Consider the following 115,343-nt stretch of genomic DNA (forward strand, 5'->3'; position numbering starts at 1 on the left):
GGTCGACTCCTGCTCCAGCGGCTGCTGGGGCGCCTGCTCGGCCGCCTCGGCGGCGGGGCGGACCCAGCGGTGGCGGGGCTTGCGCAGGGTGCGGTCGAAACGATCAGTGGTCAAGTCTGCCCTCTCCGGGACGTGGCACGTCACGGGGAGGCCCCGCGGGGGTGAGCCCACGGTGCTGATCACAAGGACGAGCCCGGCGCGCAGCCCTGTCGGGCACGGGCGCCGCAATGGATCTTCGGTGGCACCGGCCGTCGCCGGGTCGGCGAGATCGCGGACAGTCCGCATGGCGGTGCATCCCGAGCCTACCTGATGGGCAGAGCGTGGCGGCGGCACGGTCGGGGTGTCGGCCGCCACCCCCACCGTGCCGCCGCTTTCGTCGGAGCGACTCCGGCGACGGGGCGAGAGCCACCGCTCCACGCCGAACGGCGGTAGGAACACGACGAGGACCTCCCTATTCTTTCGCCGCCGTCGCACCATGGGAGAGGGAGGCAGAGTGAGGATCAGACGTCTCGCCGTCACGCTCGCGGTCGCCGTGGCGACCGCGCTGCTGCCGTTCGTGAGTGCCGACGCCGCGCCGGGGAACCCGGTGAGCATGACCGACGGGTTCTACGCCGACCCCGACCTCCAGGCCGCGGTGTGGGTCCGGTCCCACTCCGGCGACGCGCGCGCCGCACGGATCAGGACCGCCGTCGCCGCCGTCCCCCAGGGGAAGTGGTTCGGCGAGTGGAGCGGTGACGTCCGGTCGGCGGTGTCCGCCTACGTGACCGCCGCCGACCGCGCCAACAAGCTGCCGATCCTCGTGCCCTACTTCATGTACGGAAGGGACTGCGGAAGCCACTCCGCCGGCGGGGCGAGCAGCCCGGACGCCTACAAGCGGTGGATCACCGACTTCGCCGCCGGCATCCAGGACAAGCCGGCGGTCGTCGTGCTGGAGCCGGACGCCCTGGCCCAGCGCCTCGACTGCGTGCCCTCCGGGCAACGGGCGGTCCGACTCGAACTCCTCCGCTTCGCGGTGGACGCGTTGCGCTCCGCCCCCAACGCCTGGACCTATCTGGACGCCGGCAACGCGAGCTGGGTCTCTCCTGACACCATGGCTGGGGAGCTGCACGCGGCCGGGGCGCAGAAGATCCGTGGCTTCGCGCTCAACGTCTCGAACTACCACACCACCGCCGAGTCGAAGTCCTATGCGGACAAGGTGAACGCGAAGCTGAAGGCCCGCTTCGGCTACACCAAGCCGTTTGTGGTCGACAGCAGCCGCAACGGCAACGGCCCGGCGCCGGGCAACGAGTGGTGCAACCCGGCCGGGCGCAAGATCGGCGCCGCCACCCGGGTCGGTGGAGTCAATGGCGTGGAAATGCAGCTCTGGGTCAAGAACCCGGGCGAGTCCGACGGAGCGTGCGGGATCGCACCGACCACGCCGGCTGGCCAGTTCAGCCCCGACCTCACGATGCGGCTGATCGAAGGTCGCTGACCAGGCCTCTCGGAAGGCGGCGGCGACGCGTCCGTGCCCGACGAACCCCTGAACCGGCGCGTGGTCAACCACCGTGCTGATGTTCGTCCCCTCCTGGTGGGCGCCCGTCCGTCGATCTCCGGTCACCTCTCCGCGTGATCTCCTGGCAGTCCGGTCGAACCCGCGTTCGACTGCTGCCACCATGAACGCGGGGCACGCGTCACCCACGCCCCGACGTCAGGTGATCACCTGGCGGACGACCACCGGTCAGCGGCCGAGACCGAGGGTCGTCCACCGGCGAGACCAGCCCGGCCAGCGGAACCGGACGGGCTCGCCAACCCACCGGAGATCTCCGGTCACGCACAGGGGAAAGCGGCTGGTGGACCACCAGCCCCAGGGGAACCCGCCCGTTCGCGGGGAAAGGGAGGTGATGCGCACGGGGCACGGGCACATTTCCGACCAACGTTGGCGGCGGCTGGTCGCGCCGGCCATGGACAGCGCGACCAGCCCACCCACCACGATCCCCACGGGCGGACCCACCGGGGCCTAACCCTCCAGCCCCGCCTCCGCCCGCAACACCCGCACCCACGTCTCGGGGTCCCGCTCCTCAACCCCGAGCCCCCGTGCGGCGAACCACCCCGCCACGTTCCGGAAGTCCCGCTCCAGGAAATCCAACCCCTGGGGATTGGCGACGACGTCCACCACCTGCGGCAGGTCGATGAGCACCAACCGGTCCTCGTGGACGAGCAGGTTGTAGGCGCTCAGGTCGCCGTGGGCGTAGCCGTGGCGGGCCAGCAGGAGCATGGCTTCGAGGAGCTGCCGCCACAGGTCCTGGAGTCGCTCAGGGTCGGGGCGGAGTTGGGCGAGGCGAGGGGCGGCTGTCCCGTCGGCGGAGCCGACGAACTCCAGCAGGAGTTCGGTGCCCACCCGTTGGGCGGGGTAGGGGACCGGGGCGCCGAGTTCCCAGAGGCGGGCGAGGGCGGCGAACTCGGCGGCGGCCCACTGCTCGGCGATGAGGTTGCGGCCGAAGTCGCTGCGGAGGGCGACCGCGCGGCCCTCGCGGGAGCGGCGCATGCGGCGGCCTTCGAGGTAGCCGGCGTCGCGGTGGAAGAGTCGGTGGTCGTTGCTGCGGTAGCGCTTCGCGGCGAGGAGGCAGGAGCGTTCGGTGCCGGGCAGGAACCGTTCCACGAGGTGGACGTCGGCTTCCTTGCCGGTTTTGAGGACGCCCAGTTCGCGGTCGACCGCCGCGAGTTCGGTGATCAACCACTGCGGGTGGGGCTCGGGACCCTGCTCGCCGTCGTCCCATGTGGACCACCGGTCGCCGTCGGGTGGGAGTGCGCCGTCCTCGGTGAGGGCGTCCTCGCGGCGGAGCGCGAGGAGATCGCGCTCCGTGGCGGTGAGCCGTCCCCGGCGCTGTGGCCCGATCTCGTCGTCGGCGCGGCGGCGACGCATGCGCTGGGCGCGCGGAGCGTCGTCATCCGTGTCGTCGTACTGGGCGTAGCGGTCGAAGATGTCGTCGCTGAAGTCGTTGGCGTGCTCGCGCACGGTGGGTGTCCTCCTGGACGGGAGCCCCACCGGGTGCGGAGTCAGCCGGTCGTCGCGCTCGGCCGATGGGGCTGGTGAACGGGATGCGAAGTGGAAGTCGTGACAAAGACCGCCATGAGGTCACCCCTTTCCTGCCCGTGGCCGACTGGGCCGTTTCCGACTACGTGCGGTCCAGCATGGCGCTGGTGTCGTTGGTCGCGCAACGGGTTTTTCTTCAGGAGACGACGAGGTCGAGGCCGAGGTCTCCGGTCTGCTCCAGCGACAGCCCGCCTCGCCGCGCCACCCGGCAGGCGTCCCGCGCGGTGTGCACCTCGGCGCGGGTCGTCGCCAGGACCCGCGCGAGCCGGCCCTTGTACGCCTTGTTGTGGTGGCTCACGGTCTTCCGCCGGCCGGTGGCGTCCTCGGTCACGACCCGGACGGTGACGGCGCCGCGCGCGGGGGCCAGCCCCGCGTACGCACCGGACCGCAGGTCGAGGATCAGGTCGTCCACAGTGGACAGGATGGGTTCGAGTGCCGGGCGCCACAGGTCGCGGAGCGGGCCGACTTCGGGCAGCGCGCTGCCTGCCGACAGGCGGTAGGCGGGGATGGGGTCGGCTCCCCGGACGAGTCCGAACAGGGCGGAGGCCACGGCGAGCCGTTGCTCGGCGCGGGCCAACTCCGCCCGGCTCATGCTGGCCACGTCCAATGCGTCGTAGAGCACACCGGTATAGCGGCGCAGGGCGGGAAGAGTGGGCGAGGACCACAACACCGCGTTGCGTTCCACCTCGGCCTCCTGCCGCTCGGAGAGCCCGAGCGCGGCCAGGCTCGCCGACACGTCGGACGCCAGCGTGACGAGCGCGTTCGCCGCCTGGCGGCGGGCGGGGGTCAGCTCCGGCCACGACAACGCGTCCAGGTCCAGCGGCGCGCCCGCGCCTCCGGCCGCCTTGGTCTCCGAGGGGGGCAGCAACACCAGCACGGCACCACCCTAGGCCGCGAAAACGTGTGGCCCCGCTCATGGCCGCACTCATACGGTCGACGCCCATGGAAATCACTTGGCGGGCCATGAGCAGCGAAGACATGTCAGCGTGGGTGGAGCTGCTCGACGAGGTCGAGACCGTCGACCAGACCGGGGAGCGCACCACCGCGGAGGACCTGGAGGAGTGGATCTCCGATCCCACGATCGAGTTGGGCAGGGACTCGCTGGTCGCGTTCGACGGGGAAACCCTCGTCGCCCAGGGCATCGTGACCGGGCGGGTCACCGACGAGGGGATCCACCGCGTTCGCGTGGAGGGCGCGGTCCGCCCGTCGCACCGCGGGCGTGGTCTGGGAGCGGAGTTGCTGCGTCGCCTCTTCGCCAGGGGGGAGGAGCTGCACCGCGAGCGCCACCCCGACATCCCGGCGGAGATGGAGGTCGGCTGCCACGAGCCGAACCGGCAGTTCGCGGCCCTGCTGGAGCAGCTCGGCCTCCGCCCGATCCGCCGCTTCTACGACATGCGACGCGACCTGGGCCGACCGATCGACCCCGTCGTCGTGCCCGAGGGCCTGCGCCTGGTCGAGTACACGGCCGAACTCGACGACAAGGTGCGTGTCGCGCACAACGCCGCGTTCGTCGACCACTGGGGAAACTCCGCCATGGACGAGGAACGTTGGAAGCGTGCCTGCACCGGCTCGTACAGCTTCCGCCCGTCCCTTTCCTATCTGTTGTTGACGCCGGACGGCGAAGTGGCGGCGTACCTCCTGACCCGGGAGCACCCGGCCGACACCGAGGCGACCGGGGTCCGCTCCGCCGTCATCGACCTCCTCGGCACGCGCCGTGAGTGGCGGGGGCGCGGCGCGGGGACGGCCCTGCTCATGCACGCCCTCGCCGCCTACGTCCGGAACGGCTTCGAGCGGGCGGAGCTCGGGGTCGACGTGAGCAACCCGACCGGCGCCCTCGGCATCTACGAGCGGTGCGGGTTCGAAGTGGCCACCGGCTGGGTGGCGTACTCGCGGGCGCTGCCGGCGGTCGAGCGGGGCCTGGCCGTACAATGATCACGGCGTGACCGTCTGGTCACGCGCTCGTGAGCCCGTGGCGGGTTCCCACCGCTCGGCGCCGCTCTCGGGAGACGGATCATGCGTGACCAAACGTGCCGCCGCCCCTGGTGGGGGCGGTCCCGGTGGGGGCGGGCGCGGGGCCGATGACGCTCGCCGACACCGGACGCGTGGTGCGGCCCTCCTGGGCCGAGGTCCCCGGCGCGGTCCGCGCCATCGTCGAGGAACGGCTCGGGGTGTCCGTCCGGAAGGCCTGGGGACAGGTCGGCGGTTTCACCCCGGGCCTGGCGTCCCGGTTGGCGCTGGCCGACGGCCGGCGGGTCTTCGTGAAGGGCCTGCCGGCGACGCACGCGCAGGCCGCCAGCTACCGCCTGGAGGGCAGGGTCGCGGAGCGCCTGCCGGAGCGCGCGCCCACGCCTCGTCTGCTGTTCCGCGTCGACGACGAGTGGATCGTGCTCGCCTTCGAGGACGTGGACGGCCGGGAGCCCAACGTCCGTCCGGGCTCCCCGGACCTGGCCGCCGTGTTGAGCGCGTTGAACGGGTTGGCGAAGGCCTTCACCCCGTGCCCGTTGCCCGACGCGCCGAGCGTGCTGGTCGATCTGGCGCCCCTGCTGCGCGGGTGGGCGGCGCTGGCGGTCGCCCCGCCCGCCGACCTGGACCCGTGGGCGTCGCGGAACCTGGACTCGCTGGTCGCCGTGGAGACGGCGTGGCACCCGTGGGCCGAGGGCGACACCCTGCTGCACAACGACCTCCGGCCCGACAACATGATCCGGAGGGTGGCCGACGGACGGGTCATGGTCGTGGACTGGTCCTACCCGTGTCACGGCGCCGCCTGGTTGGACATCGCCGCGCTGGTGCCGCACCTGCTGTTGGCCGGACACTCGCCGGCCGACGCCGAGCGGCTGGTGTTGTCCCGGCCGGCGGTGGCCCGCGTTCCGGCCTGGGCGGTCACCGGGTTCGCGGCCGCATGGGCTGGCTACTGGGAGCTGAACAGCCGCCTGCCGGAGCCGGCCGGCTCGCTCGGGCTGCGCGCCTACCAGCGGCGTGCGGCCGCCGTCGCCCGGTGGTGGGTCGCCCACCGCACCCGCTGGCCCTGACCTGGGGAAAAGGGGGCGGACGCGGTGGGCGTCGTTCACGGCAGGGCGCGTCGCTTCACACCGGCCCCGGCGGTCGCGCGATGACGACGAGACGCCCCTGATCCCCGGGGTGGGTCACGCGTGGTCGACCGGGTCGGAGACGCAGAACTCGTTGCCCTCCGGGTCGGCGAGCACCGTCCAGGCCAGTCCGGGCGCGCTGTGCTCGGTGACCCGGGTGGCGCCGAGTTCCTCCAGGCGGCGCACCTCCGCCTCGCGGTCGTCCGCGGCGAAGTCGAGATGCACCCGGTTCTTGCCGGCACGCGGCTCGGGCACGCGCTGGAGCCCCAGCGCGGGCGCGCCCTCGACGCCGAGGACCAGGAACCCGCCCCAGTCGCCCACGACGCTGGCGCCCAGCGCCCGTGTCCAGAACTCGGCGAGCCGGTGCGGGTCCAGGCAGTCGATCGTGACCATCTTCAGTGCGAGGGACATGGCCGCACCGTAGGGTCAGGCACCGACAAATCCGGATGGGCAGCGCGGGTACCCTGCACGAACACGTTCCGTTCCGCTACCGGGGAGCACTCCGCCGTGATCACGAGGATGTCGTCGCTGTTCCTGCGCACCCTGCGCGAGGACCCGGCCGACGCCGAGGTGCCCAGTCACAAGCTGTTGGTCCGCGCCGGCTACGTGCGGCGGATCGCGCCGGGAATCTACTCGTGGCTGCCGTTGGGCTACCGGGTGCTGCGCAACGTCGAGCGCGTCGTCCGCGAGGAGATGGACGCCATCGGCGCGCAGGAGGTCCACTTCCCCGCGCTGCTGCCGAAGGAGCCCTACGAGTCGACCGGCCGCTGGACCGAGTACGGCGACAGCCTGTTCCGGCTCAAGGACCGCAAGAAGGCCGACTACCTGCTCGGCCCGACGCACGAGGAGCTGTTCACCCTGATGGTCAAGGGTGAGTACAGCTCCTACAAGGACTACCCGGTCATCCTGTACCAGATCCAGAACAAGTACCGGGACGAGGAGCGCCCGCGCGCGGGCATCCTGCGCGGTCGCGAGTTCGTGATGAAGGACGCCTACTCGTTCGACCTGGACGACGAGGGGCTGAAGCGGTCCTACGAGCTGCACCGCGAGGCCTACGTCCGGATCTTCGACCGGCTTGGCCTGGAGTACCACGTGGTGTCGGCGGTCTCGGGCGCGATGGGCGGCTCGGCCAGCGAGGAGTTCCTCGCCCCGGCGGAGGTCGGCGAGGACACCTACGTGCGGTGTCTGGAGACCGGCTACGCCGCCAACGTCGAGGCCGTCACCACGCCCGCGCCGCCCGCCCGTCCGATCGAGGGCCTGCCCCCGGCCGAGGTGCACCACACCCCGGACACGCCGACCATCCAGAGCCTGGTGGACTTCCTCAACGCGGCCGAGCTGGGCCGGACGTTCACCGCGGCCGACACGTTGAAGAACGTCATGGTGAAGACCCGGCAGCCCGGCTCCGACGAGTGGGAGCTGCTGGGCGTGGGCGTGCCGGGGGACCGGGAGGTCGACTTCAAGCGGCTGGAGGCCTCGCTCGCCCCGCTGGAGGTCGCGCTGCTGGAGGAGGCGGACTTCGCCGCCAACCCGTGGCTGGTCAAGGGTTACATCGGCCCGAAGGCGCTGATCGACCACGGGGTGCGGTACCTGGTCGACCCGAGGATCGTGACCGGCACCGCGTGGGTGACCGGCGCGGACAAGCTCGACCACCACGTGATCGACCTGGTGTGCGGGCGGGACTTCACCCCGGACGGCACGATCGAGGCGGCCGAGGTCCGCGAGGGCGACCCGTCGCCGGACGGCGGCGGCACGCTGGTGATGGCCAGGGGCATCGAGATCGGGCACATCTTCCAGCTCGGCCGCAAGTACGCCGACGCCGCGCAGCTCGACGCGCTCGGCCCCGACTCGAAGCCGATCCGGATCACGATGGGCTCCTACGGCATCGGCGTGTCGCGGGCCGTGGCGGCCATCGCCGAGCAGCGGCACGACGAGCTGGGTCTGGTGTGGCCGAGGGAGATCGCCCCGGCCGACGTGCACGTGGTGGTCGCCGGCAAGGACGACGCGGTGCGGTCGGGCGCGGAGCGGATCGCCGCCGAGCTGGACGCGGCCGGCGTGCGGGTCCTCCTCGACGACCGCACGGCGTCGCCGGGCGTGAAGTTCGCGGACGCGGAGCTGATCGGCGTGCCGACCATCCTGGTGGTGGGCCGAGGTCTGGCCAAGGGCGTGGTCGAGGTCAAGGACCGCGCGACGGGCGAGCGGACCGAGGTGGCGGCCGACGAGGTGGTTTCTCACCTGGTGGCGCTCTGCCGTTCCTGAGCGCCATTCCTGGCCGCCGTTCCTGACCCCATTCCCCTTCCTCACCCACCACTTCTGGCCGCCATCGCTGTTTGCGGCCGGTGCTCCCGGTGGAGTTGCCCGCCTTTCGCGGGAAACTCCACCGGGCGGATTTTCCGGTGGCGGAAGGGGAGCCGGGGTGTTCGCGGGGTCCGCCAGGCCACCACATCGGGCTTTCCCGTCCTTTGTGGACAGTCCATCGCGTGGGCCTGTTCGAGGGGAATCGCCTGATGGGCCGGGGTGTGGTGTTCGAAGGGGTCCGTTGAGACAGACTGTCCTATGTGGACGGCTGTCCAGTTGTCCACAGGCGGGTCAGTTATCCACAGGTAGCGTCCTGTGGCTGGGTCGAGGCGGGGTTCCGCGTTACGCTGGACCGGGGTTCGCCCCCCGGAGAGGGTGGGGGCTGCGCGGGGTCAGGTGGAGCGGCCGAGGACGGCGTCCAGCACCGCGTCGGTGTCCCTGAGGTCGGGCAGCACGGCGTGCGCGCCGGCCGCGCGGAGATCCTCCGCGGCGCACAGTCCCGTGGCCACGCCCACCGCGACCGCGCCGTTGCGCAGCGCCCCCTCGACGTCCGCCGGCGTGTCTCCCAGCACCACCACGGCCTCGCCCCCGTAGGGCACGGCGCGTCCGGCGCTCGCCCTGGCCGTCGCCGCCGCGACCAGGTCGGCCCGGTCGAGTGAGGCGTCCCCGTAGCCGCCGATCGCGAAGTCGATGTGCCGGTCGAGCCCGAACACGCTCAGCTTCTGGCGCGCGATCGCGCGCAGGTTCCCCGTGACCACGCTCTGCGTGACCCCGGGGAGCGCCGCGAGCGCCGTCAGGGCGGCCGCCGCGCCGGGCAGCGCGCGACCCCGCGCGGCGAGCAGCTCGGCTCCCTCGGCCGCGACCGCGACCAGTTCGGCGAAGAACGCCTCCACCAGCCCGTTCCCGGTGTCCAGTCCGTGCGCGGCGAACACCTCCAGGGTGACCGCGCGCTCGGTGCGCCCCGCGAAGGTCGGGGGATGGCGCAGCTCCAAACCCGTCAGCCGGCGCAGCGCCGTCGCGTACCAGGCTCGGCCGAGCCGGGCGCCGTCGACCAGCGTCAGGTCGACGTCCCAGAGCACCAGCCGGTGCGGCGTCTCCCGGATCACCCGGCCATCCTGGCATCTCGTCGCCCGGTCGGGCGAACAGCGGGCGCCGGGTCATGCCGGGGCCGCCTCGTCCGGGTAGGACGAGCAACGTGACGCCCGACCGGATCCCGGCCGCCGCCGAGGGCAGCGAGGAGCTCACCGAGCACCTGCGCGCGCACGGCGTCGCACTCGTTGCCCTGTCCTTTGTGGACAACGCAGGGGTGGCGAGGGTCAAGGCCGTCCCGGTGGGCGGGCTGGCGGCGGCCGCCCGGTACGGGGTCGGCGCGTCGCCGTGCTTCGACACCTTCGGGTTCGACGACGTCGCCTCCGCCGCGCGGTTCCTCGGCGGCCCCGACGGCGACCTGCGGCTGGTGCCGGACCCGGAGCGGCTGGCGCCGCTGGCCTGCCAGCCGGGGTGGGCGTGGGCCCCGGTCGACCGGTACGTCCAGGAGGGGCCGCGGTTCGTCGGGTGCCAGCGTGCCTTCGCGGCCGCCCAGACCGACGCGGCCCGGCGGCGGGGCCTGCGGCTGCGCATGGCCTTCGAACACGAGTGGTCGGTGGGCAGGGCGGAGGCGGCCCCGGACTTCGCGCCGGCGTTGGACGGTCCGGCCTACGGGCTGGTCCGGCTCGGCCAGGCCGCCGAGCACGCCCGGGACCTGGTGGAGGCGCTGGACGCGCAGGGCGTCACGGTCGAGCAGTTCCACCCGGAGGCGGGCGTGGCGCAGTTGGAGCTGTCGGTGGCTCCCCGCGACCCGGTCGGCGCGGCCGACGACGTGGTCTTGGTCCGGCACACGATCCGACGGCTCAGCGCGGCGCGGGGCTGGCAGGCCTCCTTCGCGCCGTGCGTCGTTCCCGGGAGGGTGGGCGCGGGCGCGCACCTGCACCTGTCCGTGCACGACGAGGAGGGCAACGCGTTCACCGGGGGCCAGGGCCGCTACGGGCTCCGGCCGTGGGGGGAGGCGTTCCTCGCGGGCGTGCTGCGCGAGCTGCCGGCGCTGGTCGCCGTCGGGGCCGGCAACCCGGCGAGCTTCCTGCGCCTCCAGCCGTCGCGGTGGGCCGGTGTGTGGCAGTGCTGGGGGCGGGAGACGAGGGAGACGGCGATGCGCCTGGTCACCGGTACCGTCGGCACCGGGGCGTGGGCGGCCAACGCGGAGGTGAAGTGCCTCGACGCGACGGGCAACCCGTACCTGGTGGTCGGCGCCGTGGTCGCCGCGGGGCTGGCCGGTGTGGACGACGGCCTGCGGCTGCCGGCCGAGATCCACGGCGACCCGGCGACGTGGAGCGAGGCGGCGCGGGAACGCGCCGGCGTGCGGCGGCTGCCCACCACGCCGGGGGAGGCGGTCGACGCGCTCGCCGCGTCCTCGGTGCTCCGGCGGGCGATGGGCGAGCCGCTGCACGACGCCGTGCTCGCCGTGCGCCGGGGTGAGGCCGAGCGGCACGCCGACGCCAGCCCCGCCGACCTGGCCGCCCTCACCCGCTGGCGGTTCTGACATGGCCGGGCTGACCGACGACGCGGCGTTGATCGACCAGCACTGCCACGGGGTGGTGACCACCGACCTGGACCGGTTGGCGTTCGAGGCGTTGCTCACCGAGGCGACGCGGGCCACGCCGGACCGCAGCCGGTTCGACTCGATGCTGGGTCTGGCGGTGCGCCGCTGGTGCGCCCCGGTCCTCGGGTTGCCCGCGCACGCCGAGGCCGACGAGTACCTGGAGCGCAGGGCCGAGCTGGGGTGGTGGGAGGCCAGCACCCGGCTGCTGCGGGCCGCCGGCGTGACGGACTGGCTGGTCGACACCGGGTTCACCCCGGTCACCCTGACCGGTGTCCCCGAGGTGGCGGAGCTGGCCGCCGGGACCGCCCACGAGATCGTCCGGCTGGAGACCCTCGCCGAGCGGGTCGCCGAGGCGGGCGGCTCCGCCGAGGAGTTCGCCGCCGACCTGGAGACCGAACTGCACCGTGCCGCGGCCGGCGCGGTCGGGCTGAAGAGCGTCGCCGCCTACCGCGCCGGTCTGGACCTGCCGGCCCGGCCGCCCTCGCCCGCGGCGTTGGCGGCGGCCGTGGGGCGCTGGTTCGCGGTCGGGGGTCGCCTCGTCGACCCGCTGGTGATCGGCTGGCTGGTCCACCTCGGGGTGCGGGTCGGCGCCGAGTTCGGCCTGCCCCTGCAACTCCACACCGGCTTCGGCGACGACGACCTGCGGCTCCACCAGGCGGACCCGTCGCTGCTCACCGACTTCCTGACCGCGACAAGGGACAGCGGGACCACCGTCGTGCTGTTGCACTGCTGGCCGTACCACCGGCAGGCCGCCTACCTCGCCCACGTGTTCGGGCACGTCGTCGTCGACGTCGGGCTCGCGGTCCCGCACGTCGGCGCACGGTCCGGCGCGGTCTTGGCGGAGCTGTTGGAGTTGGCCCCGTTCGGCGCGGTGTGCTTCTCCTCCGACGGCTACGGGCTGCCCGAACTGCACTTCCTCGGAGCGTTGCTCTGGCGCCGGGAGCTGGGGCGGCTGCTTGACGCGTGGATCGCGGACGACGTGTTGACCTGCGCCGACGCCGAACGGCTCGTCGCCTCGGTGGCGCGGGACAACGCGCTGCGCGTCTACACCAGGATGCCGGAGTGACGGCGGAGGCCATCATGGCGGCGTGACGACCACGAACACCGCGCCCGCCCTGCTCGCGGGAATGGCCGCCCTCGCCCGCTCGGTGGACGGCGGCGACCCCGACGCGGAGCCGGTGGTGCTGGCCGAGCGGGCGGACGTGCTCGTCGTGCGGGTGGGCGACGTCGTGGTGAAGGCGCACCGCCCGGACATGGACGAGGCGGTGTTGCGGGACCGGCTCGTCCTCGCCAGCCATCCGGGGTTGCGGGGCGTCGTTCTCCCGCCGGTTCGGTGGGGTGACGCGGACGGGTGGGTGGCCAGGGTCGAGGACCGGTTGGTCACGGCGTGGCCGTGGGGTGAGCCGGTGCATCCGGAAGGGCCGGTTCCGTGGGAGGAGGCCGGCCGACTGCTCGCCGCGTTGCACTCCGTGCTGTTGTCGGGGTTGTCCGAGCCCGTCACGGCCGTCCCGAGGTGCGGCGCCCCCGCCCGTCTCGCGCGGACCGTCCGGGAACTCGACCGCGTTGACTCCTCAAGCGCCGTCACCGAGATCCGACGGGCGCACGCGACGCTCCCGTCCTGGGTGCGGGCGCCGGACGCGGCCGACTGGCGCGACCACGAGGGAGGACCGGCGGGACTGGTGCTCGCGCACGGCGACTGGCACCTGGGTCAGCTCGTCCGTCGACGCGACCCGCACGCCGCGCGCGAGGGGAGCGGCGACGGCTGGCTGCTGATCGACACCGACGACCTGGGGCTGGGCGCCCCGTCCTGGGATCTCGGCCGGGTCGCCGCCTGGCACGCCGCCGGTCTGCTGCCGTCCGAGGTGTGGGAGCGGTTCCTCGGCGCCTACCGCCGGGCCGGCGGGCCCGCGGTGCCGGCGGTCGGCGACCCCTGGCCGGCCGTGGACGTCGCGGCGCGGGTGTACGTGGTGCAGTCGGCCGCGGTCGGCGTCCTGAGGGCGGGGCGGGAGGGGCGCGGGCTCGACGAGGTGGACCAGGCGCTGGTCGACACCTGCCGTCGGATCGCCGATCTTCACGCTTCCCGATGACGTATCGTGGCGATCACGTGCCGACTTGTCCGGTTCGGACCGATCCGAGAAGGGGCGAACCAATGCAGTGTCCCAAGTGCCACGGGGCCATGCGGACGTACAACCGCAACGGCGTTCAGATCGAGCAGTGCGACATGTGCCGGGGCATCTTCCTCGACTTCGGCGAGCTGGAGGCGCTGACCCGGCTGGAGGGCCAGTGGGCGCAGCAGGTCCCGCCGGCTCCGGCCCCCGCTCCCGCCGCGCCGCCCACCTACCCGGCGCAGCCCGCGTGGGGCGCGCACGCCCCGCACGGCCACTACCACCACGGGCACCACAAGCACGGCGTGAGCCGCCTGTTCTTCTCGTCCTGACGCCGGTCGGCCGCCCCGGGGAGCCGGGGCGGCGAGCGGACCGGTCGCCGGCCGGCTAGGCCAGGTCCCGCCGGCTGGTCTCGGGCGCGAGGAGCATGCCGAGCACGGTCAGCGCCAGGCAGCCCGCCAGCAGCAGCGCGATGGGCACCGGCGAGTGCGTCGTGCGGAGCAGCTCGGTTCCCACCAGCGGGGCGGCGGCGCCGGCGAGCAGGGTCGCCGCCTGGTACCCGAGGGAGACGCCGGAGTAGCGCACCGTGGTGTCGAACAGCTCGGCGTAGAAGGCGGACTGCGCTCCGGTGAGCAGGCCGTGCAGCAGCAGGCCGACTCCCACCGCGAGCAGCACCAGCCCGTACTGGCCGCTTCCCACCAGCGGGAAGAAGGCCGCCGTCCAGGCGGCGGCCCCCGTCGCGGCCGCCACGGACACCGGTCGCCGGCCCCAGCGGTCGGACAGGGCACCGCCCAGCAGCATCGCCCCGATCTGCACCACGGACCCGATCGTCACCGCGCCCGTGGCGACGTGCTTGGGCAGGCCGACGCTGCCCGCGTAGACGAGCAGGAAGATCGTGAAGACGTAGAACGTGGCGTTCTCGCCGACGCGCGCGGCGAACACGCTGAACAGCGCGCGCGGGTGGGTGCGCAGCGCCTGCACGAGCGGCGCGCGGGGCGGGCGCTCCTTGGTGAGCGTGGCGGCGAACAGGGGCGACTCGGTGACCTGGAGCCGCACCCACAACCCGACGAGCACCAGCAGCACCGAGGCCAGGAACGGCACGCGCCACCCCCACTGGGCGTACTCGGCCTCGCTCATCACCGAGCCGGTCGCCGCGAGGGCCGCGGTGGCCAGCAGGTTCCCCAGCGGTCCCCCGGCCTGGGGCCATGCGGTCCAGAACCCGCGGCGGCCGGCGGGGCCGTGCTCGGCGACCAGCAGGACCGCGCCGCCGAACTCCCCGCCGAGGGCGAAGCCCTGGATCAGGCGCAGCACCGTGAGCAGCACGGGCGCGGCGACGCCGATCTGGTGGTAGCCGGGGAGCAACCCGATGAGCACCGAGGCGCCGCCCATCATCAGCAGGCTCACCACGAGCAGCCGTTTGCGGCCGATCCGGTCGCCGAAGTGGCCGAACACCAGGCCGCCCAGGGGGCGGGCCGCGAAACCCACGGCGTAGGTGACCAGCGCCAGGAGCACGCCCAGCAGGCCGTCGGAGTGGGGGAAGAACACCGGGCCGAACACGGTCGCGGCGGCGGCGCCGTAGAGGAAGAAGTCGTAGAACTCGACGGTCGTGCCCACGACGCCGGCGCCCACCACGCGCGCCAACGTGCCCGTGGTCCCGGTCACCCCAGTTGCGGTCATGCGGCGGAGCGTGCCTGGCGGGCACCCCCGTGGTCAAGATCTCTTTGTTCGGAGGTCGGAACACGGGTGTTCGGAGAGCGCGACTTGGAGGGGCCGTCGGGTGACCGTGCGAGCCGGGGGACAGGAGCCGTGGAAAACAAGCGGGTTCGGCGAGGGGAAATCGTTGTGACCCGCGTTCGAGACGAACGAGAAACACCCTCGAATCATCGTTCGACCAGGTGAAACAACCCGATCTCACCCATTGGGTTGGGTGGGCGGCCCAAAAATGTCAGACCCCTCCGGAAGAATCAGAACCGGGGGTCCCCCTTTTACCAAGCCCTGGGGTCGCGCGCACGCGCGTGCGTGACGCTGCCCGGGGCTGGGAGGGCGGCGGCGGCGAAACGCGCGCGGGGGTGAAGCACGGCGACGCTCCCGCGGACCCTGCGGGCACACCCCCAGTAGGCGTGCCCGTGGGACCGCGGGAGCGTCCGCCGGGTCCGCGGCGTGGCGCGGGCCGTCAGAAGCGTCAGAACAGGCCGGTGGGCCTGGTGTCGTAGCTGACGACGACGCTCTTCGTCTGCTGGTAGTGCCCCAGCGTGGACACGTGGCCCTCGCGGCCGAAGCCCGACCGCTTGTACCCGCCGAAGGCCGCGTGGGCGGGGTAGGCGTGGTAGCAGTTCACCCAGACCCGACCGGCCTCGACGGACCGGGCGAGGCGGTGCGCGGTGTTGCCGTCCCGGGACCACACGCCCGCGCCGAGCCCGTACTGGGTGTCGTTGGCGATCCGCACGGCCTCGTCCACGTCGGAGAACCGGGTCGCCGAGACGACGGGGCCGAAGATCTCCTCCTGGAAGATCCGCATCCGGTTGTCGCCGCTGAAGATCGTCGGCTCCACGTAGTAGCCGTCCTCCAGCCCCGGCACCGTCCGCCGGCCCCCGCCGACCAGCACCTCGGCCCCCTCCTCGCGCCCCAGCTCCAGGTAGGAGAGGATCTTCGCGAGCTGCTCGGCGCTGGCCTGGGCCCCGACCTGCGTCGCCGGGTCGAGCGGGTCGCCCAGCACCAGCTCCCCGGTGCGCCGGACCGCGCGGTCCATGAACTCGTCCCAGATCGACTCGTGCACCAGCGCGCGGGAGGGGCAGGTGCACACCTCGCCCTGGTTCAGGGCGAACATCACGAACCCCTCGACCGCCTTGGCGGCGAACTCGTCGTCGGCGGCGAACACGTCGGGCAGGAAGATGTTGGGGCTCTTGCCGCCCAGCTCCAGCGTCACCGGCAGGATGTTCTCCGCCGCGTACCGCATGATGAGCTGCCCGGTGCTGGTCTCCCCGGTGAAGGCGATCTTCGCGATCCCCGGGTGCACCGCGAGCGCCCTGCCCGCCTCGGGCCCGTAGCCGTTGACCACGTTGACCACGCCGTCCGGCAGCAGGTCCGCGACCAGCTCGACGAACAGCAGCACCGAGGCCGGGGTCTGCTCCGCGGGCTTGAGCACGACGCAGTTGCCGGCGGCCAGCGCGGGGGCCAGCTTCCACGCGGTGAGCAGCAGCGGGAAGTTCCACGGGATGATCTGGGCGACCACGCCCAGCGGCTCCCGGAAGTGGTAGGCGACCAGGTCCCGCTCGACCTGGCTGATCGAGCCCTCCTGGGCGCGGATCGCGCTGGCGAAGTACCGGAAGTGGTCGATCGCCAGCGGGAGGTCGGCGCCCAGTGCCTCGCGGATCGGCTTGCCGTTCTCCCAGCTCTCGGCGACGGCCAGTCGTTCGAGGGCCGACTCCACACGGTCGGCGACGCGGAGCAGGACGTTGGCGCGCTCACCGGGGCTGGTCGCCGACCAGGCGGGGAACGCGTCGCGGGCGGCGGTCACCGCGAGGTCGACGTCCGCCTCGGACGAGCGGGCGACCCGGGTGAAGACGCGCCCGTCGACCGGGCTGACGTCGTCGAGGTACTCGCCCTGGACCGGCGGCACCCACTTGCCGCCGATGAAGTTCTCGTACCGGGGGGCGAACCGCACGAGGCTGTCGGCTTGTCCGGGACGCGCGTACGCCATGACGCTCCTCCATAGCCCGCTGGTCGGGGGTGCGGGGCGTGGAGGCTATGACCCGACCGGTTGGCGCGAGGTTGGGCGCGGCCAGGCAGGACGGGGGTGCGTCGGACGGCGACACGGTGGACCGCGAGACCGTGAATCACGAGACCGTGGATCGCGAGACCGTGAATACCGTGGATCGCGAGACGGTGGATCGCGAGACGGTGGGGGAGGGGGACGACGGGGAGGTGGCGACCGGCGGCTTCGCGGACCCGCCTCAGAGCGCCATCAACGCGCGGAGCCGGGCGGCCAGCAACGCCCTGCGGCTGTCGCCGGGCCGGAGTCGGGCCATCGCGCCGCGCAGCACGCCGACGTCCGCGGGGTGGTGGTCGGACCACGCCAGCACCGCGTCCGGATCGGGGTCGCCGGCCAGGCCCTCCCGCACGGCCGCCGCCAGGTACCGGGACCAGTCCAGCAGCTCGGGCGACTCGGTGCCGGGCAGCAGCTCGCCCCGGTAGTCGTCGGCCGCCGCGCGCACGTCGCCCCGCCGGACCGCGGCCAGCACGTCCAGCGCGTCGCACCGGACCGGGCCCTGGAGCCGGTAGGGGCGGGAGGCGATGCGCCCGCCGAGCTGGCGGCGCAGGTGGGAGATCTCGGCCTTCAGCGTGCCCCTGCTGACCGGCTCGTCGCCGTAGAGGTGGGCGTGCAGCTCCCCGCCGTCCAGCCCCTCGGGGTAGAGGGTGAGCAGGGCCACGATCTCCATCTGGCGCGGTGACACCGGGACTCTGCGGGAGCCCAGCCGCAGCTCCGGCCGGCCGAGCAGGCGCACCTCCAGCAGCTCCTGCTCGACCTGGTCGGAGGGCTGGGGCGCCTCGGGCGAGCTGAGCACCGCGCGGAAGAGCTGGGCCAGCGCCTGGGTCGCCGGCATCGCGAGCGGCTGGGTCTTCGTCCACGTGGTGGTCAGGTCGATCACGCCGAGCCGCTGCCCGGTGAGCGGGTCGTCGACCGGGGTGGCGTAGCAGACGAAGTCCTGGACCGAGGTGTTGAAGTGCTCGCCCGACCACACCGTGCACGGAGCCCCGGTGCGCTGGGCGAGGTCGATGCCGTTGGTGCCCATGCTGCCCTCGTCCCAGCGCGCGCCGGGCACGAAGTTGACCTGCTCGGCGCGCTTGCGGATGACGGGGCTGGTCGCGGTCCACAGCAGCCGGCTGTTCTCGTCGGCCACGGCCACCACGACCTGGCCCTCCTCGCCGACGCGGCGGAGCTCGTCCTCCAGGACGGTGACGGCGTGCCCCATGCGGCTGCCCCGCCACGCGGTGTCGGGCAGGTCCTCGGTCGGCGCGGCGTTCCGGCTCAGCACCCCCTGGTCGAGGGACCTCCGCCAGCTTTGCGCCACCTCCGGCCGCAGACCGTCCCGCTCCGCCCCGCGCGAGGCGACGAAGCGTTCCCAACGCTCGGTCAGGGCGTCTCGCTCGGTGCGAATGCTGCTCGGCGCCATGGCACTCCGTCCATCACATCCCCGTGGCAAGGATTACCGCTCGTCGTTCGGGCCTCGTCGGCGGGCACATCCCAGGGTTGGGTCACCGAGGGTATTGGTTTCGATACGGTGCGGGGAAGTCGGACCGGGTGCGGCGCGTTCGGCGTGTCCAATGGTCCACACGGCCGGGTGCTCAATCTCGCCACCGGCTTAACCCTGGAGGAAGCTCAGCCGGACGGTTCGCACCGGATTGTCGACGTTGGTGTCCACCAGACAGAGGGACTGCCACGTGCCGAGGGTCATCCGTCCGCCCACGACCGGGACGGTCGCGTACGGGGGCAGGAAGGCGGGCAGCACGTGGTCCCTGCCGTGGCCGGGGGAGCCGTGCCGGTGCCGCCAGCGGTCGTCGGCCGGCAGCAGGTCGCGCAGGGCCGCCAGCAGGTCGTCGTCGCTGCCGGCCCCGGTCTCGATCACGGCCAGTCCCGCGGTGGCGTGCGGCACCCAGACGTGCAGCAGCCCGTCGGCGCCGCGGGGCACCTCGGGGCGGGCGAGGAACCGTTCGCAGTCCCCGGTCAGGTCGTGGACCACCTCGACGGCCCCGGTGCGGATCTGGATCTCCTCCGTGAGCACGGGCCCACCGTACGTCCGCCGGCCCGACCCTCGCAGGGGGCGGCCAGGCGACCGGGGACGGCCGGGACAGGGCCGCGTGGAACCGGCCGGAGCGCGCGGGAACGAGCGCCGAGGGACGGGGTCGGGACGGGTTTGACCGGCCGCGGGGCCGCAGCGTAAGGATGGGGCGTCCGGATGACCGCCCGGTCACACGCAGGAGGCCCGGTGCCGACCGACGTCTGGCGCAACCTCGCGCCCGCCAAGCGGGAGCGCGTGCTCGCCGCCGCCTCGGCGGAGTTCGGCAGGGTCGGCTTCTCCCGGGGTTCGCTGAACACCATCGCGCGTGAGGCCGACGTCGCGAAGGGCTCGCTGTTCCAGTACTTCGACAACAAGCTCGACCTGTTCGCGACCGTGGGCGACGAGGCGGCCCGGCGGGTCAGGGCGGCGATGGCGCCGCGCCTGCGTGAGCTGTCCGCGTCCCTGCCCACGCTCGCCGAGGCGCTGGTCGAGGCGTTGGTGGAGTGGGTCCGGTGGTTCGCCGCGCATCCCGTGGAGCGCGGGGTGGTCACGGCCACCAACCTGGAGATGGACGGCGAGGTGCGGCGGGCCGTGCGCGGCGTGGCCCACCGCCACTACCTGGAGGTGCTGCGCCCGTGGGTGGCGCGGGCGGCGGCCGAGGGCCAGCTCGCCCCCCACGCCGACGAGGACGCGGTGCTGGCCTGGCTGCTCCTGTTGGTCCCCCACCTGGCCATGGCCCCGTTCGTGCCCGAACTCGACCCCGTGCTCGGGCTCCACGGCGCGGACGAGGAGACGGTCCGCGCGGCGGTGCGGCGGATGGTCGCGGTCCTCCTGCCCCCGCCCGGGATGTGAGCGTTGACCGGTTCCGGTGCCCGCGCGAGCGCCGTCCGGAAGCGGCTGATTACGCCTCGGAGCTGCTGTAACCCGATCAGGGCTACGTCGTGTGGGTGATATTTCGGGGTCGAACGTCACGAAAACGGCGGGGTTGGCGATTACCGCGACCGGCGATCACCCCTTACGGTGAGAACCCGTGTCTGATCACGAGAACCCGGCGGAGCAGACCCAACAGCTACCGAAGTTCCCGCCCCGGCCCACGGACACCGCGCAGATGCCGGTGCTCCTGATCCGGGAGCACCCCGTGGCCGACGAGCCGGAACCGGCGCCGCCGCCCGCCCCGAGCCGCGCCGGCCGGGGCCTGCGGATCGGGCTGGCCCTGGCCGGGCTGGTCGGGGTCGCGACCCTGTCCGGCGGCCTGTGGCTGCTCCTGGCCGGCCGCGGCGCCGAGACACCGGGAACCCCCGTGCCCGCGACGACCGTCGCCCAGGGCGAGTACGAGTTCACGCAGCAGGTCGAGCAGCGCGACACCAACTGCGCCGCCCACGCCTACGGCAAGGTCAAGGACTTCCTCTCCGGCAGACCCTGCGACGAGCTCGTCCAGCTCCTGCTGACGACGAAGAGCAAGGAGGGCGCCGACGTCGTCGTCGCGCTCTCGGTCGTCCGGATGCCCGACACCGACGGCGCGGTGGCCCTCAAGGCGCTCACCGACACCGACAACACGGGCAACATCAACGACCTGCTCCGCGAGGGGAAGCAGGTGCCCAACGGCCCCTCCCAACTGACGCGGGCGGGCTACGCGGCCGCGCAGGACGGCCGCGCCGTGGTCATCGCCGAGGCCGACTTCTTCGACGTCGACCGCAGCGACGAGACGCTCCTGCGTCGGATCGCGCAGGACTCCCTGCGGATCGGCCACAAGCACGCCAACTGAGGGCACCGCGCCTCGGCGCCCCCGGTTGGCGTCAGGAGGGCCTCGGCGGCCTCGGGCGCGGCCCCGGCGAAGGGGGCCGCGGGCGTCAGCCGGGCTGGCCGGGGAACGGCACGGTCAGCGGGCTCTGCCGGCCCGCCCGCCGCCACCGCGTCGCCCGCACCGCCGCCGAGGTCAACGCGTCCAGGGCGAACTGCCGCAGCCCCTGGTCGTCGGTGCGCTCCAGCACCGCGCGCCACGCGCCGGCGGTGTCCGTCTCGGCTGTGACCAACAACTCGGTGGCCGACGCGGCGTCGGTCACCGGCTTCGGCGGCTGGTAGGCGGGCTGCGGCGGCACGGGCGTGGCGCCCGCGTCCCGCAGCATGCGCTCGGTGGCCTCCCGACGCGTGCGGTGCGCCGCGAGGTCGGTGCTCGCCGTCTTCTCCATCTCCTTGGCCACCAACACCGCGGCGAGCCCGTAGCTCCACTCGGCGGCGTGCTCGGCCGCCAGCGCCCGCTGGACCGCCTCGACGGCCTCGCCCGTGGGCCGGGGCTGGGGGCCGTTCGCACTGGACTGCCCGGACGGACCGGGGTTCGGCGAGGTCATGCCAACACCTCCCGCAGGCTCGCGCACGACGCGGTCACCGAGCCGAGCAGGCCCGCCCGGTGCCTGGGCGCCGTGGTGACCAGGGCCCTGGCCTCCTGCTCGGCGGCCGTCAGCGCCTCCACCAGCGCCGCCTTGGCCTCGGCGGCCGTCGGCGGGGCAGTCGGGACGCCCGACGAGGACGACGGGGCGGACGAGCCCGTCACGGGGCGCGCCCGCTGGATCTCCTGGTCCAACGCCTCCGCGTGCGCCTTCCGGCTGGCGGCCACCGCCGTGGCGGCCTGGACCAGGTCCTGGCCCGCGCCCGGCACCGACTCCGCGACCGCCCTCGCCAGCGCGGCGTCCGCCCGCGCCCGCGCCGCCAACGGCTCCAGCGGGTCGGGGCCGGGCGGCGGGGGCGGGGTCGACGTGCAGGCCGCCGCGAGCGGGGCGGCCGCCATGGCCAGGACGCCCGCGAGCAGGAACCGCCGCCGGGGCAGCGGTCCGGGACGGGAGGGTTCCAGGGTCACGGTCCGTCATCCTGCCAGGCGATCGTGGCGGTCGTGCGCGGACGGCGCGTGATCGGCACTGCCCTGGCCGGCCTAGTGACGCGCTACGCTGGGCGACCGCGGCCGGCGGAGTGCAGCGTCGGTCGCCCGTCGTCGTGGGACCGGCAGCCGTCGGGCCCGCGGCGAGTGTCGGCCTGCACCAGGAGACCATCGGGGAGAGACAACGTGTCCAGCCCGCCGCGCGGTGAGCCACCGCGCGCCGCGCGTGACCACGACGCACGCGCAGGGGCGCGTGATCAATTCACTGCGCAGCTCGAACCGGTCGTCCGCGCGGCCGTCCAGGCCGTCGGCTTCGACCTGGAGCTGCTCGACGTGCAGCCCGCCGGCCGTCGCCGGCTGGTGCGCGTCGTCGTCGACTCCGACGACGGCGTGGGCTTGGACGAGGTCGCCGAGGCCAGCCGCGCGGTGTCCGCAGCCCTGGACGACAGGGACGACCTGCTCGCGGGGCCGTACACGCTGGAGGTGACCTCCCCCGGGGTGGACCGTCCGCTGACCAGGCCCCGACACTGGCGACGCGCCAGGTCGCGGCTGGTCGCGGTGCGGCTCGCCGACGGCGGCCAGCTCACCGGCCGCGTGGGCGAGGCCGACGAGGAGGGCGTGGTCCTGCTGGTCGACGGCGCGTTGCGCCGGTTGGCCTACCAGGACGTGGCCAGGGCGACGGTGGAGATCGAGTTCCGACAGCCGGCAGCCGCCGACCTGGCGTTGCTGGGTGGCGGGACGGCGTCCCAGCGTCCCGGCGATGCCGGGGAGGACGGCGCGGAGGGCGCGCCGGACACGGTCGACGAGGAGGAGTCGAGGTGAACGTCGACATCGCGGCGTTGCGCGCGATCGAGCGTGACAAGGACATCCCCTTCGAGACCGTCCTCGAGGCGATCGAGACGGCGCTGCTGACCGCGTACAAGCACACCGAGGGGCACTACCCGCACGCCAGGGTCGAGATCGACCGCAAGACCGGCGTGGTGCGGGTGCTGGCCCAGGAGCTGGGGCCGGACGGCGAGGTCGCCCAGGAGTGGGACGACACGCCCGAGGGCTTCGGGCGGATCGCGGCCACCACCGCCCGCCAGGTGATCCTCCAGCGGCTGCGGGACGCCGAGCACGAGAAGACCTTCGGCGAGTTCTCGGCCAAGGAGGGCGAGATCCTCGCCGGGGTGGTGCAGCGCGACGCCAGGGCGAACTCCCGGGGCATGGTCGTGGTGCAGATCGGCGACACCGAGGGCGTGATCCCGCCGGCCGAGCAGGTGCCCGGCGAGAGCTACGACCACGGGACGCGGCTGAAGTGCTACGTCGTGGGGGTGTCCCGCACCGTGCGGGGTCCGCAGATCACGCTGTCGCGGACGCACCCCAACCTGGTGCGACGGCTGTTCGCGCTGGAGGTGCCGGAGATCGCCGACGGAACGGTCGAGATCCCGGCGGTGGCGCGTGAGGCCGGTCACCGTTCCAAGATCGCGGTGCGGTCGACGGTGGCCGGGGTCAACGCCAAGGGCGCGTGCATCGGTCCGATGGGCGCGCGTGTGCGCAACGTCATGAGCGAGCTGCACGGCGAGAAGATCGACATCATCGACTACTCGGACGACCCGGCCACCTTCGTCGGGAATGCGCTGTCCCCGGCGAAGGTTGTCTCCGTCAGGGTGCTGGACGAACGGGCCAAGACCGCACGGGTCGTGGTCCCGGACTTCCAGCTCTCGTTGGCCATCGGCAAGGAGGGGCAGAACGCCCGCCTCGCCGCTCGGCTGACCGGCTGGCGGATCGACATCCGCAGCGACGCCGACCCCTCCGCGACCGGTGGAGGGGCGGCCGAGGCGGGCGCGTCGACGGCCGGTTCGGTCGAGTGAAGGTCAAGCGCTAAACTCTTGTTGGTTCACACGCCTGGGAGCATCAATCCGTGCACACCGGTCCAGTACGGACGTGCGTCGGTTGCCGCCTCCGGGCGGTGGCTGCCGAGCTGTTGCGCGTGGTGGTCGAGGACGGGTCTCTCGTCCCCGACCCCCGACGCGGGCGGCCGGGGCGGGGAGCGTGGTTGCACCCCGACCCGGAGTGCCTGCGGCTCGCGGAGCGGCGGCGAGCGTTCCCGCGCGCTCTGCGCGTGCCGGGGCCGCTCGACGCCGCCGCCGTGCGGGAGCACCTCGAACAGCGGCTCGGGACTTGACCGGCGCGGGACGTCCCCGCGCCCGGCAGGCAGATCAGGAAGCAGGTCGACCCGTCATGAATCAGCCGTGAAGCTGAAGCCATGAACGCGCTTCGACGGTAGGTACGAGGTCGAGCGGGACAAGCCGCCCGGCCTCCCCAGATGAGGAGAGCAGTGGCAGGCAAGGCCCGCGTGCACGAGCTCGCGAAAGAGCTCGGAGTCACGAGCAAGGAAGTCCTGAACAAGCTCAAGGAGCTCGGAGAGTTCGTCAAGTCGGCGTCCTCCACGGTGGAGGCGCCCGTCGCCCGCAAGCTCCGCGACGCGTTCCCCAGGGCCGGTGGCAAGGGCGAGGGCAGGCCCCGCCCGTCGGCCCCGCGTCCGGCCGCGCCCAAGCCGGCGCCCCCGGCCGCCCAGTCGCAGCCGGCGGCACCCGCACCGGCACCGGCGGCGCCCTCGGCCCCGGCGGCGCCCTCGGCCCCGGCGGCGCCCTCGGCCCCGGCGGCACCGCCGGCCCCGGCGCCCACCCCGGCTCCCGCTCCCGCCGCCCGGCAGGAGCAGCCCGCGCAGCCCCCGGCCGCGCAGCCGGCCGCACCGGCGACCCCGGCCGCCCCGCGGCCCAGCGCGATGCCCGGCCCCAGGCCGGGTCCGCGTCCGGCCGCGCCCAAGCCGGGTCCGGTCGCCCCGAAGCCGGCTCCGGCGCCCGCGCCGCAGCCGGCCCCGCAGCCGCAGCAGCCGGCGGCCCAGGCCCCCGCTGCCCAGGCTCCGGCCGCCCAAGCCCCCGCTGCCCAGGCCCCGGCGGCCCCGGCCGCTCCGAAGCCGGCGACCCCGGCTCCGCAGCAGCCGCAGGCCCCGCAGGGCGGCGGCCCGCGTCCCGGCCCGAAGCCGGGTCCGCGTTCCGGCGGCCAGGGCCAGGGCGGCGGCGCTCCCGCCCCCGGCGTGGTCCCGCCGCGCCCGCAGGCCCCGAAGCCGGGCCCGCGCGCGCCGCGTCCCGGCAACAACCCGTTCGGCGTCGGCTCCGGCGCGCCCGCCCCGCGTCCGCAGGGCGGCCCGCGTCCGGGTCCCGGCCAGCGTCAGGGCGGCCCCGGCGGCGGCCGTCCCGGTGAGGGTCGTCCGACGCCCGGCCCGCGCGCCGGCGCTCCCGGCTCCGGCGGCCCGCGTCCGAGCCCGGGCAACATGCCGCCCCGGCCCAACCCGGGCATGATGCCGCCCCGTCCGGCCCGTCCGGCCGGCGCCGGCGGTGGTCGTCCCGGTGGCGGCGGCGGTCGTCCCGGCGGCGGTGGCCGTCCGGGTGGCGGTGGCGGCGGCTTCCGCGGCGGCCCCGGTGGCGGCGGCGGTGGCGGCGGCTTCCGCGGCGGCCCCGGTGGCGGTGGCGGCGGTGGCGGCTTCCGTCCGGGTGGCGGCGGCGGCGCTCCGGCCGGCGGTGGCGGCTTCCGTGGCCGTCCCGGTGGCGGTGGCGGCCGCGGCGGCGCCGCGGGCGCGTTCGGCCGTCCCGGCGGTCCGGCCCGGCGTGGCCGCAAGTCGAAGCGGCAGAAGCGCCAGGAGTTCGACAACATGCAGGCGCCGTCGATCGGCGGCGTGCGGCTGCCCAAGGGCAGCGGCGAGGTCATCCGCCTGCCGCGCGGCGCGTCGCTGACCGACTTCGCCGAGAAGATCAACGCCAACCCGGCCTCGCTGGTCCAGGCGCTGTTCCACCTCGGCGAGATGGTCACGGCCACCCAGTCGGTCTCCGATGAGGTGCTGGAGCTGCTGGGCCAGGAGATGAACTACCAGGTCCAGGTCGTCAGCCCCGAGGACGAGGACCGCGAGCTGCTGGAGTCGTTCGACATCAGCTACGGCGAGAACGACGGCGACGAGTCCGACCTCGCGCCCCGGCCGCCGGTGGTCACCGTCATGGGTCACGTCGACCACGGCAAGACCCGCCTGCTCGACACCATCCGCAAGGCCAACGTGCGTGAGCGCGAGGCCGGCGGCATCACCCAGCACATCGGCGCCTACCAGGTGTCGACCGAGCTGGACGGCAACGAGCGGCTGATCACGTTCATCGACACCCCCGGTCACGAGGCGTTCACCGCCATGCGTGCCCGTGGCGCGAAGTCCACGGACATCGCGGTGCTGGTGGTCGCGGCCGACGACGGCGTCATGCCGCAGACGGTCGAGGCGATCAACCACGCCCAGGCGGCCTCGGTGCCGATCGTGGTCGCGGTGAACAAGATCGACAAGGAGGGGGCCAACCCCGCCAAGATCCGTCAGCAGCTCACCGAGTACGGGCTGGTGGCCGAGGAGTACGGCGGCGACACGATGTTCGTCGACATCTCGGCCAAGCAGGGCACGAACATCGAGAGCCTGCTCGAGGCGATCCTGCTCACCGCGGACGCGGCGCTGGACCTGCGGGCCAACCCGGACATGCCCGCGCAGGGCGTGGCCATCGAGGCCCACCTCGACCGGGGCCGTGGTCCGGTGGCCACCGTCCTGGTGCAGCGCGGCACCCTGCGGGTCGGCGACTCGATCGTCGGCGGCGACGCCTACGGCCGCGTGCGGCGGATGCTCGACGAGCACGGCAAGGACGTCACGGAGGCGACGCCGTCCCGTCCGGTCCAGGTGATCGGTTTCACCTCGGTGCCGGGCGCCGGCGACAACTTCCTGGTCGTCGAGGAGGACAGGGTCGCCCGGCAGATCGCCGAGCGCCGCCAGGCCCGTGAGCGCGCGGCGGAGAACGCGCGTCGCGCCGCCCGCAAGCGGATCAGCCTGGAGGACCTGGACTCCGCGCTGAAGGAGACCAGCCAGCTCAACCTGATCATCAAGGGTGACAACTCGGGTACCGTCGAGGCCCTCGAGGACGCCCTGATGAAGATCGACGTCGGCGACGAGGTCGAGCTGCGCGTCATCCACCGCGGTGTCGGCGCCATCAAGGAGGGCGACATCAACCTCGCCATCGCGGACAACGTCATCGTCCTGGGCTTCAACGTCCGGGCCGAGGGCAAGGCCACCGAGCTGGCCAACCGCGAGGGCGTGGAGATCCGGTTCTACTCGGTCATCTACCAGGCGATCGAGGACATCGAGAAGGCCCTCAAGGGCATGCTCAAGCCGGAGTACGAGGAGGTCGCGCTCGGCAGGGCCGAGGTCCGCGAGGTCTTCAAGTCCTCCAAGTTCGGCACGATCGCCGGTTGCCTGGTGCTGTCCGGCGAGATCAAGCGGAACTCCAAGGCGCGCCTGCTGCGGGACAACGTGGTGGTCGCCGAGAACCTGCCGATCGCCTCGCTGCGGCGGTTCAAGGACGACGTCACCGAGGTCCGCGAGGGCTACGAGTGCGGTCTCACCCTCGGCTCGTACGGCGACCTGAAGGTCGACGACGTGATCGAGACCTACGAGATGCGCGAGAAGCCGCGGAGCTGACGTGGTGGGCCCCGGGGTCGGTCGAGGACCGGCCCCGGGGCCCGCTCGCTCGTGGGACGGGGGGAACGTGTACGTCGGCGTCCTGGAGCTGGACGTGGTGCTCGGCGACGTCCACTCGTTGAAGCAGAAGCGCTCGGTGGTGCGGCCGGTGGTCGCGGAGCTGCGGCGCCGGTTCGAGGTCTCGGTGGCCGAGGCCGGTCATCTCGACCTGCACCGCAGGGCCCTGCTCGGGGTCGCGGTGGTGTCGCCGGACGCGGCGCACGCGCGGGACGTGCTCGACGCGTGCGAGCGGCTGGTGGCCGGGCGGCCAGAACTTGAGCTGCTGTCGGCGAGACAGCGCATGCTGGGACCGGAGGACGAGTAGTCGTCCCGGTCCCGTCGGGTGGCGGTGGCCGTGGCGGCCGCCGCCGTCCCGCACCGACTTTCGGACATCCTGGGAAGAAGAGGGAGGAGCGCCGTGGCCGACCCGGCCCGCGCCCGCAAGCTGGCCAAGCGGATCGCGCAGATCGTCGCGTCCGGGCTGGAGCACGAGGTCAAGGACCCGCGACTGGCGATGGTCACGATCACCGACGCCAAGGTGACGGCCGACCTGCGGGACGCGACCGTCTACTACACCGTCTTCGGTGACGCCACCGACCGGGCCGCGACCGCGGCCGCCCTGGAGAGCGCCAAGGGCGTGCTGCGGGGCATGGTCGGCCAGGGCACCGGGGTGCGGTTCACGCCGACGCTGACGTTCGTCGCGGACACCGTTCCGGAGGACGCGCGGCGGATCCACGACCTGCTGGCCAAGGCCAGGGAGGCCGACGCCGAGGTCGCGCGGCTGGCGGCCGGCGCGGAGCCGGCCGGCGAGCCCGACCCGTACAAGGCGCCCCGCGACGAGGACGAGGACGAGGAGACCGAGGGGACCGGCCGCGCCTGAGCCGCCGAGACCGGGAGCCGGCCCCGCGGGGCGGGGTGGGTTCCCGCGTCGCCGGTGCGGCGGGTGGACCTGTCGGCGTGCGGTGGGCGACGCTGAGCGCGGAGGTGTTCGTGGGGGATCATGGACTCGTCCACGAGCGGTCCGCCGTGGGCGGGTGGCCCGCGGGGCGCCGTCGGGTGACCGGCGGGACACCGGGTGACGTCTGAGGGGCGGTGGCGCGGAGGTGAGTGAGCTGGGCGGTGAGACGAGCGGCGTGCGGGTGCTGGGCGCGGACCCGGCCACCGGCGAGCTGACGACGGCGGCCCGGTTGCTGGCCGAGGCGTCGGACGTGACGTTGCTGGCGCACGTGAACCCGGACGCCGACGCGTTGGGCAGCGCGCTGGCCGTCGGTCTGGCGCTGCACCGGCGGGGCGCGGTGGTGCGGGTGTCGTTCGGCGAGCCGGCCGTGGTGCCGGAGTCGCTGCGGGACCTGGACGTGGCCGGTCTGCTGGTGCCCCCGTCGGAGGTGCCGGCCGCGCCGCCGTTGCTGGTGGTCATGGACACCGGCAGCGTGGAGCGGCTGGGTCCGCTGGGCGGCCGGGTGGCCGCGGCGGCCGACGGCGGCGGTCAGGTGCTGGTGGTGGACCACCACGCGTCCAACACGCGGTTCGGCACCCACCACTACGTGGACGACCGGGCCGAGGCGACGGCGGTCCTCGCGGCGCGGCTCCTGGACGCCCTGGGTGTGCCGCTGGACGAGCCGATCGCGCGGTGCCTGTACGCGGGGTTGGTGACCGACACGCGGTCGTTCCGGCACGCGAGCGCGCAGACGCACGTCCTGGCGGCCCGGTTGCTCTCGGCGGGGGTGGACCCGGAGGCCACCACGCGCCCCCTGCTCGACAGCCACCCCTTCGGGTGGTTGGCGATGCTGTCGACGGTGCTCGGCGGCGCGCGGCTGGAGCGGGACGCGGCCCGCGGGCTCGGCCTGGTGCACGCGACCGTGCGGCTGGCCGACGCCGAGGGTCTGCGCAGCGAGGAGGTGGACAGCGTCGTCGACCTGGTGCGGACCACGGTCGAGGCGGAGGTCGCCGCCGTGCTGAAGGAGACCGCGTCCGGGGCGTGGTCGGTGTCGTTGCGGGCGGTCGGGAAGATCGACGTGGGTGCGGCGGCGCAGGCGCTCGGCGGCGGGGGCCACCGGCTCGCCGCGGGTTTCACCGCGGAGGGGCCGGCCGAGCGGGTCCTGGCCGCGCTTCGGGACGCCCTCGACGGCGCGCCCGAGCTGTAGGCGCTGGAGGTCGGCTCCTGTCGGTCCGGCGGCGTGACCGCGGGCGGCAGGAGCGGCCGTTCCGCGGCCTTGCCGGAAGGCCGTCCGTGGTGCTGGCGCGATCTTTGACGCTCCTGTCTCGGAGCGGTCCACATCTCGGTGACTGTTCCTCTCCTCGCCCGTAACCTGGGCTGCTGGCCCCTTCGACGAGGGGCCGCCCTGGTGCGTGCGGCGAGGTCGGGAGGACGGATGGTGGAGCGGCCCGAGCGGGTGTCCGCGCGCACGGTGCTCGGCCTCGCGGTCCCCGCCCTGGGGGTGCTGGCGGCCGAGCCGCTGTACGTGCTGGTGGACACGGCGGTCGTCGGCCACCTCGGCGCCGTGCCGCTCGCCGCGCTGGCCGTGGGCGGGGTGCTGCTGACCCAGGTGTCCACCCAGTTGACGTTCCTGTCCTACGGCACGACGGCCAGGGCGGCCCGCCTGCACGGCGCGGGCCGACGCGCCGAGGCCGTGGCCGAGGGCGTCCAGGCCACCTGGCTGGCGGTGGTCGTCGGCGTCGTGCTCGCGCTCGTCGGCCAGGTGCTGGCCGGACCGCTCGCGCGGGTGCTGGCCGGGGAGGGCGAGGTCGCCGACGCCGCGGTCCGGTGGTTGCGGATCGGCCTGCTCGGTACGCCGTTCATCCTGGTCACGATGGCCGGCAACGGCTGGATGCGGGGTGTCCAGGACACCGTGCGCCCCCTGCGCTACGTGCTGGCGGGCAACGCGTTGTCGGCGTTGTTGTGCCCCCTGCTCGTGCACGTGTGGGGGTGGGGGCTGGTCGGCTCGGCCGTCGCGAACGTCTTCGCCCAGGTGATCAGCGCCGGGTTCTTCGTGCGGGCCCTGCTCGTGGAGCGGGTGCCGCTGCGGCCCGACCTCGCGCGGATCAGGGCGCAGCTCGGGATGGGCAGGGACCTGGTGTTGCGGAGCCTGGCGTTCCAGGCGTGCTTCGTGTCGGCGGCCTCGGTTGCCGCGCGCACCTCGGCCGCCGCGGCCGGCGCGCACCAGGTGGTGCTCCAACTGTGGACGTTCCTCTCCCTCGTGCTGGACTCCCTGGCGATCGCGGCGCAGTCCCTGGTCGGGGCGGCGCTGGGCGCGGGGGACGAGCGGCGGGCGCGGGCGGTGTCCTGGCAGGTGACGCGGTACGGCCTGGTGTTCGGCGTGGCGCTCGGGGTGGTGTTCGCCGCGCTGGCCGGTCCGCTGCCGCGGGTGTTCACGCCGGACGCGGCGGTGTTGGCGGAGATCCCGCACGCGTGGTGGTTCTTCGTGGCGTTGCAGCCGGTGGCCGGTGTGGTCTTCGCGCTGGACGGGGTCCTGCTGGGGGCGGGGGACGCGGCGTTCCTGCGGAACGCCACGCTCGGCGCCGCCGTCGTGGGCTTCCTCCCCGTGGTGTGGCTCGCACTCGCGCTGAACTGGGGTCTGACGGGAATCTGGATCGGTCTGGCGGCGTTCATGCTGCTGCGGCTGGTCGCGGTGCTCGTCCGGGCGCGGTCCGGGCGGTGGGCGGTCGTGGGCGCCGTGCGCGTCTAGTCCACCTCCCCGCCGATGATCAAGCTTTTTGTGGGACAGGACACGAGGTCCCGGCGCTAACAAATCGGTAAAGTCATCCGATGACCGGATGGAGCCGGCCGGTGTGGTCCGCGCGCTCCCGTCACCCTTCCCCCGACATCCCCGTGCAATCCCCGAAGGAGAACCGTTGCCGGTCGAGCGCGCGACTCGACGGGCGTGGCTGATCTGGTCCACCGCCGTCGCCATCTACTTCATCGCCATGTTCCACCGCACGTCACTGGGCGTCGCCGGCCTCCAGGCCGGGGAGCGCTTCGGTGTCGGCGCCGCCGGGCTGGGCACCTTCACCGTGCTCCAGGTCGGCGTCTACGCCGCCATGCAGGTCCCCACCGGCCTGCTGGTCGACCGCTTCGGCCCCCGCAGGGTGCTGACCGCCGCCGCCCTGCTGCTCGGCGTCGGCCAGACCCTGTTCGCCGTGGCCTCGTCCTACCCGCTCGGCCTGGCCGCCCGCGCCGTGCTCGGCGTGGGCGACGCCCTGACCTGGGTCAGCGTCCTGCGCCTGGTCGCCGCGCACTTCCCGGCCCGCCGCTACGCCGTGGTGGTGTCGCTGTCCGGCGTCCTGGGCGCCGCCGGCAACCTCGCGGCCACCGTCCCGCTGACCCTGATGCTGGACAGCGTCGGCTGGACCGTGTCGTTCCTCGCCGCCGGCCTGCTGACCGCGGCGTACTCGGTGCGCGCGGTCACCAACCTGCGCGACGTCCCCGAGGGCACCCCGGTCCCCGCGCCCGAGCCGATCTACCCCCGCGAGGTGGCCGCGCGCGTGCTGGCCTCCTGGCGCACACCCGGCACCCGGCTCGGCTTCTGGGTGCACTTCTCCACCACCGTCGTGCCCTCGACCCTCGGCCTGCTGTGGGGCTTCCCGTACCTGGTGCGGGCGCAGGGGCTGAGCCAGGAGGCGGCCGGCGGCGTCCTGTCGCTGCTCGTCGTCGGCGGCCTGGTCGGCAGCCCGCTGGTCGGCGGGTTCACCGCCCGCCGGCCCGAGCTGCGGATGTTCGTGGCCACCGGTTTCCTCAGCGCGACCGGCGCGGCGTGGGCGCTGCTGCTGACCTGGCCCGGTCACCTCCCGGTCCCGGTGCTGGGCGCGGTGTTCGTCCTGCTGTCGATGGGCGGGCCGGTCTCGGCCATCGGCTTCGCGCTGGCCAGGGACTACAACCCGTTCCGCAGGGTCGGCACGGCCACCGGCGTGGTCAACGTGGGCGGCTTCGTGGCCACCACCGTCGCGGCGCTGTCCGTGGGCGTGCTGCTCGACCTGGTCGCCCCGCTGGGGCAGGAGACGGCGTTCCGCGTCGCCCTGCTGGCCGTCGCCGCGGTGCTGGCGTTCGGCACCTGGCGCACGGCGGTGTGGTGGCGCAGGGCCCGCGCGGTGGTGTTCGCCGCCGAGGCGCGGGGCGAGGAGGTCCCGGTCCGGCTCCGGCCCTCCCGCTGGGACGTGCTGCCGGCCGCCCAGCCGGCGCTGGCCGCCGCGTAACGTTCGTCGAAGCCCATTCCGTGCCGCCGCAACGGGTTGCCCCGGAAAGGGGACACCCGGTGCGGCGGCCGCGGAAGCGTCGTGGAAGATGGTCCGCCGTGTCCGCAGTCGCCAACAGCACCACCCGTCAGCACGAACCCCGTCCCACCGTCCCGCCCGGCCTCGTCGTGGTGGACAAGCCCTCCGGGATGACCTCGCACGACGTGGTCGCCCGGGTCCGCAAGATCCTGGGAACCCGCAAGGTCGGCCACGCGGGCACCCTCGACCCGATGGCGACCGGCGTGCTGGTGCTGGGTGTCGAGCGCGCCACCAAGCTGCTCGGCCACCTCGCCCTGGACAGCAAGGGCTACCTGGCCACCATCCGGCTGGGCGCGGCCACCACCACCGACGACGCCGAGGGCGAGGTCATCAGCGAGACCAACGCCTTCCACGTCACCGAGCCCCAGGTCCTGCGGGGCATCGCCAGGCTCACCGGGGACATCGACCAGGTGCCCAGCGCGGTGAGCGCGGTGAAGATCGCCGGTGAGCGGGCCTACGAGCTGGTGCGGGCCGGCAAGAAGGTGGACCTGCCCGCCCGCCCCGTCACGGTGCACCGCTTCGACCTGCTCGCCATGCGGCACGAGGGCACCTACACCGACCTCGACGTCATGGTGGAGTGCTCCTCCGGCACCTACGTCAGGGCGCTGGCCCGCGACCTCGGCGCCGACCTGAAGGTCGGTGGCCACCTGGTGGCCCTGCGCCGCACCAGGGTGGGCCCGTTCGGCCTGGCCGTGGCCAGGAGCCTGGAGCAACTGGAGGCCGACCCGAAGCTGAGCCTGGACATGGACGCCGCCGTCGCCGCCGCGTTCCCGCGCCGGGACGTCAACGCCGACGACGCCGTGGCGGTCGCGCACGGGCAGCGCCTGCCGGCCGCCGGGATCTTCGGCACCTACGGCGTGTTCGGCCCGGACGGCCGGGTCGTCGCGCTGGTCAACGAGCAGGGCGGCGCCGCCCGTCCCGTGGTGGTGTTCGCCGGTATGTGACCCGGCGCCGTCGCCTGGACAGCGGGCGCGCGACCCTTCAGGGGTCGCGCGCCCGTCGTCGTTCCCCCGGCCCGCGCGCTCCGGGGCCCACGCACGGCAGGCGCGCGCGTACCGCCGTCCCGGTGAACATCTAGGCTGCTCGTCGTGCAGCGCTGGCGTGGACTGGAGAACCTGCCCGGCGGGTGGGGGCGGTGTGTGGTCACCATCGGCGTCTTCGACGGCGTCCATCGGGGCCACCAGCAGCTCATCGGGCGCGCCGTGCGGATGGCCAGGGAGCGGGGCCTGCCCTGCGTGCTGATGACCTTCGACCCACACCCGGCCGAGGTCGTCCGTCCCGGCAGCCACCCCGCGCAGCTCACCACACTGCGTCGGCGCGCCGAGCTGGTGGAGGAGCTGGGCGTGGACGTGTTCTGCGTCCTGCCGTTCACCCCCGAACTCTCCCGCGTCCCCGCCGACGAGTTCGTCCACGAGGTGCTGGTCGACCGGCTCCACGCCGCCGCCGTGGTCGTGGGGGAGAACTTCACGTTCGGCCACCGGGCGGCGGGGGACGTGGCCTCGCTGCGCCGACTGGGTGAGCGGTTCGGCTTCGTCACCGAGGGCGCGGGCCTGGTCAGCGACAGCGCCGAGGGCGGCGCGATCACCTTCTCCTCCACCTACATCAGGTCCTGCGTCGACGCGGGCGACGTGGCCGCCGCCGCGCGGGCCCTGGGCCGGCCGCACCGGCTGGAGGGCATCGTCGTGCGGGGCGACGGCCGGGGCCGCGACCTCGGCTTCCCCACGGCGAACCTGTCGACCCCGCGCTTCGCCGCCATCCCGGCCGACGGCGTCTACGCGTGCCGGTTCATCCACGTGGGGCACGGCGAGCCGGCGGTGACCCGGTCGCTGCCCGCGGCGGTGTCCGTGGGCACCAACCCGACGTTCTCCGGCAGGGAGCGCCGGGTCGAGGCCTACGTGCTCGACGTCAACGAGGACTTCTACGGCGAGCGGGTCGCCCTCGACTTCGTCGCGCGGCTGCGCGGCATGGAGCGGTTCGCCACGACCGAGGCGTTGATCGACGAGATGCGCCGGGACGTCGAGCGGACGCGCCAGGTGCTCGCGACCGGCGAGGGCTGACGCCGCGCGGGGCCGAGGCGAGGGGTGGGGCCGAGCGGGTTCGGCCGGGAGGTCTGGCCCCACCGCCGGCGCGCCCAACTGAGTGCACTTGCGAACCAAGTCAGGGATCGCCCTCGGGCCCGCGTCGGCACCTGGCAGGATGCGGGCGTCTGGCCTGCGAGAAACCGCCACGGGGAGAGACGAGGGTGGAGGAATACAAGATCGTCCAGCGCAACCTCGCGCTCCAGCGCGAGTGGTACGGCGAGCCACTGGGGGACCGCGTGCGTCGGCTCGTCGTCGCGTTCGACGTCTCGCAGGCGCAGCTCGCGGACGTGCTCGGCATCAGCGCGCCCATGCTCAGCCAGGTGATGAGCGGCCGGCGCGCCAAGATCGGCAACCCCGCCGTGCTGGCCAGGATGGTCATGCTGGAGCGGCGCGTGCTGACCCCCGAGGTCGCCTCGGGGGACAAGGAGGCGCTCAAGCGGGCGCTGGAGGAGGTGCGGGCCTCCCGCCCCACCGTGGGCAGGGACACGTTGCCCGTCTCCGAGCGCAACCACGACGAGGCGGCGCTGGCCGCGTTGCGGCGGCACGCCCGGTCGGCCGACGACCTCTCGGCGGCCGCCGAACTGCTGGCCGCGCGCTTCCCCGCCCTGTCGGACCTGCTGCGGCGCGCGGCGCAGGAGGGGTAGGGCGCACTGATGCGGCTGTTCACCGCGGTGTGGCCGCCGGAGTCGGCGGTCGAGGACCTCGCGTCGGCGCTGCGCCCGGTGATGGCCGACCCGCCGGAGGGACTGCGGTGGACGCCGCCGGACCGGTGGCACCTCACCCTGTGTTTCCACGGCGAGTCCGACGAGGCCGCGCGGGACAAGCAGGTCGACCGCCTGCGGCGACGCGCCCCGAAGGCACAGGCCCCGACCGTGCGGTTCGCCGGCAGCGGGGTGTTCCGCGGTGTGCTGTGGGTCGGCGTCGAACCGCGCGACGAACGGGACGCCTGGCTGCTGTCCGGCCTCGCCAAGGTGGCGGGGTGCAACCCTCACGGCTTCCGCGCCCACCTGACGGTGGCGCGGTGGTGGGGCGCCCGGCCCGACCTCCTCGCCGCGCGTGACCTGCTGTCGAGCTACGCCGGGCCGTGGTGGTCGCCGCGCGAGGTGCTGCTGGTGCGCAGCGACCTGGGCCGGAGCGGCTCGACCTACACGCCGCTGGCGCGCGTTCCGCTCGCCGGTCAGGAGCCGACCGACGGGTGACCACCCGACCGGGTGGACGACGCCTCGCGGCGACGCCGCCCGCCGGCCTGCCTCCTCGTGGTTGCCGGGCCCGGCGTCGGGGCACCCTGCTGGAGAACGCCGGTGTGCCCGGGGCTCCCGTGCCGTCGGCCCGTGATCGACCGTGACCGGCCATGGTCGGCGCCGGTCGGCGCGGTCGGCCCGGTCGGCGTGGGCTCCGGCCGGTCGGGGCCTGCGCCTTCGGGGCGCGTCGCCGCCCGGTGGCCTTCGGCCGAGTGGGCGACGCGCCGCTCGGCTGTCCGGGTGTTCAGGCTCCCGCCTGCTACCCTCGGTTGTTGGGTCCGGCTGCGGTCCGTGGCGGCCGTGACCGTCTCACCCGATGGGTCCCCCCTTCGGGTGCGGGATGGCCGGTGGTGACACCGCCCACCCGTTCGCACGGCACAGGAACGAAGAGGAGAACACGCCAGTGGCTCTGTCCACCGAGCAGAAGAAGAGCATTCTCGGGGAGTACGGCCTCAAGGAGGGCGACACCGGCTCCCCCGAGGCCCAGGTCGCGCTGCTGAGCAAGCGCATCAGCGACCTGACCGAGCACCTGAAGGTGCACAAGCACGACCACCACTCGCGTCGCGGCCTGCTGCTGATGGTCGGCCGCCGCCGCCGCCTGCTGAACTACCTGGCGAAGGTGGACATCGAGCGCTACCGGTCGCTGATCCAGCGGCTCGGCCTGCGCCGTTGACAGGCTCCGAGGGGGAGTGGCCGCACGGTCGCTCCCCCTCGGCCCATAACTGAAACCGCAGGGACGTGGCGCAGACGCGCACGGGGGACCAGTTCGCCGGTCCTCGGTAGTGGTTCCCGGGCCGGCCCTCGACACCTGTCGACGCGGCCACCGACGCCCCGGGGACTTCGATCGAAGACCGGCCTCGTCCGGACCGTGACCCCGCGCGCGGCGGCGGCGCACGACCCGTGAGACGAGGAGTACCCATGACGGAGATCCAGGTGCACGAGAGCACCGCCGTGATCGACAACGGCCGGTTCGGCACCCGCACGATCCGCTTCGAGACCGGCCGGCTGGCCAGGCAGGCCGCCGGCAGCGTCGTCGCCTACCTCGACGACGACACCATGCTGCTGTCGGCCACCACGGCCTCGAAGCAGCCGAAGGAGCACTTCGACTTCTTCCCGCTGACGGTGGACGTCGAGGAGCGGATGTACGCCATCGGCCGCATCCCCGGCTCGTTCTTCCGCCGGGAGGGCCGGCCCTCCACGGACGCGATCCTGACCTGCCGGCTCATCGACCGGCCGCTGCGCCCGTCGTTCGTCGACGGCCTGCGCAACGAGATCCAGATCGTGGTGACGGTGCAGAGCCTGAACCCGCAGGACCTCTACGACGTGGTGGCGATCAACGCCGCGTCGGCGTCCACCCAGCTCGCCGGCCTGCCGTTCTCCGGCCCGATCGGCGGCGTCCGGGTGGCGCTGGTCCCCGGCGCCGAGGGCGAGGCCGGCCAGTGGGTCGCCTTCCCGACCCACGAGCAGCTTGAGCTGGCCGTGTTCGACATGGTCGTGGCCGGCCGGATCGTCGGCGACGACGTCGCGATCATGATGGTCGAGGCCGAGGCGACCGAGCGCACCATCGACCTGGTGGCCCAGGGCGCGCCCGCGCCGACCGAGGAGGTCGTGGCGCAGGGCCTGGAGGCCGCCAAGCCGTTCATCCGCGTGCTGTGCGAGGCCCAGCAGCGGCTGGCCGAGGTGGCCGCCAAGGAGACCGCGGAGTTCCCGGTGTTCCTGGCCTACCAGCAGGACGTCTACGACGCGGTCGAGAACGCGGTGAGCGCCGAGCTGGCCGAGGCGCTGACCATCGCCGGCAAGCAGGAGCGCGAGGGCCGGATCGACGAGGTCAAGCAGCTCTGCCTGGAGCGGCTGGTCGCCGACGAGGACTCGGAGCTCGCCGGGCGCGAGAAGGAGATCGGCGCCGCGTTCCGGTCGCTGACCAAGAAGCTGGTGCGCCAGCGCATCCTGCGCGACCGGGTCCGCATCGACGGCCGCGGCGTCACCGACATCCGCAGCCTCGCCGCCGAGGTCGCGGTGATCCCGAGGGCGCACGGCTCGGCGCTGTTCGAGCGCGGCGAGACCCAGATCCTGGGCGTGACCACGCTGAACATGCTGCGCATGGAGCAGACGCTGGACACCCTGGCGCCCGAGACCACCAAGCGCTACATGCACCACTACAACTTCCCGCCGTTCTCCACCGGCGAGACCGGCCGCGTCGGCTCGCCGAAGCGGCGGGAGATCGGCCACGGCGCGCTCGCCGAGCGGGCCCTGGTGCCGGTGCTGCCCAAGCGCGAGGAGTTCCCCTACGCGATCCGCCAGGTCTCCGAGGCGCTGGGCTCGAACGGGTCCACCTCGATGGGCTCGGTGTGCGCGTCCACCATGTCGCTGCTCAACGCCGGTGTGCCGCTGAAGGCCCCGGTCGCGGGCATCGCGATGGGCCTGGTGTCCGACGAGGTCGACGGCGAGACCCGCTACGTCGCGCTGACCGACATCCTCGGCGCCGAGGACGCCTTCGGCGACATGGACTTCAAGGTGGCCGGCACGAAGGACTTCGTGACCGCGCTCCAGCTCGACACGAAGCTGGACGGCATCCCGTCCGAGGTGCTGGCCCAGGCGCTGTCCCAGGCCCGCGACGCCCGGCTGACCATCCTTGAGGTGATGGCCGAGGCGATCGACCGGCCGGACGAGATGAGCCCGTACGCGCCGCGCGTGACCACGATCAACATCCCGGTGGACAAGATCGGCGAGGTCATCGGCCCGAAGGGCAAGATGATCAACTCGATCACCGAGGAGACCGGCGCCGAGATCACGATCGAGGACGACGGCACCGTCTACGTGGGCGCGGCCGACGGCCCGTCCGCGCAGGCCGCGGTCGACAAGATCACCGCGATCGCCAACCCGCAGCTCCCCAAGGTGGGCGAGCGCTTCCTGGGCACCGTGGTCAAGACCGCGGCGTTCGGCGCGTTCGTCTCGCTGCTGCCGGGCAAGGACGGCCTGGTGCACATCTCCAAGCTCGGCAACGGCAAGCGGATCGCCAAGGTCGAGGACGTGGTGAAGGTCGGCGACAAGCTCCGCGTGGAGATCGCCGACATCGACAACCGCGGCAAGATCAGCCTCGTCCTGGTCCCGGAGGAGACCCCGGAGGCCCAGTCCGAGTGACCCGGACACCACGACCGCGGGCGCCCATGGCGCCCGCGGTCGTGTGTTGTGGGTGGGGAGGCGCGGCGGCCGGCGCCGGGACCGGTTCCCGGGCGCTCCTGGCGCGTGTGCTTCCCTGACCCGCGGGTTCGAAGGCAGGAGGCGGTCGTTCGTGGACGGGCGGGGCGATGTCCCGACCACGGACGCCGACCGGACGCGCGGTCCCCGGAACGCGGTGCGGGGACCGGGAATGGAAGCGGTGCGGTGATGGCGGTGACGGGGTCCCGGACCAGGACGACCGGTGGTCGTCCCGGCCACCAGCAGCGGCCGGGGAGCACGCGGGTCCTGGAGCGCGCCGAGGGCGGCGGGGTGCGCAGGAGCGTGCTGCCCGGCGGCCTGCGGGTGATCACGGAGCGGATCCCCGGGGTGCGCTCGGCCTCGGTCGGCGTGTGGGTCGGGGTGGGGTCCCGCGACGAGACGCCCTCGGTCGCCGGCGCGGCGCACTACCTGGAACACCTGCTCTTCAAGGGCACGGCGCGGCGCAGCGCGGTCCAGATCGCCGAGGAGATGGACGCGGTCGGCGGTGAGCTGAACGCGTTCACCGCCAAGGAGCACACCTGCTACTACGCGCACGTGCTCGACAGCGACCTGCCGTTGGCCGTCGACCTGCTCACCGACGTGGTCTTCGACGCGGTGTGCGCCCCGCAGGACATGGAGACCGAGCGCGGCGTCGTGCTCGAGGAGATCGCCATGCGGGACGACGACCCCGAGGACCTGCTGCACGACGCGTTCTGCACGGCCCTGCTCGGCGACCACCCGCTGGGCCGGCCGGTGCTGGGCAGCGAGGAGTCGATCTCGGCGATGAGCCGGGACGCGCTCTACCGCTTCTACCGTCGGCGCTACGCCCTGCCCACCATGGTGGTGGCCGCCGCCGGCAACCTGGAGCACGCGCAGGTGTTGCGCCTGGTGCGCGCGGCGTTGGGCGACCGGCTGGCCGGCGACGCCGCGCCCGCGCCGCCGCGCCGCGGGCGGGCCAGGGTCGTCGGCGCCCGGCGGCTCTCCCTGCACACCGACGACACCGAGCAGGCGCACCTGATGCTCGGGGTGCGGTCCCTGGACCGGCACGACGAGCGGCGGTTCGCCCTGGGCGTGCTGAACGCGGCGCTCGGCGGCGGGATGAGTTCCCGGCTGTTCCAGGAGGTCCGGGAACGGCGCGGCCTGGCCTACTCCGTGTACTCGTCGGTGGCCTCCTACGCCGACACCGGGAGCCTGGCCGTGTACGCCGGCTGCCAGCCGGAGCGGCTCGGCGACGTCGCCGGGGTCGTCAGGGCGGTGCTCGCCGAGGTCGCCGCGCACGGGCTGTCCGAGGCCGAGGTGGCCAGGGGCAGGGGGCAGCTCCGGGGCGGTCTGGTGCTCGGGCTGGAGGACACCGGGTCCCGGATGTCGCGGATCGGCAAGGGCGAGCTGAACTACGCCGACCACCTGACGGTCGAGCAGACCCTGGAGCGCATCGACGCGGTGACGTCGGAGCAGGTCGCGGAGCTGGCGCGGGAGCTGCTCCGACGCCCCCTCAGCGCCGCCGTGGTCGGCCCGTACGCTCATCCCGACGACCTGCCAGCCGAGGTGCACGAGGTGATGCGATGACCGCCAGCGCCCGTTCCGCGGACGAGCCGATCCGGGTCGGCGTCCTGGGGGCCAGGGGCCGGATGGGCTCCGAGGTCTGCCGCGCGGTGGAGGCCGCCGAGGACATGGCCCTGGTGGCCGTGGCGTCCTCCGGCGACCGGCTGTCCGACGTCGCCGATGCCGGAGCCGAGGTCGTCGTCGACTTCACTCACCCGGACGTGGTGATGGACAACGTCCGGTTCTGCGTCGACCGGGGCATCCACTGCGTCGTCGGCACGTCCGGCTGGACGGCCGAGCGGCTGGGCGAGGTCCGGTCCTGGCTGGAGGCCCGGCCGGAGCTGGGGGTGCTGGTCGCCTCCAACTTCGCCATCGGCGCGGTGCTGTCGATGCGGTTCGCCGAGCTCGCCGCCCGGTACTACGAGTCCGTCGAGATCATCGAGCTGCACCACCCCCGCAAGGCCGACGCGCCCTCCGGCACGGCGGCCCGGACCGCGGAGCTGGTGGCCAAGGCCAGGGCGGAGGCGTCGCTGGGGCCGGCACCGGACGCCACCACCCACGAGACCGACGGCGCCAGGGGCGCCGACCTCGACGGGGTGCGGGTGCACTCGGTGCGGCTGTCGGGCCTGGTGGCGCACCAGGAGGTGCTGTTCGGCACCGAGGGCGAGACGCTGACCATCCGGCACGACTCGCTGGACCGCCGGTCGTTCATGCCGGGCGTGCTGCTCGCGGTGCGCGAGGTGCGGAACCGGCCGGGGCTGACCGTCGGCCTGGAATCGATGCTGGAGCTCTGAACGCCGGTGACCACCCGCAGGATGATGTCGGCCCGCTCGGTCGCGTTGCTGGTCACCGTGGTGCTGGTGGTCTACTTCGTGATGCTGGCCGGCCGCGCCGTCGCGCTGTTCCGCACCGGGGACCCGGTCGGGATCGCGCTCGGCGCGGCCGTGCTGGCGTTGCCGCTGATCGGCATGTGGATCGCGGTGGCGAACCTCCGGTTCGGGATGCGGACCGAGCGGCTGGCCCGGCGGCTGGCCGAGGAGGGCGGGCTGCCCGACACCGCGCACCTGCCGAGGCTGCCATCCGGCCGGGTCGAGCGGGACGCGGCGGACGCCTGGTTCGCCGAGCGCAGGGCCGAGGTCGAGCGCGCCCCGGAGGACTGGCGGTGCTGGTTCCGGCTGGCGGAGGCCTACGACATGGCGGGGGACCGCCGGCGTGCCCGCGAGACCATGCGGCGCGCGCTGGAGCTCGCCGGCTGATCCTGGCCCGCCCCGTGTTCACCCGGCGAGTGGTCGCGGCTTGACCCGGACGGTGAGCGCTGCCTCAGGGCCGTGGCGAGCCGTTCCAGGACGACGAGGGTGAGCACGGTTCTCCCGGCCTCGAACCACGCCACGGCGGTAGGCGGCGCGTGCCGTCGGGCCCGCCGTCCGATGATTCCGTCGGCGCGCCCAGTCTGTGCGGTCGCTCATCGTTCCTCGACGGTGTGCCGTTCCTCCTGGCAGCGTCGCCAGGCGCGACGTGCTCGGGCCACCTCCGCTGTCTCGCGCGGGCAAGTTCTCCGCCAGACGGTCAGGAGCACGATTCGTCGGTCTGACGCTGGCCAGGAGCTGATGCGCGCCGCGTCGAGGGTCGTGGGCGAGACGTTTCGGGACGATGAGGGCGGACGGCGAACCGGGGCCGTCCCTTCGGCTCCTTCACTCATCGCGTCTCCACGGCGCGAGTGGCACTCGCCAATCCTCTGTCCGTTCCGTTGCCGAAGCCTTTCCCACGAACATCACCGGTCATGTCGCCCCGAAAGGGGTTGGCGCGGGCTCGGGCCTACTGGCTGTCGTGGAATCGTCCGGCTGTCGTCATGCGACTGGGCTAGCAACACCGCCGACCGAAGGGTCAGGAGGTTCGTCCCGGAATGTCGGGAACGTTACATGACGGTGCTCACTGAAAGTGTATGACCGGTGTCATACCGTGTTTGCGATCTTGGTCGGCAGGGTGTCCCGCGTCGATCCCCGGCCCGTCGCGATCCGACGGGCCCCGACGCGAGGAGAACGACTGTGCGCAAGACGGCGAAGTTCGCTGTGGTGACCGCGACCGTGCTCGGCGCGGTCGTCCCCGGCGCGGCCGCGGCGGCGACCCCCGCCCCGGAGTACGTCGCCACCATCCGCACCGCCGGCGACGAGGTCTACCGGGTGCGGCTCGTCGAGCAGGCCGACATCGACATCGCGCTGCGGCTGCGGGACGGCGACCCGAACGCGCCGAAGATCCCCAACGGCCGGATCGTGCGGGGCAGCGCCGACGTGAACACCGGCTACACCTGGCACATCGACCCGAAGGACTTCGCGTGGGCCGACTTCACCATGGAGGTCTGCGACGGCCGTCCCTCCGACGTGGAGAACGGCATCCTCACCGGCGACCGGTTCTGTCCGTGGAACGCCACGGTCGTGTCGGTGCGGCGGATCGGCTGACCGGGCGGTGAACGGCGAGGGGTGGCCGCCGGGGAACCGGCCGTCACCCCTCGGCCTCGGCTCAGGTCATCCAGTCCAGGTAGAGGGCCGGGGCGGCGGCCAGCGCGCCGAACCGGGCGAACCGGCCGACCAGACCGGTGGCGACGAAGGTCGTCGGGGCGATGTTGGCCATCCCGGCCACGACGGACGTCGCGGCGAACGGCGGCAGGCTCGCCACGGCGCTGACCAGCAACAGGACCACGCTCCACGCCGGGCGGCGCTGGCAGTGCTCGCGGAAGCGGTCCAGCCACCTGGCCCACCGGCCCGGCGTCCGCGCCTTGCGCCGCAGGAGGCGAGGGAGCGGCAGGGAACCGCGGCCGGCGTAGAAGTAGAGGAGTTTGCCGCCGATCTGGCCGACCGCGACCACCAGCGCGAGGAACCACCACGGTAACTCCGGCGCCTTGAGGACGACGCCGACGAGGTAGACCTCCATGCTGATCACGGGGAGCACGGCGGAGAGCACCGCGACCCCGAACGTGCTCAGGGGAAGTCCCACCCACACCAGCACCGGCGCCCCCATCGTCGGCTGTGTCGTCCGACCGGAGGCTAGCAGTCGCCGGGGTGGCGGGGCTCACGCTCGCAGCGTCAGCTCCAGGCTCCCGCTCAGCCGGAGTTCGCGCAGCGTCCGCCCGCCGGCGTCCAGGGTGCGGACGGTCCCGTCCGGCTCCCAGCCCACCGACCGGTAGAAGCCGAGCGAGGCGCTGTCGGCCTCCGGGACCCACACGACGCCCCGGGTCGCGCCCCGGTCGCGCAGCGCGTGCGCCGCCGCCGCGAGCAGCCGTCCGCCGTGCCCTCGTCGACCCCACCTCGGCTCCACGAGCAGGGCGCTGACCAGGACCGTCGTCGCGGCGTCGGCGGGCAGCGCGCCGTCGGCGCCGGCGACCTCGTCCTCGGGCGCGGGTCCGGCCGCGCAGAACCCCACGGTCCAGTCGCCCTCGGTGGCCACGAAGACCAGGGCGGGGCCGTGTGTGACCGCGTGCAGCCACGCCCGTTCCGCGCCGGCGGCGTCGAGTCCACTGAGGACTTCGTCGGGCAGCAGCCCGGCGTAGGCGGTCCGCCAGGTCGCGAGCTGGACACGGGTGATCTCGGGGACGTCCGCCGGCTCGGCGGGCCGCACCGCGGCGATGGCCATGCGCCCCAACGTAGTGCGCGTCACGTCCGGTCCCGTGTACGGCCCTGTCGGCCCCACCAACCTGTCGGCCCCGGCTCCGCGATTCCGGTGCGGAGGCGGGGCCGCGCCGGCCCGCGCGTGGGAGGGAGGCGCCACGGGGGCCGGCGCGGGTCCGTGCGCGTCGGCGGCCGTCGCGCCGCCGACGCCCGCCGGAGGCCTCGGACGCCTCAGACGCCCGCGTGGCTCCGGATCCAGTCCCGGAACGCGGCGACGTTGGTGTAGCCGGCCCAGCCGCTGCCGGCGGGGCGGTGCCCGACCGCGCACACCCCGGCCTGGATCTCCTGCCCGCCGGCGCCACGGACCACGGCGGGTCCGCCGGAGTCGCCGCCGGCCACGCTGCCGTCGGTCTTGGTACAGATCACGCGGGGAGTGGCGGAGACGTCCGAGCAGGACACCTTGGTGACGTTTCCGTTGGCGTACTTGAGTTTCCTGGGCAGCGGCCCGCTCCAGTCGGCCTTCTCCGAGCCCCAGCCGTAGAGCGTGACCGCCTTGCCGTCGGCGAGGTCGGCGTTGGTGGCCAGCCTGACGTAGGTGGTGTTGACGTCGCGGTCGAGCTGGAGCAGCGCGATGTCGGCCGTGGGCCACTTGTAGTTGGGGTGGCGCACCACCTTGGACACGTTCGCGGTGGTGCCGCCGGAGCCCCGGTCCAGGGAGCCGACGCGCACCGAGTACTTGCCGTTGCCCTCCACGCAGTGCGCCGCCGTCAACACCCATCGCTTCGCGATGACGGAGGAGGTGCAGGTGAATCCGCCGTTGTTGTGCAGCGCCGAGATCCACGGCTTCTGTTGGCTCACGGTGCCACCACCGACGATGAACGGCGTGGTGTCTCCGGGGCTGTCGCCGGCGGCGGACGCCGGCGGGGCCAGTAACCCGCCGATCCCGAGAACCACGGCGGCCACCAGCATTCCGGAACGGGACGCCCGACTCTTCTTCCCTCGCATGGGCATGACTCCCCGCATCGGGAGCCGGCGCGCTGGTGGCAGGGGTGCGGCGGCCCGCGCCGTGCTCCGCCGAAGTCGGCAGGAGCAGGGTGCAGCGACGACAGGCGGGCCCGGCAGAGCCGATCGACGTGGGCCGATCAGCCGAGCGGTCGGCCTCCCGTGGTCTCCCGTGGCCTCCGTCGTTTCCGTGCGACCTCGGGAGATGCCGGAGGCTCCCGCGAGGCGCGGTCGGCTCCGGTGCGCGGCCGTCCTGACTCGTGACCCCGCGGTGACGGATTCGACGCCGGCCGCCGCACGAACGGCCCCAGCGCCGAGGGCGTCGTGTGTGCCAGCGTGGCCGGTGCGAGGGGCACGGGGCCGGTGTGATGTGAGAGGCGGGCCCGACGTGTGCGCAAGTCCTTCCCCCGGCCGGGGGACCGAGTTATCCCCAGGCGCTCGAGTTGTCCACAGGTCGGCTTCGCGGGGTGGGGCGCGGGGAGCGCGCGGGCCAGGCTGGAGCGGGGCTCGCCCCCCAGGGCGGGTGGGGGCTGTCCCGAGGTGGGCGAAGTCCTTGCGGGGCCAGGGGATGCTGGCGCTCGGCGTGGTCTACGTCGTGTGGGGGTCGTCCTACCTCGCCATGCGGTACCTGGTCTCGTCGGCGCCGCCGATGGTGGCCGCCGGCGCTCGCTTCCTGGTCGCCGGGCTGCTCCTGGCCGCCATCCTGTCCGTGGTCTCGGGACCGGCCGCCCTGCGGATGCGGCCGCGGTGGCTCGGGAGCGCCGCGCTGACCGGACTGTTGTTGCCAGCTCTGGGAAGCGGGCTGGTCGCGGTCGCGGAACGACACGTGGCGTCCGGGCTCGCGGCGCTGCTCGTGGCGTGTGTCCCGTTGTTCGTCGTGCTGCTGCGGTGGTCGCTCGGCGAGCGCCCTCCGGTCGGCACGGTGTTCGGTGTGGTCGTCGGGCTCGTCGGCCTCGCGGTGCTCGTCACCGCCGGGGACGGACACGGCGGCACCCACGGCACGGCCTGGTGGGGGCCGGCGCTGGTCGTCGTGGCCGCCCTGGCGTGGGCGGTCGGCTCGGTGGCCTCCGTCCGGCTTCCGGTCTCGCCCGACCCGTTCGCGCAGTCCGCCGCGGAGATGGTGTTCGGCGGCGGCGTCCTGGTGGCGGCCGGTCTGGTCGCGGGGGAACGGATCACGCTGGACGCGGTCAGCGCCAGCTCGTGGTGGGCGTGGCTGTACCTCGTGACGTTCGGCTCGGTGCTCGCGTTCACCGCCCACGCCGTGGCGCTGCGGACCCTGCCGCTGTCCACTGTGTCCACCTACGCCTACGTCAACCCGGTCGTCGCGGTCGGGCTCGGCGTGGCCGTGGCCGGGGAGCGGCTCCTGGCCTCGCAGATGGTGGGCGGGGGACTGGTGGTCGTCGCGGTCGCGCTCCTCGTCGGCGCGGAAGCCCGGCGCGTCACGCCGGCGACCGCGAACGGGACCGCCATCAAGCCCGGGATCGGCACCAGGACCAGAGCCAGGGCCAGGGCCAGAACCAGGGCCGGTGACAGGAAAACAGTGACGGAAACGGGGGATACAAGAGTCACCTGATCGTGTCAGTCTGGCCCGATGACGTCGAACGAGACCAGTGGTCGGAGCGCGGTGTCGTGGTGGGCGTGGGCGGCGCTCGGCGTGGTGTACGTCGTGTGGGGGTCGACCTATCTCGCCATCCGGTTCCTGGTGGAGTCCGCGCCGCCGCTGCTCGGCGCGAGCGCGCGGTTCCTGGTCGGCGGGCTGGTGCTGGCCCTGTTGGTGCTGTTGATCTCCGGGCCCCGCGGGATGCGGATGACCAAGGCGCAGTTCGGCACGGCGGCGCTGGTCGGCGTGCTGCTGCCCGCGGTCGGCAACGGGCTGGTCACCGTCGCCGAGCAGTACGTCGCCTCCGGTTTGGCCGCGCTGCTGGTGGCCTGCGTCCCGCTCTACGTCGTGGTGTTGCGACTCGCGCTCGGCGAGCGGCCCTCGGCCGTGACGGTGGTCGGGGTCGCCGTGGGGCTCGGCGGGCTCGCGGTGCTCGTGCTCGGCGGTGGCGGCGAGGCGACCGGCACCCACGGGTCCGCGTGGTGGGCGCCATGGCTGGTGCTGCTCGCCGCGTTCGGCTGGTCGGTGGGTTCGGTGGCGACCACCCGGCTCCCGGTCCCGCCGAACCCGTTCGCGTTGTCCGCGGTGGAGATGATCGTCGGCGGCCTGGTCCTCGCGGTGAGCGGGTGGGCGCGCGGCGAGCGGATCGACGTCGGGGCGATCAGCACGTCGTCGTGGCTCGCCTTCGCCTACCTGGCCCTCGTCGGCTCGGTGTTCGCCTTCAGCGCCTACGTCTACGTCCTCGGCGTGCTCCCGGTGTCCACCGTGTCCACCTACGCCTACGTGAACCCGGTGATCGCGGTCCTGCTGGGCGTGGTCGTGGCGGACGAGCGGTTCGACACCCGGCAGCTCGTGGGCGGCCTGCTCGTGGTCCTCGCCGTGGTCCTGGTGGTCAGCGCGGAACGGCGGCGCGGCCGGTCCCGTCCCGCGCCGGAAGTGTCGGTGGAGGCTGGCACCATCACCGAGTCGTGCAGACGATGAACGTGGCCACGGCCCGCCGCATCGCGTTGGCCGCGCAGGGCTTCACCGACCCGCGACCGTCGGGAGCGCCGACCCGGCGGCACCTCCAGCGGGTGTTGGGCCGCACCAAGCTGCTCCAGCTCGACTCGGTGAACGTCGCCGTGCGGGCGCACTACGCGCCGCTGTTCAGCCGGCTCGGCGCGTACGCGCCGTCGTTGCTGGACGAGGCCGCGTGGTCGCACCGGGCGAGCCGGCCCCGCCTGCTGGTGGAGTACTGGGCCCACGAGGCGAGCCTGGTGCCCGTCGAGGACTGGCCGCTGCTGCGGTGGCGGATGCGGAGGTACGCGGAGAAGGACTGGCCGCACGTCCGCGCGGTCGTGGAGCGGTCGCCCCGGCTGGTCGACGAGGTGCTCACCGCGGTCAAGGACCTCGGCCCGATCGGCGCCGGCGGGCTGGAGCAGGCCCTCGGCGACCCGGGCCGGCGCGGCGGGGGCACCTGGTGGAACCGTTCGGACACCAAGGTCATCTGCGAGCACCTGTTCGCGGTGGGGGAGCTGACCACCGGCACCCGCAGGGGGTTCGAGCGGCTCTACGACCTGCCGGAGCGGGTGCTGCCCTCCGCCGTCCTGGCCCGACCCGAGCCCGACCCCGCCGAGGCGACCAGGGAGCTGGTGGCGCGCTCCGCCGAGGCGTTGGGCATCGGCACCGAGACGGACCTGCGGGACTACTACCGGCTCGGGCCCGCCGCGTGTCGGCGGGCGGTGGCGGAGCTGGTCGAGGAGGGGGTGCTGGAGCCGGTCGAGGTGCGGGGCTGGCGGCACACCGCCTACCGGCACCGCGACGCGCGAACGCCCAGGAAGGTGACCGCTCGGGCGCTGCTCTGCCCGTTCGACCCGCTGGTGTGGGAACGCGCCAGGACGGAGCGGTTGTTCGACTTCTTCTACCGCATCGAGATCTACGTGCCGGCGGCCAAGCGCGTGCACGGCTACTACGTCTTCCCGTTCCTGCTGGACGAGAACCTGGTGGCCCGCGTGGACCTCAAGGCGGACCGGGCGGCGGGCGTGCTCCGGGTGCCCGGGGCGTTCGCCGAGCCCGGGGTGGATCTCGGGCGGGTGGCCACGGAGCTGGCGGGGGAGCTGCGGCTCATGGCGGAGTGGCTGGGCCTGTCCGACGTGGTGGTCGGGGAGCGGGGCGACCTCGTCGCCCCGCTGCGCGCCGTGCTCTCCTGACCCGGCCTCCCTGACCCCCGGTCCCGTTCTCCGCGTCGCCGGTCTTCCGCCCTGCCTGATCGGAAGGGACACGGCGTGGCGCGGGGCGGCACCCCCAGAAGCCGCCCCGCGCCACGCCCTCAGCGACGCGCCGGACCAGCCGACGCGGATCAATCACCGTGGACCAACCGACGCGGACCAATCAACGTGGACCAATCGACGCGGACCAACCGACGTGAACCAACGTGGATCAGCCGGCGCGGCGTCTCAACCGGCCGCGCTCGTGATCACGGCGTTGCCGGAGCCGCTCCTGCCCCGCAGCCAGACGGCGGTCGGCGTGTCCGGCGGCGTGTCCAGCACGGGCAGCTCGCTGCGGGCCGATCCGGACCCCGAGCTGAGGTCGACCTCGGCCGCCACGCCCTCCCGCACGCCGACCCGGATCTCCCCGGAGCCGGTCTGGAGTTCGATCCGGCCGGTGGCGGCCTCGGCGATCGTCAGGTCCCCGGTGCCGCTGCGCGCGGTCACGTTGGCCCGCGCCGCGCCCACCCAGACGTCGCCGCTGCCGCTGAGCAGGGTCGCCGGGCCGTCGACCGAGGACACCTCCAGGTCGCCCGTGCCGGTGCGCGCCCGCAGGCCGCCGAGCATCGGGCCGAGCCGCACCGCGCCGGAGCCGGTGTGCACCGACACCTTGCCCTCGGCCCGCTCCACCGCCACGTCCCCGGTGCCGGTGGCGACGTCGAGCCGTTGCGCCGTGCCGCTGACCGTCACGTCCGCGGTGCCGCTCTGCACGGCGACCTGTGACCCGTTCGGGGCGTGCACCGTGACCGCGACCGGCACCATCTTCAGCGGCAGCGCCTTGGGCGTGCGCACCACGAGCCGGTGCCCGGTCAGCTCGACCCTGGTCTGCCGGACCGCCTCGGCGGCCGCGTCGGCCGGTTCGCCGTCCCGGCCGCCGAACTGGCTGGTCACCCAGCTCACCAGTCCGGTGAGGCCGGACGCGAACGGCCCGGTGGCCTCGGGCGCGTGCCGCACCTCGACCCGCACCTCGGCGTCCTCGCCCAGCCGCACCTCGACCCGCCCCGCGCCGATGGTGACGTCCACCTCGGCCGGTCCGGGCACCGCGTAGCTCTCCTGCCGGGCCATCCCGTGGTCCGGCGGCGTCGTTCCCGTGGTCATCCGCTCGCTCCCCTCGCCCGTCAGCCCACGACCCAGCCGCGCACGCGGCTGCCGGGCCGGCCATGGTCCTCGGGGCGTTCGGCGCGCGGCGGCCGCCCCGACCGGCCCTGCGCGCCCTGCAACGCCCCCTGCACCGCCTGCGACACCCAGGTGTTCAGCGACACCCCCTGCGCGGAGGCGGCCCGCTCGGCCCTGGTCTTGATCTCGTCGAGCAGGCGCAGGGTGATCCGGCTGATGTCACCCCCGTCGGGTGGCGGCGGTGGCGGCGGGGCCTCCGCGCCGTCCGGCTCCTCGGCCTCGCGGTCGGTGCGGGTGACGACCACGCGCACGTCCCTGCCGTCGAGCCGGACCTCCACCACCCCGTCGTCCCACGCGGCCGTCACCTCGGCCGCCAGGTCGGACAACGCGGTCATCAACGCCAGCCGCACGGCCGGCTCCAGCGCTCCGGCGAGCACCGCGGCGGTGCGCTGGACCTCCACGTCCGCCGCCGAGACGGCGGTGCTCAGCCCCTCGCGGATCTGCGCGACGTACGGCTCCAGTTCCATGACGTCACTATGACGTCATCTATGACGTCGGTCAAGCGATCGGGTGACATCAGTTCTGGTGTCACCGTCGGTGATCGTGACTGTGCGTCGCCGCACACGGTGGCGATTTCGGTGCTGTCCGGGGCACGCCGTAACCTGCCTTGTCGCCGAAGTCGCGAGGTCGGCGTGCGTGGGCCGCCGGGGGAGAAAGGGGACGATCGCCGTGGTCGAGACGGTGTCGCCGAAGGTGCAGTTGATCGCCAAGACGGAGTTCTTCCCGCCGGCGGACGTGCCGTGGTCGACCGACGCCGACGGCGGTCAGGCGCTGGCCGAGTTCGCCGGCCGCGCCTGCTACCAGTCCTGGCGCAAGCCCAACCCCGCCACCGCCACCAACGCCGGCTACATCCGGCACATCATCGAGGTCGGCCACCTGTCCGTGCTGGAGCACGGCTCGGTGAGCTTCTACATCAGCGGCGTCTCCCGCTCGCTCACCCACGAGCTGATCCGGCACCGCCACTTCTCGTACTCGCAGCTCTCCCAGCGCTACGTCCCCGAGAAGGACGCGGCCATGGTCGAGCCGGACGTCATCGCCTCCGACCCCGAGCTGCACGCCAAGTTCCTCGCCGCGACCCAGGCCGCGCAGGACGCCTACAACGAGCTGCTGGTCGACCTGGAGAAGAAGTTCGCCGACGTGCCCAACGGCACCCTGCGGCGCAAGCAGGCCCGGCAGGCGGCGCGCGCGGTGCTGCCCAACGCCACCGAGACCCGCATCGTCGTGACCGGCAACTACCGGGCGTGGCGGCACTTCGTCGCCATGCGGGCCACCGAGGCCGCCGACGTCGAGATCCGCGCCCTCGCGATCGAGTGCCTGCGCCAGCTCCAGAAGGCCGCGCCGAACGTGTTCGCCGACTTCGAGATCACCACGCTCGCCGACGGCACCGAGGTCGCCTCCAGCCCGCTCGTGACCGAGGGCTGAGCCGGGTGCCCGGCCTCACGCTCGACGTGCTGCCCGGCCGGCACGCGGTGGCGCGGCTCGCGCCCGACCACCCCGTGCCGGCCGACCTGTGGCGGGCCGCCGGCCTGGTGTCGGTGACCAGGACCGTCGACGAGCTGTCGGTCGTGTGCCCGGAGGCGCACGCGCCGGCCGGAGCCCGGGTGGAGGGGGACTGGCGGGTGCTCACCGTGCGCGGCCCGCTCGACTTCGCCCTCACCGGGATCCTCGCCGACCTGGCCGGAGCCCTGGCCGAGGCGGGGATCTCCCTGTTCGCGGTGTCCACGTTCGACACCGACCACGTGCTCGTGCGGGAGAAGGACCTCGACGGCGCGGTCGCCGCGTTGCGCTCCGCCGGGCACGACGTGGCCGGGCACGACGTGCGCGGGCCGGCCTGATCGGGCGCGCCTGACAACCGCGCCTGACAACAACGTGAAAGGCGGTGTCCGGCACCCGGGCGGTGCTGGGCGCCGCCTTCCGCGCGTCGGGGGACCGCGGCGCTACGGTGATCACATGGGTGTCGCCCGTGACGAACGTCGTCAGCTCTGCGACCTGCTCGACCGCGTCGGCCCCGACGAGCCCACCCTCTGCGCCGGCTGGCGCACCAGGGACCTCGCCGCGCACCTCGTGCTGCGCGAACGACGGCCGGACGCCTCGCCCGGCATCGTGCTCCGCCCCCTGGCCGGCTACACCGCGCTGGTGCAACGCCGGCTCGCGTCCCGACCGTGGGGCGAGCTGGTGCGAACCCTGCGGCAGGGTCCGCCCCGGTGGTCGCCGTTCGCCATCCCCGGCGTCGACGAGGCGGTCAACGGCACGGAGTTCTTCGTGCACCACGAGGACGTCCGCCGGGCGCGGGAGGGCTGGGCTCCCCGCCCCGCCGACCCGGCCAGGGACGCCATGGCGTGGCGCGCCCTCGCCCGGATCGGCCGGCTCACCTTCCGGCGCTGCCCCGTCGGCGTCGCCCTGCGCCGACCCAACGGCGAGGAGGTCCTCGCCCGCCGCGGCCCCCGCGCCGTCACGGTCGTCGGCGCTCCCGGCGAGCTGCTCCTCTACGCCTTCGGACGGGAGGCCGTCGAGGTGGAGTTCGAGGGCGACCAGGCAGACGTCCAGGCTGTGCGGGGCCTGCGCCGGGGCCTGTGAGACGGCAGCCGTGCGCCCCCCCGCACCCGACCAAGCGCCCGAGGCCCGCAGCCGGGCGACACCACGCGGTGCAGTGGATGAAGGTCACCCAGTTCGAGGTAGCGTCATGGCCATGACCGCACGTCCGACAGCTTCCGAGGGACGGCCCTTCGGCCAGGTCCTCACCGCCATGGTCACCCCGTTCACCGCCGACGGCGGACTGGACCTGGACAGGGCACAGAAGTTGGCCGCGCACCTGGTGGAGCTGGGCAACGACGGTCTCGTCCTCAACGGGACCACCGGCGAGTCCCCGACCACCACCGACGCCGAGAAGGCGGAGCTGGTGCGCGCCGTGGTCGACGCGGTGGGCGACAGGGCGACCGTGGTGGCCGGCGCGGGCACCTACGACACCGCGCACAGCGTCCACCTGGCGCGCGCCGCCGAGCGGGCCGGCGCCCACGGCCTCCTCCTGGTGACGCCGTACTACTCGAAGCCGCCGCAGGCCGGGCTCCTCGCGCACTTCACGACCGTCGCCGACGCCGTCGAGCTGCCGGTGATGCTCTACGACATCCCGCCGCGCTCCGTCGTCCCCATCGAGGTCGACACGCTGCTCCGGCTGGCAGAGCACCCGAGGATCCTCGCGGTCAAGGACGCCAAGGGTGACCTCACCGCCGGCTCCCGGGTGCTCCACGAGACCGACCTGGCCGTGTACTCCGGCGACGACGTGCTGAACCTGCCGTGGCTGTCGGTGGGCGCGGTCGGCTTCGTCAGCGTGGTCGGCCACGTGGTCGCCGACCGGCTCCGCCGCATGCTCACCGCGTTCGAGTCGGGCGACGTGGTCACGGCCAGGGAGATCCACCACGGCCTGCTGCCCGTCTACGAGGTCTTCGGGGCCATGGGCGGCGTCACCTTCGCCAAGGCGGCCCTGCGGGCGCGCGGACTCGACGTCGGCGACCCCAGGCTGCCCCTCCTGCCGGCCACCGAGCAGCAGGTGGAGACCCTGACCGAGGTGCTGGGCGCCGTCGGCGCGTCGTCGCCCGGCGCGGCGACGAGCACGGGGGTGACAGGCCGATGAGGCCCGCACCCGACGGCCTGGTCCCCCTCGCCCCGCCGCCCCCGCTGCCCGAGGGCGGCCTGCGGGTCGTCGCGCTCGGCGGCATCGGCGAGGTCGGCAGGAACATGACGGTCTTCGAGCACGACGGCCGCCTCCTGGTCGTCGACTGCGGCGTGCTGTTCCCCGAGGACGACGCGCCCGGCGTCGACCTGATCCTGCCCGACTTCCGGGCGATCGAGAGCCGGCTCGACGACATCGAGGCCCTGGTGCTCACGCACGGGCACGAGGACCACATCGGGGCGGTCCCGTTCCTGCTCAAGCTGCGCCCCGACCTGCCGGTCGTGGGCTCCCGGTTCACCCTCGCGCTGGTCGCCGCCAAGTGCCGCGAGCACCGGCAGAGCCCGGTGCTGGTCGAGGTGACCGAGGGGCAGCGCAGCCAGCACGGACCGTTCGAGTGCGAGTTCTTCGCGGTCAACCACTCGATCCCTGACGCGCTGGCCGTCGCCATCCGCACCTCCGCCGGCGTCGTGCTGCACACCGGCGACATCAAGCTCGACCAGCTCCCGCTGGACGGCCGGCTCACCGACCTCGCCGGGTTCTCGAAGCTGGGGGACGAGGGCGTCGACCTGTTCCTGGTCGACTCGACCAACGCCGAGGTGCCCGGGTTCGTCACGCCGGAGCGGGAGATCGGCCCGGTGCTCGACGGCGTGATCGGCAAGGCGCGGCAGCGGGTGATCGTCGCCTGCTTCGCCAGCCACGTGCACCGCGTGCAGCAGATCCTCGACGTGGCCGCGGCGCACGGCCGCAGGGTGGCCTTCGTGGGGCGCTCCATGGTGCGCAACATGGGCATCGCCACCGAGCTGGGCCTGCTGTCCGTGCCGGACGGCCTGCTGGTGGACATCGACGAGGCGTTGACCCTGCCCGACCACGGCGTCGTGTTCGTCTCGACCGGGTCGCAGGGCGAGCCGCTGTCCGCGCTGTCCCGGATGGCGCGGGGCGAGCACCGGCAGATCCGCATCCGGGAGGACGACCTGGTGGTGCTGGCCAGCTCGCTCATCCCCGGCAACGAGACCGCGGTGTTCGGCGTGGTCAACGGGCTGGCGCGGCTGGGCGCGCGGGTGGTGCACCAGGGCAACGCGAAGGTGCACGTGTCCGGGCACGCCTCCGCCGGCGAGCTGCTGTTCCTCTACAACGCGGTGCGGCCGAGCAACGTGATGCCGGTGCACGGCGAGTGGCGGCACCTGCGGGCCAACGCCGAGCTGGCCCGGTTGACCGGCGTGCCGGCCGACCGCGTGGTGCTGGCCGAGGACGGCGTCGTCGTCGACCTGGTCGACGGCATCGCGCGGATCACCGGCCGGGTCGAGGTCGGGCACGTCTACGTCGACGGGCTCTCCGTGGGCGACGTCGGCGAGTCCACCCTGTCGGACCGGCTCATCCTGGGCGAGGGCGGGTTCATCGCGATCACCGTGGTGGTGGAGTCGCACAGCGGGCGGGCGGTCGCGCCGCCGACCATCTCCGGGCGCGGCTTCTCCGACGACCCCAAGGCGTTGGACGACGTGGTGCCGCTGGTCGAGATGGAGCTGTCGCGCACCGAGGCGGAGGGCATCACCGACACCCACCGGATCGCGCAGGCGGTGCGCCGCGTGGTCGGGCGGTGGGTCGCCGAGACCTACCGGCGGCGCCCGATGATCGTGCCGACCGTGCTGCCGGTCGGGGCGCCCTGACCGCTGGGGCGGAGTTGACGAACAGTGAGGCGGCGCGTCAGGAACGCGCCGCCTCACTCGTGTCCGTGCGTGTTCGGTTGGTCGGAACCCGGGAAGCCAGGAAACCGAATGACGCCCGCGCCGGCCGGGCGGGCCGGTCAGGGCTTCCAGGGGCTGTGGCCGTCCGTGGGCCGCGTCGGGTCGTGGAAGTCCGGCTGGTGCGGCTCCTTGGCCCGCAACGGCACCAACCCGGCCGTGATCGCCCGCATGATCCGGTCGCGCGCCCGCACCGCGTCGCCGGGGCGGCTGGCGTCCAGCCCGGTCAGGTCGACCGGGGCGCCGAAGTGCACCCGGAAGGTGGGCCGGGCGCGCAGCGCCCGCAGCCACGAGGTGAGCAACGGCTTGACGTCGGACCACCCCTCGACCGTGAGCGTGCCCCAGTACACCGCCTCGTGCGCGCCCCACTGGCTCACCGGCACCACGGGGACGTGGGCGGCCAGCGCCATCCGCGCGACGCCGCTCTTGCCGCGCTCCGGCCACAGCCCGGGGTCCCTGCTGATCCGGCCCTCGGGGTAGAGCAGCACCGGGTCGCCGTCGCGCAGCGCGGCGACCGCCCGGTCGAACGCCTCGGTGACGTTCCCCTTGCCCCGGTCCACCCTGACGTGGCCGGAGCGGCGCAGCGCCCAGCCCAGGACCGGGGTGTCGAACAGGCCGGCGGTCGCCATGAACCGGGGGGACACCCCGATCCGTCGGCATGCCGCGATCAGCACGAAGACGTCGAAGACGCCGATGTGGTTGGCGGCCATCAGCAGCGGTCGGCCCCGGAGCTCGGCCGGCACGTCTCCGGTGACCTCCAGGCGGCCGGTCAGCGCGACCAGCGCCTGGTCGACGCGGGTGAGGAACCGCCACAGCCTCGGCGTTCGGGTGCGGCGCGGGGCGAGCCGGCGTGTCGGCTCGTTCGGGAGCGAAGGCAGGGCAACCATGGCGGGTGCAGCATGGCACGTCGTGCCCCCGTCGTGGTGCCCGACCGCGAATTCGTCCCTGGCTCCGGTCGGAACGGGCGTGACCGGTGGGACGGGGGAGGCGGGCGCGACTACGGTGGGGGGTATGGGGAGCCGCACGTCGACGAAGGGTGGGAACACGTCGCGAGCCCGCGGCGGGAGCGGGGCGCGGTCGGGTTCGCCCAGGTCCGGCGGGCGGACGGGAGCCGGCGGCAAGGCCGGTCAGTCCGCGCGGACCGGCGGGAAGCCGGCCGCCCGGTCGTCGGCGAAGGCCTCCGCCAAGGGCAGGGGTGGCGCTAGGGCGTCCGCCGCGCGCGGGAAGAAGGCCGCGCCGCGGCGTTCCGGTCGTTCCGGGGGCGGCGGCGCGATCAGCAGGGCGTGGAACCTGGTCGCCAAGGGTGTCGGCGGCGCGGTCCGCGCGGTCGGCCGGACGCGGGAGATCGACCCCGCGCACCGCAGGGACGGCCTCGCGCTGGGACTCGTCGCGTTGGCGATGATCACCGCCGCCGGCGTCTGGTGGCGGGCGGGCGGCCCCGTCGGCCTGGTGATCGAACGGGCGGTGCGCAGCGCCGTCGGCGCCCTCGCGGTGGCCGTGCCGCTGGCGTTGTTCGCCTTCGGCATCGTGCTGATGCGCAGCGAGGCACGGCCCGAGGCCCGCCCCCGTCGCGTGGTCGGCTCCCTGCTGCTGGTGCTGTCGGCGCTCGGCCTGTTCCACGAGTTCTCCGGGATGCCGGCCGACAACGACCACCGCATGTACGCGGGCGGCGCGCTCGGCGCGCTGGTGGGCGACCCCCTGGCCCGCTACCTGTCGCTGTGGGTCGCCGGGCCGCTGCTGATCCTGGTCGCCGCCTACGGCGTGCTCGTGCTCACCGGGACGCCCGTGCGCGACGTCCCCGAACGGTTGCGGCAGCTCACGCGGGGCGGCCATGACGACGACACCGACGACGGCTACGACGACGAGGTGAACGACGCCGCCGACGAGGCGGCCGACGCGCCGACGACGCGCCTGCGTCGCCCCTCCCGTCGGCGGCAGGCGGCCATGGCCGAGTCCGAGGCCGACCAGCTCAGCCTCGACGACCTCGGCGCCGAACCGGCACCGCCGGCCGAACCGGCCCGGCCCGCCAGGCCCCGCGCGAGCCAGGTGAAGGCCGCCACACCGCCCGCCGCCGCGAGCCGGCCCGCCGAGCGCCCCGCGCTCGGCCGCGTCGTGGAGGGCGACTACCAGCTACCGCCCACCACGCTCCTCACCGAGGGCGACGCGCCCAAGGCGCGCAGCAGGGCCAACGACGCCATGATCGAGGCGATCACCGGGGTGCTCGACCAGTTCTCGATCGACGCCCAGGTCACCGGCTTCACCAGGGGTCCGACGGTGACCCGCTACGAGGTCGAGCTGGGGCCGGGCGTGAAGGTCGAGAAGATCACCGCGCTGACCAAGAACATCGCCTACGCCGCGGCCACCGACAACGTGCGGCTGCTCGCCCCCATCCCCGGCAAGTCCGCGGTCGGCATCGAGGTGCCCAACTCCGACCGCGAGATGGTGCGGCTCGGCGACGTGCTCCGCTCCGAGCAGGCCGTGTCCGACACCCACCCGCTGGTGATCGGGCTGGGCAAGGACATCGAGGGGCACTTCGTCACGGCGAACCTGGCGAAGATGCCGCACCTGCTCGTCGCCGGCTCCACCGGCTCCGGCAAGTCCAGCTTCGTCAACTCGATGCTGGTGTCGCTGCTGGCCAGGGCCACGCCCGACGAGGTGCGGATGATCCTGGTCGACCCCAAGATGGTCGAGCTGACGCCATACGAGGGCATCCCGCACCTGATCACGCCCATCATCACCCAGCCCAAGAAGGCCGCCGCCGCGCTGGCCTGGCTGGTGGAGGAGATGGAGCAGCGGTACCAGGACATGCAGGCCAACCGGGTGCGGCACATCGACGACTTCAACCGGAAGGTGCGGTCGGGGGAGATCACCGCGCCGCCGGGCAGCGAGCGGGTGTACCGGCCCTACCCCTACATCCTCGCCATCGTCGACGAGCTGGCCGACCTGATGATGACCGCGCCGCGCGACGTCGAGGACGCCATCGTGCGGATCACCCAGAAGGCCAGGGCCGCCGGCATCCACCTGGTGCTGGCGACCCAGCGGCCCTCGGTCGACGTCGTCACCGGCCTGATCAAGACCAACGTGCCGTCCCGGCTGGCCTTCGCCACGTCCTCGCTCACCGACTCGCGGGTCATCCTCGACCAGCCGGGCGCGGAGAAGCTGATCGGCATGGGCGACGGCCTGTACCTGCCGATGGGTGCCAGCCGGCCCGTGCGCGTCCAGGGCGCCTACGTCTCGGACGAGGAGATCGCCGAGATCGTCTCGTTCACGAAGCAGCAGGCGCAGCCCGACTACACCGAGGGCGTCACCAGCGCGAAGCCCGGCGAGAAGAAGGACATCGACCCCGAGGTCGGCGACGACCTCGACCTGCTGGTGCAGGCCGCCGAGCTGGTCGTCACCAGCCAGTTCGGCTCGACCTCGATGCTGCAACGCAAGCTGCGCGTCGGCTTCGCCAAGGCTGGCCGGCTGATGGACCTGCTGGAGACGCGCGGTGTCGTCGGCCCCTCCGAGGGCTCCAAGGCTCGGGAGGTGCTCGTCAAGCCCGACGAGCTGGACGGGCTGCTCTGGACGCTTCGCGGCGGCGGCCCGGCCGACGGCGAGGAGTAGGGGAGCGGGGCGCGCGCCGGCCGCGCGCCCCCCGCCTCACCTGCCGATTTTGGTTCTCGCCCCCGTTTCGTATATTCTTGGCGAGCACGCGGCGAACAGCCGCGACGCCGGTCCGGGTGGCGGAATGGCAGACGCGCTAGCTTGAGGTGCTAGTCCCCGTATAGGGGGTGGGGGTTCAAGTCCCCCCTCGGACACCAAAACGTGGCACATGTGCGCCGCAGGCGCTCATGTGCCACACGTGTTCCAGGCTCAGTCGGGCCCAGGCGCCTGTTGATTCATCCGGGTAACCAGTCACGGTGGCACAGGCGATCCCGTGGGAAGCCAGTGGTTCCGGTTCCGTCCCATTCACCGCTTTCCCATTCAGGGCCATTGGCTCTCTGAGTGATCTGCGCCTGAACGCCGCGGTCGCTGTCACTACTGCGGATCATCCGGTTCTGACTCGGCGCCGATCTGGCCCGTCCAACCAGGAGCGAGCGGACCCCGCGACGCGACATCGGCCGGTCGCGCGGCCTCGGCTACGGGGTGGTGGCCACTCCGGTCGCGGCGGCCCCCACTGCGGGCCGGTCGAGCCCATGCCGCCCCCGCTGCTCACCGACGAGAAGGCGTGGCGGTCGCCCTCGGGGTGTGGACCGCAGGGCCAGCGACGAGCGGACGCCGCGGCCTTCGTCGGCGACCGACTGGCCGCCGCTCCGGCCCGCCACCGACGTCGTGGCGTCCGCGCGGTCGGCGTCCGCCGAGCGTCGAGCTCGCGATCCCGCAGGTCGGCGCGGACTTCGAGATCGTCCAGCCGCCGGAGTTCCGGGACCACGTCCTCGAGCCGGCGCGGAGTCCGATCCTCCCCCTGAGGACCGGTCGTTCAGCTCGGCATAGGTCGGGTGCGGGTTGCTGATGCGACGTTTGACGTCGAGCGTTCCGCTGAACCCGCCCACGTCCGCCGCTTGGGTCGTCTCCAACGGGGTGAGCCCGGCCCGGATGAGGCCGTACGCGAGGGCGAGATAGCGCTGGACGCTCCCAGGCTGCCGTATGAACCAGGGCTCCTTGTGATGTCGTGCCAATCAGGATGGCGGCTCACCGGTGGCGAGAGGGAAACGCCTTGTGTGGACGTGGCCCGGACGTCCTATGACTCCGTTCCCGGAATACAGAACCTCAGGTGAAACGGGTGTCCAGGCCTGTCTTCTCCCGTCCAAGCTGATGTCCACGAGGCGACCGTGGTCGCGTGCGGCAGCACGGTCGTCACGAAGCGGGAGTCGCCGACGTGTTGCTGACGAACAACAGACGTCGTGGCGGGGCGTGCCGAACGAGTTCGGGCGGGCCCCGCCACGCGTGGATGGAATCGAGACAGATCAGGTTGTGGACATCGCTTCCAGGGGGCGCGCCCGCATCGCGAGCCGAGCGGGCACCAGGCTGCCCACCATTCCCACCGCCACGGCGGCGCAGCAGATCAGGAGGTAGGGCGCCAGCGGCAGGGGAACCCAGAACGTTCCGGTGAGGAGACGGGCGTATCCACACATCACAGCGCCCGAGATCAGGCTGCCCCACAGGATCCCCGTGACCACCGAGACGGCGGCCTCCACGGTCACCCAGGACAGAACGTGCCCCCGTCGCGCACCAGCCAGCCGGAGCAGGGCGAACTGACGTCGCTGTCCGTTCGTCGATCCGACCAGGACGTTGATGGCGGAGATCCCCGCATAACCGCCGATGAGCACGACGAACAACGACACGATCCAGTTGTCACCCGTGCTCTGTGCCGCCATCTGCTCCAGATGCTCCGATCGCGAGGTGAGAACCAGACCGGGCACAGGGTGGATGACCCGGCGCAGCTCCCGCTCCACCGTCGCTCGGTCGACACCGCTGGCGAGGGTCATGTAGACGGCGGTGTCGAACGGCTCTCGAAGGTGCGGCAGCAATTCCGACCGGGGAAGCAGGACGTTGGCGAAGGTGGCGTCGGACTCGTAGACGACAGCGACCCTGCCCGTTGCCGGTGTGCCGTCAGGAAGCCGGTAGTTGATGTTCCCGCCCGCGCTCCACCCCTGGGTGGTCGCGGTCTCCTGGGAGACCGCGAGGGTTCCCTCCGTGAACGCCGACCACGATCCCGAGACCACAGGCAGGCGCAACACCTGGGAGATGGCGTTGGGGCTCACTCCCATCGCCTCGGCGTACGAGGCCTCGTCGTTCTGGCCCACGACGAAGATCTGCGTGCTGACCACGCCGGAGGCGGCGCGCACACCCGGCACGCCCGCCAACCGATCCGAGATCACGGAGGGCACACCGACCTGGTGGGGTCCGGCGACGACCAGATCGGCCTCGAGTCGTTGCCCGTAGTTCCGTGACTTCGCCACGAAGGTGGTGGAGTCCTGGAACAGCAGGATCGACGCGGTGGCCACCATGACCGTGATCGGCACAGCGACCCCGGCGGCGCGGCGCAGGTCGGCCTGGACGGAGCGGGAGGCCATGAAGCCGCCGAAGCAGGTCCGCAGCGGCCCCGCGACCACACCCACCACCCCACGGATGAGGACGGGCCCCAGCAGCGCGACAGCCAGCAGGAGGAAGGGCACGGACACGAACAACGTCGACACGGCTATCGCGCCGCGAGGGGTGTTCACCGGGGCGGCCACCGCCATTGACACCAACAACAGGCCGACTCCCGCCGCGAGGGACACCAAGCCCCAGAGCCGACGTCCCGCACCAGTTCGTCGTGGGGGCAGCTCCGCCGCGCGAAGAGCCTCTCCGGGCTCGATTCGCGACGCCCGCCACGCGGGCAGTGTTCCCGCCACCGCGGCCGTCACCACGGCGACTCCCGCACCGGCGAGGAAGGATGTCGGATCAGGCGTCAGCGGCAGCGAGCGTGGGATCAGGCCCTGGTTGGCGAAGAACCTCAGGCCCGCGGACGCGAGGCCCACTCCTCCGAGGGCTCCGGCCACTCCCGCTAGTCCACCGACCAGGACAGCCTCCCCGACGACGAGTGCGCGCACCCGCCCCGAGGAGGCGCCCACGGCGCGGAGCAGTGCCAGCTCTCGACGTCGTTGGGACACGGAGACCGACAGCGTGCTCGAGATGACGAAAGCCGCGATCACGAGACACACCGCGGCCATCGTGCCCAGGAACTGTCCCATTCCTCCCGACAACTGGGCGCGGGGATCCAGGGTGAGCCCTCGGCCCTTCTCCTCCCCCCACAGGACCTCGGCTTCGGGAAGCGTTGCCTGGATTCGCTTCGCCAGGTCCGCTGGATCGACGCCGGGCCGCGGGGACACGAACGCCACCATCGCCTGGCCCCCGAGTCGCACCGCCGTCGCGGGAGCGAAGAACAGCGCGTGCTCGAACCCTTCCCCCTGACGTTCCACGATCCCGGTCAGCCGGTGTTCATGCCGGCCACCCGAGGTGACGACCTGTACCGTTTCGCCCAGGTGAAGTCCGGCTTCGGAGGCGACACGCGAGTCCACGGCCAGGTCGTTCGGACCGCGCGGCGGTTCGCCCCTCACGAGGTTCGCCGGCTCCGCTCGCGCGAGGGACCAGGAGTGCCCCCAGGACCGGGTACGGGAGTCGCCGAGCATCCGGTCTCCCGCCAGAACGAAGGCGGGAAAAGCCGTTTCCCCGGCAACCGATTCCACTCCCCGCACGCCGTTCAGCGCGTTCAGTTGTTCCGGGCTCAGACGTCGCTGCTCCCGGAGTTCGTGCGACAAGCCCCCCGTGGTCCGCACCTCTGGCGCCAGTCGTACCACCATGTCGGTGGCGTGGAGATGCCAGGCGCTGAGTTCGCCGCGGGCGGCGGCGGACGTGGCTGATTCCTGGATCAGGAGCGCCGCGGTTCCGAGGCCGGCCCCGAGCATCACCGCCAACAGCGACGCCAGGGTGGGGATCCAGCGGGAGCGCAGGCCGCGCCAGGCCATCAGGATCACGACAGGCCCTCCAGCACCGCCAGCCGCGCGAGCACCTTCTCACTGGTGGGGCTCACCAGTTCGTCGACGAACGCGCCGTCCCTGAGGAACAGCACACGGTCGGCGTGGGCCGCGGCCGCCGGATCGTGGGTCACCATGATGACCGTCTGCCCGAACTCCGTGACCGCCCGTCTCACGAACTCCAGGACCTGACCCGCCGTTCGGGAGTCGAGGTTGCCAGTGGGTTCGTCGGCGAACACCACGTCGGGTCGGTGCACGAGGGCGCGGGCGACGGCGACGCGTTGCTGCTGTCCCCCCGACAGCTCGGCCGGGCGGTGGTGGAGGCGGTCCGCCAACCCCAGCACGTGCACGAGCTGGGCCAGCCACCGCTCGTCGAGTTCCGGGCCGCCGAGCCGGGGGCCGAGGGTGATGTTCTCCCGGGCGGTGAGCGTCGGGATCAGGTTGAACGCCTGGAAGACGAAGCCGAGCCTGTCACGGCGGAACGCGGTGAGGCGGCGTTCGGGGAGCGCCGTGACGTCCTCGCCCGCGATGACCACCTGTCCCTGGTCAGGGCGGTCGAGCCCCGCCATGCACTGGAGGAGCGTAGACTTGCCGGACCCGGAGGGGCCCATGATCGCGGTGAACTCTCCCTGGTGGAACGCGGCGGACACCCCGGCGAGAGCGACCACCGCGGAGTCCCCTGAGCCGTAGACCTTCCGGACAGCGTGGGCGTAGGCCACAGGGCTCGTCACTCGTGGCCGTGAACGCGTGGAGTCGGAGGTGTGCTCGCCCTCACCCATCGATCCTCCTCTGAATGTTCCAGTTCCCTGTCCACGCTGATGAAGGGCACCAGAAACCTGCTCCCTCCACATCCACGCAGGGGTGAAGACAGGGGTGGTACACGCCCTACCTCCGAATGGAGGGCACATCGGCGCGCTGTCGTTCTCTGCCCTACTGCGGTTCATCCGCACCTGTGCGGAGCATTGGCGTCGCGACTGAGCGTCGAGGCTCAGCACTTGAAGAGACAGTGGTGGTCTGCTGCGCCATTCGGTCGTTTCATCCCTGGCACGCACTGGGCGAGAGGAGTGTCCGGGGAATGGGGGAGTGACGATGGGGAAGTCCCCTGTGGAACAGGTGCGGGCGATGCGGAAAATCCCCGTACATGAAGGTGAATTGCTGAGGCAGCGGGGAATGTCTAGCGGGCGTCGGTGGGAACGTGTCGTTCTCGGCGCCGCGCCGTCGCGAAGAGCGCGTTGCGCGCCTACGGCGGGGATTGGAGGTAGGTCAATACCGCGTGGACCCGTCGATGTTCGTCCTCGCCACGGGACAGGTCGAGTTTGGCGAAGATGCTGTTGACGTGCTTGGCCACGGTGGCATCGCTCACGCTCAGACACCGGGCGATGGCGGAGTTCGTCTTCCCCTCGGCCATCAACGCGAGCACCGACCGTTCACGTGGTGTGAGTGAGGCGATCGGGGAGGAACGCCGGCGGCGGGCGAGAAGTTGACGCACGACCTCCGGATCGATGACCGACCTCCCGTTGGCGACCTGTTCCAACGCGGTGACGAACTCCTCCACGTCCCCCACCCGGTCCTTCAGCAGGTACCCGGTTCCGCCGGTCCCCGCGCCGAGCAGTTCCGTGGCGTAGCGGTGGTTGACGTGCTGGGAGAACACCATGATCTTCGCGTCCGGGTCGCGTTCCCGGATCTCCAGCGCGGCCCGGAGCCCCTCGTCGGTGAAGCCGGGCGGCATCCGGACGTCGATGACGGACAGGTCCGGCGCGTGCTCGGTCGCCGCGGCGACGAGGCTGGGAGCGTCGCGGACCGCGGCGACGACCTCATGGCCGAAACGGCGCAGGAGATGGACCATGCCTTCGCGGAGGACGGCGGAGTCCTCGCCGATCAGGATCCGCACGGAACCTCCATTCGCACCACGGTCGGGCCGCCGCTCGGGCTGCTGACGGTGACGGTCCCACCGATCGCCTCCACCCGGTCCATGATCCCGAGAAGTCCCGTGCCCCGGCTCGGGTCCGCGCCACCCGCGCCGTCGTCGGCCACCAGCGCGACGAGCAGGTCCCGCTCCTGGGTGACGTCCAGTCGCGCCGACCGCGCGCGACTGTGCCGGACGACGTTCGTCAGCGCCTCGCAGACGGCGAAGTAGAGAGTGGACTCCACCGTCTCGTCGAGACGCTCGCGGAGGTCGAGCCGCGTCTCCACCGGAAGGGGCAGTTCCTCGACCACCTCGGTCAACGCTGGACCGAGTCCCTCCTCCCTCAGCGTGGCCGGGTAGATTCCCCGGACCAGATCCCGCACTTCGGTCAGTGCGCGTCGCGCCTCCTCGTACGCTCTGTCGAGCAGAGCGGGGTCGGGCTCCTTCCCTGACCGGAGATCGAAGCGCAGCAGCCCCAACTTCATCACCAGCGACGTCAGCCGCTGTTGTGCTCCGTCATGCAGGTCGCGCTCGATACGCCGCCGCTCCAGCTCGAACCCCGCCGCGATCCGGGAACGGGACCGGGACAACTGGCGGACTCTGCGGCCCAACTGCTCCTCCCGGCTTCCCATCAGGAGAAGTCGTGCGAGGTGGCCCCGCCCAGCCGCGAAGGCCGTGACCACGTACAGCGCCACCACCGTGAGCAGGAGCCCCGCGAGGCACGCCCAGACCTGGCTGACCGTCGACTCCGCGCGAACGTGGAGCCAGGAGTAGACCTCTGGTGGTTCGGCGGGAGCCAGCCACAACCAGAACGGCGCCAGCACCAGCGCCGTGGGAACCGCGAGGACTGTCGCGACGACAGCCATGTCCACGATGCTCAGCGGAAGCAGCAGCAGGCCGTAGAAGCACAGCAGCCACAGGTCACGGCCTCGTGGTCGAGTCCAGCGGATCTTCGCGGGAGACGAGCCGTGATGTGCTGCACGACGGGCGGAAACATCGATCCAGCCCAGCCGCCACCGCTCCACCCCGCCCAGGGGAACGGCCGCCCACGGGCCCAGCGGCCATGCGCAGAGCACCCAGGCCAGCGCGACGAGAGGCGAGGCAAGCAGATAACACAGGCACCGCCAGGGCCACGACGTCGCCACCAGGCGACCCGGATTCCTGCGTAAGAGATCCCAGACGGTTTGGGGCCGGTCGGATGCGGAGTCCTCGCGACCGGAGCTCCTCACGTTGCCGCTCACGGTGTCACTCTAGGTCTGGCATTTCTCACGCTCGGTGTTCGAGCGGAGGAGCCTCAGCGGAGGGAATCGCTGCTCGACGGGAGACGGCGACGGCAGATGCTTCGTGGTCAGAACTGGGGATGGGGCGCGGGTTTGGGGCCCGCGCCCCATCCGGACGTGCGGTCAGTCGGCCGCGGCGGCGACGCGCGCCTCGCGTTGGACGGACTCGCTGGAAACGATCTGGGCAATGGTGGCGCCGCTGCCGCCGAACTCACGGACGGCCTTGTAGTAGACGTCGGCGGTGCGCTTGCAGGTCCAGCTACTGCCGCAGATGGCGTACATGTCGTTGTGGAAGTTGTCGTCGATGCGCTTGCGGTTGGCCTCGGAGAACCGGCTCTGCTTCTTGTAGTTGCGGTAGCCGAAGTCGTGCCGGTGGCAGGCGGGCAGGAAGTTGTAGCCGAGCGGCGCGTCCGGGGACTTGGAGCAGCCGTCGGAGGACCAGTCGAGCTGGTCGGAGTACGGGCGCTGGTTCCGGAGCGTGCCGAACTGCGAGAGCGACTTCGAGAACAGGTACTCGTCGGTGACGCTCTTGAGCTTGGCGGGGGTCAGGGCGGCCTCGGCGGTGCCGACGCCGAGGAACAGGGAGGCGCAGGCGGCGAGCACGAGCGCGACGAGCGAGCCGCGGGAGGCGCGCCGCGGGCGCGCGGAGGCAGGGGAAGCGGCCACGATGGTGATCCCTTTCGGACGACGTTGATCAAGCCATCCGACTTCGTAGCGCTTCCGTTGTGGGGTGTGGCACCCCCGAAGGGAGCAAAGGAAGTGAAGATCAGGTGATGGGAAGGCGACGGCGCGTGGTCAGCGGGGGAGTTCCAGGAGCATCCGGCTGTTGCCGAGGGTGTTCGGCTTGACGTAGGGCAGGTCCAGGAACTCCGCGACGCCCTCGTCCGCCGAGCGTCGCATCTCCTCGTAGACCTCGGGCGCCACCGGGGTGCCGGAGATCTCCACGAACCCGTGCCTGGCGAAGAACGCCGTCTCGAAGGTGAGCACGAAGATGCGGCTCAGCCCGAGGTCCACGGCGACGTCGACGAGCTGTTTCACCAACGCGTGCCCGACGCCCCGGCCCCTCACCGAAGGGTCCACCGCCACCGTGCGGATCTCCGCCAGGTCCTCCCACAGGACGTGCAGCGCGCCGCAGCCGAGGATCCGCCCGCCCCCGTCGGCCACCCAGAACTCCTGGACGTCCTCGTAGAGGGTGACGAGCTGCTTGCTGAGCAGGACCTCGCCGGCGTACTGGTCGACCAGGGCCTTGATCGCTCGTACGTCGCTCGTCCGGGCCCTGCGCACCACGAACGCGGGTTGATCTGGCACGGCGGAGAGACTAGACCGCGCCCGGTCCGGGTGTCGCGGGAGTATCAGAGTGGTGAAAGCTGTCTCAGTCGAGGAGCTACAGGCCGGTTGATGCGGTTTACTTGCGCAGAAAGCCTTGAAGCTGCTGTCGGGGAGGTGTTTCCCATGCTACGGAGCTTCCGGCTCGGTAACCACCGATCGATCTGGGACGAACAGGAGCTCCTCCTCCTGCCGGCCTACGACAAGCGGCGGGCCGTGCTCCCCGTGGTCGCCATCTACGGGGCGAACGCGGCCGGAAAATCCAACTTCCTGGACGGCCTCCAGTTCATGGTTCGAGCTGTGACGGAGTCCTTCGACGGCTGGCAGCCCCTCGACGGAGTGCCGAGACGCCCGTTTCGGCTTGACCCGCGTGCCGCAGAAGAAGCATCGACCTTCGTGGTCGAGCTCCTCCTGGGCGGTATCCGGTACACCTACGGTTTCCAGGTCGATAACGAGATGGTCGTCGAAGAGTGGCTCTTCAGCTACCCGGAGAAGCGAAGGCGCATTGTCTTCGAACGGCGAGGGGAAGAGCTGCGCTTCGGGAGCACAGTGCCGACCCAGCGAGGGAAGACGGAGGTCCTCGAAGACCTGCTGCGCCCAAACGCCCTCTTCCTCAGTCTCGCCGCGAAAGCGAATCTTGACCCGCTGCTTCCCGTCTACGAATGGTTCCTTCGGGGGGTTAGTTTTCGTGGGCCAGGGAGGGCGCAGTCCACGGAATACACCGCGGTGAAATTCATTGATGGATCACCACAGCGTCAGCGCCTCCTCGTCGAGTTACTCCAACTCGCCGACCTCGGTATTACCGATGTCCTTGTGCTCCGAGAGGAGGACCCTACGTGGCGGGAGATGGGCTGGCGAGTCGAACAGGAGCTCGCCATGCTCCAGGATCGTCGTGACGCCGGTGGTCAGAACGAGTCCCAACAGTCGCTCTTTGAGGACCTTGAGCAGCAACTCCGTGCTAGGGCCCGGATGTACAGCCGACCACGCTACCGGCGCCGCCTATTGTTCGCTCATGGGCCTGGAGCGTTGTTTGACCTGGGTGAGGAGTCAAAGGGGACCCAGGGTTGGCTCAGTTTGCTACCTGTTGCGCTGACCTGTCTGGAAGAAGGATCGACGCTGGTCGTCGACGAGATCGACTCGAGCCTGCACCCCAGACTCACCGCGCGCCTCGTCGCCTTGTTCCGAGATCAGGTGACCAATCCGAAGGGTGCGCAGCTGCTGTTCAACACCCACGACACGAGTCTGTTGAGCCCTGTCCTTGGCGAGGAGGTGCTGAAGCGGGACGAGGTGTGGTTCGTCGAGAAGAATGATTCAGGAGCCAGTGTGCTCTTCCCGTTGACCGAGTTCAAGCCTCGTGCCGGGGAGAACGCGGAGCGGCGGTACCTGGGTGGCAGCTACGGTGCCATTCCTAACATTCTAGCGGAAGACTTCGTCGAGGCGGTGCGCTCTTCCGGCTTGTTCGGGGGCGCTGATGGTCAGGCGTGAGAACTCGCAGCATCGCAACACGAGGCCTCGCCGTCAGCCGGCGTCTCGTGTGTTAATTGTTAGCTGCGGCGAGCGGACCGAGCTGGACTACTTCGATGGTCTGCGGCGATCATTGAAGCCGCCGACTGTCGCCCTCGCGGTCAAGCCTAAGAAGGCTTCTCCCGACCAGCTTGTCGCGTATGCGCGGAAGCTGCGCGAGCAGGACCCCGGAGGTTTTGACGAGGTCTGGTGCGTCATGGACGTCGACCACTACGACCTGGAGGGGGCGATATCCGCCGCACGAGAGGGAGGAGTGGTGTTGGCCATTTCAAATCCCTGCTTCGAAGTTTGGCTCTTGCTGCACTTCGTAGCCTGCGCGTCGCCGTTCTCGAATGAGAAGGCTGTGCGCGATGCGCTGCGGCGTCATGTACCGGGATACAAGAAGAACAACCTCGATTTCGCCGTGTTTCAGCCGCACGTGATGGATGCGATCGAACGGGCGAAGAACATCACGCCCGCCCACGGGCAGGCGCACACCAACCCCTCGACCGGCGTCTGGCGCTTGGTTGAGGTCGTTCTGGACCGCGATTTCCGGGGGGCCCGGGTGCGCCGGCTACCCTGACGGCGTGTCTACCCCTGTCAACTCCCGTCGCGTTGCCATGGTGACCCTCGGCTGTGCCCGCAACGAGGTGGACTCCGAGGAGCTCGCCGGTCGGCTCAGCGCCGACGGCTGGCAGCTGGTGGACGCCGACCAGGACGCCGACGTCGTCGTCGTCAACACCTGCGGCTTCGTCGAGTCCGCCAAGCAGGACTCGGTCGACACGGTGCTCAGCGCGGCCGACACCGGGGCGAAGGTCGTCGCGGTGGGCTGCATGGCGGAGCGCTACGGCAATGAGCTCGCCGAGCACCTGCCCGAGGCCGACGCGGTGCTCGGCTTCGACCACTACCCGACGCTGGCGTCGAGGCTGGAGGACGTGCTCGCCGGCCGTAAGGTCGAGTCGCACGCCCCGGTCGACCGGCGCACCCTGCTGCCGATCACGCCCGTGCAGCGGCCGAAGGCCGCCGAGGAGGTGTCGCTGCCCGGCCACGGCTGGGTGGGCGGCGCCCGCCCGGTCCGCCGCCGGCTCGACGACTCCCCGCTGGCCCCCCTCAAGCTCGCGTCCGGCTGCGACCGGCGCTGCTCGTTCTGCGCGATCCCGTCGTTCCGGGGCGCGTTCGTCTCACGCCCGGCCGAGGAGGTGCTCGGCGAGGCCGCGTGGCTGGCCGAGCAGGGCGTGCGCGAGCTGTTCCTGGTCAGCGAGAACTCCACCTCGTACGGCAAGGACCTCGGCGACGTGCGCGCGCTGGAGCGGCTGCTGCCGCGCCTGGCCGCCGTGCCGGGGATCGACCGGGTGCGCGTGTCCTACCTCCAGCCCGCCGAGACCCGGCCGGGGCTGGTGCGCGCCATCGCGACCACGCCGGACGTCGTCCCCTACTTCGACCTGTCGTTCCAGCACGCCAGCGAGACGGTGCTGCGCCGCATGCGGCGCTTCGGCTCGACCGACTCCTTCCTGGCGCTGATCGAGCAGATCCGGGGGCTCGCCCCCCGCGCGGGCATCCGCAGCAACGTGATCGTGGGCTTCCCCGGCGAGACCGAGGAGGACCTGGCCGAGCTGGAGCGGTTCCTGACCGAGGCCCGGCTGGACGCGGTCGGTGTGTTCGGCTACTCGGACGAGGACGGCACCGAGGCCGCCGGCTTCGACGGCAAGCTGGACGCGGACACGGTCGCCGAGCGGGTGTCGCGGATCTCCGCCCTCGTCGACGAGGTCACCGCGCAGCGCGCCGAGGAGCGCGTCGGCGAGGAGGTCGAGGTCCTGGTGGGCCAGGCCGAGAGCGACGAGGAGGACTGCCTCGGCTGGGCCGCGCACCAGGCCCCCGAGGTCGACGGCGAGTGCGTGGTCACGGGCGGCTCCGGCCTGGCCGTGGGCGACCTCGTCCGCGCCAGGGTCGTCGAGGCAGCAGGGGTCGATCTCGTCGTCGAGCCGCTCGAGGTGCTGCCGAGGGACCGGACGTGAGCGGTCCCGGCGCCGGGACGGGCGACCACCCGGCGGAGCTCCCCTCGGGCTCCGGACCGCCGGCGCCGCAGCGGCAGGTGCCGTTGCTCAACGTGGCCAACGTGCTCACGATGACCCGCCTGCTGCTGGTTCCGGTCTTCCTGCTGACCCTGTTCGCCCAGGGCGGGCACGACCAGCTCTGGCGGCTGGTGGCCAGCGGCGTGTTCGCGGTCGCCTCGATCACCGACCGGATCGACGGCGACCTGGCGCGCCGGCACGGCCTCATCACCGACTTCGGCAAGATCGCCGACCCGATCGCCGACAAGGCGCTCACCGGGGCCGCCCTGGTCGGGCTGAGCATGCTGGCCGAGCTGCCGTGGTGGGTCACGATCGTGATCGCGGTCAGGGAGCTGGGCGTCACGCTGCTCCGGTTCTGGGTGATCCGGCACGGCGTCATCGCGGCCAGCCGGGGCGGCAAGGCGAAGACGCTCGCCCAGGTGATCGCGATCGGGCTGTACCTGCTGCCCCTGCCGGACGCGGTCGACCCGCTACTCGTCGTGGCCATGGGCATTGCCGTACTCCTGACGGTGGTCACTGGACTGGACTATGTCGTGCGGGCCGTGCGGCTCCGGGCGGCGGGTCGGGCCACCACCGGCGCGTCGTGACCGCCCCCGGCGGGGACGGCCCCGGCGCCACCTCGGACCTCGGACCGCTGCCGGGGCTCGTCGGGCTGCCCGACGCCGAGCTGCGCGGGCTCGTCGGCAGGCTGAGGGAGCGGTCGGAGACCGTCGCGACCGCGGAGTCGCTGACCGCCGGGCTGGTGTGCGCGGTGCTGACCGCGGTGCCCGGCGCCAGCGCCGTCGTGCGCGGCGGTCTGGTCGTCTACGCCACCGACCTGAAGTCCGAGCTGGCCGGGGTCGACGCCGACCTGCTGGACCGGCACGGGGCCGTGTTCCCCGAGGTGGCGGCCCAGCTCGCGGTCGGCGCGCGCCGCCGCTGCGGCGCCACCTGGGGCCTGGGGCTGACCGGGGTGGCCGGCCCCGATCCCCAGGACGGGGTCGGGCCGGGCACGGTGCACGTCGGGCTGGCGGGGCCGTCCTCCGTCACCGTCCGCACCGTGACGCTGGGTGGTGACCGGCAGGCGGTGCGCGCGGGCGCCGTCCGCGCGGCCCTGGCGGCGCTGGCCACCGCGCTGGGCTGACGACCCGCGTCACCGCGTGTGGTGGGGGGGTGGTTTCACGAGCCGTCAACAGGGTGATCATCATGACGTCGGGGAACGACGCGACCCACCCGGGCGTTGGTATGGCGTGTGTCCCCGCCCTCGGCGAGGCGGTCACGCCGCGTGCGGACCGTTCGCCCTGGGCGGACGGTTGGGTGATCTCGCTGTGCGCGTCGGGCCCGATCGGTAACGTGGTCGACACGGGCGTCGGCTCGGACGGCGCCCGGCCGAAAGGAGGCGCGCGATGGCCCTGTTGCTGCGCGAGGCGATCGGCGAGCGGCTGCGCCGCACTCGCACCGCCCAACGGCGCACACTGCGGGAGGTCTCGCGTGCCGCCCGTGTGAGCCTGGGGTACCTGTCCGAGGTGGAGCGGGGGCGCAAGGAGCCGTCCAGCGAGCTGCTGGCCGCGATCTGCACCGCCCTGGAGCTGCCGCTGTCCGAACTGCTCAACAACGTCGCCCTGGACATCCGCAGGGACGAGCCGGTCGTGCCCGCGCTGCCGACCGCGGCCGGCGTCGGCGAGGGCCGGGAGGCGCCCGCCGCGCGCGAGGGCGAGACCGAGGTCGGCAAGCTCGTGCCGGCCGTGGTCGGGACCGACCTCGCCGACCTGCGGTTGCAGCCGATGCTCAGCCACCGGCTGCCGGCCACGATCGGCCCGTCGTCCCTCGGCGGCGGCAAGCAGCTCAACGCGACCTGCAAGCAGGTGATCGTGGCGGCCTGAGCCCGGTGGGGCGGGTCCCGTCTCGTGACCACGGCGGGTGGGCGGTCGGCCGACCGCCCACCCGCCGTGGTCGTTCCGGCGCTCACGCTCCGTCAGTGGGCCGGTGACCCGAGCGTGAGCGTCGGGGTGCACCCACGGTCGAGTGGTGCTCCGGTGTGCGGGTGATCACTGTTCGTCACTCGGCGACGCCTCTCCCCTCCGCTCACCCGACAGGGGGCGGTTCGGCGACGGGACCGACGTCGGTCGGTGACGAAGATCAGGGAGAACCCTGAGATATCCCGGGGTCGGTGGAACGCGCCACGCGCACCTGACACGATGGAACCAGCACCGGAACCAGCACGTTGTCCGGTCGACACGCCTCGCGGGATCGGGCAAGTAGGGGAGAAGGCAGGCGGAGGTATGGCCAACGCGTTCGTGAAGTTCTGGAAGTACCTGATGGCGTCGTTCTCGTCGAAGATCGACGAGCACGCCGACCCGAAGGTGCAGATCCAGCAGGCCATCGAGGAGGCGCAGCGACAGCACCAGGCGCTCTCCCAGCAGGCCGCCGCCGTGATCGGTAACCAGCGCCAACTGGAGATGAAGCTGAACCGGCAGCTCGGGGAGATCGAGAAGCTCCAGGCCTCGGCCCGGCAGGCGCTGGTGATGGCCGACCAGGCCCGCGCCCAGGGCGACCTGACCAAGGCGCAGCAGTACGAGCAGAGCGCCCAGGCGTTCGCCACCCAGCTCGTCACCGCCGAGCAGAGCGTCGAGGACCTGAAGGTCCTGCACGACCAGGCGCTGGGCGCCGCCGAGCAGGCCAAGCAGGCCGTCGAGCGCAACGCCATGGTGCTCCAGCAGAAGCTCGCCGAGCGCACCAAGCTGCTCAGCCAGTTGGAGCAGGCGAAGATGCAGGAGCAGGTGTCCTCCTCGCTGCGGCAGATGACCGAGCTGGCCGCCCCCAGCAACACGCCGTCGCTGGAGGAGGTCAGGGAGAAGATCGAGCGGCGGTACGCGACCGCCGTCGGCCAGGCGGAGCTGGCGCAGAACTCCGTGCAGGGCCGCATGCTGGAGGTCCAGCAGTCGACCATCGACATGGCGGGCGCCTCGCGCCTGGAGCAGATCCGCGCCTCGCTGCACGGCGGCTCCCTGGCCTCGGGCGCCGGCGCCGCCGGCCAGGTCACCGGCGGGCAGACCGCCGCCCCGCTGCCGGCCCAGCCCCAGCCCAACGCCCAGCAGCACCCGCAGCCCGGTCAGGCCTGAGCGGGCGGGACGTCGCGATGGGGGCGCGGGAGGACTGGCGGGAGATCTCCCGTCAGGCCAAGGACGAGTGGCGGAAGCTGTCCCGGCAGGCCAGGCGCGAATGGCGGGAGCAGGTTCGCCAGCACCACGACGAGGTGCGGGAGCACGTTCGTCGCCACCTGTCCGAGCGGCGGCAGGAGCGTCTCCGCGGGTCCGGCGCCCCGGCGCCGGCTCCCGCCCCCCACGTGGACGCGGCCCGGCAGGCGGTCCAGGCCGCCGCGCCGGTCGTCGGCCAGGTCGGCCGCGCCGTGGTGGACGGGCTGCGCGGCAAGATGGCCGCGTGGCAGGACCCGCGTGCCCGTGCCCTCAGGAAGCGCCGGAGGGCGCGCCGTGCCCTCCGGTTCCGGGGGTGGACCGCCGGGATCACCGGCGGGGCCACCACGGCCGTCGCCCTGGCGCAGGCCCCCGAAACCCTCGTCATCGGCGGCGGCGGGGTCACCGCGCTGTTCGCCGCCCTCGCGGTGAGCGCCGGCCTGCGTTCGCGCCGGCTGCACCGCACGCCGCTGCCGGAGGCGGCGGCGCCGCCACCGGAGATGCCGCCGCCCGGCTCGTTGGCCAGGGAGCCGATGGAGCGGCTGGCCGGGGCCGAGCGGAGCCTGGCCGAGCTGCTGCGGCAGCTCACCGTTCCCGGCGCCCACGGGGTCGCCGCGGTCCCGTCGGAGTCCGTCGAGGACACCCGGACGTCGGCTGCGGAGGCGGCGGGCGCGTTGCGTGGCGTCGCGGCCCGGCTCCGCGCCGTCGAGTTGGCCAGGGACGCGGCCCCGGCGTCGGAGCGGGCCTCGTTGGCCGAGGACGCGACCCGGTTGCGGGCGCAGCTCGACGAGGGCGTGGACGACTACGGCCGTCTGGTCGCGGCCGCGGGACGGGCGGTCGCGGCGAGCGCGGCCAGTGGACCGCGCGAAGCGCTCGCGGACGCCACCGACCGCCTGGCCGGTCTCGCGGCGGCGCTCCGGGAGCTGGGACGCGGCACGGTCTGACCCGAGGGCGAGCGCCGGGCGGTTGCGGTGCTGTGCCTCGTCGCGGACGCGACGTGCTCCATATGTGCTCGATCTCATAGCGTGCGCCGTCCCATGCCGGCGCGGACCAGGAGAGGCGCCCCGCCCGAACCCGTGGGCGGGTCGTCTCCCAACTGTTCCCGTGCCGTTCGTCACTCATCCCGGCCTCCCTGCTCGAATCTCGTCGCATTCGCGGAACCCTGGTTGTCGTCGTTGTCGTCGTTGTCGTCGTTGTCGCGGATCTCGTGAGCGAGAACGGATTCCGGCGCGCGTGGCGGCTCGCCCGCCGGAAGTCCTTGCCAGGCCTGGGAGTTCGCGGAGGTCTCGTCAGGTCCTCTTCGGTCTTCCCGTCACGCTTCGCAGGGTGGCCCCGGGGCCTGACATTCCTGGTGCGCGTCCTGTCGGGCCAGGTGCTCAACGCACCTGCCATGCCCGAACCAGGGTTCATTCCCCAGCGGAATGCGAGCACCATTGGTCAGCAGATCGACACTCTTCGTGTTGATTTTCAGGCTGCTGTCACGCCACCGTTCCGGATCTTTCGTCATTTCGGGTGGTGGACAGGTACCTTCCAGCTCCGGATCGCTCCCCGCCGAGCGTCCCTGAGCGAACCGGAACACGGGAGGGCCGTGTGGCGCTGTGGACCCTGCACGGCGACGGACGTCGGGTGGCCGACGGAGCCGTCGTCGCCCCCGACGAACGGCTGAGCTGGCCGTTGACCGTGGGCCTCGGCCTCCAGCACGTCATCGCGATGTTCGGCGCGACCCTGCTGGTGCCGGTCACCACGGGGTTCCCGGTCACCACGACGTTGCTGTTCTCGGGCATCGGCACCCTGCTGTTCCTCGCCATCACCCGCAACCGGGTGCCCAGCTACCTGGGCTCGTCCTTCGCCTTCCTCGCGCCGTTCGCGGCCGCGCAGAAGGCGGGGGCCGGCCCCGCCGAGCAGCTCGGCGGCGTGCTCGTGGCGGGCCTGGCGCTGGTCGCGGTCGGCGTCGCGGTCAAGGCGCTGGGCGTGCGCCTGCTGGAGGCCGTCATGCCGCCGGTGGTCACCGGCGCGGTCGTGGCGCTCATCGGGCTCAACCTCGCGCCCGCCGCCACCCAGTCCTTCGCCGCCCAGCCCCTGGTCGGGCTGGTCACGCTGGCCGCGATCCTCGGGGTCGGCGTGCTCGGCAGGGGCCTTCTGTCCCGGGTGTCCGTGCTGGTCGGCGTGGTCCTCGGTTGGGGGTTCGCCGCCGTCACCGGCGGGCTGGACCCGCAGCGGGTGGACGCGCTGCGCGAGGCCGCGTGGTTCGGTCTGCCCCACCTGACCACCCCGCAGGTGCGGCCCTCGGTCGTGCTCCTCGTGCTGCCGGTGGTGGTCGTGCTGGTGGCGGAGAACGTGGGCCACGTGAAGGCCGTCGCCGCGATGACCGGGCGCAACCTCGACGGCGCCGCGGGTGACGCCCTGATCGGTGACGGACTGGCCACCACGCTCGCCGGACTCGGTGGCGGTTCGGGCACCACCACCTACGCGGAGAACATCGGCGTCATGGCCGCCACCCGCGTGTACTCCACGGCGGCCTACGTCGTGGCCGCGGTGTCCGCGATCGTCCTGTCCTTCTCGCCGAAGTTCAACGCCCTGGTGTTCACCGTCCCCGGTGGGGTGATCGGCGGCGCGACGCTCGTGCTCTACGGCCTGATCGGGCTCATCGGCGTGCGCATCTGGATCGACAACAAGGTCGACCTGACCGAACCGGTGAACCTCATGGTCGTCGCGGCCGCGTTGATCGCCGGCATCGGCAACCTCACGCTGACCGTCGGGGGCCTCGAGCTGGGCGGGATCGCCTGGGGCTCGCTCGGGATCATCGTCCTCTACCCGCTGCTGCGCCGGCTCAGGCCGGTCACCGCCTCGTGACCCGCCGCCGCTGACTCACTGCCGCCGCTCTCGCCGCTTCTGACCCGCTGCTGCTGCTCCACCGCCTCGCGGCGGCCGTCCGTCAGGGTCGTGGCCCGTGCTGGCAGGTGGGGCAGAAGTAGGCCACCCGTTCCCGGAGGCCGGAGCCCTGCTCCGCCGACCGCACCGGGGCGCCGCACCGCCGGCACGGCCGCCCGGTCCGCTCGAAGACCCAGTGCTGGGCGTCGCGGCCCAGCTCGCCCGTCGTCGACTGCTCGGGGCGGGCGGCGTTGCGGAGCAGCAGCTTGCGGCTCCACCGGACGGCAGAGCGGACGTCCACGTCGGACACCGGCGTCCACGGCGTGACGCCGAGCAGGAAGCAGACCTCGGTCTTGTAGAGGTTGCCGAGCCCCGCCACGGCGGTCTGGTCCAGTAGGGCCAGGCCGATCTCCCGGTCGGGGTCGCGCAGCAGCCGTTCCACCGCCTCGTCCTCCTGCTGCCGACCCCAGGCCGGGTCCAGCAGGTCGGGGCCGAGGTGCCCGACCAGGCGACACTCGTCCGAGGTCGGCACGAGCGCCATGTCGTGCAGCCGGAACCCCACCGCCACTCGGTGCTCGTTGGCCAGCACCGCGCGCACCTGGTGCGTCGGCCCGCGCCAGCGCTCCTCCGGCCGGTACAGGTGCCACGCGCCGTCCAGCCGGAAGTGGGTGTGCAGCGTCGTCCCGTCGTCGAACCGGAACAGCAGGTGCTTGCCGACCGAGTGGACGCCCAGCACCACCCGGCCGGCCAGGTCCACCGAGGACAGCCGGGGGTGCCGCAGCTCACCCCTGGTCAGGCGCTGCCTGGCCAGCGCCGCGTGCAGTCGCCGGCCGGCGAGGTAGACGGTGTCGCCCTCCGGCACGGCTCAAGTGTGTCGGGTCGGGCCGACAGGCGTGGGAGCCATCAGGGGGTGCTCACCGTCCGTCCAGCGCCACCCGGACGCCGAAGCCGATCAGCACCGTGGCCATCGCCCGGTCCAGCCACCGCTTCACGCGGTCGCGGGCCAGCAGGCCGCGCGCCTTGGCCGCGAGCCAGGTCACGCCGGCCAGCCACGTCGCGCCGGCCCCGACGTGGATGGCGATGAGCAGCAGCGCCCACCCGGTCGTCCCGCTGCCGTCGGTCGGCAGGAACTGCGGCAGCAACGACATGTAGAACACGCCGACCTTCGGGTTGAGCAGGTTGGTGGTCAGACCCGAGCGGAACGCGCCGAGCGGCCGCATGCCACCGCGCGGGCCCCGCGCCGCGTCCGAGGCCGTCTCCGCGCGGCCGCGGTCCCGCCACGACCGCCAGAGCGCGCTCGCGCCGAGCCACAGCAGGTAGGCCGCCCCCGCGTACCGGATGACGTCGTAGGCGAGCTGGGAGGCGCGCAGCAGCGCGGTCAGGCCGACCACGCTGGCCAGGCCCCAGGTGACCGAGCCCAGCGAGATCCCGCCCACCGCGGCCAGTCCCGTCCGGCGCCCGCCCAGCGCGGTCGAGCGCAGCGTGAACATCGTGTCCAGGCCGGGGCTGACCGCCATCAGCAGGGCGGCGACGACGTAGGCGGTCAGCGCCGCGCCCGTCATGCTTCCAGCTCCTCGTCGTCGAACGCGTCGTCCTCGTCGGCCCCGTCGTCATGGGCGCCGTGCGCCCCGTAACCGCCGTCGTCGAGAGGGTCGAAGCGGCGCCGTCGGCCCGACCGCAGCACCCGCGCCAGCAGCAGGTTGAAGCCGAGCGCGACCTCACGGGCGCCCGGCGTGCCCCACTGGTGGATCGGCATGCACGCGCCCTGCGCCTGCTGCACCGCCAGCCGGTCGGGCAACGCGACCGGCATGACCAGCGGCCCGAAGATCTCCCGGAGCTCGTTGATCCGGAACTGGTGCTCGTGCGAGCGCGGGCGCACCCGGTTCACCACGACGCCCAGCGGTTGCAGGTCGGGGTTGTGCCGCTCCCGCTCCGCCTGCACCGCCTCGAAGGCCCGCTGGACCCCGGAGACGGCGAACATCGTGGGCTCGGTGACCAGCAGCGCCCGGTCGGCCGCCACGAGCGCCGAGCGGGTGAGCTGCCCCAGCGACGGCGGGCAGTCCAGCAGCACGAGCTGGTAGGGGAGGTCGCCGTCGGCCGCGACCTCGTTGATCTTGGTCAGCACCTTGCCCAGCCGGCTGAGCCGGCGCAGGCCAGGGTCGGGGTCGTTGTGCCCCTCCACCTCCTCGGAGCCGACCAGGACGTCCAGGCCCTCGCCCCAGGCGCTGGGCGCCACCGCGGCCTCCAGCACCGAGCGCTTCGGGTCCTCCAGGACGTCCGACAGGCTCGCGTCGGTCTCGGCCGGTTCCAACGTCGCAGTGGCGTTGCACTGCGGGTCGAGGTCGACGACCAGGGTGCGGACGCCCCGCCGTAGCGCTGCCGAGGCCAGCCCCAGCACCACGGTCGTCTTGCCCACGCCACCCTTCAGGCTCAGCACGGCCACCGTATGCACGGCCAGCAGCCTAAGGGGAGATCGCCGGGAACCGTCCGACTCCTCACCCCTCGGTCGCGCCGCGCGGGCCTCGGGCCGGGGCGAGCCCCAGGTCGAATAGGCTTCCCGTCATGCGAACCGACGCCGTGCAGCGGGTGCTGGAGGCCGAGCTCGTCGCCGCGCGCGAGCGCCGGCACGGCGCGGACCCGCTGGTGCTCGACGTGGGTGGGGGCAGCGGGGTGTGGGCGGTGCCGCTGGCCGCCGCCGGCTGCCTGGTCACCGTGATCGACTCCAGCCCGAACGCCCTGGCGACGCTGCGGCGTCGCGCCGAGGAGGCCGGCGTGGCGGGTCGCATCGCGGCCGTGCAGGGCGACGCCGACGCGTTGACCGAGGTGGTGCCGGACGAGGGCGTCGACCTGGTCCTCGGGCACGGCGTGCTGGAGGTCGTCGACGACGCGGAGGCGGCGGTCGCCGCCCTGGCCGCGGCGGCCTGTGCCGGCGGCGCGGTGTCGGTGCTGGTGGCCAACCGGTACGCGGCGGTGCTCGGACGCGCCATGGCCGGCCGGCTGGGCGACGCGCGGCGGCTGCTCGACGACCCGAGCGGCCGGGTCGGCGCGCACGACCCGGTGCTGCGCCGCTTCGACGCCGAGGGGCTCGCCGAGCTGGTCGGCGGGGCCGGTCTCACCGTCGAGGTGCTCCAGGGGCACGGCGTGCTCCACGACCTCGTGCCCGGCGCGGTGCTGGAGGCCCCTGGCGCCGCCGAGGCGCTCGCGGACCTGGAGCTGGCGGCCGCGACCCGGTCGCCGCTGCGCGACGTCGCCAGCCGCCTGCACGCGCTGGGCCGCCGCGGCTCAGCCTGAGCCCTCGCCCGCCGCCACCGGCGCGGCGGGCGCCGCGGACACCGCGGGCGCGGGATTCCCCTCGTCCTCGGCGGCGGGGACCAGGACGATCGCCAGCGCGCCGACGAGCGCCACCGCGGCGAAGACGACGAAGTTCCACGCCGCCCCCAGTCCGGAGCCGAGCACGAGGCCGCCCACCAGCGGACCGCAGATCGCGCCCAGCCGACCGACCCCCAACGACCAGCCCAACGCCGTCGCGCGGCGCGCCGGCGCGTGGTACCGGGCCACGTAGGCGTTGATCAGGTTCTGCGTGCCGATGGTCCCGAACCCGCCCAGCGCGACCAGCACGTGCAGGACCGCCGCGGGGGGACCGGCGGCCATCAGGCCGATCGCGCCGCACGCCACCAGGAAGGCCGTCGTGATCAGGGCCTTCGAGCCGAGCCGGTCCGCGCTCCACCCGCCCGCCACCGAGCCCACGATCGACCCGACGTTGAACACCATCAGGAACGCCAGCGACGAGCCGAGGGGGTAGCCGGCGGCGCGCATGATCTGCGGCAGCCACGTGTTCACCCCGTAGACGAGGAGCAGGCCGCAGAACGACGCCGCCCAGAACGCGGTGGTGGCCAGCGCCGCCCGACCGGCGAACAGGGAGCGCACCGCCGCCCGGGGCGGCTCGGGCACGACGTCGCGCGCGACCGGCCGGGCGAGGCCGAACCGGTCCGCCACCCTGACGGCCTCCGCCAGCCGCCCGCGCGCCACGAGGTAGTCGATGGACTCGGGCAGCCAGCGCAGGGCCACGGGGACGAGCAGGAGCGCGAGCGCCCCCAGCGCGTACATCAGCCGCCACGCGTCCTGCGGGAGCACCAGGGCCAACCCGGCCGAGGCCATGCCACCCACGGCGTAACCGGAGAACACGGTGGCGTACGTGAGGTTGCGGTGGCGCGGCGGGGCGTACTCCACGGCCAACGCGCTGACCGTCGGCATCATCCCGCCCAGCCCGAGGCCGGCGAGGAACCGCAGCAGGCCGAACGTCGTCGGGTCGGGCGCGACCGCGCACAGCAGCATCGCCGCCGAGAACCAGACGACGGACAGCAGGACCGTCCGACGTCGGCCGACCAGGTCGCTGACAGTGCCGACGACCACCGCGCCGAGCAGCATCCCCACCAGCACGTAGCTGCCGATCGCGCCGGCCTGCTCCGGCGACAGCGACCACTGCCGGCTCAGGGTGGGCAGCGTCGCCCCGTAGACGACCAGGTCGTACCCGTCGAAGATCATCGCCAGGCCGCAGACGGCCACGGCGCTCAGGCACGTGCGGCCGGCCCGGCCGCCCCCGGTCACGGTCATGATCTCCTCCCGGCCGATCCTCGCAACCCGCCCCGCGACACCGCCAGGCCCGAGCCGCGCGCGGGCACGTGGCGATGGTCTCCCCGGTGCGGGGCGCGAGCGGGCGGGAGAGTCCCTGGTGGAGGAGGATCGTCGGGGACCGGACGTACACTGCACCACGCGTCGAACGGGCGTTCGAGGGTGTCGGGGAGTGGTCGGAGTGGGGCGCAGCGGCGACCTGCCCAGGGCCTTGCGGCCGGCGCCGGGGGATCCACCGCCCGACGACACCGGCTGCGTCATCCTGCACGTGGACATGGACGCCTTCTACGCGTCCGTCGAGGTCCGCGACCGGCCCGAGCTGCGGGACCGGCCCGTGGTCGTCGGCGGGGTCGGGCCGCGCGGGGTGGTCTCCTCGGCCAACTACGCGGCCAGGGCCTTCGGCGTCCGCTCGGCGATGCCCACCGCCCACGCGCGCCGGCTGTGCCCGCACGCCGTCTACCTCCCTCCGGACTTCCGGCGCTACCAGGAGGTCTCCCGCGGCGTCATGGCGATCTTCGGGGAGATCACACCCCTGGTGGAGCCGCTGAGCCTGGACGAGGCGTTCCTGGACGTCGCGGGGGCGCTGCGGCGCATGGGCGCCACGCCGGCCGGCGTCGCCGCCACGATCAGGGCCAGGGTGGCGGCCGAGCACGGCATCACCTGCTCCGTCGGCGTCGCGTCGACCAAGTTCGTCGCCAAGCTCGCCTCCGGCATGGCCAAGCCGGACGGGATGCTTGTCGTGCCCGCCGACCGGGTCCTCGACCTGCTGCACCCGCTGCCCGTCTCGGCGTTGTGGGGCGTCGGCGCGCGCACGGCCGAGCAACTGCGGCGGGTCGGCCTGGAGACGGTCGCGGACGTCGCCCGCTGCCCCCTGCCCCGGTTGCGACGGGTGATCGGCGTCGCCGCCGCGGAGCACCTGCACGCGCTGGCGAACGGCCGGGACGACCGCCGGGTGGTCCCCGACGCGGCGGAGAAGTCGGTCGGCGCGGAGGAGACGTTCGACACGGACCTGTACGACCGGGCGACGCTGCGCCGTGAACTGCTCCGGCTCGCCGAGCGCACGGCCGCCGCGCTGCGGGGGCGCGGGCTGCGCGGCCGCACTGTCTCGATCAAGGTCCGGTTCGCCGACTTCACCACGATCACGCGGTCGCGGACCCTGGCCGTGCCGACGGACGTGGCCCGCGAGGTGTACGCCACGGCGAAAGACCTGTTCGACAACCATGTGCCCGAGGGAGGGATCAGGCTCGTGGGCGTGCGGGTGGAGCAGTTGCTCGACGCCACGCGCGCCGTCGAGCAGCTCACCTTCGACGCGCCGGAGCGGGGGTGGCGGGACGCGGAACGCGCCGCGGACGTCGCCAGGACGAAGTTCGGCCTTTCGGCGGTACGGCCCGCCTCCTTGCTGCCCCGAGAGGGTGGAGTGGGCAACAGCGCGAAACGTGAGGGTGGGACCGGGTAGTCGCCGCGCCGCGCGGATCGTATCCTCGACGGTGACGCCCCCAAGGCGGGGTGCCCGCCGGGTCCGGCGGCAACCGTGATCACCCGGCGCCCGCGACCGCTGTGCCGGAGGAGGAGCCATGCCACTCTCCGAGCACGAGCAGCGACTGCTCGAGCAGATCGAGCGCGCGCTCTACGCCGAGGACCCGAAGTTCGCATCGACCGTGCGCGGCGCCCAGCTCCACCGGCCGTCGCGGCGTCGACGTCTCCAGGGTGTCGCGCTGTTCGTGTTGGGCCTGGTGTTGCTGGTGCTCGGGGTGGCGCTGCCCGTGCAGCTCGCCGACATCCCGGTCATCAGCGTGCTGGGCTTCCTGGTGATGTTCGGCGGCGCCGTGTTCACGCTCACCGCGCTGGGGCGCGGCGAGCCGGCGCCCGACGACGACGCCCCCGCGGAGGCCGCGAAGCCACGGCGGGGAAGCTCCTTCGCCCAACGGATGGAGGAGCGCTTCCGCCGTCGCTTCGAGGACGACCAGTAGGTCGGGACAGCGACGGGCGTGTCCGGGTTTCCCCGGCACGCCCGTTTTGTCATGTCCGTGTTTCGTCGTCCGTGTTTCGTCGTGCTCGGTTCTCCCGCCCGAGGCTCTGGACACGGTCGGGCTCGGAGGCGGGCCGGTGTCGCTCTCGGCGTCGCCCTCTGGCGGTGGTGCCCCTCGTGGTGATCTCGCGGGGATGCGGTGGCGGCGAACCTTCCAGTGGACCACGGTCGACAGACATTCCTGTCTGGTCTCACCCTTCTGAGGCCCGAGTTATCCACATCCCCCGGAGTTGTCCCCAGCGGGCGGTGTTCAGGTTCTCGGGCGGGGTTTCGGCCGATAGGCTGGAGCGGGGCTCGCCCCCCAGGGCGGGTGGGGGCTGACCTGGGGGAGGGTGGGGCGCGGGAGTTCGTTGGTGGCGAGAGGAGCCCACGTCCAGCCACTCTGGACGGACCTCGTGCCGTCCGCGCTCGCCGGTGCCTCCACAGCCGACTCTCCGTTGTCCCCCGAGGACCGCGAACGCCGTGCGCCGCGGTCCCCAGGAGACGTCCTCAGGCGACGACAGACAGGTGCCGCCCGGCGTGACCTGACGGTCAGCCGTCGTTCGGCCGCCCGCGGGGACGCAGGACCGAACGGGGCAGGATCTTCGCCCGCAGCGCCAGGGGCGCGTTGCGGCGCAGGCTCTCCCGCACCTCGCCCACCGCCGCGGGCAGCTCCTGGCCGCTGGACGGCTGCCCGCCGTACCAGTCCCGCTCCACCGTCGTGATCACCACGCGCAGCGCGCGTTGACCCGCCTCGTCCAGGCGGTGCTCGCGGGCCAGCTTCCGCGCCGCGCCCCGCACGGTGTCGCTGCCCGACACCGCAGCGCCCCGGTCCCAGGACTCGGCGAGCAGCTCCTGCCACGCCGCCTCGGTCGCGCCGGGCCCACCCGCCGCCACCGCCCCCAGCCGGGCCCGGCGTTGCGCGTCGCGCAGCACCGAAGGCAGGGCGCCCAGCGCGAGCGCGACCAGCAGCGCCGTGAGCAGGGACCAGACGAACACCGGTGGCCACCAGGACGCCGGGGCGAGCCCGGCCAGCGCCGCGAAGACCAGCAGCGCCCCGCCGAGCGCCCAGCTCGCCGGTCCGCCGGCGCGGGCGCTGACCACGGTCGGCGAGCCCGTCGCGCTCCCGGCTCTCGTCCCGCGCGCCGCCCTCGTCGCGACGACGGCGAGCACGACCGGCAACAGCAGGGCGAGGGCGCCGAGGACGCCGAGGAGACCGCTCAGGGAGTACCGCACCGGGGGCGGCGGCGCCGAGACCGCGGCCCGGTCTCCGGCCCGCTGGCCGACGGGGCCCGGGGTCGCGCTCGGCCGCGCCCCGGCCGTGCCGCTCGGGGCGGCGCTCGACGTCGGCGCGGCGCCGGTCGTGGTCGGGGCGGGCGTGCCGCTGGTCGTCGGCGCCCCGGTGCCCAGGTGGGGCGGCGTCGCCCTGCGGTCGTTGTCCAGCGGGGTGGGGTCGAACATGGTCCACCCCTGGCCGGGGAAGTAGACCTCCACCCACGCGTGCGCGTCGTCGGTGGTGATCACCCGGTGGTCGCCGGCGCTCGTGCCCGCGGTGAAGCCGACCGCCACCCTGCTCGGCACGTCGAGCGCCCGGAGCATCACCGCCATCGCCGAGGCGTACTGCTCGCAGTAGCCGGCCCGGCCGTGGAAGAGGAAGTCCGTCAAGGCGTCGCCGCCGACGCCCGCGGTCTGGAGGCTGTACCGGAACCCGTTGGCCGGGGTGACGAAATAGTCCTGGAGCGCGAGGGCCTTGTCGAAGTCCGAACGGGCGTCGAGCGTGATCCGGCGGGCGAGGTCGACGACCTTCTGGTCGACCTCGGGCCGCTCGACGTAGGCGGGGTCCACCGAGGTCGCGCCGGAGGGCAGACCCCGGAGCTGCTCCGGGCTGGGGTTGGTGAGCACCGCCTGCTCGACGTACCGCTCGGGCCGCTGGTTGCGCTGCGAGAACACCGCCCCGGCCGTGCTGTCGTAACGCCAGGACCCGTCCAGCTCCGGCAGGGCCAGCGGCACGCCGTACACCGGGAGCCAGTAGTCCCGGTACCCCAGCGGCTCGATGTCCACCGCCACGACCCGGCTGCCCGGCGGGCGGGGCTCCCTGGCGGGCAGCGCGCCGCGCACCGGAACGCCCTCCCCGACCCCGTCCAGGACCCACCCCCTGCCCGGCTCGAACCGGCGCAGCGTCATGGCCCGCAGGTACCGGCTCTCGTCCAGCCCCCGCACCCGGAACAGCTCGACCCGTCGCCCGCGGTCGAGCTGGCCGCGCAGCGACGTGAACGGCTGGAGCCCGATCCCGGTCGACCCGTCCCCGCCGCCCTCCGCGTCCGCGCCGGGCAGGCGCCCCGCGGTGCCGACGAACGTCATGCTGGACCCGACGAGCAGGGCGACCACCACGGAGAGACCGCCGATCGCCGTCGCCGTCGGCGCCACGCCGGACCGCCCACCGCCGGAGGCGCCGACGCGTCCCCGCCACTCCTGGTGGCGGTGCTGGCCGTCCGCGGCGAGCAGCACCGCGAAGCCGAGGGCGCCGAGCACGAAGGACCACCACGGCAGCAGCTCGTCGGCCAGCGAGGCGGGCACGGCGAACACGCACAGCAGCACCAGGCCGGAGGCCGCCGGCGCCTCCGCCTCCACCGCGAGGGTGTCCACCACGATCGCCACGAGCCCGACGGCGACGGTGACCAGGCACATCATCGCCGGGGTCGAGGCCACCGGCGGCACACCCGTCCGCACCTGCTCCACGGACTGGCGCAGCAGTTCCTGGAGCTCCCCGGCGACGGCGGGGCTCGGCAGCACGACGAGAACGGCGTGCTGCGCGAACAGACCGGTCAGCAGGCAGCACAACGCGACCATCTGGCCCACCGCGACCCCGAGGGCGGGCAGCCGGAGCGCGCGCAGGGCCATGCCGCTGGCCGCGACCACGGCGGCCGCCACGGTGACGAACGCCAGCCACTGGCCGCCGGCGAGCACCCCGGACAACGCGGTCGCGGCGCCCACGACCGCCGCGGCGGCGGCCACCGGCGCGAGCGGGATCCGCGCGCCGCGGCGTCGCGCGCCGTCGCTCATCACGTCCTCCCCCCGGGGCTGGCCGCCATCTCCGGCGACACCGCGCTCGGCCGGCACAGCTCGCTCCACACGGCCGCCATCGTGGTGTCGACCCTGGCGACCGCCACCCGCCATCCCGCGCCCCGCAACAGGCGCGCCGCCTCCTCGGGAGCGGGAGCCTTCTCCTCGCCGCCGGTGGCCCATCCCGCCACGTCGACCAGGACGGCCAGGCTGCGCGCGCCGCGCGGACGCCAACGGATCAGCTCGGCCGCGGCGGCCGGCGTGGTCGCGCCCAGCACGGCGACCAGCTCGTGGCCGCCGCCGGGATCGCTGCCGCAGGCCATCTCCCGCCCGTGGGAGGGGGTCAGCCCGGCGAGCGCGTCCAGCACCACGTCCCCGACGTGCCCGCCGTTGGCCGAGGTCCCGGCCAGCACGGCTCCGGTCTCGGTCACCAGCCGCACGTCGTGGCCGTGCCGTTGCAGGTGTAGGCAGACGCTCGCGGTGAGGGAGATCGCCCACTCCAGGCTGGAGGTCGGGCCGTTGCCGCGGTGGGCGGCGCTGCGGCGGTCCAGCAGCACGGTGGTGCCGCCGCGCCACGGCCGCTCCTCGACCCGCACCATCAGCTCGTCGCGCCGGGCGGTCGAACGCCAGTGCACCTTGCGCATGTCGTCGCCCTGCCGCCACGGCCGGACCACCGCGTCGTCCTCGCCCTGCCCGCTGCGCATCCGCAGCGAGCCGTCCTCGCCCGCGCCCAGGCCGGAGCCGGTGGGCACCCCGCTGAGCGGCACCACCCTGGGCACCACGGTCAACCGACCGTGCCCGGCGAGTTCGCGTTCGAACTCGGCCAGGCCGAACGGGTCGGTGACCCTGGCCATCAGCGGGCCGACGTGGTGCACGCCCCGCTGCACGGGCCGCAGGGGATAGGTGAGGACAGTCGTCTCGTTCCTGGGCAGCCGCTCGACCACGAAGCGGGGGCGTCCGCCCAGCGCGTACGGCACACCGTCCTCCAGCAACAGGCCGCCGGCGGGCACGCGCCCCGCGCTGCGCAGCTCCAGCCGCACCTCGGCGTCCGCGCCCACCGCGACCCTGCCGGGCACCAGCGCGCGAGCCGCCAGCAACCGGACCTGCGCGCCGGCGGCCAACGCGGTGGCCAGCACCGGCAGCATCACCAGGAACACCGCGACGCGCAGCAGGTCCCGCTCGTCGAGCACCAGGGAGCACAACGCGGCGGCGATGCCGGCGGCGAGCAGGCACCGCCCGCGGGTGGTCAGACCGGACAGCGCGCGCCGCACCTAGGGCGTCCTCGGGCGCGCGGAGTGGCTCGCGGAGCCCGCGCCCCGCAGGTCCCGCAGCCACTCGGAGGGCTCGGTGGGCCGCTGGGCCCCCGGCCCCTGCGGCACCGGGACCTGGTGCACCAGGCCGCGGACGAGGTCGGCGGGGGAGCGGCGGGCCGCCTGCGCCTCGGGGGTGAGGACGAGCCGGTGCGCCAGGACCGGGACGGCCACCGCCTGCACGTCGTCGGGCACCACGAAGTCCCTGCCGGCCAGGGCCGCGTGCGCCCGCGCCGCCTGGACGAGCTGCAACGTGGCCCTGGGCGAGGCCCCCAGCCGCAGCTCGGGGAGCCGGCGGGTGGCCGAGACCAGTTCGACGGCGTAGCGCCGGACGTCCTTGGACATCAGCACCCGGCGCACCGTGGACAGCAACGCCCGCACCTGCGCGGCGTCGGACACCGGCCGCAGCTCGGCGAGCGGGTCCCTGCCGGCGTGCCCGTCCACCATCGCCAGCTCGGCCTGCGGGTCGGGGTAGCCGACCGAGACCCGGGCGGTGAACCGGTCGCGCTGGGCCTCGGGCAGCGCGTAGGTGCCCTCCATCTCCACCGGGTTCTGGGTGGCGATGACCATGAACGGCGCGTGCAGCGGGTGGGTCCGCCCGTCCACCGTGACCTGGCGCTCCTCCATGCACTCCAGCAGCGCCGACTGGGTCTTGGGCGAGGCCCGGTTGATCTCGTCGCCGACCACGATGTTCGCGAAGACCGGTCCTGGCCGGAACTCGAACTCGTTGTCCTGCCGGTTGAAGATGGAGACCCCGGTGATGTCGCTGGGCAGCAGGTCGGGGGTGAACTGGATCCGGCTGACCGAGCAGTCGATCGACCGCGCGAGCGCCTTGGCCAGCGAGGTCTTGCCCACGCCCGGCACGTCCTCCACCAGCAGGTGCCCCTCGGCCAGCAGGGTCACGAGCGCGATCCGCACCACGTCGGGCTTGCCCACGAGGACCCGCTCCACGTTGGCGGCGATCCGCTGCACGGCGGAGTGCAGCTCGGCGAGCTCGGCCTCGCCGGGATGGCCCTCGGCCGGCCGCCGGCCGTTGCCGCCGGGCCCCTGGGGTGCGGCGGGCGGGAAACCTGACGTCACGCGTCCTCCTGTGCTGCGGCGCCCGCCCTCGCCCCACCGGTCGGCCCGCGCGGGCGCGCGGAACTCGCGGTCACCTCGGGCAGCGTGCCGAGAAGTCTGTCAAACCACGGCGAGACGTCCCACGGTTCGGCCGAGCCACCGGAGCCTCCCCGCCGGGGACGCCTCGTTCCCCACCTTCCCCCACGGTCGGCCCCGCGTGCCAGCAACGCTGGTCGGCGGCCCCGACGGCGGCCGGTCGGGCGCGGGCCGCGCGGGCGCGGCGAGGCCCGCCGAGCGGCCCCGCGGGGGCTGCTCCTGGCCGGTCCGCGTCGGCGGCGGCGTCGGGCCCTCCCCACCGCACCCCACTCGGGCCCCACCGCGCTGAGCTGCGGAAACGTCGACCTGATCGGGCGGTTGTGGCCGCCGTTCCCGTTGACTGTGGTGAAAAGTGGGGTACTGTGGCGGGCGGTGGGGCAGACGGGGGTCCCGCCGGCCGATACGGGTTCGGGAGGGGGCCTGGCTCGGTTGGGGAGGTGGGAGCCGTGTTCCTCGGCACCCACACCCCGAGGCTCGACGACAAGGGTCGGTTGACCCTGCCGGCCAAGTACCGGGACGCGCTCGCAGGGGGGTTGATGGTCACCAAGGGCCAGGACCACTGCCTGTACGTGTTCCCGCGCGCCGAGTTCGAGCAGATGGCCCGCAAGGTCGCCGAGGCCCCCCTCACCAACGAGGCGGTTCGCGCCTTCCAGCGTTACCTGTTCGCCGGCACCGACGAGCAACGGCCGGACGGGCAGGGCCGGATCACGATCGTTCCCGAGCTGCGGCGCTACGCCGGGCTGACCAAGGAGTGCGTGGTCATCGGGGCGATCACCCGGTTGGAGATCTGGGACGCCGCCGCGTGGCAGCGCTACCTCGGAGAACACGAGGAGAGCTACGCGCGGGCGCGGGAGGAGGTGCTGCCCGGGATCTTCTGACCGGGTCGGCGCGCGGCGACGGCGTCGCGTGCGCGGCGGGTGAGGTCGTTCTCCGTCCCTCCCGACTGCCGAGGTGGTCGAGGGGAGGCGTTCGTCGAGGACGGGCGTGGACGTCGTTGGTCCTCCACGTCGGTGTCGGCGGACGTCGTGAACGGGAGGGATCTCGCCGGTCGGACGGCTCGGGTGTCGTTCGGCCTCGGTCCGCTCGGCGGGCCGCGCTCCTCGGATTCCCGGGTGCCGCGCAGGCGGCTCCCACCCGGTCCCCGCCCTGCGGCGACCAGCCAGCGGTGACCCGCCCCGCGCTCCGGCGCGGAGGGGAGAAGCCCTGGCGGTCCAGCAACAGGGACGGTGGGCGGGACGGCCACCGGGTGATCCTGGGCGCGACGGTCCACCGGCCCTGGCGCACCTTCCCCGGCGCCAGGTCCGACGAGCGGGCGGGGACCCGACGACATCCGGGACGCGCTCCGAGGCGCACCGCCTCGCCGAGGCCACCGCTCCTCGAGGCCACCGCTCCGCGAGGTCTCCGGTCCTCGAAGTCTCCGCTCTCCGAGGTCCGCGAGGTCTCCGAGGCCGCCGTCTCTCCGACGTCGCCGCCTCACCCACACCGACCCGTCGAGCGCGGCGACGAGGGCAGGCCCCGACGCGCGGCCGGGGGACGAGGGGCGGGGGAGGCCCGGACAGGCGGGCCGCGCGAGCGACGGCGCCCGGCGCGCGCGACAGAGCGCCCAACGGAACGGAAGCCCCCTGACACTGAGAGCCCTCACACCGAGAGCCCCTCACACTGAGCGCACAGGGTGGAGCGGTGGAGCACGACCCGGAGCGAGGACATCCCGGCGGCCCGGCGTCGCCCCCTTCTGACCGGCGGGCCCCGGGCGACCAGGGCCGGCGGTCAGCCGGCCCCTCCTGGACACCCGTCCCCACGGGCTCGTCGCGTTTCCCCACCTCGTGGCGCTCTCCTCACCCGACACCGCCCGTCCGCGCGCGACGGGTGGCCCGTCCTTCACCGGATTCCGCCCCCGGACGCGCGGCATGCCCGTACTGTGCTGCCCCGGTGGCACGGTCGGGCGACCCGGCGCCGGCCCGGTCCCGGTGGAGATCACAGAGAGGAACGACCCGCCGAGCCAACGGCCGGCGGGTTTCGGACGTCCGAGGAACGGGGTACGCACCACCGCCCTGACCGCACCACCGGACGACGGCGGACGACGGCCCGCTCGGACCTCCGACGACCCGCCGTGACGCGGGACGGCGGAGACGGGGCGGCAGGGCGTCCGGCGACGCCCAACGAACACGCAGAACGAGAGAACGCAGTGAGGTCCCCGGCGCCGGCAGCGCCGCGCCGTCGGGGGCGGGACGAGGACCGGGGGCCGACCCCCGGGGAGGAGACCGTGATGGCGCCGGCTCGGGTGACCCGCGACGGGGACGAGCCCCGGCACGTCCCAGTGCTGTTGGACCGGGTGCTGGACCTGCTCGAACCCGCGCTGGCCGGCGGGCCGGCGGTCTGCGTGGACGCCACGCTGGGCCTGGGCGGCCACACCGAGGCGCTGCTCACCCGCTTCCCCGAGCTGACCGTGGTCGGCCTCGACCGCGACCCCCACGCGCTGGAGCTGTCCGCCCGGCGCCTGGCCCCGTTCGGCGACAGGGCCCGGCTCGTGCACGCCGTCTACGACGAGCTGCCCTCGGCCCTGGCCGACCTCGGCATCCCCGAGGTGCGGGGCGTGCTGTTCGACCTCGGCGTCTCCTCGATGCAGCTCGACGAGGCCGAGCGCGGCTTCGCCTACGCCCAGGACGCCCCGCTGGACATGCGGATGGACCCGACCAGGGGGATCACGGCCGCCGAGGTGCTCAACAGCTACTCGGCGGCGGAGCTGACCCGGATCCTGCGCGACTACGGCGAGGAGCGGTTCGCCTCGCGCATCGCCGCGGCCATCGTCAGGGAACGGCAGAAGGAGCCGTTCCGCGACAGCGCCCGCCTGGTGCGGCTGCTGTACGACGTCGTGCCCGCCGCGAGCCAGCGCACGGGCGGCCACCCCGCGAAGCGGACCTTCCAGGCCCTGCGCATCGAGGTCAACGGCGAGCTGGAGGTCCTGCGGCGCGCGTTGCCGGCCGCGCTGGACGCGCTGGCCGTCGGCGGCCGCATCGTCGTGTTGTCCTACCACTCGCTGGAGGACCGGATGGTCAAGCGAGCCCTCGCCGAGCGGTCCACCTCCCGCACCCCGCCGGGCCTGCCGGTGGAGCTGCCAGGACACGGCCCGCAGTTCCGTCTCCTGGTGCGGGGCTCGGAACCGGCCAGCGACGAGGAGATCGCGGCCAACCCGAGAGCCTCCTCGGTGCGGCTCCGCGCGGCGGAACGGCTCGGGGAGGACACGTGACGGCGCCGGCACGCGTCCCCGACCCCGGCGCGCGAGGGCGCGCGGGCGCCCGCGACCGCGCCCAGGACCGGACCGGCCAGCGCGGCGGCGCCAAGCGGACGGGACAGCGCGCCGGCGCCCGACGGGGCCAGGCCCGCCGCGTGCCGCTGAGCCGGCGGTGGTTGCGGGTGGTGCCGCCGGGAGCGGCGGGCGTGGTGCCCAGGGCACCGTTCGTGTTGCTGGTGATGAGCCTGCTCGCGGCCGGCCTGCTGGCCAGTCTGTGGCTGTCCACCGCGGCCGGCGCGTACTCCTACCGGTTGGAGAACACCCAGCGCGAGGCGCGGGACCTGGCCGAGCAGGCCGAGCAGCTCCGCAGGGAGGTCGCCCAGCGGGAGTCGGCGCCCGACGTGGCGCGCCGGGCCGGGGAGCTGGGCATGGTGCCCGCGCCGGATCCCGCCTGGCTCGTGGTCCGGCCGGACGGCTCGGTGGAGGTGCGCGGCGAGCCGAAACCGGCCACCTCGCCCCCGCCCCCCTCGTCCAGCTCGCCGACGCCGCCGGCGTCCCCGCCGCCGCCGGCGCCGGGCGCCACCCCGCCACCGCCGGCGAACCCCGGCCAGCAGGGACAACAGGGGCAGCAGGGTCAGCAGGGCCAGCCGACGCCGAACGGCCAGAACCAGGGAGGTGGATGATGCAGCGGGCGAACGGACCGGCACCACGTCGTCGTCCCGTGCGGGGCGTGCGCACCGCGCGTCCCCCGGCCGGCTCGGGGCACCACCGCCGCCGGCTCGTGGTCGGGCGGACGCTGCTGGTGGTGGCGTTGCTGCTCGCCGGGGTGAAGCTCGTGCAGGTGCAGGGCCTGGAGGCCGACGCCCTGTCGCAGAAGTCCCAGCAGCAGCGGCTGACCACGAAGAAGATCCCGGCCCGCCGCGGCGCGATCACCGACAGGGAGGGCCGCCAGCTCGCCCTCAGCGAGGAGCGCCGCGCCCTCTACGTGCTGCCGAAGCAGCTCAGGGAGGAGTGGGACAAGCCGGAGACGATCGAGCGGACCAAGCTCAACGCCGACCGCCGCACCGAGCAGATCGCCAAGGGCATGCACGAGGTCCTCGGCGACGAGTTCCCCGAGCAGGAGCTGCTGGCCAAGCTGCGCAGCGACAGGAGCTTCCTCTACCTCGCCGACTCGGTCCGGCCGGAGCAGGCCCGGCAGATCCGCGAGGGCCTGAAGTTCCGCGAGATCGGCGAGGAGTACCGCGAGGTCCGGCAGTACCCGGGCGCCGAGCCGGCCAGCAACATCATCGGCCTCGCCAACTGGCGGATGGACAACCCCAACGACCAGAAGGTCCGCGGCCTGCTCGGCCTGGAGAACCTCCAGGACCCCCTGCTCGCCGGCAGGGACGGCCGTCGCGTCGTCGAGACCGCGCTGAACAACGACGACATGGTCATCCCGGGCACCGAGCGCCAGCTCGAGCCGGCCACGCCGGGGTCGACGCTGGAGCTGACCATCGACTCGGACGTGCAGTACCAGGTGCAGCGGATGCTGGCCGACTACGTCCGCAAGTCCGGGGCGAAGAACGGCAGCGCGGTCGTGCTGGACGCGCACACCGGCGAGGTGTACGCGCTGGCCAACGACAAGACCTTCGACCCGAACGACCCGGACATCCTCAAGAAGCTCAGCAACGACGACCCCCGCCTCGGCAACCCCGCGGTGTCCTCCCCGTTCGAGCCGGGCTCGGTGAACAAGGTGGTCACGGCGGCGGCCGGCGTCGAGTACGGCCTGGTGCGGCCGGACACCGTCCTGGACGTGCCGGGGGCCATCCAGGTCGCCGACCGGCAGATCAGGGACGCCTGGGCCCACGGTCCGATGCGCATGACCTTCACCGGCGTGCTGGCCAAGTCCTCGAACGTGGGGACGATCAAGGTGGCGCAGCAGGTCGGCGAGGAGCGGTTCGCCGAGATGCTGCGCCGGTTCGGGCTGGGCCAGGCCACCGGCGTGGGCCTGCCGGGGGAGAGCGCCGGGGTGGTGCCCGCCCGGCAGCAGTGGTCGGGCAGCACGTTCGGCAACCTCCCGATCGGCCAGGGCCTGTCGATGACCGTCCTCCAGATGGCCGGGATGTACCAGGCGATCGCCAACGACGGCGTGCGCGTGCCGCCCCGGATCATCCGGGCGGAGATCGGCCCGGACGGCCAGCGCAAGGAGACGAAGCGACCCGACGGCGTGAAGGTCGTCAGCCCCGAGACGGCCCGCACCGTGCGGGACATGCTGCGGGCGGTGGTGCAGGACGCGCCGGGCCAGCGCGGCACCGGCCCGCAGGCGGCGCTGGAGGGCTACCAGATCTCCGGCAAGACCGGCACCGCGCAGCAGGTGGACAAGACGTGCGCCTGCTACAGCACCTCGCAGCACTGGATCACGTTCGCGGGCATCCTGCCGGCCAACGCCCCCCGTTTCGTGGTCGGCCTGATGCTGGACGCGCCCACCGGGACGCCCTACAGCGAGTCGGCGGCGCCGCTGTTCCACGACATCGCCTCGTACCTGGCGCAGCGCTTCCAGATCCCCACCTCGGAGCCGGGGCCGGTGCAACAGCTCGTCGTGGGCTGAGCCGGGCCCGGCTCCGGGCTCCGGCCCGACCGGCGAAGATAAAGGATCGATAACAACCACCACCCCGTCGGCGCGGTGGCATGGGCGCGTGCCCGGCCCGGTCGCGCCGACCTGCGTCGATGGAGGGAGGTGTGCGGCACCGGTGGCGGCGGTCACGCGCCGTGCGCCGGTAGCCTTCCGCGACGTGCCCCCCGTCCTGTCTGGCAAGGTCGCGCCTGCCCCGCCCCGCCCGTCGCACGTCACCCCGACCGCCGTCGCCGAACTCGCCCGGCTGGCGGACGCGCGGGTGGTGAGCCAGGGCCCCGACGCCCCGGCGACGCCGGTGACCGGGGTGACGCTGCGCGCCCAGAACACGCGTCCCGGCGACCTCTACGCCGCCCTGCCCGGCGCCAGGGCGCACGGCGCCGACTTCGCCGACCAGGCGTTGGCCGCCGGCGCCGTCGCCGTCCTCACCGACGAGGCCGGCGCGGCCCGCCCCGCGCTGCGCGAGGCCCCCCCGGTCAGGGACGGCCGGGTCCCGGTGCTGGTGTGCGCCGACCCCAGGGCCGTGGTCGGTGGGCTCGCCGCGCACGTCTACGGCAACCCGTCCTCCCGGCTGAGGGTGCTGGGCGTGACCGGCACCTCGGGCAAGACGACCACGACCTACCTGCTGGAGGGCGCGCTGCGCGCCGCCGGCCACACCACGGGCCTGGTCGGCACGGTGGAGACCCGCATCGCCGGCGAGCGCATGGAGAGCGCCTTCACCACGCCGGAGGCCCCCGACCTCCAGGCGTTGTTCGCGTCCATGGTGGAGCGTGGCGTCAGCCACGTGGCCATGGAGGTGTCCAGCCACGCGCTGGCGCTGGGCCGGGTCGCCGGCACCCGCTTCGCGGTTGGCGCGTTCACCAACCTCTCCCAGGACCACCTGGACTTCCACCGCGACCTGGAGGACTACTTCGCCGCCAAGGCGAAGCTGTTCGACGGCCGGTCCGAGCGCGAGGTGGTGTGCGTGGACGGGGAGTGGGGCCGCCGGCTGGTCCGCCCCCACACGATCACCGTGTCCACTGTGGCGGGTCAGGACGCCGGGTGGACGGCGGTGGACGTCGTCTCCCACGCCACGGGCGCCCAGTCCTTCACCGCGGTCGGCCCCGACGGCCGGCGCACGCCGGTCGAGGTGCGGCTGCCGGGGACCTTCAACGTCGCCAACGCCCTGCTGGCGCTGGCCTGCGCGCACGCGGTGGGCGTCGACCCCGCCGACGCCGCGCGTGGACTGTCCGAAGTGGACGTCCCAGGGCGGATGGAGCGGGTGGACCTCGGCCAGGACTTCACCGCGGTCGTGGACTACTCGCACAAGCCGGCCGCGGTCGCCGCGGTGCTCGACGCCGTGCGGGCCCAGCGGGAGCGGGCCGGCCGACCCGGTCGTGTGATCATTGTGCTGGGTTGCGGGGGTGACCGCGACACGGCCAAGCGGCCCCTGATGGGCAGGGTCGCGGCGAGCGGGGCCGACCTGCTGGTGGTCACCGACGACAACCCGCGCGGCGAGGACCCGGCGGCGATCAGGGCCGCCATGCTCGCCGGCGCGCTGGAGCTGCCCGCGACCGACCGGGGCGAGGTCGTCGAGATCGGCGACCGCCGGGAGGCCATCGCGGAGGCGGTGCGGCGCGCCCGCCCCGGTGACGTGGTCGTCGTCGCGGGCAAGGGACACGAGACCGGTCAGGAGGTCGCAGGAGTGGTGCATCCGTTCTCCGATCGCGCCGTGCTCGCCGAGGCCGTCAGGGCCCGGCTGGGCGGCGCGCCGCGGTCCGGCGGGGAGGGCGCGTGATCGAGCTCAGCCTCGCCGAGATCGCCGCGGTGGTCGGCGGCCGCCTGCACCGGGCGGACGGGACGGAGAAGGTCGTCGGCGCCGTCGAGTTCGACTCCAGGAAGGTGACGCCGGGTGGCCTGTTCGTCGCGGTGCCCGGGGAGCGGGTGGACGGGCACGACTTCGCCGCCGCGGCGGTCGCCGCCGGCGCGGCCGGCGTGCTGGCCGGCCGCGAGGTCGACGCCCCCTCGGTGATCGTGCCGCCGGTGGCCGCCGGTTCCGACCGGTCCTACGTGCTCGCCGGCGACCGGGACGGCTCGGGGGCCGCGGTGCTGGCCGCGCTGGCGGCGCTGGCCCGCCACGTCGTCGACCGGCTGACCGCCTCCGGCCTGGCCGTGGTCGGGGTGACCGGCTCGTCCGGCAAGACCTCGACCAAGGACCTCATCGCCCGCCTGCTCGCGCCGCTGGGCCCCACCGTCGCCCCGCCCGGCTCGTTCAACAACGAGCTGGGGCACCCGTGGACGGCCCTGCGCGCCGACGAGCACACCCGGCACCTCGTGCTGGAGCTGTCCGCCCGCGGCGTCGGCCACGTCGCCGCGCTGTGCCGGACCGCCCCGCCGAGGATCGGCGCGGTCCTCAACATCGGCTCGGCGCACCTGGGCGAGTTCGGCTCGCGCGAGGCGATCGCCCAGGCCAAGGGCGAGCTGGTCGAGGCGCTGCCGTCGGCCGAGGCGGGCGGGGTCGCGGTGCTCAACGCCGACGACCCGCTGGTGTCCGCCATGGCCGCGCGGACGTCGGCCAGGGTGGTGCGCTTCGGGCAGTCCGCCGACGCCGACGTGCGGGCCGAGGACGTCGAGCTGGACGAGCTGGGCCGGCCCGGCTTCGAGCTGGTCACCCCGGTCGGCAGGACCAGGGTGCGGCTCGGCCTGCACGGCGAGCACCAGGTCGGCAACGCGCTGGCCGCCGTCGCGGTGGCGTTGGAGTTGGGCGCGGACCTGGAGCGGGTCGCCGAGGAGCTGGCCGCCGCCCGCCCCGCCTCGCGCTGGCGGATGGAGGTCACCGAGCGCCCCGACGGGGTGGTCGTGGTCAACGACGCCTACAACGCCAACCCCGAGTCGGTGCGCGCCGCGCTCAAGACGCTGGTCGCCATGGCCAGGGGGCGCCGGAGCTGGGCCGTGCTGGGCCCGATGGCCGAGCTGGGCGAGCGCAGCGCCGCCGAGCACGACGAGATCGGCCGGCTCGCGGTGCGGTTCAACGTCAGCCGGCTGGTCGTGGTCGGCGAGCAGGCGCGCCCGATGCACCAGGGCGCGTGCTGGGAAGGGTCCTGGGGAGAGGAGTCGGTTCTGGTGCCCGACGTCGAGGCGGCCGTCGCGCTGCTGCGCGCCGAGCTGCGACCGGGTGACGTCGTCCTGGTGAAGGCCTCCCGCGCCGCCGGGTTGGAGCGGGTCGCGCGGGACCTGCTGGCCGGGACGGAGGGGGCCGAGTGAAGGACATCCTCGTCGCGGCCGCGGTCGCGCTGGTCGTCTCCATCCTGCTCACCCCGTACCTGATCAAGGTGTTCAGCCGCCAGGGCTTCGGGCAGGAGATCAGGGAGGAGGCGCCGGAGGGCCACAAGAGCAAGCGGGGCACGCCCACCATGGGTGGCGTGGCGATCCTGCTCGCCATGTGGGCCGGCTACGCGGCCACCCACCTCACGGTGTCCAAGCAGGGGCCGACCGCCTCCGGCCTGCTGGTGCTGATGCTGACCTCGGCGCTGGGCCTGGTCGGCTTCCTCGACGACTTCATCAAGATCCGCAAGCAGCGCAACCTCGGCCTGAACAAGACGGCGAAGCTGGTCGGCCAGTTCGCGGCCGCGGTGATCTTCGCGATCCTGGTGATCCGGTTCCCCGACGAGCGGGACCTGACCCCGGCCTCCACGCACCTGTCCTTCGTCAGGGACATCGCGGTCATCTCGTTCGGCACCGTCGGCTTCATCGTCTTCTGCTACCTGGCGGTGAGCGCCTGGTCGAACGCGGTGAACTTCACCGACGGCATGGACGGCCTGGCCGCGGGCTCCTCCGCGATGGTGCTGGCCGGCTACGTGCTCGTGGCCTTCTGGCAGTACCGCTACGACTGCGGCGTGCCCGGCCAGTTCGGTCCCGGCTGCTACAACGTGCGCGACCCGCTGGACCTGGCCGTCGTGGCCGCGGCGGCGATGGCCGGCTGCATCGGCTTCCTGTGGTGGAACGCCGCCCCAGCCAAGATCTTCATGGGCGACACCGGCTCGCTGGCGCTGGGCGGCCTGGTCGCCGGCCTGTCCATGACCACCCGCACCGAGATGCTGATGATCGTCCTCGGCGGGCTGTTCGTGGTCGAGGCGCTGTCGGTCGTGCTCCAGATCGCGGTGTTCCGCACGACCAGACGCCGGTTGTTCCGGATGGCGCCGTTCCACCACCACTTCGAACTCGCCGGCTGGGCGGAAACAACGATCATCATCCGGTTCTGGCTGATGGCCGGGATCTGCGTGTTGTTCGGCCTCGGCCTGTTCTACAGCGAGTGGGCCGACGCGGCGGGGATCTTCAATGGCTGAGGCGTTCGGCTGGCCGGGGCTGGCCGGCTCCCCGGTGCTGGTGGCCGGCGCCGGGGTGTCCGGCCGCTCCGCCGCCGAGGCCCTGCTGGCCGCCGGCGCCAGGGTGACCGTCACCGACGCGGCCGAGCAGCGGCTGGCCGCGCTGGCCTCGCTCCAGGCCGAGGGCGCGGAGCTGGTGGTCGGCCTGACCGAGCCGCCGGCCGGCACGGCGCTGGTGGTGACCAGCCCCGGCTGGCGGCCGGACACCCCGTTGCTGGCCGCAGCCTCGGCCGCCGGCGTCGAGGTGATCGGCGAGGTCGAGCTGGCCTGGCGGCTGGACCGGGCCAGGGCCGGGGCGGCCGGCGGCCCGGCGACCTGGCTCGCCGTCACCGGGACCAACGGCAAGACCACCACCGTCGGCATGCTGGAGTCGATCCTGCGCGCGGCGGGACTGGACGCGGTGGCCTGCGGCAACGTGGGCCTGCCCGTGGTCGACGCGGTCCGCGCGGGGCACCGGGTGCTGGCGGTGGAGCTGTCGAGCTTCCAGCTCCACTGGTCGCCGTCGCTGCGGCCGGCGGCCGGCGCCGTGCTCAACGTCGCCGAGGACCACCTGGACTGGCACGGCTCGATGGACGCCTACGCGCGGGCGAAGGCGGGGGTGCTCGTCGGCGACGTGGCCGTGGCCGGGGTGGACGACCCCGTCGCGGCCTCGCTGCTGGCCGGGTCGCCCGCCCCCCGGCGCGTCGGCGTGACGCTGGCCGAGCCGGCCGAGGGCCAGCTCGGCCTGCGCGGCGACGCGCTGGTGGACCGGGCGTTCGCCGACGCCGAGGCGCTGGCCGAGGTCGCCGACGTGCGGCCGGGCGGCCCGCCGGGGCTGACCGACGCGCTGGTCGCCGCCGCGTTGGCCCGCGCCCACGGCGTGCCGGCCGACGCGGTGCGGGCCGGCCTGCGCGCGTACCGGCCGGCCGCCCACCGCGCCGAGCTGGTCGGCGAGGTCGACGGCGTCCGCTACGTCGACGACTCCAAGGCGACCAACCCGCACGCCGCCGCCGCGTCCCTGCACGCCCACGACCGGGTCGTGTGGGTGGCCGGCGGGCAGCTCAAGGGCGCCTCGGTGGACGAGCTGGTCGCCGGGGTCGCGTCCCGACTGGCCGGGGTGGTGCTGATGGGCGCCGACCGGGCGCGGTTCGCGGCCGCGTTGGCGCGACACGCCCCGAGGGTCCCGGTCCACGAGGTCACCACGGGTGACGATGGGGCCATGCGGGAAGCGGTGCGAGCCGCCCGGGGCCTGGCCCGACCGGGTGATGTTGTGCTTCTGGCGCCGGCGGCGGCGTCACTCGACATGTTCACCGACTACGCCCACCGTGGGCGCGCCTTCGCCGAGGCGGTGCGGGCGGTGACCACCGAGACCGCCGGCCCGTCGGGACCGGGTCGGTGATCGCCGGTGCCGCGTCGTGCCGAGCCGGGTAGGGCCCGCCGCGCGGGCCCCGCCTCGCCGCGGGCCGTCCTGACGGCGTGGCTGGCCCGCCCGCTCACCTCCTTCCACCTGGTCCTGGCGGTGTTCGGGCTGCTCACCGCGCTGGGCCTGGTGATGGTGTACTCGGCGTCGAGCATCGAGTCGCTGGCCAACGGCGGCACGACCTACGTCGTGTTCCAGAAGCAGCTCATCTACTGCGGTGTCGGCCTGGTCCTGTTCTGGGTGGCGCTGCGCGTCCCACCTCGGGTGATGCGGCGGCTCGCCCCGTTGGCCATGCTGGCCGGCGTCGTCCTGCTCGTGCTCGTGCTCTTCGTGGGCAAGGACATCAACGGGACCCGGAGCTGGTTCAAGATCGGGCCGCTGTCGTTCCAGCCGGTCGAGTTCGCCAAGGTCGCGTTCGTCATGTGGGGCGCGCACATCCTGGTGATCAAGCGCGCGCTGCTCGACCAGTACCGGCACCTGCTCGTGCCGCTGCTCCCGGCGGCGCTGTTGATGTTCGCGCTGGTCATGATGCAGCCCGACCTCGGCGGCACGATCGCGCTCGGCGTGATCCCGCTGGCCCTGCTGTGGTTCGCCGGCGCCCCGCTGCGGCTGTTCGCCGTGATGAGCCTGGGCGCGGTCTCCGGGGCGTTGATCCTGGGCATGACCGCCGACTACCGGATGGACCGGATCACCGCGTTCCTCCACCCCGAGGCCGACCCGGAGGGCAAGGGCTTCCAGGCCAGGCAGGCGCTGTACGCGCTGGGCGAGGGCGGCTTCTTCGGCAAGGGGCTGGGCAGGGCCAGCTCCAAGTGGGACTACCTGCCCAACGTCCACAACGACTTCATCTTCGCGATCATCGGCGAGGAGCTGGGCTTCGTCGGCTGCATGGTGGTGCTCGGCCTGTTCGCCACCCTGGCCTACGTCGGCCTGCGCATCGCCGCCCGCAACACCGACCCCTGGATCCGGCTGGTGGCGGCCACGGTGACGGTGTGGCTGGTCAGCCAGGCCGCGTTCAACATCGGGTACGTGGTCGGGCTGCTGCCCGTCACCGGGCTGACGCTGCCGTTGATCTCCTCGGGCGGGACCTCGGTGGTCACCACCATGCTGGTGTTCGGCATGCTGGCGAACTTCGCCAGGCACGAGCCGGAGGCGGTGTCGGCCCTGCGGTCGCAGGGACAGGACCGGTTCAGCCGCTGGCTGCGCCTGCCCATGCCGGACCCCTACCGGCCGCCGGCCCGCAGGGCCAGGGCGCACCGCCCGCCGGCCCCGGCCGGCCGACCGCCCCACCGGGCCGGCCGGCCCACCGGCGGCGTGGGTCGCGCGGCCGTGCACCCACTGGACGAGCGGCGGCGCGGCCGACGAGGCGCGCCGCCGGAGCAGCGCAGACGCGGAGCAGCACAAGGAGGACAGCGGTAGTGACTGGGCACAACGGGGCCGCGCCGGCTCAGGGGCCGGGCGGCGCCGTGCAGGGTGGGCCCTGCGTGGTGGTCGCCGGCGGCGGCACGGCGGGCCACATCGAGCCGGCGATGGCCCTGGCCGACGCGGTGCGTCGGCTGCGGCCGGACGCGCGGGTCGTCGCGCTGGGCACCGAGCGGGGGCTGGAGACCAAGCTGGTGCCCTCGCGCGGGTACCCGCTGGAGCTGATCCCCCCGGTTCCGCTGCCCCGCAAGCCGAGCCCGGAGCTGCTGCGGCTGCCGCTGAGGGTGCGGTCGGCGGTGAAGCAGACCAGGAACGTCTTCGAGCGGGTCGGCGCGGACGTGGTCGTCGGGTTCGGCGGGTACGTGGCGCTGCCGGCGTACCTGGCGGCGCGGGGCCGGCTGCCGATCGTGGTGCACGAGGCCAACGCCCGCGCCGGCCTGGCCAACAAGGTCGGCGCCCGGTTCGCCGAGCGCGTGCTGGCCGCCGTGCCCGGCAGCGGGCTGCCCGGCGCGCAGGTGATCGGCATCCCGTTGCGGCACTCGATCACCAGCCTGGACAGGGCCGCGTTGCGCGCCGAGGCCCGTCGGCACTTCATGCTCGACGAGAACGCGCCGACGCTGCTGGTGTTCGGCGGCTCACAGGGCGCGCGCACCCTCAACACCGCCGTCTCCGGCGCGGCCGGTGCCCTGGCCGAGGCCGGCATCGGGGTGCTGCACGCGTTCGGCCCGAAGAACAGCGTGGCCGTGCAGCACAAGCCGGGGGCTCCGGCCTACGTGCCCGTGCCCTACCTGGAGCGCATGGACCTGGCGTTGGCCGCCGCCGACCTGGTGCTGTGCCGGTCGGGCGCGATGACCGTCGCCGAGGTGTCGGCGGTCGGGCTGCCCGCGGTGTTCGTCCCGCTGCCGCACGGCAACGGCGAGCAGGCGCTCAACGCGCAGCCGGTGGTCAACGCCGGCGGCGCGCTGCTGGTGCCGGACGCCGAGCTGACCACGCAGAAGATCGTCGACGTGGTGATCCCGTTGCTGCGCGACCCGGCCCGGCTCGCCGCGATGAGCGCGGCGACCAGCGGCAGCGGGCACCGGGACGCCGCCGACCAGCTCGCCAGGATCGTGCTCGAGGTGATGGCCCGGTGACCGTCCTCCCGACTCCCCGACCCGACGGGGCCGCGGCGGGGCTGCCCGAGGTGTTGCGCCGGGTGCACCTGGTGGGCATCGGCGGCGCCGGCATGAGCGGCATCGCCCGCATCCTGCTCGCCAGGGGCGCCCAGGTGTCCGGCTCCGACGCCAAGGAGTCCCGCACGGTGCTCGCCCTGCGCGCGCAGGGCGCGGTCGTCGCGGTCGGCCACGACGCGAGCAACGTCCACCAGCTCGGCGAGGCCCCGACCGCGGTGGTGGTCTCCACCGCGATCCGACAGGACAACCCGGAGCTGGTCGCCGCGCGTGAGCGGGGCGCGACCGTGTTGCGCCGAGCCGAGGCGCTGGCCGCGCTGATGGCCGGGCACCGGGTGGCGTGCGTCGCGGGCACGCACGGCAAGACGTCCACCACCTCGATGCTCACCGTCGCGTTGCAGCGGTGCCGGCTCGACCCGTCGTTCGCCATCGGCGGCGACCTCAACGAGTCCGGGGCCAACGCCCACCACGGCGAGGGCGGCGTGTTCGTCGCCGAGGCCGACGAGAGCGACGGCTCCTTCCTGGTCTTCTCGCCGTCCGTGGCCGTGGTGACCAACGTCGAGGCCGACCACCTCGACCACCACGGCACCGTCGAGGCCTACACGGCGGTCTTCGAGCGGTTCCTGGAGCGCGTCGAGCCCAGCGGCGTCCTGGTGGTCTGCGCCGACGACCCGGGCGCGGCCGCGCTCGCCGACCGGGCCGAGGCCGCCGGCCTGCGGGTGCGCCGGTACGGCCGCCACGCGACCGGGCCGGGCTCCGCCCGCGTGCTGGACTACCGCGCCGACGGCTCCAGCGAGCTGGGAGAGCCGGCCGGGCCGACGGGCGCCGGCGGCGTGGTCGTGGTCGACCTCGACGGCGAGCGCCTGGAGGTCAGGGTCGCGGTGCCGGGCGAGCACATGGCGATGAACGCGCTCGCCGCCCTGCTGGCCGGGCTGGAGCTGGGCGCGGAGCGGGACTGCCTGCTCGCCGGGTTGGCCGCCTTCGGCGGGGTGCGCCGCCGGTTCGAGTTCAAGGGCGTGGCCGGGGGCGTGCGGGTCTACGACGACTACGCCCACCACCCGACCGAGGTGGAGGCCCAGCTCCGCGCGGCCCGCCCGGTGGCGGGCGAGGGGCGGCTGCTGGTCGCCTTCCAGCCGCACCTGTACTCCAGGACCAGGACCTTCGCCGCCGAGTTCGGCGCGGCGCTCGGCCTGGCCGACGAGGTGGTCGTGCTCGACGTGTACGGCGCGCGCGAGGAGCCGGAGCCCGGGGTGACCGGGCAGCTCGTGGCCGACGCCGTGCCGCTGCCCGAGGGCCGGGTGCGCTTCGAGCCCTCGTTCCAGCGGGTCCCCGCGCTGCTGTCGGCGCTGGCCCGCCCCGGCGACCTGGTGATCACGATGGGCGCGGGCGACGTGACCATGCTCGGCCCCGAGCTGCTGGCGGAGCTGGACCGTCGACATTCCCCTGGGGGCCCGACGGCGGACGCCGGCGAGGCGGCCGGTCGGGAGGGTGACGGCGGCTCGCCGGGGGAGGCCCTCCGGTGAGCGCGGCGCCGCGGGGCCGGGGGCGGGGCACGCGCCCGGGCGCCCGCCGGACCCGCGGCGGCGGGCGCGGGACCACCGGCGGCGGCCGGGCCGCCCCGCGTCGGCAGGCCGGCCGGGGCCGAGGGACCGGGCGGACCAGGGTGTCGCGGGGGCTCCTGGTGGCCGTGGGCGCGCTCGCGGTGTTGAGCGCGCTCGCCGTGGTCTACTTCTCGCCGCTGCTGGGCGTGCGGGAGGTCCAGGTCGCGGGGGTCAGCGTGCTCAGCCCGGACGACGTGCGGAGCCGCGCCGCGATCGCCGAGGGCACGCCGCTGGCGCGGCTGGACGCCGAGGGCGTCTCCGCGAGGGTGCGCGAGCTGCCGAGGGTGGCCTCGGTGGAGGTGCGGCGCTCCTGGCCGCACACCGTCGTGCTCCAGGTGGTCGAGCGCACCCCGGTGGCGGTGGTGAAGGAGCCGGACGGCCCGAAGCTGGTGGACGGCACCGGGCTGGCCTACGCCGCCGCGCCGGAGGGCGCGGCGGGGCTGCCCGAGCTCGTGGTCCAGCGCGCCGCGCCGGACGACCCGGCGACGGCGGCCGGGGTCCGCGTCCTGGTGAGCGTCCCGGAGAAGGTCCGGCAGGAGGTCCTGACCGTCACCGCCAGGTCGCCGAGCGACGTCCGGCTGACCCTGTCGGCTGGCAGGGAGGTGCGGTGGGGCGGGGGCGCCGACTCCGAGCGGAAGGCCGCCGTGCTCGCCGCGCTGCTCACCCGCCCTGGCACGGTCTACGACGTCTCCGCGCCGGAGCTGCCCACCGTCGCCTGAGGCGGGGCGGCGTCGCCGGGGGCGGCCCGCTCAGTCGCCGATGATCGACCGCAGGGCCGCCACGTGGTGGTGGTAGGCGTTGCGGCCCTGGGTGGTCAGGCGCAGCCACACCCGCTGCCGGGTGTTCCGCACGGCGCGGCGCTGCTCCACGTAGCTGGCCTCGGACAGGACGGCCACCTGCTTGCTGAGCACGGAGTCGCTGACGCCGAGGGTGTCGCGGACGACGGAGAACTCCATCTCGTCCACCGCGTCGAGCAGGGCGCAGATCCGCAGCCGGTGGGGCGCGTGCACGATCGGGTCAAATCCTTTCGGGCTCGGGTTCACCGGCCGCTCCCTGGTGTCGCCGGACCGGAGGCGTCGGCTCCCCGCCCCGGACGCCCTGGAGGGCGTCGGGGCGCTGGTCGCGTCGTGCCGGGGACGTGGTCGCGCTCACCGGGGCCGCCTCACGTCGCGCTCCGCACGGCCGACTCCCACCGGCGCTCGATCCACGTCGCGCACGCCATCGTCCAACCGGCCAGGAGGGCTCCGCTGGCCAGCCAGGACCACGGGGCGTCGAAGACGTGGTCCCCGACGGCTCCCACGGCCATGAGCGGCAGGCAACCCGCCACGAGCACGACGATCGGCAGCCGCATCCGGCGCAGGCGCCAGCTATTCAGCTTCACCCCGACCTGTCGCTGGTAGGTGAGCGCGAGCGCGGCCGTGGCGAGACCGGGGACGACCGCCAACGCGATCCTCGGTGTCGGCGGGAGGAGCTGGATGAGGGCGGCCGAGGAGATGAGGGTGGCCACCGCGGCCCAGTACCAGCGGGGTGTCGCCGTCGCCCTCGCCGTGGCGACCCGCACCTCGTCGATCTCGGCGAGGGTGGCCCTCGCCTCCTCGACCGTCGGCGCGGACGCGTGTCTTTCCATGTCGGAAAGACAACCCCGTGACTTTCCATCCTGTCAAGACGTGTCTTTCCGGTCCGGAAAATCAGGGGTCCGCCAGGCCGCGGGCGCCAATTCCGTTCGCGCCGCCCCGGCCGGGCGGGGCAGAGTCACCGGCCATGACGATGATCACCCGGACCGACCCGCCCACGACCGGCGACGAGCGCGCCGTCCTTGGCGGGTTCCTCGACTTCCTGCGGGCGACGATCCACACCAAGTGCGCCGGCCTGTCCGACGCGCTGGCCCACCGGTCGGTGCTGCCCTCCCCGCTGACCACCGCGGCGGGCCTGGTCATGCACCTCCGCTGGGTGGAGCACTACTGGTTCGAGCACGTGCTGGCCGGCCTGCCCCACCGGGCGCCGTGGACCGAGGAGGACCTCGACGCGGACTGGCGACCCGCCCCGGAAACGACCTTGGAGTCCCTCCTGACCGACTACGCTGCGCAGTACGCAGTCAGTCGCGAGATCGCCGCGGGGCTGGCCCTCGATCATGAGGTGGCCTTCCGCGGCGGTACCGTGTCCGTGCGCTGGGTGCTCGTGCACATGGTCGAGGAGACCGCACGGCACGCGGGGCACCTCGACGTGGTGCGTGAGCTGCTCGACGGGGTGACCGGGGAGTGAGCGATCGCGCACAGTGTCGAAGACCTGGGCCGACACGCGGCGTGGTTGCTGGACCGCGGACCACGCGGTGCTTACGGTCCGGACCGACAGCTAGGGAGTCGACATCACTCTGAGCCTCTCGCCGAGGTCGAGGGTTCGGTCCGGGGTGGGACGCGCGCCGGACCGACTCCGGCCGACCAGCGCAGCACCAGAGCAGGAGCCACGATCAGGAAGGCGGACCCGATGACGCCCCCGCACAACTACCTCGCGGTGATAAAGGTCGTCGGTATCGGTGGTGGCGGCGTCAACGCCGTGAACCGCATGATCGAGGTCGGGCTCAAGGGCGTCGAGTTCATCGCGGTGAACACCGACGCCCAGGCGCTGCTGATGTCCGACGCGGACGTCAAGCTGGACATCGGCCGCGAGCTGACCCGAGGGCTGGGCGCCGGCGCCAACCCCGAGGTCGGGCGCAAGGCCGCCGAGGACCACAAGGAGGAGATCGAGGAGGTCCTCAAGGGCGCCGACATGGTGTTCGTGACCGCCGGCGAGGGCGGCGGCACGGGCACGGGCGGCGCTCCCGTGGTCGCCTCGGTCGCCCGCAAGCTCGGCGCGCTCACCATCGGCGTGGTCACCCGCCCGTTCTCCTTCGAGGGGCGGCGCAGGGCCAACCAGGCCGAGGAGGGCATCAAGGCGCTGCGCAACGAGTGCGACACCCTGATCGTCATCCCCAACGACCGCCTGCTCCAGCTCGGCGACATCGGCGTGAGCCTGATGGACGCCTTCCGCTCCGCGGACGAGGTGCTGCTGTCCGGTGTGCAGGGCATCACCGACCTGATCACCACCCCCGGTCTGATCAACCTGGACTTCGCCGACGTCAAGAGCGTCATGTCCGGCGCGGGCAGCGCGCTCATGGGCATCGGCTCGGCCAGGGGCGAGGGACGCGCGGTGCAGGCGGCCCAGAAGGCGATCAACTCGCCGCTGCTGGAGGCCTCGATGGAGGGCGCGCACGGCGTGCTGCTGTCCATCGCCGGCGGCTCCGACCTCGGCCTGTTCGAGATCAACGAGGCCGCCTCGCTGGTGCAGGAGGCCGCGCACCCCGAGGCCAACATCATCTTCGGCACCGTGATCGACGACTCGCTCGGCGACGAGGTCAGGGTGACCGTGATCGCCGCCGGGTTCGACGGCGGCACCCCCACCCACAAGAAGCTCGACCCGGCCCCGGTCGGCCGACCCGCCGCCCCGGCCGGCCCGCCGCAGGGCGGCCCACCGGGCCACCAGGATGTCGGCCAGCAGCCGGCGCCGGGGGTGCCCTCGGGCGCGCCGGCCGCCGGCGCGCCGAACGCGCTGGGGCACGGCGGCATGGGCCACGGCCCGATGGGGCAGAACCCCACCCCGCCGGTGGGACCGTCCAACCCGACCCCGCCCGTCCACCACACCACCACCGGTGTGAGCGGCACGGTCGGCGGCCTGCCGCCGCGGCCGTCGCCCACGCCGCGCTCGGGTGTGGTCGGCAACGGGCTGGCGCCGCAGCCGACGCCGGTCGAGGACGACCCCGACGACGACGTGGACGTTCCGCCCTTCATGCGGCGCTAGTCGGCGTCGGTTTCCGTCGGACTTCCGTCGACCCACGGCAGGTTCACGCGAGGACGGGTTCCGAGCCGGTCAGAGACCACCACCGCGGGCAGCGGGCCGGGTGCCAGAGGCGTCCGGTCCGCTGCCCGTCGCGTGTGTGATCGGCGACGCTGGGGCCGGGAGGCGTGGCTCGGTAGGGTCACGGACGACAGCAACACGACCGGGTCGGGAGATCCTGTGCGGATTCGTCGCGTGGTGACCACGCGGGAGGGCGGCGCCTCGCGGCCGCCGTACGACACGTTCAACCTGGGCGACCACGTGGGCGACGACCCCGGGGCGGTGGCGGCGAACCGTCGCCGGCTCGCCGAGGGGATCGGGCTGCCCCCGTCCCGGCTGGTCTGGATGGAGCAGGTGCACGGCCGCACGGTGACCGTGGTGGACGGCCCGCTGGACCGGCCGGCCGAGGCCACCGACGCCCTGGTCACCGCCGAGCCCGGCCTCGCCCTGGTCGCGTTGGTCGCCGACTGCGTCCCGGTGCTGCTGGGCGACCCGGAGGCCGGCGTCGTGGCCGCCGTGCACGCCGGACGGGTCGGCGCGCGGGTCGGGGTCGTCCCGGCCGCGCTGGAGGCGATGCGCGGGCTCGGCGCCCGCACCGAGCGCGTCGAGGTCCTGCTCGGGCCCGCCGTGTGCGGCGCCTGCTACGAGGTGCCGGCCGCCATGCAGGCCGACGTGGAGAAGCACCTGCCCGGCAGCGCCTGCCGCACCCGCTCCGGTTCCCCGGGGCTGGACCTGCGGGCCGGGCTGTGGCGACAGCTCGCGGACGCGGGCGTGGCGCGGATCGGGCTCGACCCCCGGTGCACCGTGGAGGAGCGGGTCCTGTTCAGCCACCGCAGGGAGGGCACGACCGGGCGACTCGCGGCGGTCACCTGGTTCGAGCCCGAGGAGGTCGCCGCCGAGGAGGAGGGACGGGCGTGAGCGCGCAGTCGGAGGGGCGGGACGACGACAGGACGGCCGAGATCGCCGGGGCGCTGGCCCGGGTGCGGGAGCGGATCGCGGCGGCCTGCGCCGCCGCCGGCAGGGACCCGGCCGAGGTGCGCCTGCTGGCGGTGACCAAGACCTTCCCCGCCGAGGACGTCGCTCGTCTGGCGGACCTGGGCCAGACCGAGTTCGGGGAGAACCGGGAGCAGGAGGCCGGCCCGAAGGCGGGCGAGCTGGCCGCGCTGCGGCCGGCCGTGCCCGTGCGCTGGCACATGGTGGGCCGCCTGCAACGCAACAAGGCCAGGGCCGTCGTCCGGTGGGCCGGGATGGTGCAGTCCGTGGACAGCCCCCGGCTGGCCGAGGCGCTGGCCCGCGCGGTGGCCGCCGCCAGGGAGGCCGGCGAGCGCGGCGGACCGCTGGACGTGCTGGTGCAGGCGAGCATCGACGGCGACCCCGCGCGTGGTGGCTGTCCGCTACCGGAGCTGCCCGCGCTCGCCGACAAGATCGCGCAATCGGGTGAATTGATGTTGCGGGGCGTGATGGCCGTGGCGCCCCTCGGGATGGCGCCGGAGGCGGCCTTCTCCGCCCTCCGCACCGCCGCTGACCGGCTCAGGAACGATCACCCCACGGCCGTCGAGCTGTCGGCCGGCATGAGCGGTGATCTCGAACAGGCGATAGCCCACGGGTCGACCTGGGTGCGTGTCGGAACAGCGCTGCTGGGCGGTCGGGGGCTAGCCTCGCCCTGAGCGGTACGAGGGAAGTCGGTGACGTGGCGGTGGAGCGGGGTGGCGGCTGTCGCACGCCGACGCAGGGGAGTCGCGGAGGAAGGGCATGAGCGCGCTGCAGAGGCTGAAGGCCTACTTCGGGATGGTCCCCGCGGACGAGGTCGACGCCTACGCCGACGAACGTGACCGGTACCGGGGCGACTACCGGGGGGACTACGTCGCCGAGCCGGAGGACTACGACCCCTACACGGACCGGGTGGGCGGGCACCGCCGGGGCTTCCGACGCGGGGCCTACCGGCCGGAGCCCGTCGACGACCCGGCCTACGAGCCCGAGCGCGGCGCGGGACGGCGGGGCTGGGCGGAGGCCCCCGGCCCGATGGCGGACCCGCCGGTGCGCGGCGCGCTCGCCATGGACCCGGCCCGCGAGCCGGTTCCCCCGGCGCGCCCGGTGGAGCAGACCGGCCCGTTCAGCCGGATCACGACGCTGCACCCGCGCAGCCACAGCGAGGCCAGGACGATCGGGGAGCACTACCGGGAGGGCATCCCGGTGATCATGAACCTGACCGACATGGACGCCGCCGACGCCAAGCGGCTGGTGGACTTCGCGGCCGGACTGGTGTTCGCGCTGCGCGGGTCGATGGACAAGATCACCAATCGGGTGTTCCTCCTCTCACCCCCGAACGTGGACGTGACCGCCGAGGACAAGCGTCGCCTCGCCGAGGGTGCCTTCTTCCACCGGAGCTGAGGGATGGCAGAGTTGAGGAGTGGAACCGGTCCGGCTGGTCCTTTACTACCTGCTCTTCTTCTTCTGGCTGCTGCTCACGGCGCGCGTCGTCGTGGAGCTCGTCCGGGCGTTCGCTCGCCAGTGGCGTCCGTCCGGAGGGGTTGCGGTCACGTTGGAGACCATCTACACAGTGACCGACCCGCCGGTCCTGCTGGCACGTCGGGTGATTCCGACGGTCCGGATCGGCGGGGTCGGTCTGGACTTGTCCATTATGGTGCTGCTGCTGGTCGTGTTCATACTGATGCGACTGGTGAGTCCTGGGTGACGGGGAGCCCGGGTGCCCGCAGCCGAGGAGTGCGTGAGGTGATCTTTCGATGCCGTTGACCCCCGCTGACGTCCATAACGTCGCGTTCAGCAAGCCTCCCATCGGTAAGCGGGGCTACAACGAGGACGAGGTCGACGCCTTCCTCGACCTCGTCGAGAGCGAGCTCGCCACGCTGATCGAGGAGAACAACGACCTGCGTCAGAAGATCGAGCAGCTCGAGACGCAGCTCGACGGCGCACGGGCCGAGCTGGACGACGCGCGGGCCAAGGCCGCCGCGGCTCCTGTCGGCGCGCGCGCGGTCGACGAGCCCCGTCGCCTGGCCCCGGTGCCCCCGCCCTCGGCGGTCGAGCAGACCTCGCCGGGTGGCAGCGACCACCACGTGCAGGCCGCCAAGGTCCTGGGCCTGGCCCAGGAGATGGCCGACCGGCTGACCGGCGAGGCCAAGGCCGAGGCCGACAGCATGGTGTCCGAGGCCCGCGCCAAGGCCGAGCAGCTCCTGTCGGAGGCGCGCACCAAGGCCGACGCCATGGTCAACGACGCGCGCAGCCGCGCCGAGACCATGCTCAACGAGGCCAGGAGCAGGGCCGAGACCCTGGAGCGGCAGGCCAGGGAGAAGGCGACCGCGCTGGAGCGCGACGCGCAGCGCAAGCACGCCGAGGTCATGGGCACCATCACCCAGGAGAAGAACGTCCTGGAGCGCAAGATCGACGAGCTGCGCACGCTGGAGCGGGAGTACCGCACCCGGTTGAAGACGTTCCTCGAGTCCACCCTCCAGGAGCTCCAGGACCGCGGCTCCGCCGCGCCGACGGACAGCCGGACCAGCGGCAGCCAGACCAGCGGGTACTCGTTCGGCACCCGCGCGGCTGAGGCCGGCTGAGGCCGGCCCGGCCGGCCGCGACGGACGACGGGAAGCACGACGGCGTGATCTTCGGCGTCCTGGTGCTGGTGCTGGCGGCCTTCGGGCTGCTGGTGGTGGCGCTGGCCACCGGGCAGGCCGCCCTCGCGTGGGGTTCGGTGGCGGCGAGCCTGGCCGCCGGCGCGCTGCTCCTGGTGGAGTGGGCGCTGCGCCGGCGCCGGGTCGCTGCCCGCCGCGCGGCGAGGGCGGCGGCCCCCAGGAACACGGCGAGTGGATCGGAGCGGCCGGCTGCCGACGGGGAAGTGGCAGCGGGCGACCCCGAACCGGGCGTCGCGCCCGGTTCGGGGACCACCGGTCCACTCGCCGACCCTGTGCGGGACTCGGCTGACCTGTCCGGCCGAGCCGCGACGGTCGACGCCGTCGGCGTGGCGGCCGGGGCCGTCCCGATCCCGGTGGAGCAGGGCCCCGCGCCCGCCGGTTCCGCGCCCGAGGTCGGCGAATCACCCGATTCGGGTGCGAAGGGCTCGGACCAGGAGGCGGCCGCCCTCGATCGGGAGGGCGGGGGCGCCCACGACGCGCCGGGCACGGCCCGCGGAGGCGCGGCCGCCGACCCGGACCCGGAGCCCGCCGAGGAGGACACCGACGCGGCCGACGCCCTCGCCGTGGCCGACCTGGCCGACGAGGTGCTGGTCGTGGACGAGCGCCCCCGGTACCACCTGGCGGACTGCGGGTGGCTGGGCGCGCGACCGACGATCCCGCTGCCCGTCAGGGAGGCGCGGGAACTGGGCTTCACCCCGTGCGCGCTCTGCACGCCGGACGCCGTGCTGACCCGCCGGCGCCGGGCTGTCGACGCTCGATCCGAGCACACCGTCCACTGAGCACTGAGCACACCGGGGGACGCCTCGCCGTCGCCGCGCGGGGCGTCCGTCCGGGGGCGGTGGCGTGGGCTTGGTCCGTGACGGTGAAGCGATTTGCCCGCACCGGTTACTCTGGACGTACAAGGCGTTGATCCGGCCATCACCGGGGAGCCTCCGGAAGAACAGGCACGTCCCGCGACGAGCGGTGGCGCGCCCCAGTAGAACCGGACGGGACCGGCCCGTCACAGCCGGCAACGAGAGGTCGTCACGGCCCACCCACTACTGGGGTGCGCCGCGGCGGCAAACGGGGTGGTACCGCGGGACGCCCGAACGGGCGTGTCGTCCCCGTGTGGGCACCGGTGGCAGTGATCCGGTGCTCGTGCGAGCGACGCAAGAGACCGCGAGGAGCACCACCCGATGGCCTACCCCAAGGTCCCGCTGTCCGGCTCCGCCCAGGGCGTGCCGGCCCAGCCCTCCTTCCCGCAGCTCGAGGAGGACGTGCTCGGCTACTGGGCGGCCGACCGCACGTTCCAGGCCAGCGTCGAGGCCAGGGCGGCCGGGACGCGCGGCGAGAACGAGTTCGTCTTCTACGACGGCCCGCCGTTCGCCAACGGCCTCCCCCACTACGGCCACCTGCTGACCGGCTACGTCAAGGACGTGGTGCCGCGGTTCCAGACCATGCGCGGCCGTCGCGTCGAACGCCGATTCGGCTGGGACTGCCACGGCCTGCCCGCCGAGGTCGAGGCGGAGAAGCAGCTCGGCATCACGCACAAGTCCGAGATCGAGGCCATGGGCGTCGAGCGCTTCAACGCCGCGTGCCGCGAGTCGGTGCTGCGCTACACGCGCGAGTGGCGGGACTACGTGACCCGGCAGGCCCGGTGGGTCGACTTCGACAACGACTACAAGACGCTGGACACGGACTACACCGAGAGCGTCATGTGGGCGTTCAAGACCCTGTGGGACAAGGGTCTGATCTACCAGGGGCACCGCACGCTCGCGTACTGCTGGCGGTGCGAGACGCCGCTGTCCAACACCGAGACCCGGATGGATGACGTCTACCGGGACCGGCAGGACCCGGCGCTGACCGTCGGCTTCCGGCTGGAGTCTGGCGAGCTGGCGCTGGCGTGGACGACGACCCCGTGGACCCTGCCGTCGAACCTGGCGCTGGCGGTCGGCCCGGACGTCGACTACGTCGTGGTGGAGACCGACAAGGCGCCGGGGGAGCGGTACCTGCTGGCCGAGGCCCGGCTGGGGGCCTACGCGCGGGAGCTCGGCGAGCAGCCCGTGGTCGTGGCCAGGCACCGGGGTTCCGAGCTGGTCGGCCGGCGGTACACCCCGCTGTTCGACTACCTCGCCGACACCGCGACCTTCGGCACCGAGCAGGCGTTCCAGGTGCTGCCCGGCGACTTCGTGTCCACTGAGGACGGCACGGGCGTCGTGCACATGGCGCCGGCCTTCGGCGAGGACGACAACCTGCTGTGCACCGCCTACGGGATCCCGGTCGTCGAGACCGTGGACTCCCGGGGCGAGTTCAACCAGCTCGTGCCCGAGTACGCGGGCACGCACGTGTTCGAGGCGAACAAGCCGATCATCGCGGAGCTGAAGCGGCGGGGCGTCGTGCTGCGGCACGAGACCTACGACCACAGCTATCCGCACTGCTGGCGCTGCGACAACCCGCTG

103 protein-coding genes and 1 tRNA gene (2 of these 104 running past the window's edge) are annotated in these 115,343 nt (G+C 73.6%); 72 read left to right on the forward strand and 32 right to left on the reverse strand.

Features of this window, described 5'->3' with window-relative positions; all coding sequences use genetic code 11:
• Positions 1-114, reverse strand: partial view of a DEAD/DEAH box helicase gene (locus LX15_RS02770; protein WP_253667846.1) — the start only. Its footprint begins 1,425 nt before the window's first position; only the first 114 of its 1,539 coding nucleotides appear in the window; its start codon is at positions 112-114; its stop codon lies off the left edge, out of view.
• 379 nt (positions 115-493) lie between these two features.
• Between LX15_RS02770 and LX15_RS02775 the strand changes: the two genes are divergently transcribed.
• Positions 494-1,471, forward strand: a complete 978-nt coding sequence (locus LX15_RS02775; protein WP_253667847.1) for a glycoside hydrolase family 6 protein — start codon at positions 494-496, stop codon at positions 1,469-1,471.
• Positions 1,472-1,996: 525 nt separating this feature from the next.
• Here the strand turns inward: LX15_RS02775 and LX15_RS02780 are convergent.
• Together LX15_RS02780 and yaaA are read right to left on the reverse strand one after the other, a co-directional pair.
• Entirely contained in the window at positions 1,997-2,995 is a 999-nt protein-coding gene (locus LX15_RS02780; RefSeq protein ID WP_372502168.1) for an RIO1 family regulatory kinase/ATPase domain-containing protein, read from the reverse strand.
• A 214-nt stretch (positions 2,996-3,209) separates the two neighbouring features.
• Positions 3,210-3,950 (reverse strand): peroxide stress protein YaaA, encoded by a 741-nt coding sequence (yaaA, locus tag LX15_RS02785; protein WP_253667848.1) that lies wholly within the window; start codon positions 3,948-3,950, stop codon positions 3,210-3,212.
• 101 nt (positions 3,951-4,051) lie between these two features.
• On the opposite strand from yaaA, the gene LX15_RS02790 reads away from it, so the two are divergent.
• Both LX15_RS02790 and LX15_RS02795 read left to right on the forward strand, forming a co-directional pair.
• Complete coding sequence (locus LX15_RS02790) at positions 4,052-5,005, forward strand: GNAT family N-acetyltransferase (protein ID WP_253667849.1); 954 nt, start codon at positions 4,052-4,054, stop codon at positions 5,003-5,005.
• A gap of 95 nt (positions 5,006-5,100) precedes the next feature.
• The gene (locus LX15_RS02795) at positions 5,101-6,102 is read left to right on the forward strand and encodes a phosphotransferase family protein (RefSeq protein ID WP_253667850.1); all 1,002 of its coding nucleotides are present in this window, start codon (positions 5,101-5,103) and stop codon (positions 6,100-6,102) included.
• A 114-nt stretch (positions 6,103-6,216) separates the two neighbouring features.
• On the opposite strand, the gene LX15_RS02800 is transcribed toward LX15_RS02795, so the two are convergent.
• Positions 6,217-6,570, reverse strand: a complete 354-nt coding sequence (locus LX15_RS02800; protein WP_253667851.1) for a VOC family protein — start codon at positions 6,568-6,570, stop codon at positions 6,217-6,219.
• Positions 6,571-6,666: 96 nt separating this feature from the next.
• Here LX15_RS02800 and LX15_RS02805 point away from each other — a divergent pair, with 96 nt between their 5' ends.
• Complete coding sequence (locus LX15_RS02805) at positions 6,667-8,415, forward strand: proline--tRNA ligase (protein WP_253667852.1); 1,749 nt, start codon at positions 6,667-6,669, stop codon at positions 8,413-8,415.
• A 431-nt stretch (positions 8,416-8,846) separates the two neighbouring features.
• Here LX15_RS02805 and LX15_RS02810 read toward each other — a convergent pair whose 3' ends face one another.
• Entirely contained in the window at positions 8,847-9,560 is a 714-nt protein-coding gene (locus LX15_RS02810; RefSeq protein WP_308213393.1) for an HAD family hydrolase, read from the reverse strand.
• 89 nt (positions 9,561-9,649) lie between these two features.
• Here LX15_RS02810 and LX15_RS02815 point away from each other — a divergent pair, with 89 nt between their 5' ends.
• The 4 genes from LX15_RS02815 (at position 9,650) to LX15_RS02830 (ending at position 13,526) form a co-directional block, all read left to right on the forward strand.
• Positions 9,650-11,029: a type I glutamate--ammonia ligase gene (locus LX15_RS02815; protein WP_253667853.1), complete on the forward strand. Its 1,380-nt coding sequence runs from the start codon at positions 9,650-9,652 to the stop codon at positions 11,027-11,029.
• Between the two features lies 1 nt (position 11,030).
• The gene (locus LX15_RS02820) at positions 11,031-12,155 is read left to right on the forward strand and encodes an amidohydrolase family protein (RefSeq protein WP_253667854.1); all 1,125 of its coding nucleotides are present in this window, start codon (positions 11,031-11,033) and stop codon (positions 12,153-12,155) included.
• 22 nt (positions 12,156-12,177) lie between these two features.
• Positions 12,178-13,176: a phosphotransferase family protein gene (locus LX15_RS02825; protein WP_253667855.1), complete on the forward strand. Its 999-nt coding sequence runs from the start codon at positions 12,178-12,180 to the stop codon at positions 13,174-13,176.
• Positions 13,177-13,238: 62 nt separating this feature from the next.
• Complete coding sequence (locus LX15_RS02830; protein ID WP_253667856.1) at positions 13,239-13,526, forward strand: TFIIB-type zinc ribbon-containing protein; 288 nt, start codon at positions 13,239-13,241, stop codon at positions 13,524-13,526.
• A gap of 55 nt (positions 13,527-13,581) precedes the next feature.
• Here LX15_RS02830 and LX15_RS02835 read toward each other — a convergent pair whose 3' ends face one another.
• The 4 genes from LX15_RS02835 to LX15_RS02850 form a co-directional block, all read right to left on the reverse strand.
• Positions 13,582-14,871 carry an MFS transporter gene (locus tag LX15_RS02835; protein WP_253667857.1) on the reverse strand — a complete coding sequence of 430 codons (1,290 nt, stop codon included), beginning with the start codon at positions 14,869-14,871 and terminating at the stop codon, positions 13,582-13,584.
• Between the two features lie 505 nt (positions 14,872-15,376).
• Positions 15,377-16,894, reverse strand: coding sequence for an aldehyde dehydrogenase family protein (locus LX15_RS02840; protein WP_253667858.1), 1,518 nt, complete (start codon positions 16,892-16,894; stop codon positions 15,377-15,379).
• A 253-nt stretch (positions 16,895-17,147) separates the two neighbouring features.
• A complete protein-coding gene (locus LX15_RS02845; protein WP_253667859.1) occupies positions 17,148-18,368 on the reverse strand; it encodes a transcriptional regulator in 1,221 nt (406 codons plus the stop codon).
• Positions 18,369-18,557: 189 nt separating this feature from the next.
• Positions 18,558-18,977: a YjbQ family protein gene (locus LX15_RS02850; RefSeq protein WP_253667860.1), complete on the reverse strand. Its 420-nt coding sequence runs from the start codon at positions 18,975-18,977 to the stop codon at positions 18,558-18,560.
• Between the two features lie 204 nt (positions 18,978-19,181).
• On the opposite strand from LX15_RS02850, the gene LX15_RS02855 reads away from it, so the two are divergent.
• Complete coding sequence (locus LX15_RS02855; protein WP_253667861.1) at positions 19,182-19,826, forward strand: TetR/AcrR family transcriptional regulator; 645 nt, start codon at positions 19,182-19,184, stop codon at positions 19,824-19,826.
• 178 nt (positions 19,827-20,004) lie between these two features.
• Entirely contained in the window at positions 20,005-20,739 is a 735-nt protein-coding gene (locus LX15_RS02860) for a hypothetical protein (protein WP_253667862.1), read from the forward strand.
• Between the two features lie 85 nt (positions 20,740-20,824).
• Here LX15_RS02860 and LX15_RS02865 read toward each other — a convergent pair whose 3' ends face one another.
• Together LX15_RS02865 and LX15_RS02870 are read right to left on the reverse strand one after the other, a co-directional pair.
• Positions 20,825-21,322, reverse strand: coding sequence for a ferritin-like domain-containing protein (locus LX15_RS02865; RefSeq protein ID WP_253667863.1), 498 nt, complete (start codon positions 21,320-21,322; stop codon positions 20,825-20,827).
• On the reverse strand, positions 21,319-21,828 hold the full coding sequence (locus LX15_RS02870; protein ID WP_253667864.1) for a hypothetical protein: 510 nt from the start codon (positions 21,826-21,828) through the stop codon (positions 21,319-21,321). The genes LX15_RS02865 and LX15_RS02870 overlap by 4 nt, the downstream gene beginning before the upstream one ends.
• Before the next feature lie 204 nt (positions 21,829-22,032).
• Between LX15_RS02870 and rimP the strand changes: the two genes are divergently transcribed.
• From rimP to LX15_RS02965, 19 genes are all read left to right on the forward strand, one after another.
• The gene (rimP, locus tag LX15_RS02875) at positions 22,033-22,668 is read left to right on the forward strand and encodes a ribosome maturation factor RimP (protein WP_308213394.1); all 636 of its coding nucleotides are present in this window, start codon (positions 22,033-22,035) and stop codon (positions 22,666-22,668) included.
• Complete coding sequence (nusA, locus tag LX15_RS02880) at positions 22,665-23,699, forward strand: transcription termination factor NusA (protein WP_253667865.1); 1,035 nt, start codon at positions 22,665-22,667, stop codon at positions 23,697-23,699. Before rimP ends, nusA begins: the two co-directional genes overlap by 4 nt.
• 98 nt (positions 23,700-23,797) lie before the next feature.
• Complete coding sequence (locus LX15_RS02885; RefSeq protein ID WP_253667866.1) at positions 23,798-24,013, forward strand: YlxR family protein; 216 nt, start codon at positions 23,798-23,800, stop codon at positions 24,011-24,013.
• 153 nt (positions 24,014-24,166) lie between these two features.
• Positions 24,167-27,385: a translation initiation factor IF-2 gene (gene infB / locus LX15_RS02890; protein WP_253667867.1), complete on the forward strand. Its 3,219-nt coding sequence runs from the start codon at positions 24,167-24,169 to the stop codon at positions 27,383-27,385.
• A gap of 67 nt (positions 27,386-27,452) precedes the next feature.
• A complete protein-coding gene (locus LX15_RS02895; protein ID WP_253667868.1) occupies positions 27,453-27,749 on the forward strand; it encodes a DUF503 domain-containing protein in 297 nt (98 codons plus the stop codon).
• A 93-nt stretch (positions 27,750-27,842) separates the two neighbouring features.
• Positions 27,843-28,304, forward strand: a complete 462-nt coding sequence (gene rbfA, locus LX15_RS02900) for a 30S ribosome-binding factor RbfA (protein ID WP_253667869.1) — start codon at positions 27,843-27,845, stop codon at positions 28,302-28,304.
• A 289-nt stretch (positions 28,305-28,593) separates the two neighbouring features.
• Positions 28,594-29,568 (forward strand): DHH family phosphoesterase, encoded by a 975-nt coding sequence (locus LX15_RS02905; RefSeq protein ID WP_253668003.1) that lies wholly within the window; start codon positions 28,594-28,596, stop codon positions 29,566-29,568.
• A gap of 228 nt (positions 29,569-29,796) precedes the next feature.
• A complete protein-coding gene (locus LX15_RS02910) occupies positions 29,797-31,110 on the forward strand; it encodes an MATE family efflux transporter (protein ID WP_253667870.1) in 1,314 nt (437 codons plus the stop codon).
• 166 nt (positions 31,111-31,276) lie between these two features.
• Complete coding sequence (locus LX15_RS02915) at positions 31,277-32,614, forward strand: MFS transporter (protein WP_253667871.1); 1,338 nt, start codon at positions 31,277-31,279, stop codon at positions 32,612-32,614.
• 98 nt (positions 32,615-32,712) lie between these two features.
• Positions 32,713-33,636, forward strand: a complete 924-nt coding sequence (truB, locus tag LX15_RS02920) for a tRNA pseudouridine(55) synthase TruB (protein WP_308213396.1) — start codon at positions 32,713-32,715, stop codon at positions 33,634-33,636.
• A 144-nt stretch (positions 33,637-33,780) separates the two neighbouring features.
• Positions 33,781-34,749, forward strand: a complete 969-nt coding sequence (locus tag LX15_RS02925; RefSeq protein ID WP_253667872.1) for a bifunctional riboflavin kinase/FAD synthetase — start codon at positions 33,781-33,783, stop codon at positions 34,747-34,749.
• Between the two features lie 185 nt (positions 34,750-34,934).
• Positions 34,935-35,417, forward strand: coding sequence for a helix-turn-helix transcriptional regulator (locus LX15_RS02930; protein ID WP_253667873.1), 483 nt, complete (start codon positions 34,935-34,937; stop codon positions 35,415-35,417).
• A 9-nt stretch (positions 35,418-35,426) separates the two neighbouring features.
• Positions 35,427-35,972, forward strand: coding sequence for an RNA 2',3'-cyclic phosphodiesterase (gene thpR / locus LX15_RS02935; RefSeq protein WP_253667874.1), 546 nt, complete (start codon positions 35,427-35,429; stop codon positions 35,970-35,972).
• 445 nt (positions 35,973-36,417) lie between these two features.
• Entirely contained in the window at positions 36,418-36,687 is a 270-nt protein-coding gene (rpsO, locus tag LX15_RS02940; protein WP_253667875.1) for a 30S ribosomal protein S15, read from the forward strand.
• 245 nt (positions 36,688-36,932) lie between these two features.
• Positions 36,933-39,155 (forward strand): polyribonucleotide nucleotidyltransferase, encoded by a 2,223-nt coding sequence (locus tag LX15_RS02945; RefSeq protein WP_253667876.1) that lies wholly within the window; start codon positions 36,933-36,935, stop codon positions 39,153-39,155.
• A gap of 246 nt (positions 39,156-39,401) precedes the next feature.
• Complete coding sequence (locus LX15_RS02950; protein WP_253667877.1) at positions 39,402-40,778, forward strand: M16 family metallopeptidase; 1,377 nt, start codon at positions 39,402-39,404, stop codon at positions 40,776-40,778.
• Complete coding sequence (dapB, locus tag LX15_RS02955) at positions 40,775-41,548, forward strand: 4-hydroxy-tetrahydrodipicolinate reductase (protein WP_253667878.1); 774 nt, start codon at positions 40,775-40,777, stop codon at positions 41,546-41,548. Before LX15_RS02950 ends, dapB begins: the two co-directional genes overlap by 4 nt.
• 24 nt (positions 41,549-41,572) lie before the next feature.
• Positions 41,573-42,010: a hypothetical protein gene (locus LX15_RS02960; protein WP_253668005.1), complete on the forward strand. Its 438-nt coding sequence runs from the start codon at positions 41,573-41,575 to the stop codon at positions 42,008-42,010.
• A 789-nt stretch (positions 42,011-42,799) separates the two neighbouring features.
• Entirely contained in the window at positions 42,800-43,210 is a 411-nt protein-coding gene (locus tag LX15_RS02965; protein WP_253667879.1) for a BP74-related protein, read from the forward strand.
• Between the two features lie 61 nt (positions 43,211-43,271).
• Here LX15_RS02965 and LX15_RS02970 read toward each other — a convergent pair whose 3' ends face one another.
• From LX15_RS02970 to LX15_RS02980, 3 genes are all read right to left on the reverse strand, one after another.
• Positions 43,272-43,769, reverse strand: coding sequence for a VTT domain-containing protein (locus tag LX15_RS02970; protein WP_253667880.1), 498 nt, complete (start codon positions 43,767-43,769; stop codon positions 43,272-43,274).
• A 51-nt stretch (positions 43,770-43,820) separates the two neighbouring features.
• Positions 43,821-44,381, reverse strand: a complete 561-nt coding sequence (locus LX15_RS02975; protein WP_253667881.1) for a GNAT family N-acetyltransferase — start codon at positions 44,379-44,381, stop codon at positions 43,821-43,823.
• 206 nt (positions 44,382-44,587) lie between these two features.
• On the reverse strand, positions 44,588-45,361 hold the full coding sequence (locus LX15_RS02980) for a S1 family peptidase (protein ID WP_253667882.1): 774 nt from the start codon (positions 45,359-45,361) through the stop codon (positions 44,588-44,590).
• A gap of 550 nt (positions 45,362-45,911) precedes the next feature.
• On the opposite strand from LX15_RS02980, the gene LX15_RS02985 reads away from it, so the two are divergent.
• Genes LX15_RS02985 through LX15_RS02995 form a run of 3 tightly spaced genes read left to right on the forward strand, consistent with a single transcriptional unit; the run spans position 45,912 to position 49,147 of the window.
• Positions 45,912-46,931, forward strand: coding sequence for an EamA family transporter (locus tag LX15_RS02985; protein ID WP_253667883.1), 1,020 nt, complete (start codon positions 45,912-45,914; stop codon positions 46,929-46,931).
• 18 nt (positions 46,932-46,949) lie between these two features.
• Positions 46,950-47,939 carry an EamA family transporter gene (locus LX15_RS02990; protein ID WP_253667884.1) on the forward strand — a complete coding sequence of 330 codons (990 nt, stop codon included), beginning with the start codon at positions 46,950-46,952 and terminating at the stop codon, positions 47,937-47,939.
• Positions 47,927-49,147: a winged helix-turn-helix domain-containing protein gene (locus LX15_RS02995; RefSeq protein ID WP_253667885.1), complete on the forward strand. Its 1,221-nt coding sequence runs from the start codon at positions 47,927-47,929 to the stop codon at positions 49,145-49,147. Before LX15_RS02990 ends, LX15_RS02995 begins: the two co-directional genes overlap by 13 nt.
• 246 nt (positions 49,148-49,393) lie before the next feature.
• Here the strand turns inward: LX15_RS02995 and LX15_RS03000 are convergent, their stop codons facing one another.
• Together LX15_RS03000 and LX15_RS03005 are read right to left on the reverse strand one after the other, a co-directional pair.
• Entirely contained in the window at positions 49,394-50,302 is a 909-nt protein-coding gene (locus LX15_RS03000; protein ID WP_253667886.1) for a DUF4097 family beta strand repeat-containing protein, read from the reverse strand.
• A 20-nt stretch (positions 50,303-50,322) separates the two neighbouring features.
• Positions 50,323-50,847, reverse strand: coding sequence for a toxin-antitoxin system HicB family antitoxin (locus LX15_RS03005; RefSeq protein ID WP_253667887.1), 525 nt, complete (start codon positions 50,845-50,847; stop codon positions 50,323-50,325).
• A 202-nt stretch (positions 50,848-51,049) separates the two neighbouring features.
• On the opposite strand from LX15_RS03005, the gene thyX reads away from it, so the two are divergent.
• The 5 genes from thyX (at position 51,050) to LX15_RS03030 (ending at position 55,714) form a co-directional block, all read left to right on the forward strand.
• Positions 51,050-51,802, forward strand: coding sequence for an FAD-dependent thymidylate synthase (thyX, locus tag LX15_RS03010; protein ID WP_253667888.1), 753 nt, complete (start codon positions 51,050-51,052; stop codon positions 51,800-51,802).
• Positions 51,803-51,807: 5 nt separating this feature from the next.
• Positions 51,808-52,215, forward strand: a complete 408-nt coding sequence (locus tag LX15_RS03015; RefSeq protein WP_253667889.1) for an ACT domain-containing protein — start codon at positions 51,808-51,810, stop codon at positions 52,213-52,215.
• A 115-nt stretch (positions 52,216-52,330) separates the two neighbouring features.
• Complete coding sequence (locus tag LX15_RS03020; protein ID WP_253667890.1) at positions 52,331-52,957, forward strand: TIGR03085 family metal-binding protein; 627 nt, start codon at positions 52,331-52,333, stop codon at positions 52,955-52,957.
• 112 nt (positions 52,958-53,069) lie between these two features.
• Complete coding sequence (gene dapA / locus LX15_RS03025; RefSeq protein ID WP_253667891.1) at positions 53,070-54,011, forward strand: 4-hydroxy-tetrahydrodipicolinate synthase; 942 nt, start codon at positions 53,070-53,072, stop codon at positions 54,009-54,011.
• The gene (locus tag LX15_RS03030) at positions 54,008-55,714 is read left to right on the forward strand and encodes a ribonuclease J (RefSeq protein ID WP_253667892.1); all 1,707 of its coding nucleotides are present in this window, start codon (positions 54,008-54,010) and stop codon (positions 55,712-55,714) included. The genes dapA and LX15_RS03030 overlap by 4 nt, the downstream gene beginning before the upstream one ends.
• A gap of 137 nt (positions 55,715-55,851) precedes the next feature.
• Here LX15_RS03030 and LX15_RS03035 read toward each other — a convergent pair whose 3' ends face one another.
• Positions 55,852-56,676, reverse strand: coding sequence for a lysophospholipid acyltransferase family protein (locus LX15_RS03035; protein ID WP_253667893.1), 825 nt, complete (start codon positions 56,674-56,676; stop codon positions 55,852-55,854).
• A gap of 124 nt (positions 56,677-56,800) precedes the next feature.
• Here LX15_RS03035 and LX15_RS03040 point away from each other — a divergent pair, with 124 nt between their 5' ends.
• Both LX15_RS03040 and LX15_RS03045 read left to right on the forward strand, forming a co-directional pair.
• The gene (locus LX15_RS03040; RefSeq protein WP_253667894.1) at positions 56,801-59,395 is read left to right on the forward strand and encodes an FtsK/SpoIIIE family DNA translocase; all 2,595 of its coding nucleotides are present in this window, start codon (positions 56,801-56,803) and stop codon (positions 59,393-59,395) included.
• A gap of 110 nt (positions 59,396-59,505) precedes the next feature.
• A tRNA-Leu gene (locus tag LX15_RS03045) sits at positions 59,506-59,592 on the forward strand.
• Positions 59,593-60,738: 1,146 nt separating this feature from the next.
• On the opposite strand, the gene LX15_RS03050 is transcribed toward LX15_RS03045, so the two are convergent.
• The 6 genes from LX15_RS03050 to LX15_RS03075 form a co-directional block, all read right to left on the reverse strand.
• The gene (locus LX15_RS03050) at positions 60,739-62,508 is read right to left on the reverse strand and encodes an ABC transporter permease (RefSeq protein ID WP_253667895.1); all 1,770 of its coding nucleotides are present in this window, start codon (positions 62,506-62,508) and stop codon (positions 60,739-60,741) included.
• A 779-nt stretch (positions 62,509-63,287) separates the two neighbouring features.
• Positions 63,288-63,959 carry an ABC transporter ATP-binding protein gene (locus LX15_RS03055; protein WP_308213397.1) on the reverse strand — a complete coding sequence of 224 codons (672 nt, stop codon included), beginning with the start codon at positions 63,957-63,959 and terminating at the stop codon, positions 63,288-63,290.
• A 572-nt stretch (positions 63,960-64,531) separates the two neighbouring features.
• Positions 64,532-65,182 (reverse strand): response regulator, encoded by a 651-nt coding sequence (locus tag LX15_RS03060; protein ID WP_253667897.1) that lies wholly within the window; start codon positions 65,180-65,182, stop codon positions 64,532-64,534.
• A complete protein-coding gene (locus LX15_RS03065; RefSeq protein WP_253667898.1) occupies positions 65,170-66,342 on the reverse strand; it encodes a sensor histidine kinase in 1,173 nt (390 codons plus the stop codon). Before LX15_RS03065 ends, LX15_RS03060 begins: the two co-directional genes overlap by 13 nt.
• Positions 66,343-66,600: 258 nt before the next feature.
• Positions 66,601-67,143, reverse strand: a complete 543-nt coding sequence (locus LX15_RS03070) for a phospholipase (RefSeq protein ID WP_253667899.1) — start codon at positions 67,141-67,143, stop codon at positions 66,601-66,603.
• A 129-nt stretch (positions 67,144-67,272) separates the two neighbouring features.
• Complete coding sequence (locus tag LX15_RS03075; RefSeq protein ID WP_253667900.1) at positions 67,273-67,785, reverse strand: amino-acid N-acetyltransferase; 513 nt, start codon at positions 67,783-67,785, stop codon at positions 67,273-67,275.
• Between the two features lie 144 nt (positions 67,786-67,929).
• Between LX15_RS03075 and LX15_RS03080 the strand changes: the two genes are divergently transcribed.
• The 9 genes from LX15_RS03080 to LX15_RS03120 all read left to right on the forward strand — a co-directional run bounded on the left by LX15_RS03080 (position 67,930) and on the right by LX15_RS03120 (position 77,404).
• A complete protein-coding gene (locus LX15_RS03080; protein ID WP_253667901.1) occupies positions 67,930-69,288 on the forward strand; it encodes an AAA family ATPase in 1,359 nt (452 codons plus the stop codon).
• Between the two features lie 49 nt (positions 69,289-69,337).
• Positions 69,338-69,889: an RloB family protein gene (locus LX15_RS03085; protein ID WP_253667902.1), complete on the forward strand. Its 552-nt coding sequence runs from the start codon at positions 69,338-69,340 to the stop codon at positions 69,887-69,889.
• 37 nt (positions 69,890-69,926) lie between these two features.
• On the forward strand, positions 69,927-71,321 hold the full coding sequence (rimO, locus tag LX15_RS03090) for a 30S ribosomal protein S12 methylthiotransferase RimO (protein WP_301303953.1): 1,395 nt from the start codon (positions 69,927-69,929) through the stop codon (positions 71,319-71,321).
• The gene (gene pgsA, locus LX15_RS03095; protein WP_372502182.1) at positions 71,318-71,965 is read left to right on the forward strand and encodes a CDP-diacylglycerol--glycerol-3-phosphate 3-phosphatidyltransferase; all 648 of its coding nucleotides are present in this window, start codon (positions 71,318-71,320) and stop codon (positions 71,963-71,965) included. Before rimO ends, pgsA begins: the two co-directional genes overlap by 4 nt.
• 47 nt (positions 71,966-72,012) lie before the next feature.
• Entirely contained in the window at positions 72,013-72,501 is a 489-nt protein-coding gene (locus LX15_RS03100; RefSeq protein ID WP_372502215.1) for a CinA family protein, read from the forward strand.
• 262 nt (positions 72,502-72,763) lie between these two features.
• On the forward strand, positions 72,764-73,240 hold the full coding sequence (locus LX15_RS03105; RefSeq protein WP_253667904.1) for a helix-turn-helix domain-containing protein: 477 nt from the start codon (positions 72,764-72,766) through the stop codon (positions 73,238-73,240).
• A gap of 399 nt (positions 73,241-73,639) precedes the next feature.
• Positions 73,640-74,479: a PspA/IM30 family protein gene (locus LX15_RS03110; RefSeq protein ID WP_253667905.1), complete on the forward strand. Its 840-nt coding sequence runs from the start codon at positions 73,640-73,642 to the stop codon at positions 74,477-74,479.
• A gap of 17 nt (positions 74,480-74,496) precedes the next feature.
• A complete protein-coding gene (gene pspM / locus LX15_RS03115) occupies positions 74,497-75,495 on the forward strand; it encodes a phage shock envelope stress response protein PspM (RefSeq protein ID WP_253667906.1) in 999 nt (332 codons plus the stop codon).
• Positions 75,496-76,141: 646 nt separating this feature from the next.
• Positions 76,142-77,404, forward strand: a complete 1,263-nt coding sequence (locus LX15_RS03120; RefSeq protein WP_253667907.1) for a solute carrier family 23 protein — start codon at positions 76,142-76,144, stop codon at positions 77,402-77,404.
• 82 nt (positions 77,405-77,486) lie between these two features.
• On the opposite strand, the gene LX15_RS03125 is transcribed toward LX15_RS03120, so the two are convergent.
• The 3 genes from LX15_RS03125 to LX15_RS03135 are packed head-to-tail and all read right to left on the reverse strand — an operon-like array spanning position 77,487 to position 79,874.
• Positions 77,487-78,284: a DNA-formamidopyrimidine glycosylase family protein gene (locus tag LX15_RS03125; RefSeq protein WP_253667908.1), complete on the reverse strand. Its 798-nt coding sequence runs from the start codon at positions 78,282-78,284 to the stop codon at positions 77,487-77,489.
• Between the two features lie 52 nt (positions 78,285-78,336).
• Complete coding sequence (locus tag LX15_RS03130; RefSeq protein ID WP_253667909.1) at positions 78,337-78,984, reverse strand: LysE family translocator; 648 nt, start codon at positions 78,982-78,984, stop codon at positions 78,337-78,339.
• On the reverse strand, positions 78,981-79,874 hold the full coding sequence (locus LX15_RS03135) for a ParA family protein (RefSeq protein ID WP_253667910.1): 894 nt from the start codon (positions 79,872-79,874) through the stop codon (positions 78,981-78,983). The genes LX15_RS03130 and LX15_RS03135 overlap by 4 nt, the downstream gene beginning before the upstream one ends.
• A gap of 110 nt (positions 79,875-79,984) precedes the next feature.
• Here LX15_RS03135 and LX15_RS03140 point away from each other — a divergent pair, with 110 nt between their 5' ends.
• Entirely contained in the window at positions 79,985-80,713 is a 729-nt protein-coding gene (locus LX15_RS03140) for a class I SAM-dependent methyltransferase (RefSeq protein WP_253667911.1), read from the forward strand.
• Here the strand turns inward: LX15_RS03140 and LX15_RS03145 are convergent.
• Entirely contained in the window at positions 80,705-82,036 is a 1,332-nt protein-coding gene (locus LX15_RS03145) for an MFS transporter (RefSeq protein WP_253667912.1), read from the reverse strand. The genes LX15_RS03140 and LX15_RS03145 overlap by 9 nt on opposite strands.
• A gap of 199 nt (positions 82,037-82,235) precedes the next feature.
• Here LX15_RS03145 and LX15_RS03150 point away from each other — a divergent pair, with 199 nt between their 5' ends.
• Both LX15_RS03150 and LX15_RS03155 read left to right on the forward strand, forming a co-directional pair.
• Entirely contained in the window at positions 82,236-83,510 is a 1,275-nt protein-coding gene (locus LX15_RS03150; RefSeq protein ID WP_253668008.1) for a DNA polymerase IV, read from the forward strand.
• 118 nt (positions 83,511-83,628) lie between these two features.
• Positions 83,629-84,024: an SCO2097 family morphological protein gene (locus tag LX15_RS03155; protein ID WP_253667913.1), complete on the forward strand. Its 396-nt coding sequence runs from the start codon at positions 83,629-83,631 to the stop codon at positions 84,022-84,024.
• Positions 84,025-84,614: 590 nt separating this feature from the next.
• Here the strand turns inward: LX15_RS03155 and LX15_RS03160 are convergent.
• The 3 genes from LX15_RS03160 to LX15_RS03170 are packed head-to-tail and all read right to left on the reverse strand — an operon-like array spanning position 84,615 to position 89,515.
• Positions 84,615-87,125: a transglutaminase TgpA family protein gene (locus LX15_RS03160; RefSeq protein WP_253667914.1), complete on the reverse strand. Its 2,511-nt coding sequence runs from the start codon at positions 87,123-87,125 to the stop codon at positions 84,615-84,617.
• Entirely contained in the window at positions 87,125-88,396 is a 1,272-nt protein-coding gene (locus tag LX15_RS03165) for a DUF58 domain-containing protein (RefSeq protein WP_253667915.1), read from the reverse strand. Before LX15_RS03165 ends, LX15_RS03160 begins: the two co-directional genes overlap by 1 nt.
• Positions 88,397-89,515 carry an AAA family ATPase gene (locus LX15_RS03170; protein WP_253667916.1) on the reverse strand — a complete coding sequence of 373 codons (1,119 nt, stop codon included), beginning with the start codon at positions 89,513-89,515 and terminating at the stop codon, positions 88,397-88,399. It lies immediately after the preceding gene.
• Between the two features lie 521 nt (positions 89,516-90,036).
• Between LX15_RS03170 and mraZ the strand changes: the two genes are divergently transcribed.
• The 12 genes from mraZ to LX15_RS03230 all read left to right on the forward strand — a co-directional run bounded on the left by mraZ (position 90,037) and on the right by LX15_RS03230 (position 106,104).
• Complete coding sequence (gene mraZ, locus LX15_RS03175) at positions 90,037-90,468, forward strand: division/cell wall cluster transcriptional repressor MraZ (protein WP_253667917.1); 432 nt, start codon at positions 90,037-90,039, stop codon at positions 90,466-90,468.
• A 1,388-nt stretch (positions 90,469-91,856) separates the two neighbouring features.
• Positions 91,857-92,837, forward strand: coding sequence for a 16S rRNA (cytosine(1402)-N(4))-methyltransferase RsmH (gene rsmH / locus LX15_RS03180; RefSeq protein WP_253667918.1), 981 nt, complete (start codon positions 91,857-91,859; stop codon positions 92,835-92,837).
• Positions 92,834-93,505 (forward strand): cell division protein FtsL, encoded by a 672-nt coding sequence (gene ftsL / locus LX15_RS03185; protein WP_253667919.1) that lies wholly within the window; start codon positions 92,834-92,836, stop codon positions 93,503-93,505. The genes rsmH and ftsL overlap by 4 nt, the downstream gene beginning before the upstream one ends.
• Complete coding sequence (locus tag LX15_RS03190) at positions 93,502-95,409, forward strand: peptidoglycan D,D-transpeptidase FtsI family protein (protein WP_253667920.1); 1,908 nt, start codon at positions 93,502-93,504, stop codon at positions 95,407-95,409. Before ftsL ends, LX15_RS03190 begins: the two co-directional genes overlap by 4 nt.
• Positions 95,410-95,593: 184 nt before the next feature.
• Positions 95,594-97,210: a UDP-N-acetylmuramoyl-L-alanyl-D-glutamate--2,6-diaminopimelate ligase gene (locus tag LX15_RS03195; protein ID WP_253667921.1), complete on the forward strand. Its 1,617-nt coding sequence runs from the start codon at positions 95,594-95,596 to the stop codon at positions 97,208-97,210.
• A complete protein-coding gene (locus LX15_RS03200; RefSeq protein WP_253667922.1) occupies positions 97,207-98,676 on the forward strand; it encodes a UDP-N-acetylmuramoyl-tripeptide--D-alanyl-D-alanine ligase in 1,470 nt (489 codons plus the stop codon). Before LX15_RS03195 ends, LX15_RS03200 begins: the two co-directional genes overlap by 4 nt.
• On the forward strand, positions 98,673-99,758 hold the full coding sequence (gene mraY / locus LX15_RS03205) for a phospho-N-acetylmuramoyl-pentapeptide-transferase (protein ID WP_253667923.1): 1,086 nt from the start codon (positions 98,673-98,675) through the stop codon (positions 99,756-99,758). The genes LX15_RS03200 and mraY overlap by 4 nt, the downstream gene beginning before the upstream one ends.
• A complete protein-coding gene (gene murD, locus LX15_RS03210; protein ID WP_253667924.1) occupies positions 99,751-101,175 on the forward strand; it encodes a UDP-N-acetylmuramoyl-L-alanine--D-glutamate ligase in 1,425 nt (474 codons plus the stop codon). Before mraY ends, murD begins: the two co-directional genes overlap by 8 nt.
• 6 nt (positions 101,176-101,181) lie before the next feature.
• The gene (ftsW, locus tag LX15_RS03215) at positions 101,182-102,612 is read left to right on the forward strand and encodes a putative lipid II flippase FtsW (RefSeq protein ID WP_253667925.1); all 1,431 of its coding nucleotides are present in this window, start codon (positions 101,182-101,184) and stop codon (positions 102,610-102,612) included.
• Complete coding sequence (gene murG / locus LX15_RS03220; RefSeq protein ID WP_372502190.1) at positions 102,612-103,748, forward strand: undecaprenyldiphospho-muramoylpentapeptide beta-N-acetylglucosaminyltransferase; 1,137 nt, start codon at positions 102,612-102,614, stop codon at positions 103,746-103,748. Before ftsW ends, murG begins: the two co-directional genes overlap by 1 nt.
• A 92-nt stretch (positions 103,749-103,840) precedes the next feature.
• Positions 103,841-105,307: a UDP-N-acetylmuramate--L-alanine ligase gene (gene murC, locus LX15_RS03225; protein ID WP_372502216.1), complete on the forward strand. Its 1,467-nt coding sequence runs from the start codon at positions 103,841-103,843 to the stop codon at positions 105,305-105,307.
• Positions 105,304-106,104, forward strand: coding sequence for a cell division protein FtsQ/DivIB (locus LX15_RS03230; protein ID WP_253667926.1), 801 nt, complete (start codon positions 105,304-105,306; stop codon positions 106,102-106,104). The genes murC and LX15_RS03230 overlap by 4 nt, the downstream gene beginning before the upstream one ends.
• Positions 106,105-106,134: 30 nt before the next feature.
• On the opposite strand, the gene LX15_RS03235 is transcribed toward LX15_RS03230, so the two are convergent.
• Positions 106,135-106,395 carry a transcriptional regulator gene (locus LX15_RS03235; protein WP_253667927.1) on the reverse strand — a complete coding sequence of 87 codons (261 nt, stop codon included), beginning with the start codon at positions 106,393-106,395 and terminating at the stop codon, positions 106,135-106,137.
• Positions 106,396-106,547: 152 nt separating this feature from the next.
• A complete protein-coding gene (locus tag LX15_RS03240; RefSeq protein WP_253667928.1) occupies positions 106,548-107,012 on the reverse strand; it encodes a hypothetical protein in 465 nt (154 codons plus the stop codon).
• 134 nt (positions 107,013-107,146) lie between these two features.
• Between LX15_RS03240 and LX15_RS03245 the strand changes: the two genes are divergently transcribed.
• The 9 genes from LX15_RS03245 to ileS form a co-directional block, all read left to right on the forward strand.
• On the forward strand, positions 107,147-107,647 hold the full coding sequence (locus LX15_RS03245; RefSeq protein WP_253667929.1) for a DinB family protein: 501 nt from the start codon (positions 107,147-107,149) through the stop codon (positions 107,645-107,647).
• Between the two features lie 222 nt (positions 107,648-107,869).
• The gene (gene ftsZ, locus LX15_RS03250) at positions 107,870-109,219 is read left to right on the forward strand and encodes a cell division protein FtsZ (protein ID WP_253667930.1); all 1,350 of its coding nucleotides are present in this window, start codon (positions 107,870-107,872) and stop codon (positions 109,217-109,219) included.
• Positions 109,220-109,435: 216 nt separating this feature from the next.
• A complete protein-coding gene (pgeF, locus tag LX15_RS03255) occupies positions 109,436-110,173 on the forward strand; it encodes a peptidoglycan editing factor PgeF (protein WP_253667931.1) in 738 nt (245 codons plus the stop codon).
• Positions 110,170-110,922, forward strand: a complete 753-nt coding sequence (locus LX15_RS03260) for a YggS family pyridoxal phosphate-dependent enzyme (RefSeq protein ID WP_253667932.1) — start codon at positions 110,170-110,172, stop codon at positions 110,920-110,922. Before pgeF ends, LX15_RS03260 begins: the two co-directional genes overlap by 4 nt.
• 85 nt (positions 110,923-111,007) lie before the next feature.
• On the forward strand, positions 111,008-111,646 hold the full coding sequence (locus LX15_RS03265; RefSeq protein ID WP_253667933.1) for a cell division protein SepF: 639 nt from the start codon (positions 111,008-111,010) through the stop codon (positions 111,644-111,646).
• 19 nt (positions 111,647-111,665) lie between these two features.
• A complete protein-coding gene (locus tag LX15_RS03270; RefSeq protein ID WP_073481516.1) occupies positions 111,666-111,950 on the forward strand; it encodes a YggT family protein in 285 nt (94 codons plus the stop codon).
• 49 nt (positions 111,951-111,999) lie between these two features.
• Positions 112,000-112,827: a DivIVA-like cell division protein Wag31 gene (gene wag31, locus LX15_RS03275; protein WP_253667934.1), complete on the forward strand. Its 828-nt coding sequence runs from the start codon at positions 112,000-112,002 to the stop codon at positions 112,825-112,827.
• A 44-nt stretch (positions 112,828-112,871) separates the two neighbouring features.
• Positions 112,872-113,684: a hypothetical protein gene (locus tag LX15_RS03280; protein WP_253667935.1), complete on the forward strand. Its 813-nt coding sequence runs from the start codon at positions 112,872-112,874 to the stop codon at positions 113,682-113,684.
• Between the two features lie 396 nt (positions 113,685-114,080).
• On the forward strand, positions 114,081-115,343 hold the 5' end (the start) of the coding sequence (gene ileS, locus LX15_RS03285) for an isoleucine--tRNA ligase (RefSeq protein WP_253667936.1). The gene runs 1,887 nt beyond the window's last position; 1,263 of the gene's 3,150 nt are visible here — the first part of the coding sequence; the start codon lies at positions 114,081-114,083; its stop codon lies off the right edge, out of view.

This window comes from Streptoalloteichus tenebrarius, assembly GCF_024171885.1.
Taxonomy (GTDB): Bacteria; Actinomycetota; Actinomycetes; order Mycobacteriales; family Pseudonocardiaceae; genus Streptoalloteichus; species Streptoalloteichus tenebrarius.

Coding starts and splice junctions, on each gene's coding strand:
- LX15_RS02790 (WP_253667849.1), top strand. CDS start 4,052: ATGTCAGCGTGGGTGGAGCTGCTCGACGAGGTCGAGACCGTCGACCAG.
- LX15_RS02800 (WP_253667851.1), bottom strand. CDS start 6,570: ATGTCCCTCGCACTGAAGATGGTCACGATCGACTGCCTGGACCCGCAC.
- LX15_RS02820 (WP_253667854.1), top strand. CDS start 11,031: ATGGCCGGGCTGACCGACGACGCGGCGTTGATCGACCAGCACTGCCAC.
- LX15_RS02830 (WP_253667856.1), top strand. CDS start 13,239: ATGCAGTGTCCCAAGTGCCACGGGGCCATGCGGACGTACAACCGCAAC.
- LX15_RS02835 (WP_253667857.1), bottom strand. CDS start 14,871: ATGACCGCAACTGGGGTGACCGGGACCACGGGCACGTTGGCGCGCGTG.
- LX15_RS02840 (WP_253667858.1), bottom strand. CDS start 16,894: ATGGCGTACGCGCGTCCCGGACAAGCCGACAGCCTCGTGCGGTTCGCC.
- LX15_RS02845 (WP_253667859.1), bottom strand. CDS start 18,368: ATGGCGCCGAGCAGCATTCGCACCGAGCGAGACGCCCTGACCGAGCGT.
- LX15_RS02865 (WP_253667863.1), bottom strand. CDS start 21,322: ATGACCTCGCCGAACCCCGGTCCGTCCGGGCAGTCCAGTGCGAACGGC.
- LX15_RS02910 (WP_253667870.1), top strand. CDS start 29,797: ATGGTGGAGCGGCCCGAGCGGGTGTCCGCGCGCACGGTGCTCGGCCTC.
- thpR (WP_253667874.1), top strand. CDS start 35,427: ATGCGGCTGTTCACCGCGGTGTGGCCGCCGGAGTCGGCGGTCGAGGAC.
- LX15_RS02945 (WP_253667876.1), top strand. CDS start 36,933: ATGACGGAGATCCAGGTGCACGAGAGCACCGCCGTGATCGACAACGGC.
- LX15_RS02950 (WP_253667877.1), top strand. CDS start 39,402: ATGGCGGTGACGGGGTCCCGGACCAGGACGACCGGTGGTCGTCCCGGC.
- dapB (WP_253667878.1), top strand. CDS start 40,775: ATGACCGCCAGCGCCCGTTCCGCGGACGAGCCGATCCGGGTCGGCGTC.
- LX15_RS02960 (WP_253668005.1), top strand. CDS start 41,573: ATGTCGGCCCGCTCGGTCGCGTTGCTGGTCACCGTGGTGCTGGTGGTC.
- LX15_RS02970 (WP_253667880.1), bottom strand. CDS start 43,769: ATGGGGGCGCCGGTGCTGGTGTGGGTGGGACTTCCCCTGAGCACGTTC.
- LX15_RS02975 (WP_253667881.1), bottom strand. CDS start 44,381: ATGGCCATCGCCGCGGTGCGGCCCGCCGAGCCGGCGGACGTCCCCGAG.
- LX15_RS02980 (WP_253667882.1), bottom strand. CDS start 45,361: ATGCGAGGGAAGAAGAGTCGGGCGTCCCGTTCCGGAATGCTGGTGGCC.
- LX15_RS02990 (WP_253667884.1), top strand. CDS start 46,950: ATGACGTCGAACGAGACCAGTGGTCGGAGCGCGGTGTCGTGGTGGGCG.
- LX15_RS03000 (WP_253667886.1), bottom strand. CDS start 50,302: ATGACCACGGGAACGACGCCGCCGGACCACGGGATGGCCCGGCAGGAG.
- LX15_RS03005 (WP_253667887.1), bottom strand. CDS start 50,847: ATGGAACTGGAGCCGTACGTCGCGCAGATCCGCGAGGGGCTGAGCACC.
- LX15_RS03020 (WP_253667890.1), top strand. CDS start 52,331: ATGGGTGTCGCCCGTGACGAACGTCGTCAGCTCTGCGACCTGCTCGAC.
- dapA (WP_253667891.1), top strand. CDS start 53,070: ATGACCGCACGTCCGACAGCTTCCGAGGGACGGCCCTTCGGCCAGGTC.
- LX15_RS03030 (WP_253667892.1), top strand. CDS start 54,008: ATGAGGCCCGCACCCGACGGCCTGGTCCCCCTCGCCCCGCCGCCCCCG.
- LX15_RS03035 (WP_253667893.1), bottom strand. CDS start 56,676: ATGGTTGCCCTGCCTTCGCTCCCGAACGAGCCGACACGCCGGCTCGCC.
- LX15_RS03040 (WP_253667894.1), top strand. CDS start 56,801: ATGGGGAGCCGCACGTCGACGAAGGGTGGGAACACGTCGCGAGCCCGC.
- LX15_RS03050 (WP_253667895.1), bottom strand. CDS start 62,508: ATGGGACAGTTCCTGGGCACGATGGCCGCGGTGTGTCTCGTGATCGCG.
- LX15_RS03080 (WP_253667901.1), top strand. CDS start 67,930: ATGCTACGGAGCTTCCGGCTCGGTAACCACCGATCGATCTGGGACGAA.
- rimO (WP_301303953.1), top strand. CDS start 69,927: ATGGTGACCCTCGGCTGTGCCCGCAACGAGGTGGACTCCGAGGAGCTC.
- LX15_RS03105 (WP_253667904.1), top strand. CDS start 72,764: ATGGCCCTGTTGCTGCGCGAGGCGATCGGCGAGCGGCTGCGCCGCACT.
- LX15_RS03110 (WP_253667905.1), top strand. CDS start 73,640: ATGGCCAACGCGTTCGTGAAGTTCTGGAAGTACCTGATGGCGTCGTTC.
- pspM (WP_253667906.1), top strand. CDS start 74,497: ATGGGGGCGCGGGAGGACTGGCGGGAGATCTCCCGTCAGGCCAAGGAC.
- LX15_RS03130 (WP_253667909.1), bottom strand. CDS start 78,984: ATGACGGGCGCGGCGCTGACCGCCTACGTCGTCGCCGCCCTGCTGATG.
- LX15_RS03140 (WP_253667911.1), top strand. CDS start 79,985: ATGCGAACCGACGCCGTGCAGCGGGTGCTGGAGGCCGAGCTCGTCGCC.
- LX15_RS03145 (WP_253667912.1), bottom strand. CDS start 82,036: ATGACCGTGACCGGGGGCGGCCGGGCCGGCCGCACGTGCCTGAGCGCC.
- LX15_RS03155 (WP_253667913.1), top strand. CDS start 83,629: ATGCCACTCTCCGAGCACGAGCAGCGACTGCTCGAGCAGATCGAGCGC.
- LX15_RS03160 (WP_253667914.1), bottom strand. CDS start 87,125: ATGAGCGACGGCGCGCGACGCCGCGGCGCGCGGATCCCGCTCGCGCCG.
- rsmH (WP_253667918.1), top strand. CDS start 91,857: ATGGCGCCGGCTCGGGTGACCCGCGACGGGGACGAGCCCCGGCACGTC.
- LX15_RS03190 (WP_253667920.1), top strand. CDS start 93,502: ATGATGCAGCGGGCGAACGGACCGGCACCACGTCGTCGTCCCGTGCGG.
- murD (WP_253667924.1), top strand. CDS start 99,751: ATGGCTGAGGCGTTCGGCTGGCCGGGGCTGGCCGGCTCCCCGGTGCTG.
- murC (WP_372502216.1), top strand. CDS start 103,841: ATGAGCGGCATCGCCCGCATCCTGCTCGCCAGGGGCGCCCAGGTGTCC.
- LX15_RS03240 (WP_253667928.1), bottom strand. CDS start 107,012: ATGGAAAGACACGCGTCCGCGCCGACGGTCGAGGAGGCGAGGGCCACC.
- LX15_RS03245 (WP_253667929.1), top strand. CDS start 107,147: ATGACGATGATCACCCGGACCGACCCGCCCACGACCGGCGACGAGCGC.
- ftsZ (WP_253667930.1), top strand. CDS start 107,870: ATGACGCCCCCGCACAACTACCTCGCGGTGATAAAGGTCGTCGGTATC.
- LX15_RS03265 (WP_253667933.1), top strand. CDS start 111,008: ATGAGCGCGCTGCAGAGGCTGAAGGCCTACTTCGGGATGGTCCCCGCG.
- wag31 (WP_253667934.1), top strand. CDS start 112,000: ATGCCGTTGACCCCCGCTGACGTCCATAACGTCGCGTTCAGCAAGCCT.